General features: G+C 62.0%; 97 protein-coding genes and 3 tRNA genes (1 of these 100 running past the window's edge). 62 read left to right on the forward strand and 38 right to left on the reverse strand.

What is annotated here, in order from left to right:
* Together CQ015_RS13310 and betC are read right to left on the reverse strand one after the other, a co-directional pair.
* On the reverse strand, positions 1-323 hold a 323-nt coding region (locus tag CQ015_RS13310; RefSeq protein WP_146114060.1), incomplete at its 3' end, for an aldehyde dehydrogenase family protein.
* A 62-nt stretch (positions 324-385) separates the two neighbouring features.
* Positions 386-1,921, reverse strand: a complete 1,536-nt coding sequence (gene betC / locus CQ015_RS13315) for a choline-sulfatase (protein WP_105554359.1) — start codon at positions 1,919-1,921, stop codon at positions 386-388.
* 40 nt (positions 1,922-1,961) lie between these two features.
* Between betC and CQ015_RS13320 the strand changes: the two genes are divergently transcribed.
* Complete coding sequence (locus CQ015_RS13320) at positions 1,962-2,876, forward strand: formylglycine-generating enzyme family protein (RefSeq protein ID WP_105554360.1); 915 nt, start codon at positions 1,962-1,964, stop codon at positions 2,874-2,876.
* Between the two features lie 21 nt (positions 2,877-2,897).
* Here the strand turns inward: CQ015_RS13320 and CQ015_RS13325 are convergent, their stop codons facing one another.
* On the reverse strand, positions 2,898-4,874 hold the full coding sequence (locus CQ015_RS13325; RefSeq protein WP_105650328.1) for a BCCT family transporter: 1,977 nt from the start codon (positions 4,872-4,874) through the stop codon (positions 2,898-2,900).
* Positions 4,875-5,453: 579 nt separating this feature from the next.
* On the opposite strand from CQ015_RS13325, the gene CQ015_RS13330 reads away from it, so the two are divergent.
* Both CQ015_RS13330 and CQ015_RS13335 read left to right on the forward strand, forming a co-directional pair.
* Positions 5,454-7,058 carry an HNH endonuclease signature motif containing protein gene (locus CQ015_RS13330; protein WP_105650329.1) on the forward strand — a complete coding sequence of 535 codons (1,605 nt, stop codon included), beginning with the start codon at positions 5,454-5,456 and terminating at the stop codon, positions 7,056-7,058.
* A gap of 149 nt (positions 7,059-7,207) precedes the next feature.
* Positions 7,208-7,789 (forward strand): dihydrofolate reductase family protein, encoded by a 582-nt coding sequence (locus CQ015_RS13335; protein ID WP_105570141.1) that lies wholly within the window; start codon positions 7,208-7,210, stop codon positions 7,787-7,789.
* Positions 7,790-7,885: 96 nt separating this feature from the next.
* On the opposite strand, the gene CQ015_RS13340 is transcribed toward CQ015_RS13335, so the two are convergent.
* From CQ015_RS13340 to CQ015_RS13350, 3 genes are all read right to left on the reverse strand, one after another.
* Entirely contained in the window at positions 7,886-9,394 is a 1,509-nt protein-coding gene (locus tag CQ015_RS13340) for a carboxyl transferase domain-containing protein (protein WP_105650330.1), read from the reverse strand.
* Complete coding sequence (locus CQ015_RS13345) at positions 9,391-10,590, reverse strand: CaiB/BaiF CoA-transferase family protein (protein WP_105650331.1); 1,200 nt, start codon at positions 10,588-10,590, stop codon at positions 9,391-9,393. Before CQ015_RS13345 ends, CQ015_RS13340 begins: the two co-directional genes overlap by 4 nt.
* A 72-nt stretch (positions 10,591-10,662) precedes the next feature.
* The gene (locus tag CQ015_RS13350; protein ID WP_105650332.1) at positions 10,663-12,024 is read right to left on the reverse strand and encodes an SLC13 family permease; all 1,362 of its coding nucleotides are present in this window, start codon (positions 12,022-12,024) and stop codon (positions 10,663-10,665) included.
* 154 nt (positions 12,025-12,178) lie between these two features.
* On the opposite strand from CQ015_RS13350, the gene CQ015_RS13355 reads away from it, so the two are divergent.
* Complete coding sequence (locus CQ015_RS13355; protein ID WP_258138515.1) at positions 12,179-12,889, forward strand: FadR/GntR family transcriptional regulator; 711 nt, start codon at positions 12,179-12,181, stop codon at positions 12,887-12,889.
* Between the two features lie 54 nt (positions 12,890-12,943).
* On the opposite strand, the gene CQ015_RS13360 is transcribed toward CQ015_RS13355, so the two are convergent.
* Positions 12,944-13,840 (reverse strand): LysR family transcriptional regulator, encoded by an 897-nt coding sequence (locus tag CQ015_RS13360; RefSeq protein WP_105650333.1) that lies wholly within the window; start codon positions 13,838-13,840, stop codon positions 12,944-12,946.
* A 127-nt stretch (positions 13,841-13,967) separates the two neighbouring features.
* On the opposite strand from CQ015_RS13360, the gene CQ015_RS13365 reads away from it, so the two are divergent.
* Both CQ015_RS13365 and CQ015_RS13370 read left to right on the forward strand, forming a co-directional pair.
* Entirely contained in the window at positions 13,968-15,383 is a 1,416-nt protein-coding gene (locus tag CQ015_RS13365) for a M20 family metallopeptidase (protein WP_105554368.1), read from the forward strand.
* Positions 15,384-15,391: 8 nt separating this feature from the next.
* Positions 15,392-16,744, forward strand: coding sequence for an MFS transporter (locus CQ015_RS13370; protein ID WP_105650334.1), 1,353 nt, complete (start codon positions 15,392-15,394; stop codon positions 16,742-16,744).
* A 147-nt stretch (positions 16,745-16,891) separates the two neighbouring features.
* Here the strand turns inward: CQ015_RS13370 and hpaD are convergent, their stop codons facing one another.
* The 5 genes from hpaD to ilvD (CQ015_RS13395) all read right to left on the reverse strand — a co-directional run bounded on the left by hpaD (position 16,892) and on the right by ilvD (CQ015_RS13395) (position 24,113).
* Entirely contained in the window at positions 16,892-18,001 is a 1,110-nt protein-coding gene (gene hpaD / locus CQ015_RS13375; protein WP_258134068.1) for a 3,4-dihydroxyphenylacetate 2,3-dioxygenase, read from the reverse strand.
* Positions 18,002-18,036: 35 nt separating this feature from the next.
* Positions 18,037-19,542 carry a 5-carboxymethyl-2-hydroxymuconate semialdehyde dehydrogenase gene (gene hpaE / locus CQ015_RS13380; RefSeq protein ID WP_105554370.1) on the reverse strand — a complete coding sequence of 502 codons (1,506 nt, stop codon included), beginning with the start codon at positions 19,540-19,542 and terminating at the stop codon, positions 18,037-18,039.
* 77 nt (positions 19,543-19,619) lie between these two features.
* Entirely contained in the window at positions 19,620-20,279 is a 660-nt protein-coding gene (locus CQ015_RS13385) for a GntR family transcriptional regulator (RefSeq protein WP_105554371.1), read from the reverse strand.
* The gene (locus CQ015_RS13390; protein WP_105650335.1) at positions 20,279-21,781 is read right to left on the reverse strand and encodes a fumarylacetoacetate hydrolase family protein; all 1,503 of its coding nucleotides are present in this window, start codon (positions 21,779-21,781) and stop codon (positions 20,279-20,281) included. The genes CQ015_RS13385 and CQ015_RS13390 overlap by 1 nt, the downstream gene beginning before the upstream one ends.
* A gap of 421 nt (positions 21,782-22,202) precedes the next feature.
* On the reverse strand, positions 22,203-24,113 hold the full coding sequence (gene ilvD, locus CQ015_RS13395) for a dihydroxy-acid dehydratase (protein WP_105650336.1): 1,911 nt from the start codon (positions 24,111-24,113) through the stop codon (positions 22,203-22,205).
* 84 nt (positions 24,114-24,197) lie between these two features.
* Here ilvD (CQ015_RS13395) and CQ015_RS13400 point away from each other — a divergent pair, with 84 nt between their 5' ends.
* A complete protein-coding gene (locus CQ015_RS13400) occupies positions 24,198-24,977 on the forward strand; it encodes a helix-turn-helix transcriptional regulator (RefSeq protein ID WP_105650337.1) in 780 nt (259 codons plus the stop codon).
* A 256-nt stretch (positions 24,978-25,233) separates the two neighbouring features.
* Here the strand turns inward: CQ015_RS13400 and CQ015_RS13405 are convergent, their stop codons facing one another.
* Complete coding sequence (locus CQ015_RS13405; protein ID WP_181150421.1) at positions 25,234-25,983, reverse strand: alpha/beta fold hydrolase; 750 nt, start codon at positions 25,981-25,983, stop codon at positions 25,234-25,236.
* Positions 25,984-26,101: 118 nt separating this feature from the next.
* Between CQ015_RS13405 and CQ015_RS13410 the strand changes: the two genes are divergently transcribed.
* From CQ015_RS13410 to CQ015_RS13430, 5 genes are read left to right on the forward strand one after another with little or no spacing between them, the layout of a single operon-like run.
* On the forward strand, positions 26,102-26,827 hold the full coding sequence (locus CQ015_RS13410; RefSeq protein WP_105554377.1) for an NUDIX domain-containing protein: 726 nt from the start codon (positions 26,102-26,104) through the stop codon (positions 26,825-26,827).
* 45 nt (positions 26,828-26,872) lie between these two features.
* Positions 26,873-28,156, forward strand: coding sequence for a quinolinate synthase NadA (gene nadA / locus CQ015_RS13415; RefSeq protein WP_105650339.1), 1,284 nt, complete (start codon positions 26,873-26,875; stop codon positions 28,154-28,156).
* Positions 28,153-29,766 carry an L-aspartate oxidase gene (locus CQ015_RS13420; RefSeq protein ID WP_105650340.1) on the forward strand — a complete coding sequence of 538 codons (1,614 nt, stop codon included), beginning with the start codon at positions 28,153-28,155 and terminating at the stop codon, positions 29,764-29,766. Before nadA ends, CQ015_RS13420 begins: the two co-directional genes overlap by 4 nt.
* A complete protein-coding gene (gene nadC, locus CQ015_RS13425) occupies positions 29,763-30,629 on the forward strand; it encodes a carboxylating nicotinate-nucleotide diphosphorylase (protein ID WP_105650341.1) in 867 nt (288 codons plus the stop codon). The genes CQ015_RS13420 and nadC overlap by 4 nt, the downstream gene beginning before the upstream one ends.
* Positions 30,626-31,768 (forward strand): cysteine desulfurase family protein, encoded by a 1,143-nt coding sequence (locus CQ015_RS13430; protein WP_105650342.1) that lies wholly within the window; start codon positions 30,626-30,628, stop codon positions 31,766-31,768. Before nadC ends, CQ015_RS13430 begins: the two co-directional genes overlap by 4 nt.
* A 110-nt stretch (positions 31,769-31,878) precedes the next feature.
* Here CQ015_RS13430 and CQ015_RS13435 read toward each other — a convergent pair whose 3' ends face one another.
* Positions 31,879-32,817 carry an NAD(P)-dependent oxidoreductase gene (locus tag CQ015_RS13435; protein ID WP_105650343.1) on the reverse strand — a complete coding sequence of 313 codons (939 nt, stop codon included), beginning with the start codon at positions 32,815-32,817 and terminating at the stop codon, positions 31,879-31,881.
* 131 nt (positions 32,818-32,948) lie between these two features.
* Here CQ015_RS13435 and CQ015_RS13440 point away from each other — a divergent pair, with 131 nt between their 5' ends.
* From CQ015_RS13440 to CQ015_RS13465, 6 genes are all read left to right on the forward strand, one after another.
* Positions 32,949-34,001: a D-2-hydroxyacid dehydrogenase gene (locus tag CQ015_RS13440; RefSeq protein WP_258138521.1), complete on the forward strand. Its 1,053-nt coding sequence runs from the start codon at positions 32,949-32,951 to the stop codon at positions 33,999-34,001.
* Complete coding sequence (locus CQ015_RS13445; RefSeq protein ID WP_105554383.1) at positions 34,001-34,819, forward strand: IclR family transcriptional regulator; 819 nt, start codon at positions 34,001-34,003, stop codon at positions 34,817-34,819. Before CQ015_RS13440 ends, CQ015_RS13445 begins: the two co-directional genes overlap by 1 nt.
* 200 nt (positions 34,820-35,019) lie before the next feature.
* Positions 35,020-36,498 (forward strand): MFS transporter, encoded by a 1,479-nt coding sequence (locus CQ015_RS13450; RefSeq protein WP_105554384.1) that lies wholly within the window; start codon positions 35,020-35,022, stop codon positions 36,496-36,498.
* Positions 36,495-37,274 carry an SDR family oxidoreductase gene (locus CQ015_RS13455; RefSeq protein ID WP_105650345.1) on the forward strand — a complete coding sequence of 260 codons (780 nt, stop codon included), beginning with the start codon at positions 36,495-36,497 and terminating at the stop codon, positions 37,272-37,274. The genes CQ015_RS13450 and CQ015_RS13455 overlap by 4 nt, the downstream gene beginning before the upstream one ends.
* Complete coding sequence (locus CQ015_RS13460; RefSeq protein WP_105650346.1) at positions 37,267-38,310, forward strand: zinc-binding dehydrogenase; 1,044 nt, start codon at positions 37,267-37,269, stop codon at positions 38,308-38,310. The genes CQ015_RS13455 and CQ015_RS13460 overlap by 8 nt, the downstream gene beginning before the upstream one ends.
* 327 nt (positions 38,311-38,637) lie before the next feature.
* Positions 38,638-39,072, forward strand: coding sequence for a hypothetical protein (locus tag CQ015_RS13465; protein ID WP_219844269.1), 435 nt, complete (start codon positions 38,638-38,640; stop codon positions 39,070-39,072).
* A 42-nt stretch (positions 39,073-39,114) separates the two neighbouring features.
* Here the strand turns inward: CQ015_RS13465 and CQ015_RS13470 are convergent, their stop codons facing one another.
* Complete coding sequence (locus CQ015_RS13470; protein ID WP_105650347.1) at positions 39,115-40,530, reverse strand: D-alanyl-D-alanine carboxypeptidase family protein; 1,416 nt, start codon at positions 40,528-40,530, stop codon at positions 39,115-39,117.
* Between the two features lie 241 nt (positions 40,531-40,771).
* Between CQ015_RS13470 and CQ015_RS13475 the strand changes: the two genes are divergently transcribed.
* Positions 40,772-41,284, forward strand: coding sequence for a GNAT family N-acetyltransferase (locus tag CQ015_RS13475; RefSeq protein WP_105554389.1), 513 nt, complete (start codon positions 40,772-40,774; stop codon positions 41,282-41,284).
* A 1-nt stretch (position 41,285) separates the two neighbouring features.
* Here the strand turns inward: CQ015_RS13475 and CQ015_RS13480 are convergent, their stop codons facing one another.
* A complete protein-coding gene (locus CQ015_RS13480) occupies positions 41,286-41,657 on the reverse strand; it encodes a helix-turn-helix transcriptional regulator (RefSeq protein ID WP_105650348.1) in 372 nt (123 codons plus the stop codon).
* A 163-nt stretch (positions 41,658-41,820) separates the two neighbouring features.
* On the opposite strand from CQ015_RS13480, the gene arsB reads away from it, so the two are divergent.
* Genes arsB through CQ015_RS13500 form a run of 4 tightly spaced genes read left to right on the forward strand, consistent with a single transcriptional unit; the run spans position 41,821 to position 45,291 of the window.
* A complete protein-coding gene (gene arsB / locus CQ015_RS13485; protein WP_181150432.1) occupies positions 41,821-42,873 on the forward strand; it encodes an ACR3 family arsenite efflux transporter in 1,053 nt (350 codons plus the stop codon).
* A 4-nt stretch (positions 42,874-42,877) separates the two neighbouring features.
* Positions 42,878-43,297 carry an arsenate reductase ArsC gene (locus CQ015_RS13490; RefSeq protein ID WP_105650350.1) on the forward strand — a complete coding sequence of 140 codons (420 nt, stop codon included), beginning with the start codon at positions 42,878-42,880 and terminating at the stop codon, positions 43,295-43,297.
* A 21-nt stretch (positions 43,298-43,318) separates the two neighbouring features.
* On the forward strand, positions 43,319-44,770 hold the full coding sequence (locus tag CQ015_RS13495) for an FAD-dependent oxidoreductase (protein WP_105650351.1): 1,452 nt from the start codon (positions 43,319-43,321) through the stop codon (positions 44,768-44,770).
* Between the two features lie 44 nt (positions 44,771-44,814).
* On the forward strand, positions 44,815-45,291 hold the full coding sequence (locus CQ015_RS13500; protein WP_105650352.1) for an SRPBCC domain-containing protein: 477 nt from the start codon (positions 44,815-44,817) through the stop codon (positions 45,289-45,291).
* 6 nt (positions 45,292-45,297) lie between these two features.
* Here CQ015_RS13500 and CQ015_RS13505 read toward each other — a convergent pair whose 3' ends face one another.
* The 3 genes from CQ015_RS13505 to CQ015_RS13515 all read right to left on the reverse strand — a co-directional run bounded on the left by CQ015_RS13505 (position 45,298) and on the right by CQ015_RS13515 (position 47,434).
* Positions 45,298-45,627 carry a YciI family protein gene (locus tag CQ015_RS13505; protein ID WP_105650353.1) on the reverse strand — a complete coding sequence of 110 codons (330 nt, stop codon included), beginning with the start codon at positions 45,625-45,627 and terminating at the stop codon, positions 45,298-45,300.
* Between the two features lie 228 nt (positions 45,628-45,855).
* Positions 45,856-46,314: a MarR family winged helix-turn-helix transcriptional regulator gene (locus tag CQ015_RS13510; RefSeq protein WP_105650354.1), complete on the reverse strand. Its 459-nt coding sequence runs from the start codon at positions 46,312-46,314 to the stop codon at positions 45,856-45,858.
* The gene (locus CQ015_RS13515; protein WP_105554397.1) at positions 46,298-47,434 is read right to left on the reverse strand and encodes an LLM class flavin-dependent oxidoreductase; all 1,137 of its coding nucleotides are present in this window, start codon (positions 47,432-47,434) and stop codon (positions 46,298-46,300) included. The genes CQ015_RS13510 and CQ015_RS13515 overlap by 17 nt, the downstream gene beginning before the upstream one ends.
* Before the next feature lie 436 nt (positions 47,435-47,870).
* Between CQ015_RS13515 and CQ015_RS13520 the strand changes: the two genes are divergently transcribed.
* Together CQ015_RS13520 and CQ015_RS13525 are read left to right on the forward strand one after the other, a co-directional pair.
* The gene (locus tag CQ015_RS13520; RefSeq protein WP_096288557.1) at positions 47,871-48,149 is read left to right on the forward strand and encodes a helix-turn-helix transcriptional regulator; all 279 of its coding nucleotides are present in this window, start codon (positions 47,871-47,873) and stop codon (positions 48,147-48,149) included.
* Positions 48,146-49,546, forward strand: a complete 1,401-nt coding sequence (locus tag CQ015_RS13525; RefSeq protein WP_105650355.1) for a type II toxin-antitoxin system HipA family toxin — start codon at positions 48,146-48,148, stop codon at positions 49,544-49,546. The genes CQ015_RS13520 and CQ015_RS13525 overlap by 4 nt, the downstream gene beginning before the upstream one ends.
* Before the next feature lie 574 nt (positions 49,547-50,120).
* Here CQ015_RS13525 and CQ015_RS13530 read toward each other — a convergent pair.
* Both CQ015_RS13530 and CQ015_RS13535 read right to left on the reverse strand, forming a co-directional pair.
* Complete coding sequence (locus CQ015_RS13530) at positions 50,121-50,789, reverse strand: response regulator transcription factor (protein WP_105650356.1); 669 nt, start codon at positions 50,787-50,789, stop codon at positions 50,121-50,123.
* A gap of 15 nt (positions 50,790-50,804) precedes the next feature.
* Complete coding sequence (locus CQ015_RS13535) at positions 50,805-52,154, reverse strand: sensor histidine kinase (RefSeq protein WP_181150423.1); 1,350 nt, start codon at positions 52,152-52,154, stop codon at positions 50,805-50,807.
* Between the two features lie 140 nt (positions 52,155-52,294).
* Here CQ015_RS13535 and CQ015_RS13540 point away from each other — a divergent pair, with 140 nt between their 5' ends.
* Together CQ015_RS13540 and CQ015_RS13545 are read left to right on the forward strand one after the other, a co-directional pair.
* Positions 52,295-53,221, forward strand: coding sequence for an ATP-binding cassette domain-containing protein (locus CQ015_RS13540; RefSeq protein WP_105650407.1), 927 nt, complete (start codon positions 52,295-52,297; stop codon positions 53,219-53,221).
* Positions 53,218-54,012 (forward strand): ABC transporter, encoded by a 795-nt coding sequence (locus tag CQ015_RS13545; RefSeq protein ID WP_105650358.1) that lies wholly within the window; start codon positions 53,218-53,220, stop codon positions 54,010-54,012. The genes CQ015_RS13540 and CQ015_RS13545 overlap by 4 nt, the downstream gene beginning before the upstream one ends.
* Positions 54,013-54,117: 105 nt before the next feature.
* On the opposite strand, the gene CQ015_RS13550 is transcribed toward CQ015_RS13545, so the two are convergent.
* From CQ015_RS13550 to CQ015_RS13560, 3 genes are read right to left on the reverse strand one after another with little or no spacing between them, the layout of a single operon-like run.
* Positions 54,118-54,555 (reverse strand): hypothetical protein, encoded by a 438-nt coding sequence (locus tag CQ015_RS13550; RefSeq protein ID WP_105650359.1) that lies wholly within the window; start codon positions 54,553-54,555, stop codon positions 54,118-54,120.
* Positions 54,548-54,970 carry an organic hydroperoxide resistance protein gene (locus tag CQ015_RS13555; protein ID WP_105650360.1) on the reverse strand — a complete coding sequence of 141 codons (423 nt, stop codon included), beginning with the start codon at positions 54,968-54,970 and terminating at the stop codon, positions 54,548-54,550. Before CQ015_RS13555 ends, CQ015_RS13550 begins: the two co-directional genes overlap by 8 nt.
* A gap of 47 nt (positions 54,971-55,017) precedes the next feature.
* Positions 55,018-55,458, reverse strand: coding sequence for a MarR family winged helix-turn-helix transcriptional regulator (locus CQ015_RS13560; RefSeq protein WP_176484282.1), 441 nt, complete (start codon positions 55,456-55,458; stop codon positions 55,018-55,020).
* Between the two features lie 219 nt (positions 55,459-55,677).
* Here CQ015_RS13560 and CQ015_RS13565 point away from each other — a divergent pair, with 219 nt between their 5' ends.
* From CQ015_RS13565 to CQ015_RS13575, 3 genes are all read left to right on the forward strand, one after another.
* Positions 55,678-56,115 carry a hypothetical protein gene (locus CQ015_RS13565; protein ID WP_096288579.1) on the forward strand — a complete coding sequence of 146 codons (438 nt, stop codon included), beginning with the start codon at positions 55,678-55,680 and terminating at the stop codon, positions 56,113-56,115.
* Between the two features lie 94 nt (positions 56,116-56,209).
* Complete coding sequence (locus CQ015_RS13570; protein ID WP_105650361.1) at positions 56,210-56,815, forward strand: DUF305 domain-containing protein; 606 nt, start codon at positions 56,210-56,212, stop codon at positions 56,813-56,815.
* Positions 56,816-56,849: 34 nt separating this feature from the next.
* A complete protein-coding gene (locus tag CQ015_RS13575) occupies positions 56,850-57,488 on the forward strand; it encodes a CueP family metal-binding protein (RefSeq protein WP_258138532.1) in 639 nt (212 codons plus the stop codon).
* 86 nt (positions 57,489-57,574) lie between these two features.
* On the opposite strand, the gene CQ015_RS13580 is transcribed toward CQ015_RS13575, so the two are convergent.
* The 3 genes from CQ015_RS13580 to CQ015_RS13590 all read right to left on the reverse strand — a co-directional run bounded on the left by CQ015_RS13580 (position 57,575) and on the right by CQ015_RS13590 (position 62,822).
* Complete coding sequence (locus CQ015_RS13580) at positions 57,575-60,937, reverse strand: efflux RND transporter permease subunit (RefSeq protein ID WP_105650362.1); 3,363 nt, start codon at positions 60,935-60,937, stop codon at positions 57,575-57,577.
* Positions 60,938-61,801: 864 nt separating this feature from the next.
* Positions 61,802-62,038 carry a hypothetical protein gene (locus CQ015_RS13585; RefSeq protein WP_105554407.1) on the reverse strand — a complete coding sequence of 79 codons (237 nt, stop codon included), beginning with the start codon at positions 62,036-62,038 and terminating at the stop codon, positions 61,802-61,804.
* A gap of 196 nt (positions 62,039-62,234) precedes the next feature.
* Positions 62,235-62,822 (reverse strand): helix-turn-helix domain-containing protein, encoded by a 588-nt coding sequence (locus CQ015_RS13590; protein WP_105554408.1) that lies wholly within the window; start codon positions 62,820-62,822, stop codon positions 62,235-62,237.
* 474 nt (positions 62,823-63,296) lie between these two features.
* Here CQ015_RS13590 and CQ015_RS13595 point away from each other — a divergent pair, with 474 nt between their 5' ends.
* Positions 63,297-63,845: an OsmC family protein gene (locus CQ015_RS13595; RefSeq protein ID WP_219844312.1), complete on the forward strand. Its 549-nt coding sequence runs from the start codon at positions 63,297-63,299 to the stop codon at positions 63,843-63,845.
* Positions 63,846-63,911: 66 nt separating this feature from the next.
* Here the strand turns inward: CQ015_RS13595 and CQ015_RS13600 are convergent, their stop codons facing one another.
* The 3 genes from CQ015_RS13600 to CQ015_RS13610 form a co-directional block, all read right to left on the reverse strand.
* The gene (locus CQ015_RS13600; RefSeq protein WP_181150424.1) at positions 63,912-65,402 is read right to left on the reverse strand and encodes a malate:quinone oxidoreductase; all 1,491 of its coding nucleotides are present in this window, start codon (positions 65,400-65,402) and stop codon (positions 63,912-63,914) included.
* A gap of 59 nt (positions 65,403-65,461) precedes the next feature.
* Positions 65,462-67,279 carry an ABC transporter substrate-binding protein gene (locus CQ015_RS13605; protein ID WP_181150425.1) on the reverse strand — a complete coding sequence of 606 codons (1,818 nt, stop codon included), beginning with the start codon at positions 67,277-67,279 and terminating at the stop codon, positions 65,462-65,464.
* 197 nt (positions 67,280-67,476) lie between these two features.
* The gene (locus CQ015_RS13610; RefSeq protein ID WP_105650365.1) at positions 67,477-68,415 is read right to left on the reverse strand and encodes a 2-hydroxyacid dehydrogenase; all 939 of its coding nucleotides are present in this window, start codon (positions 68,413-68,415) and stop codon (positions 67,477-67,479) included.
* Positions 68,416-68,588: 173 nt separating this feature from the next.
* Here CQ015_RS13610 and CQ015_RS13615 point away from each other — a divergent pair.
* The 8 genes from CQ015_RS13615 (at position 68,589) to CQ015_RS13650 (ending at position 73,790) form a co-directional block, all read left to right on the forward strand.
* Positions 68,589-68,661 (forward strand) — tRNA-Lys (locus CQ015_RS13615).
* A 534-nt stretch (positions 68,662-69,195) separates the two neighbouring features.
* Positions 69,196-70,398: an NAD-dependent formate dehydrogenase gene (locus CQ015_RS13620; protein WP_105650366.1), complete on the forward strand. Its 1,203-nt coding sequence runs from the start codon at positions 69,196-69,198 to the stop codon at positions 70,396-70,398.
* A 66-nt stretch (positions 70,399-70,464) separates the two neighbouring features.
* Positions 70,465-71,358: a LysR family transcriptional regulator gene (locus tag CQ015_RS13625; protein WP_105650367.1), complete on the forward strand. Its 894-nt coding sequence runs from the start codon at positions 70,465-70,467 to the stop codon at positions 71,356-71,358.
* A gap of 41 nt (positions 71,359-71,399) precedes the next feature.
* The gene (locus tag CQ015_RS13630) at positions 71,400-71,945 is read left to right on the forward strand and encodes an HPP family protein (RefSeq protein ID WP_105650368.1); all 546 of its coding nucleotides are present in this window, start codon (positions 71,400-71,402) and stop codon (positions 71,943-71,945) included.
* Between the two features lie 283 nt (positions 71,946-72,228).
* A tRNA-Lys gene (locus CQ015_RS13635) sits at positions 72,229-72,301 on the forward strand.
* A gap of 66 nt (positions 72,302-72,367) precedes the next feature.
* Positions 72,368-72,862 carry a thioredoxin-dependent thiol peroxidase gene (gene bcp / locus CQ015_RS13640; protein ID WP_105554415.1) on the forward strand — a complete coding sequence of 165 codons (495 nt, stop codon included), beginning with the start codon at positions 72,368-72,370 and terminating at the stop codon, positions 72,860-72,862.
* Between the two features lie 89 nt (positions 72,863-72,951).
* Positions 72,952-73,036, forward strand: a tRNA-Leu gene (locus CQ015_RS13645).
* Positions 73,037-73,220: 184 nt separating this feature from the next.
* Positions 73,221-73,790 (forward strand): MarR family winged helix-turn-helix transcriptional regulator, encoded by a 570-nt coding sequence (locus CQ015_RS13650; protein WP_105650369.1) that lies wholly within the window; start codon positions 73,221-73,223, stop codon positions 73,788-73,790.
* 4 nt (positions 73,791-73,794) lie between these two features.
* Here CQ015_RS13650 and CQ015_RS13655 read toward each other — a convergent pair whose 3' ends face one another.
* Together CQ015_RS13655 and CQ015_RS13660 are read right to left on the reverse strand one after the other, a co-directional pair.
* Positions 73,795-75,264, reverse strand: coding sequence for an SDR family oxidoreductase (locus CQ015_RS13655; RefSeq protein WP_105570182.1), 1,470 nt, complete (start codon positions 75,262-75,264; stop codon positions 73,795-73,797).
* Positions 75,261-76,079 carry a tryptophan-rich sensory protein gene (locus CQ015_RS13660; RefSeq protein ID WP_258133741.1) on the reverse strand — a complete coding sequence of 273 codons (819 nt, stop codon included), beginning with the start codon at positions 76,077-76,079 and terminating at the stop codon, positions 75,261-75,263. The genes CQ015_RS13655 and CQ015_RS13660 overlap by 4 nt, the downstream gene beginning before the upstream one ends.
* A 118-nt stretch (positions 76,080-76,197) precedes the next feature.
* Between CQ015_RS13660 and CQ015_RS13665 the strand changes: the two genes are divergently transcribed.
* The 9 genes from CQ015_RS13665 to CQ015_RS13705 all read left to right on the forward strand — a co-directional run bounded on the left by CQ015_RS13665 (position 76,198) and on the right by CQ015_RS13705 (position 83,604).
* Positions 76,198-76,665, forward strand: coding sequence for a MarR family winged helix-turn-helix transcriptional regulator (locus tag CQ015_RS13665; RefSeq protein ID WP_105554418.1), 468 nt, complete (start codon positions 76,198-76,200; stop codon positions 76,663-76,665).
* Positions 76,662-77,762: a polyprenyl synthetase family protein gene (locus CQ015_RS13670; RefSeq protein WP_105554419.1), complete on the forward strand. Its 1,101-nt coding sequence runs from the start codon at positions 76,662-76,664 to the stop codon at positions 77,760-77,762. The genes CQ015_RS13665 and CQ015_RS13670 overlap by 4 nt, the downstream gene beginning before the upstream one ends.
* Positions 77,763-77,765: 3 nt before the next feature.
* Entirely contained in the window at positions 77,766-78,644 is an 879-nt protein-coding gene (locus CQ015_RS13675) for a squalene/phytoene synthase family protein (RefSeq protein WP_105650370.1), read from the forward strand.
* Positions 78,641-80,230, forward strand: a complete 1,590-nt coding sequence (gene crtI, locus CQ015_RS13680; RefSeq protein WP_105650371.1) for a phytoene desaturase family protein — start codon at positions 78,641-78,643, stop codon at positions 80,228-80,230. Before CQ015_RS13675 ends, crtI begins: the two co-directional genes overlap by 4 nt.
* On the forward strand, positions 80,227-80,577 hold the full coding sequence (locus CQ015_RS13685) for a lycopene cyclase domain-containing protein (protein ID WP_105650372.1): 351 nt from the start codon (positions 80,227-80,229) through the stop codon (positions 80,575-80,577). Before crtI ends, CQ015_RS13685 begins: the two co-directional genes overlap by 4 nt.
* Complete coding sequence (locus tag CQ015_RS13690) at positions 80,567-80,902, forward strand: lycopene cyclase domain-containing protein (protein WP_105650373.1); 336 nt, start codon at positions 80,567-80,569, stop codon at positions 80,900-80,902. Before CQ015_RS13685 ends, CQ015_RS13690 begins: the two co-directional genes overlap by 11 nt.
* Positions 80,899-81,759: a prenyltransferase gene (locus CQ015_RS13695; RefSeq protein ID WP_105650374.1), complete on the forward strand. Its 861-nt coding sequence runs from the start codon at positions 80,899-80,901 to the stop codon at positions 81,757-81,759. Before CQ015_RS13690 ends, CQ015_RS13695 begins: the two co-directional genes overlap by 4 nt.
* A 32-nt stretch (positions 81,760-81,791) precedes the next feature.
* Complete coding sequence (idi, locus tag CQ015_RS13700; RefSeq protein ID WP_105650375.1) at positions 81,792-82,310, forward strand: isopentenyl-diphosphate Delta-isomerase; 519 nt, start codon at positions 81,792-81,794, stop codon at positions 82,308-82,310.
* Positions 82,311-82,443: 133 nt separating this feature from the next.
* A complete protein-coding gene (locus CQ015_RS13705) occupies positions 82,444-83,604 on the forward strand; it encodes a N(5)-(carboxyethyl)ornithine synthase (RefSeq protein ID WP_105650376.1) in 1,161 nt (386 codons plus the stop codon).
* A 99-nt stretch (positions 83,605-83,703) separates the two neighbouring features.
* On the opposite strand, the gene CQ015_RS13710 is transcribed toward CQ015_RS13705, so the two are convergent.
* Both CQ015_RS13710 and CQ015_RS13715 read right to left on the reverse strand, forming a co-directional pair.
* On the reverse strand, positions 83,704-86,352 hold the full coding sequence (locus CQ015_RS13710) for a LuxR C-terminal-related transcriptional regulator (protein WP_105650377.1): 2,649 nt from the start codon (positions 86,350-86,352) through the stop codon (positions 83,704-83,706).
* Positions 86,353-86,687: 335 nt separating this feature from the next.
* Positions 86,688-88,016 carry a glycosyltransferase family 2 protein gene (locus CQ015_RS13715; protein ID WP_105570192.1) on the reverse strand — a complete coding sequence of 443 codons (1,329 nt, stop codon included), beginning with the start codon at positions 88,014-88,016 and terminating at the stop codon, positions 86,688-86,690.
* Positions 88,017-88,353: 337 nt separating this feature from the next.
* Between CQ015_RS13715 and CQ015_RS13720 the strand changes: the two genes are divergently transcribed.
* The 3 genes from CQ015_RS13720 (at position 88,354) to CQ015_RS13730 (ending at position 92,368) form a co-directional block, all read left to right on the forward strand.
* Positions 88,354-89,715 carry a nucleotide sugar dehydrogenase gene (locus tag CQ015_RS13720; RefSeq protein WP_105554429.1) on the forward strand — a complete coding sequence of 454 codons (1,362 nt, stop codon included), beginning with the start codon at positions 88,354-88,356 and terminating at the stop codon, positions 89,713-89,715.
* Between the two features lie 92 nt (positions 89,716-89,807).
* On the forward strand, positions 89,808-90,827 hold the full coding sequence (locus CQ015_RS13725) for an NAD(P)-dependent oxidoreductase (RefSeq protein WP_105650378.1): 1,020 nt from the start codon (positions 89,808-89,810) through the stop codon (positions 90,825-90,827).
* A gap of 137 nt (positions 90,828-90,964) precedes the next feature.
* Positions 90,965-92,368 carry a polysaccharide deacetylase family protein gene (locus tag CQ015_RS13730; protein ID WP_105650379.1) on the forward strand — a complete coding sequence of 468 codons (1,404 nt, stop codon included), beginning with the start codon at positions 90,965-90,967 and terminating at the stop codon, positions 92,366-92,368.
* 93 nt (positions 92,369-92,461) lie between these two features.
* Here the strand turns inward: CQ015_RS13730 and CQ015_RS13735 are convergent, their stop codons facing one another.
* Positions 92,462-92,923, reverse strand: a complete 462-nt coding sequence (locus CQ015_RS13735) for a hypothetical protein (RefSeq protein ID WP_105554432.1) — start codon at positions 92,921-92,923, stop codon at positions 92,462-92,464.
* A gap of 117 nt (positions 92,924-93,040) precedes the next feature.
* On the opposite strand from CQ015_RS13735, the gene ilvD (CQ015_RS13740) reads away from it, so the two are divergent.
* The 4 genes from ilvD (CQ015_RS13740) to ilvC all read left to right on the forward strand — a co-directional run bounded on the left by ilvD (CQ015_RS13740) (position 93,041) and on the right by ilvC (position 98,542).
* Positions 93,041-94,744: a dihydroxy-acid dehydratase gene (gene ilvD / locus CQ015_RS13740; RefSeq protein ID WP_105650380.1), complete on the forward strand. Its 1,704-nt coding sequence runs from the start codon at positions 93,041-93,043 to the stop codon at positions 94,742-94,744.
* Positions 94,745-95,031: 287 nt separating this feature from the next.
* On the forward strand, positions 95,032-96,915 hold the full coding sequence (locus tag CQ015_RS13745; protein WP_105650381.1) for an acetolactate synthase large subunit: 1,884 nt from the start codon (positions 95,032-95,034) through the stop codon (positions 96,913-96,915).
* Positions 96,916-96,918: 3 nt separating this feature from the next.
* A complete protein-coding gene (gene ilvN, locus CQ015_RS13750; RefSeq protein ID WP_096288635.1) occupies positions 96,919-97,437 on the forward strand; it encodes an acetolactate synthase small subunit in 519 nt (172 codons plus the stop codon).
* A gap of 82 nt (positions 97,438-97,519) precedes the next feature.
* Positions 97,520-98,542: a ketol-acid reductoisomerase gene (ilvC, locus tag CQ015_RS13755; protein WP_096288637.1), complete on the forward strand. Its 1,023-nt coding sequence runs from the start codon at positions 97,520-97,522 to the stop codon at positions 98,540-98,542.
* A 116-nt stretch (positions 98,543-98,658) separates the two neighbouring features.
* Here the strand turns inward: ilvC and CQ015_RS13760 are convergent, their stop codons facing one another.
* Positions 98,659-99,264, reverse strand: a complete 606-nt coding sequence (locus CQ015_RS13760; protein WP_105650382.1) for a hypothetical protein — start codon at positions 99,262-99,264, stop codon at positions 98,659-98,661.
* Positions 99,265-99,721: 457 nt separating this feature from the next.
* Entirely contained in the window at positions 99,722-100,891 is a 1,170-nt protein-coding gene (locus tag CQ015_RS13765) for a polysaccharide pyruvyl transferase family protein (RefSeq protein WP_181150426.1), read from the reverse strand.
* A 328-nt stretch (positions 100,892-101,219) separates the two neighbouring features.
* Between CQ015_RS13765 and CQ015_RS13770 the strand changes: the two genes are divergently transcribed.
* From CQ015_RS13770 to CQ015_RS13800, 7 genes are all read left to right on the forward strand, one after another.
* Entirely contained in the window at positions 101,220-102,668 is a 1,449-nt protein-coding gene (locus CQ015_RS13770) for a Coenzyme F420 hydrogenase/dehydrogenase, beta subunit C-terminal domain (RefSeq protein ID WP_105554438.1), read from the forward strand.
* Between the two features lie 440 nt (positions 102,669-103,108).
* Positions 103,109-105,433, forward strand: a complete 2,325-nt coding sequence (locus CQ015_RS13775; RefSeq protein WP_181150427.1) for a helix-turn-helix transcriptional regulator — start codon at positions 103,109-103,111, stop codon at positions 105,431-105,433.
* Positions 105,430-108,012 (forward strand): LuxR C-terminal-related transcriptional regulator, encoded by a 2,583-nt coding sequence (locus CQ015_RS13780; RefSeq protein WP_105650385.1) that lies wholly within the window; start codon positions 105,430-105,432, stop codon positions 108,010-108,012. Before CQ015_RS13775 ends, CQ015_RS13780 begins: the two co-directional genes overlap by 4 nt.
* A gap of 449 nt (positions 108,013-108,461) precedes the next feature.
* Positions 108,462-109,922, forward strand: a complete 1,461-nt coding sequence (locus CQ015_RS13785) for a sugar transferase (protein WP_258141578.1) — start codon at positions 108,462-108,464, stop codon at positions 109,920-109,922.
* Positions 109,923-110,672: 750 nt separating this feature from the next.
* A complete protein-coding gene (locus CQ015_RS13790; protein WP_105650387.1) occupies positions 110,673-112,130 on the forward strand; it encodes a carbohydrate binding domain-containing protein in 1,458 nt (485 codons plus the stop codon).
* Between the two features lie 27 nt (positions 112,131-112,157).
* Positions 112,158-113,360, forward strand: a complete 1,203-nt coding sequence (locus CQ015_RS13795) for a hypothetical protein (protein ID WP_146114062.1) — start codon at positions 112,158-112,160, stop codon at positions 113,358-113,360.
* 3 nt (positions 113,361-113,363) lie between these two features.
* Positions 113,364-114,257 (forward strand): sulfotransferase, encoded by an 894-nt coding sequence (locus CQ015_RS13800; RefSeq protein WP_105650389.1) that lies wholly within the window; start codon positions 113,364-113,366, stop codon positions 114,255-114,257.
* A gap of 15 nt (positions 114,258-114,272) precedes the next feature.
* Here CQ015_RS13800 and CQ015_RS13805 read toward each other — a convergent pair whose 3' ends face one another.
* Positions 114,273-115,343, reverse strand: partial view of a CDP-glycerol glycerophosphotransferase family protein gene (locus tag CQ015_RS13805; protein WP_105650390.1) — the 3' portion only. 12 nt of this gene lie beyond the right edge of the window; the window shows 1,071 of its 1,083 coding nt (coding positions 13-1,083); its start codon lies beyond the right edge, outside the window; its stop codon occupies positions 114,273-114,275.

A 115,343-nucleotide genomic window follows, 5' to 3' on the forward strand; every position in this document is an offset into this window, starting at 1 on the left:
TCGGCCAGCGCGAATTCGTCCTTGCGTTCGGCCAGCCGATGAGCGACGCGCAGCAGGAAGTCACCGCGTTCCGGGGCCGGGAGCTGGGACCAGGTCCCGGTGTCGAAGGCGCGGCGGGCCGCGGCGATCGCGGCCTCGGCGTCCGCGGGCCCGGCCTCGGAGACGAGGGCTACCGGCTCACCGTTGGCCGGGCAGAAGATCTGCCTGGTCGCGGCCGAGCTGGCCGGGCCAAAGCTGCCGTCGATGAACAGCGTTTCGCCGCCGTGCAAGCGCGGATTCTGGTTGCCTTGAAGGCTCTTGGCTAGTTGAGGTTGCAGGTTCATGTGTTCTCCAGAGAAAGTTTCGAAGGTTATCGGTAGCGGCAGCGCCGGGTGCGGCAGTTGCCCTAGCGCTCGGGGTCAGTGATGGTTCCGTATTTCAGCGCGTTCCAGAAATCGCCGCGCACGTAGCGCTGTTCGGGCTCCGGATTGTAGTCCCAATGGTGCACCTTGCCCTGCTGCAGCGAGTTGGCGACCACCCGGCGGCTTGACTGGCTGTCCAGGATCTTGGACTCCAGCCGGGGCAGGTCGTACCGGAATTCCAACGCGCCGCGCATTGCCGCGACGACCTCGGCATGCTGCGGGTCGGTGGCTGCATTGTGCAGTTCATCGGGGTCGGCCGCCAGATCGAAGAGCTGCTCCGGGTCTCCCGGGCAGAGCACGAACTTGTAGTTCCCGCGGACGATGGTCAGCTGCGGACGCAAGGTCCCTTCGGCCAGGTATTCGATGACCACATCGCGGTCCCCGGCTCCGGCTGCGCCGCGCTGCGCGCGGCGCATCGATTCCGTCAAGGAACTGCCCGGAAGCTGCGCCGCTTCCATGCCGGCCAAGTCCAGGAGCGTCGGCGCGAGATCGAGCAGGGACACCGGCTCGGCGAAGCGGCCGGTGGGCACCAGATGCGCCGGCCCGTGCATGATCAGCGGGACCCGCGAAGACTGCTCATAGGGGGACATCTTGAACCACAGCCCCTTTTCACCCAGCATGTCGCCATGGTCGCTGATCACGATGATCACCGTGTTGTCGTCGAGATCCAGTGCCTGCAGCTGGGCGCGGATTCGCCCGATCTGGTCATCGATGTAGCTCACCGCCGCGTAGTAGGCGCGGCGCGCCCGGCGCACGCCGTCGAGATCCGGATAGCGCTGGTCGAAGCCGCTCATCGCGCGCAGGCGATGGCTATGCGGATCCTGGGCGCGGTCGGGAACCTCGGGGTGCGCCGGGTCGGGAATCTCGCCGTCGGCAAACCGGTCCCAGTGCTCGCGCGGCGGCTCATAGGGGTCGTGCGGGTGGATGAAGGAGGTGACCATCAAAAACGGCAGGTCCTCGCCCGCGGCCTGGTTCGCCCGCACCCGGTCGTTGAGATGGCGCAAGGAACGGAACGTGACCTCGTCGTCGAAGTCCTGCTGCACGCTTGCCTTGGACACCCCGGCCTCGAAGACCGCGGCGGCATCGTGGTACCACTGCAAGCGCTGTTCCAGCGGGCGGGTCCAATCCGGGATCATGTCCAGATCCGCCGGGTAGACATCCGTGGTGAGCCGCTGCTCGAATCCATGCTGCTGGTCCGGGCCGATGAAGTGCATCCGGCCAATGAGGGCCGTGTGGTATCCGGCCCCGCGCAGCCGGTGGGCGAAGGTGGGAATCGAGGCGGCGAAGTCGTCGCCGTTGTCGAAGCAGCCCAGATCCGAAGGCATCTGTCCGGTCATCATCGAGGCGCGTGACGGGGCGCACAGCGGGGTGTTACAGTAGGCGCGGTCGAAAACCGCCCCGGATTCGGCCAATGCGTCGATATGCGGCGTCTTGGCTGCCTGATCTCCGTAGGCGCCAAGCGCTTGGGCGGCCATCTGGTCGGCTTGGATAACAATGATGTTAGGTCGTTTGATTGACATCGTTTTTTCCTTTCGTAGTAACTGAAATTGGAGCTAGTTGATGAGTGCATGCTGTGGAGCCCAGCGATCGGGGAATACCCCTCCTGCGCGGCCGGTGCCGGCTGCGGCCCGGCAGGCAAGCCAGCTGGAGATCCTGGCGGCCCGGGCTCCGGAACAGCTGCGCCTGCTCGGATTGGCCGGCGGCAGCTTCCTGATGGGCAGCGAGGACGAACTGGCCTACCGGGCAGATGGCGAAGGCCCGGTGCGTGAAGTCGCCGTGCCGCCCTTCGCCATCGCCGCCACCGCGGTAACCGTCGCGGAATTCGCCGTTTTCGTCTTGGCCACCGGATACCGCAGCGATGCGGAAGTCCACGGGGATTCCCTGGTCTTCGCCGGGAACTTGTCAAACGAAACACGCAGGCTTGCAACGCCCGACGAGCATGCCCCGTGGTGGTGCACGGTCGCCGGGGCCAACTGGCAGCGACCCGAAGGTCCGGACTCGGATGCCCTGAAGCGGGCAAACCATCCGGTGACCCACGTATCTCTGCGCGATGCCCTAAGCTACGCGCAGTGGGTCGGCGCCCGGCTGCCCAGCGAGGCAGAGTGGGAATTCGCCGCCCGGGGCGGGCTGGAGCAGCAGCCTTATCCCTGGGGCGCCGAATTCGAGCCCGGGGGACAGGCCCGGATGAAGACCTTCGCCGGAGAATTCCCGCATGGCCCCACCAGCCCGGTCGGCACCGTGGAGGTGGCCGCATATCCGCCCAACGGATTCGGCCTCTACAACATGACCGGCAACGTCTGGGAATGGACCTCGGGGATCTTCTCCGCTGAGGATCCGCGTCCCGCCGTGCGCGGTGGTTCGCACATGTGCCACGCCTCGTATTGCCGGCGATACCGGACCTCGGCACGCACCGCCGTCACCGCCGACACCTCGCTGGCCCATACGGGATTTCGCTTGGCCGCAGACGTGAGCTGAGCTGCGCCTCCGGCGACCGGCTCAACGCCGCGGTTCGCCGCCGGGTTTATCCGGGGAGTCCACCACCGGCTGCAGCGAAATCTCCCCGGTTTTCGGATCCCAGCCGTCGGCCCACTCGCCCGTGGCGTAGCTGTACCCCACCGGCTGTCCGTTCTCGTCCGTGCGCTGATACCACTCGGTGTATTCCTCGCTGGTGGAATCCACATCGGCACCGGCTCCTTCGCCGGGCGTCGTGGCGACCACGTGCAGGGCGAAGTCGTCCCCGTAGCGGTCGACACCTTCGAATACCGCGTTGTTGATCGCATTTTCGGCGTAGTGGTGCCGCAGCGCGAACGGATCGGTCCGCAAATCGCGGAACCAGGCGACGATGATCAGCAGCATGATGAAGGCAAATGGGACCGCGCTGACGATGACCAGTTGCTGGAGCCCTGCCAAGGCGGAGGAATCACCGAGCAAGAGCATGACGACGGCGATCCCGGACATCACCAGGCCCCAGAAGACCACGATCCACCGGCTGGGTTCCTGATTGCCCCGGGAGGTCAAGATGCCCATCACCACCGAGGCCGAGTCAGCGGAGGTGATGAAGAAGATCGCCAGCACCACGATGGCCACGTACGGCAGCCACTGCAGGTACGGCAGATTCTCGATCATGGTGAAGAACACCTGCGGGGCGGGCATATCGGCGCTGAACCCCGGCATTCCCTGCTGGTACATCCAGATCGAGGTGCCGCCCATGATGCCGTAGGCGACAAAGAGCAGCGACGAGGGAATCAGGATCGTGCCCAGCAGGAACTGCCGGATGGTCCGCCCCCGCGAGATGCGTGCGATGAACGAGCCGACGAATGGCGACCAGGAGATCCACCAGGCCCAGTAGTACACGGTCCAGACGGACTGGAACTCCTGGGTTTCTGCGCCCCAGGACAGCGAACGCCCCATCAGCTCGAACATCGAACCGAGATATTCCATCAATGACGAGGGCAGCAGATTGAGCAGAAACAGCGTGGGGCCAAGGAACAGCACCAGCCCGACGATGCCCACGGTGAGGATGATGTTGATGCTCGACAGATACCGGATGCCCCGCGAAACCCCGGAAACCGCCGAGATGATGAAGGCAACCGTCAGCAGGAGAATCAGGATGACCAGCATGTTATTGGTCAGTTCACCCGCGCCGGTGACGATGGTGATGCCGGTGCCGATTTGCATCGCCGCAATGCCAAGGGCCGCCGCGGTGCCAAACAGGGTGGCCACGATCGCGAACACATCGATGAGTTTGCCGGCGAAGCCTTCCGAATATCGCTGGCCGAATAAGGTGCGGAAGATGGAGGACATGAGCAGTGCCCGGCCGCGGCGGTACGCCGCGTAGGCGATGGCACCGCCAACCAGCGCGTACATGGCCCAGGCATGGAAGCCCCAGTGGAAGTAGGTCTGCGCCATGGCGCCGTGCATGGCCTCGGTAGTTTCCGCTTGGTGCGTCAACGGCGGAGGGGCAATGAAATGCGTCAGCGGCTCGGACGGGCCGAAAAACAGTACTCCGATGCCGATGCCGGCCGCAAAGAGCATCGCGACCCAGGAGAATGTGCTGAATTCCGGCTTTTCACCGTCCTTGCCGAGGCATATTTTTCCATAGGGAGAGATCGCCAGGCCTATCAGGGAGACCAGGGTGATGATGGCGACGGTATTGAACAGCCAGCCCAGGTTGAGCGTGGACCAGGAGAACGCGGCGGAAGCTATATTGGCAACGCCGGCCGGATCGAGGATTCCCCACACGACGAATCCAATGGTCAGTGCCCCGGTGAGGCAGAGGACAAACTTGCTGACCTGGTAGCGACGACGCTGTTCGTCGATTCCGATACCCGGAACAAGCGCCGGGTGGATATTATGCGGATATCCGGGTCGGCGAAAATCCAGATTGGGCAACCGCCGCCGAGACTTTTTCCGTTTTCGGTCCTGCGCAGTTTCCGCCCCAGGGGTGGGCCGGGTTTCATCGGTTTTGGACATGGAAATTCTACCTTTGGTGATGCAGGGGCACCCCGGCGGCGTGGGAACAGGCATGGCGGATGAGAGAGCGAACGACATGACTGAACGGCCAACGGGGGCGCGGTGCGATTAAGGAGCTGGGATGAGTGAGCCGGCATCGAAGCCATGCTCAAGTGGAACCAAGCCATTGAGGCCTGGTTCAAAAGTGCCTACACGGGTGCCGTGTGGCTACGGCTCGCAGCCCCACCAGCCAATGGCATTGGATTCCCAGGAATCATTCTCGTAGCCTGCGGTTCGCCGAGGAGAGTTTATGCGAAGCTTCTCAGCTGCATTGATGCTGGACAGATTGCGCGCAACAGAGATCGACCAGTCCGTGGACTGTGTGTGGAAATCGACGTGGCGCATGACACAAGACCCTAGACGTGGCGCATCACGGAGTCAAGGAAGCCTGGAAAAATCTTCGTACCAAGAAGCCGCGTCCGGCCCTCGATCGGTTCCTGCGCCAGCGGATGTTCCGGCGCGGTGCCCGATCGGACGCACTTATCCACAGATTTTTCTGGCGCATCCCGGCAGGCCGCGCATCGGGGCACACTGGTCTGCATGGACACCACCGACCTGGATCAGGCCCTCGACGGGTACGGCCAGCTGCTGGAGACGCTGCAGCCGACCGACGCCGAGGCGTGCCGCCGGATCGACGGGGCCGCGCTGCGGGCGGTCATCGAACAAGAGACCCAGGTGCTCATCGGATTGCGGCGGGCATTGCAGGACACCGCAGACCCACGCCTGGCCCTGGAACTTCTGGCCGCCGCGAAGCGGATCCAGGATGAATGCACCCGGATGAGCCTGGTGGCCGCGGATCGGCTGGCCGCCACCAACGCGCACCAGCTGGAAGCCGAAGAGCTCAGCGAACTGCGCGTCCAGCCCGCCGACACCACCCGCGCCGCACGCCGCGCTTCCGGGCGCTCCTGCTTCAAAGACCCTGCAGAGCTGCTGGCCAGCTGGCTGAAGATCAGCTACGCCAGGGCCAGGCGGATGATGCTCGACGCCAGCGACCTGATCGGGCGTCGTGATCCCGCAGGGCAACCGGTGCCGCCGCGCTTCCCGCATCTGGGCCAGCTGCTCGATGATCCGAAGGTCAGCCCCGAGGCGGTCTGCGAGACCAGCAAGAAGATCTCGCGCCGCGAACCGGAAGACACCACCTTTGAAGGCACCCCGACCGAGCCGACGCTGCTGGACAACTCCGGAATCGCGGTTGAAGAACGTGCGGCACAGATCCTGCACGATGAGCTGACCGAGAAGGAAGCCGAGAAGAAGATCGGCAGCCTGATCACGATCGCCAGCTCTCATCCCGAGACCTCCACCGCTGCGGCGCTGTGCCGGGGCATGTATCGGAGGCAAACCAGCAACCCACAGGTCGTTGAATTCGTTTTGCGCGTCGGGTTGCTCGAAGCCGAAATGCTCGACTCGCTGATCGCCCAGGCGAACAACCCGAAAACCCAGGCCGGCCAGCGCGCACGGCAAAACCCGGGTCATTCCGGGACGGCGCAGGGATCGGACTCCCTGCCCGAACAGCCCCAGCTGCCGGACTTCCTGCCTCCCGAGGCGGCCGGTGCCCGGTGGGAACCGGAGGCGCCGCAGATGCGGGTGAGCCCACCGGAACGAGCGTTGAATGCGCTCCTGGAACTGCTGGGCACCTCCGGAGAGGACGCCGGGAGACGCCGCATCGAACCCGAGGTCATCGTCCACATGAAGCTCGATGATCTGCGAAACCTGGCCGGGGCCCACGGGCGAACGGCCCATGGAATGGATCTTCCGCCGGGGGAGCTGAGAAAGCTCCTATGCGATGCGAAGATCATTCCGGCGGTGTTCGGCGGGCGCGGTGAACTTCTGGACTTCGGCCGAGCTAAGCGGCTGGTTCCGCCGAGCCTGCGCAAGGCGGTGCTGGCGCGGGACCGTGGATGCCTGGTGCCTGGCTGCACCACGCCTCCGGAACGGGTGGAAATCCACCACATCAAATCCCACGCCGACGGCGGGGATACGAGCCTGGAAAATTCCGGGCCAGGCTGCGACGCGCACCATACGGCCTATGACCTCGGAATTATCAAGGTCATCTTCCAGGACGGGCTGCCGTGGGTGATCCTGCCCAAGCACATCGACCCGGAGCAAAAGCCGCGGCGCAATACCTACTGGGGCGAGGACGGCTAGCCGGAGTTCCCTTGCGCCGAACCGCGGCCTGGTCAATACGAGACCGAGCCCCACGAGCCGGCCGGCTGAGGCAAGGCAACGTCCGCCCGCTGCACCCTGATCTATGCGGAACTGCTACGATGAGGCACCCCAAAGCAAAGGAGCCTCCCGTGGGCAAGGTGGTCATGTACGGCTCGGTGTCGGTGGACGGTTTTATCGCGGATGCGAACGACCAGCCCGGAGCGCTGTTCGACTGGTTGACCGGCGGCGAAGTCCCGTTGGACGAGAGCGGCGCATTGAAGGTGTCGCAGGCATCCTACGACTACACCCGGCCATACTGGGACCGGATCGGGGTGACGATCGTCGGCCGCCACGTCTTCGACATGACGGATGGCTGGGACGGGAAGCCGCCGAGCGGGGTCGAGCACATGGTCGTCGTGACGCACCGGCCGAAGCCCGAGGGCTGGGATCCCGAGGCGCCTTTTCACTTCGCCGACGGCGTCGCCGCAGCCGTGGCCAAGGCGCAGGAGCTCGCCGGTGAGCGCATCGTCGAGGTCTCCGCTGGCGATGTTGGCGGCCAGGCGCTGGCCGCGGGCCTGGTCGACGAGGTGCGCATGGACGTCGTTCCCGTCGTGTTCGGCTCCGGCAAGCGCTACTTCGGGCCGGCCCACGCCCAGCACCCGCTGGAGGATCCCGACGCGGTGATTCAGGGCGACCGGGTGCTCCACCTGTGCTACCCGGTGCGCCGTTAACCGAGCGTGCTGCAACGACAAAATCCCGGGGCGCTGGCGAATTCAATCGCTAGCGCCCCGGGATTTGCACGGAGTAGCGCAGGCAAGCTGCGCCGGCTAGGTGCCTAAGGTACCCAGGTTCTGGAACTTCTGCTGCCGGCGCCCCAACCTGTATTCGTCGGGAATCACCCGGGCCAAGGAAACCTCGGCGGCGATCGCCGCACAGAGCTTCTGCGCGAATTCACGCGGGTGCCCGGCGGCCTCATCGAGCTCGTCGACCACGTGGTCGACCAGCCCGAAAGCGCACAGCGAGCCGACTCCGATGCGTTGCGCGCGGGCCATCTGCGGGGCCTGCTCGATGCTGCGGTGGATGATGGCGCTCGCGCCTTCCGGCGGCAGCGGCGAGAGCCACGAATTCTGCGCGGCAATGGTCCGGTCGGCCGGGAGCAGCGCCAGCGCGGCCCCGCCGGTGCCTTGGCCAAGCAGCACCGATACCGAGGGGGAGCGAAGCCCGATCAGCTCGCTCAGCGACCGGGCGATCTCGCCGGCCAGCCCGCCTTCTTCGGCCTCGGCCGAAAGCTCGGCCCCGGTGGTGTCGATGATGGTCACCAGGGCCAGGCCGAGCTCCTGGGCCAATTGCATGCCGCGGCGTGCCTCGCGCAAGGACGCTGGGCCCATGCTGGAGGTGCTCAGGTGGCGTGGACGCTGCTGGCCAAGTACCACGCATCGCTGGTCGCCGAAGCGCGCCAGCGAGAGAATCAGGCCGGGGTCCTTTTCGCCCTGCCCGGTCCCGTTCAGCGGCAGTGCGTCATCGGCGGAGGCGAGAACCATGCGGGTATCCGGGCGGCGCGGATTGCGGCTGATCTGCACCGATTCCCACACATCAGGCGTGCTGCCGGGCACCGTCCGGCCCAGCGGCGCGGGCAACGAAGTGCTCACCTCGGTCGGCTGCAGGATCCGCAACGCCCGCAGCACCAGCTCGGGCAGTTCCTGCGGGGCGACGACCGCGTCGATCAATCCCTTGCGGAAGAGGTTCTCGGAGACCTGCACTCCTTCGGGGAACTTTTCCCCAGATAGCGCCTCATAGACGCGGGGTCCCAAGAAGCCGAGCAGCGCTTCGGGTTCGGCCACGGTGATATGTCCCAGCGAACCCCAGGAAGCCATCACCCCGCCGGTGGTCGGATGGCGCAAATACACCAAATAGGCCAGACCGGCTTCCTTATGCCGGCGCACCGCATCGGTGATCGCAACCATGCCGAGGAAGGCCAGGGTGCCTTCCTGCATCCGAGTGCCGCCCGAGGCGGGTCCGGCGAGCAGGGGCAGCCCTTCGCTGGTGGCCCGCGTGATCGCGGCGACGATGCGTTTCACCGCGGCTTGCCCGATGGACCCGGCCAGGAATTTGAACTCCGAGACGATCACCGCCACCGGCCGCCCTTGGATCATTCCCTTGCCGGTGAGCACCGATTCATCGGCACCGCTCTTGAGCCGCGCGGCGTCCAGATCCGCCGCGTAGCTTTCGCTGAGCTCGGGCTGGTGCGGGGTGCTGTCCCAGGATTCAAAGGAGCCTTCGTCCAGCACGATGCCGAGCAGTTCGGCCGCGCCGAGGCGAGCGGTTTTGGTGTTCATGACCGTTCTTCCCTTCCGGCGTCCAGCCATTGTTCGATGTCCGCGGCGTCGGCGTTCAGCAACGGTGGGGCGCTATGCCTGGTTTTGGTGGTTTCCGCGCTGGTGGCGGGGTCGAAGAAACGCAATGGCGGGCCGGGGAGGCTGATCTTGCCCAGCACCTCATGCTCGACCTCGACGATGAGCCCCTGGGATTTGACCTGTTCCCATTCGTAGACTTCCTCGATGCTCCGCACCTTGCCCGAGGGGATGCCCGCCGAGTCGAGCAGGGCCAGAAGTTCGGTTGCCCCGTAGCCGGAGAAGGCTTGCTCGATCAGCGGGTTCAGCTGCGACCGGTGCTCCACGCGGGCGGCATTGCTGGCGAAGCGGGCATCGTCGGGTGCCAGGCCAAAGGTCGCCGCGAACTTATGCCAGAGTTTTTCGCTGCCGACGCTGATCTGCACCTTGCCTCCGTTGCAGGGGTAGAGGCCATAGGGGGCGATGGACGGGTGGTGGTTGCCGATGGCGTGGGGGTTCTGGCCGGCTACGGTGGCCCGGGTTCCTTGGAATGCGTGCACCCCAACGATCGAGGCGAGCAGCGAGGTGCGCACCACCTGTCCGCGCCCGGTCTGCTCGCGTTCCAGCAGTGCCGCCAGGGCGCCAAAGGCGCCGTACATCCCGGAGAGCAGATCTGCGATGGGCACCCCGACCTTCTGCGGATCCTCGGGGCCGGAACCGGTAATCGACATCAGCCCGGCCTCGCCCTGCAGGATCTGGTCGTAGCCGCTGCGGTGGGACTCGGGCCCGTCGTGGCCGAAGCCGGTGATGGACATGATCACCAGCCGCGGATTGAGCTCGTGCAGCACCGCGGTGCTGAATCCGAGCCGCTCCAGCACCCCGGTGCGGAAGTTCTCCATCAGCACGTCGGCGTGCTTGATCAGCTCAACGAGCTTTTCCTTGTCCGCCGCGGCTTTCAGGTTCAGCGACAGCGACTGCTTATTGCGGTTGCAGGAGAGGAAATAGGTGGCTTGCGGGTTGTCCTCCGGTCCGGCAAAGGGCGGACCCCAGCCTCGGGTGTCGTCCCCGGTTTCGACGGATTCCACCTTGATCACCTTGGCGCCAAGGTCGCCCATCATCATTCCCGCATGGGGCCCGGCCAGCGCCCGGGTCAGGTCGAGCACCACGTATCCGTTCAAGGGGCCAGCGGTGGTTGACTGCATTTTCTCGGCAACGGCCGTCGTAGAGCTCAAGGCTCCTCCTAGCAAATCTTGGATTGAATGGGGAGTGCGGGCTTAGAGCCAGCCCGGCAGCACCAGCGTGGCCCAGGCCAGCAGCGGTCCGACGAGGACGACGATGCCGCCGTAGCCGAGGACCTGCTTGTAGAAGCGGTCCTTGTCCGTGCCTTCCGGCGCATTGGCCAGCACCAGCGCGCCGTTGGTGGAGAACGGGGAAACATCCACCACGGTGGAGGCGATGGCCAGCGCGCAGATCAGGCCGATAGCGCTGATGGATCCGGTGTTGAGGAAGGGGATGGCCAGCGGGATCAGCGCCGCGAGGATGGCGGTGGAGGAGGCGAAGGCCGAAACGAGTGCGCCGATGTAGCAGATCAGCAAGCCCGCCAGCAGCGGTGCGCCCAGGGTGGCCACGGCGTTGGAGGCGTATTCGATGGTTCCGGCTTCTTGGAGCACACCGACGAAGGTGAGCATGCCGCAGATGAGCAGCACCGTGGACCAGCTGATCTTGTTGACCGCGCCCTTTTGCCCGGCCGGGTTGACCAGGGCGAGGAAGACCGCGATGGTGATGGATACGAATCCGACATCGACCTTGAAGCCCAGCGCGATCACGGCCAGGGCGATCAGCCCGATGATCGTCATGGTCTGTCCGAAACGCTGGCCCGCCGCCTTGGGCGCTGCGCCGTCTCCGGCCGGGTCGCGCGGTCCGTAGGTGCCCGATCCGCTGCCCTTGAAATCGACGTCGGCCCCGCGGGTGCCCACGGATACGGACAGGCGAGCCTCGGCGACGCGTTCGGCAATGGCGCCGGCGCGCTGTCCGGCGAGCTTCTTGCCGCCGAGCACCAGGAAGAGCACAACCGCGATGACGAGGTTGAATACGAAGCTGGTCAGGAACAATGCGGTGGGGCTGAAGGGGAAGCCGGCTTCTTCGATGAGTCCGTTGACGATGACGCCGTAGACGGCGATCGGGGAGAAGCCGCCGGCCTGCGCGCCGTGCACGATGAGCATGCCCATCATCAGCGGGTTGATCTTGTATTTCTGGGCGAAGGTCAGACCGATCGGTGCGATGATCGCTACCGCCGCCGGGCCCAGGGCGCCGATGGAGGTGATGGCCGCGGTGATGGCGAACATGACCCAGGGGATCAGCGAGATTCGATTGTCGACGAGCTTCACCGCCTTGTCCACCAGGACGTCGATGGTGCCGTTATTCTGCGCGATGGCAAACAGATAGGTGACGCCGACCAGGGTCAGGAACAATCCTCCGGGGAAGTTCGCGAGGATGTCCTTGGCATCCATGCCGAGAAAAACCGTGCCGAGCAGAAATGCTCCGACGAAGGCCAAAGCCCCCATGTTGATCGGGAACATCGTGGCAATTATGAACATCACCGCCAGCACGATGATGGAAACAAGCGCGACAGACATGGGAATTCCTTTTATTGAAGGTTGCGTGGTCGTTGATTTGCCTGTGATGGGCATCACTGGCTCACTGGCCTAGCCTCCTAGACTCTCGGTGTCTTGTCAAGCGAATTTTCGGTGTAGGTTTGAGCTAGAACGCATTCGTGAGGAAGGAATGATGGTGGCTGAAGCCAAGAAGCCCAGGCAGTTCGCAAAGGTGCAACGCCCGCGGCTCTATGAGCAACTGATGCAGCAGATCCTGACTTTTGTGGAAGAAGAGCAGCTCGGTCCCGGCGACCATCTGCCGGCGGAACGCGAATTGGCGGAGCAGCTGGGCGTTTCGCGGGCGACTCTCGCACAAGCGCTGGTGGCTTTGGAAGTTCTCGGAGTCATCGATGTGCAGCATGGCACCGGAGCGGTGCTGATGTACCGGCCCAGCGTCGCCACCGTGCTGCGCGATCTGCGGGCGCACAAAAACCGCTTGCCGGAGATCGTCGAGGCGCGCAGCACCTTGGAGGTCAAGCTGGCCGCGCTGGCCGCCGAGCGCCGCACGGAGGCCGACCTGCAGAAAATTGACCAGGCGCTGGAGGTGATGGCCGCAGAAATCGGCGATGGCGGACGCGGCGCGCGCGGGGATGAGCTGTTCCATGAGGCGATCACGGGAGCGGCGAAGTCATCCGTGCTGCAAAAGCTGATGACATTCATCGCCGAGATGGTCCTTGAAACCCGTCTCGAATCCCTCGGGCAGCCCGGACGTCCGGAGCGTTCGCTGGAGTCCCACCAGAAGATCGCCGACGCTATTCGCCGTGCCGATGCCCAAGGCGCCGCCGACGCCATGGGTGAGCATATTGAGATGGTGTCCGATGTGGCATTGCTGAAGGACGATAACTAGTCGCATCACAGGTGCCTTCGGCCCGTGGGACGGACGTGCCCCGGTGCCTCGGCTCTAGTATTCCTGCATGTGCGCGGCGATCTGCTGAATTAAGGCGCTGACCAGGGCAGGTTGTCGCCGCCTTGGCATCGTGAGGATCTGCGCGGTGCGTTCGGCCAACGCCGGATGGTCGATCGGGATGAATTTCAGGCCGTGGCTCAGGCCGTCGCGGCGGGCGAAATGGCTCAATAGAGTCACCCCGGCTCCGGAGCGCGCAAACTCCATTGCCGGGTTGATGTGATCCGTGGTCAGCGCGATTTTAGGTGTGAGGCCTGCCATGGACGTGGCTATGTCGAAGAGCTCGCGTTGGGTGATGCCTTTCGCGGGCATGGACATCGGATAGTCGCATAGCTCGGCCAGCGACACCTCGGTGCGAACCGCCAGGGGATGCCCGGTGCTGACGACGGCATATGCCGGCGCAGGGCAGGAATGCTCGACGTTGACGCCGCGCTGCGGCCCCAGCGCAAAAATTGTGGCGAGGTCCGCCGTTCCTTCGATGACTTGCCGGGTGGCCTCCGCGGAGGGCAAGACGCTCAGGTGAACCGAAACCTCGGGGTGCTCCTTGCAAAAGGCCGACACCGCCCGCGGTGTCAGCGATGCCGCCAGCCCCTCCGAGCTGACCACCTCGATGATCCGCGATGCCCCGATGGACAGTTCGCTCAGATCATGGGTCAGCTGCTCGCCCTCGGCCAGCATGCGACGGGTATGCGCCAGCAACAGGACTCCCGCATCCGTCAATTCCATTCCACGGGCGTGGCGGCGGAAAACCGCGGACCCGACTTGATGCTCGAGCTGGGTGATCTGGCGGCTAATGGCCGAAGCGGAAACATGCTGGGCTTCGGCCGCTTCGGAGATGGAGCCGGTGCTGGCCACTTCGTGGAAATAGCGCAGCGCGGTCGGCAACGTTTGCATTCCTGGGAACTCCGCTCGACTAGCATTTTGCGTTTAACTCAAACCTCATGCAGGAAACGGCACTGGTGCGCACGTAATTCATCTCCTACTGTGATCTACAGTACCTCACTGGGATAAGGGAGAAACCATGCAGAATAGACGAGATTTACTGGCTACTGCGGATCAATATGTCGATTCGGGCCAGCTGTTCGAGGATCTGTCCGAACTAGTTGCCTGCCCTACCGTCAGCACCGACGCAGCCATGAGAGTTGCAATGAACTCATATCTTGATGAGGTATTGCGCGCCAGGCTGGAGCGCATGGGTTTCACGGTGCAGTTGGATCTCGACTGGCAAGGTTCGGGCAATTCCTTCCTTCGCGCGGTGCGCACCGAACACCATCAGCACCCAACGGTGCTCTGCTATGGGCACGCCGATGTGGTTGATGGCCAAGCCGGCCAGTGGGACGAAGGACGCGAGCCCTTCGTCCTGAGCGCCGAGGGCGACAGATGGTACGGACGCGGAACCGCAGATAACAAGGGCCAGCATTTGGTGAACCTCAAGGCACTGGAGATGGTCCTGGCCCAGCGTGGCGCGCTCGGGTTCAACCTCGTCTTCCTCTTCGAAGCCGGCGAGGAAATCGGTTCGCCGCACCTGCAGGAATACGCCGCCGCCCATCGTGGTCAATTGGCCGCAGACGTGTTCATCGCCTCCGACGGTCCCAGGCTGTCCGCCGAGCGGCCCACGATATTTCTCGGCGCGCGCGGTGGAGCCACCTTCGAACTCAGCGTTCCGCTGCGTCCGGGCGGCTACCATTCGGGCAATTGGGGCGGGCTCTTGCGCAACCCCGCGACCACCCTCGCAGGTGCCATCGGAGTGCTCGTCGATGGCCATGGGCGCATCCAGGTGCCGGAGTTGCTTCCTAGCCAATTGCCTTCCTCGGTGCGCCAGTCGCTCGAAATGGTCAAGGTGGGCGGTGGCGCGCAGGATCCTGAACTGGATCCCCATTGGGGCGACACCAGCCTGAGCCCCGCTGAGCGGCTCTATGGCTGGAATACCTTGGAGGTACTCGCCCTTCGCTCCGCCGATATTTCCCGGCCGGTTAATGCCATTCCCGGCGAAGCGCGCGCGGTATTGCAGCTGCGCTTTGTGGTTGGCACAGATATGCATGAGCTGGAGGGAGCGATTCGCCGGGCGTTGAACGAGGCCGGGTATCCAATGGTGCAGCTGAAAATGGGCCAGTGCTTCGCGGCGAGCCGAATCGACCCCGATAACCCATGGGTGCGCTGGGCCAGCGATTCTGTCCAGCAGACCACGGGCATGCCCACCGTGGTGCTGCCGAATATCGGAGGCTCGCTGCCCAATGAGGTCTTTGAAGCAACTCTGGGCCTGCCGACGTTGTGGATCCCGCACTCCTATCCGGGGTGCCAGCAGCACGGGCCCAATGAGCACGCCCTGGAATCGGTGCTGCGGCAGGGATTGAAAATGATGTGCGGACTCTTCCATGACCTGGGAACTCGCAATGACCTGCCACGCACGGTGGCGTTGACCAATGAGAAGATTTAGGACCCAGCATGGAAAATCACCAGCAATCACCAGTTGAGGAACAAGCCGGCCTGCATCAACGGCCGGAGCGTGCCGCCTCCGGCGCGCCGCAACGCCGCCAGTCAGCAGCCCGCGGGATTGCCGCGGCCACCGTTGGAAATGCGCTGGAATGGTACGACATGTCCATCTACGCGCTGCTGGCCATCTATATCGGCCACAATTTCTTCCCCTCGGATAATCCGGCGGTAGAAGTCATCCAGGCCTTTGCGGTCTTCGGCGTCTCCTATCTGATTCGTCCGCTGGGCGGGCTGGTGCTGGGGTCGTATGCGGACCGCAAGGGGCTGAAAAAGGGGCTGATCCTGACCATCAGGCTCATGGTGCTGGGCACGGCGATCATTGCCCTGATGCCGGGCTATGACACGATCGGGATGCTGGCCCCGCTGGGACTCATCGTGGGCCGGCTCGTTCAGGGATTCTCCGCCGGCGGAGAGTTCGGCGCGGCCACCTCCTACCTGCTGGCGCAGAACAAGGAGCGCAAGGGATTCCTCGGCAGCTTTCAATTCGCCAGCCAGGGGTTGGGTGCCTTGATGGCCGCGATCACGGTGGTCGTCTTGACGAGCATTTTCACCACCGAGCAAATGAACGAGTGGGCCTGGCGCATCCCGTTCTTCATCGGCCTGCTGGTGGGACCAGCCGGCTGGTGGATACGGCGTCACGTCGACGAAGCACCGTTGCCGGAACGCCCTGCCACCGGCCCGCAGGGCGCAGTGCCCGCGGTGCATGCTCCGGTACGCGAGCTCTTTCGCTCCAATAAGGTCTCGGTGCTCATGGCCGGCGGCGGGCTCGCCATTTCCACGGCGCTGAACTTTGTGCTGCAGTACATGCCGACCTTCGGCATCAACCACCTGGGGATGAGCCCTACGATCTCGTTCTCCTCGCTGATTATTTCCGGGGTCATCCTGACCTTCGCCACCCCGGTGGTCGGGCACCTTTCGGATCGCTTCGGCAGGCTGCACATCATGGTTCCGGCGGCGCTGGCGATCATGGTGCTGACTATCCCGTTGTTCCTCTGGCTGATCGCGGGCAAGACCTTCCTGGTGCTCGCGGTCGTCATGACGATCCTGGGGCTGCTGAAGGCGTTGTATTTCGGTGCGCTGCCCTCGGTGATGGCGGACGTCTTCAGCGATTCCACGCGGGCTACGGGACTTTCGTTCAGTTATAACGCGGCGGTGGCGGTCTTCGGCGGATTCACCCCGATGATTTGCGCTTTCCTCATCGAGGCCACCGGGCAGCCGATCGCACCAGGTTATTACCTGGCGGTGCTGTCCATCGTCAGCCTCGTGGCGCTGGGCTCGGCATTCCGTTTCCGGGCGGTGCGGTAGGGCGAGTGGCGCACGAACCCTCCGTGGCGCCCCGGCGGCCTGAAGGGGAATGAGGGCAACGGCAAAACCCCGGGGCGCCAGCGAATCTAATCGCTAGCGCCCCGGGTTTTTCACGTAGTAGCTCAGGGAAGCTAGGTCGGTGGGTGCTTAGACCTGGTTTCCGAGCTTGAAGCCCTTGGATGCCTGGCCGCGGTAGGTGCCGGTCTCGTCCTTCTCGCGGGTGTAGGAGAAGCCGTCGGCGCCGACGGTCACCGCCATTTCCGAGTTATCGGTGCGCTCGATGATTTCCTGCACGTTGCCGTCCAGGTCCAGCACCTTCGAGGCTTCGGTGTACCACGATGGAACTACTGGGTTGCCCCACCAGTCGCGGCGCTGGTTGTCGTGCACATCCCAGGTGATGACCGGGTTGTCCGGGTCGCCGGTGTAGTAGTCCTGGGTGTAGATCTCGATGCGGTGGTCATCTGGATCCAGGATGTAGAGGTAGAACGCGTTGGACACACCGTGGCGGCCCGGGCCGCGCTCGATGCGGTCCGAGATGCGCAGCGCGCCCATCTTGTCGCAGATCTGGATGATGTTGTGCTTCTCGTGGGTGGAGAAGGCCACGTGGTGCAGGCGCGGGCCGTTGCCGCCGGTCAGCGCGGTGTCGTGCACGGTGCCTTTGCGGTGCATCCAGGCGGCGTAGGTGGTGCCTTCTTCGTCCTGGATGTCCTCGGTGACGCGGAAGCCCAGGTCTTCGAGGTACTTGCGGCCGCGCGGCACATCCGGGGTGACCTGGTTGAAGTGGTCCAGGCGGACCAGCTCGCCGGCGGAGTACAGGTCATAGCGCATGTGCAGGCGCTCGACGTGCTCGGTCTCGAAGAAGAACTCGTACGGGAAGCCCAGCGGATCCTCCACGCGAACCGCATCGCCGATGCCGCGCACGAAGCCTTCGCTGCGGCGCTCGGTGCGGCAGCCCAATTCCTTGTAGTACGCCTCGGCGGCGTCGACCTCGGCGGTGGAGCGCACACGGAAGGCCATGGCCTTCAGCGCGGCTACCGGGCCGAGGGTCAGCACCAGGTTGTGGTGGATGAACTCCTCGAAGGAACGCAGGTAGATCTGCGTGTCGTCCTCGTAGGACACGTGCAGGCCGAGCACGTCGACGTAGAACTTGCGCGAGGCGGCCAGGTCGGTGACGACCAGTTCGGCGTAGGCGCAGCGCAGGATGTCCGGCGCTGGAACCGAGGGGGTGGCGATGGGGTTGGAAATCTCTTTGCTCATTGTGTTGCTCCTTTGCGAATGGGCAGGGTAAGTAATTAGGCGCCGAACTTCGGGGTGTGCACATCTCCCAGGGTGATGTGCACGGCCTGCTGGTCGGTGTAGAAGTCGATCGAGCGGTAGCCGCCCTCGTGGCCCAGGCCCGAGGCCTTCACTCCGCCGAAAGGCGAACGCAGGTCGCGCACGTTGTGCGAGTTCAGCCACACCATGCCGGCCTCGATGTCCTGCGCGAAGTTGTGGGCACGCTTCAGGTCGTTGGTCCACAGGTAGGCGGCCAGGCCGTACTTGGTGTTGTTCGCCAGCTCCAGGGCTTCTTCCTCGGTGTCGAATGGGGTGATTCCCACGACCGGGCCGAAGATCTCTTCCTGGAAGATGCGTGCATCCGGTGCGACATCGGCGAAGACGGTCGGGGCGACGTAGGAGCCGTTTTCCTGGCCTTCGGGCAGGTTCTCCGGGCGGCCGCCGCCGGCGACCAGGCGGCCTTCGGACTTGCCGATTTCCACGTAGCTCATGACCTTGTTGTAGTGCTCCGGGTGGACCAGCGCGCCAACCTGGGTGGTTGGATCGTGCGGATCGCCGACCTTGATGTTCTTCGCCCGGGCCGCGTAGGCCTCGACGAACTTCTCGTAGATGCCGCGCTGGACCAGGATGCGCGAACCGGCGGTGCAGCGCTCGCCGTTCAGCGAGAACACGCCGAACAGGGTGGAGTCGATGGCCGCGTCGAAGTCTGCATCGTCGAACACGATGGCCGGGGACTTGCCGCCCAGCTCCATGGACATGCCCTTGAGGTTCTCCGCGCAGTTGCGGAAGATCAGCTGGCCGGTGGAGGATTCGCCGGTGAAGGAGATCAGCGGGACCTTCGGGTGCTTGACCAGTGCGTCGCCGGCTTCCTCGCCGATGCCGTTGACCAGGTTGAAGACACCGGCGGGCAGGCCGGCCTCTTCGAAGATGGTGGCCCACAGCGAAGCGGAGAGCGGGGTGAACTCCGCCGGCTTGAGCACCACGGTGCAGCCGGAGGCGATCGACGGGGCGAGCTTCCAGGATTCGAGCATGAACGGGGTGTTCCAGGGGGTGATCAGCCCGGCGACGCCGATGGGCTTGCGGTTCACGTAGTTCAGCTGCGAGCCCGGGACCTTGAGCGCATTGTCGTGCTGGGCGACGATCAGGTCGGCGAAGAAGCGGAAGTTCTCCGCGGCGCGCTGGGCCTGGCCCTTGGCCTGGGTGATCGGCAGGCCGGTGTCGAAGGTTTCCATCTCGGCCAGGCGGTCCTGCTGGGCAACGACCGCGTCGGCGATCTTGTACAGCACGTTGGCGCGTTCGCGTGGCTTCATCTTCGGCCATGGGCCGTTGTTGAAGGCCTCGGTGGCGGCGGCGACCGCGGCGTCGATGTCGGCCTGCTGGCCGGCGGCGGCGGTGGCGTAGTCCTGGTTGGTGACCGGGTCCAGGACGCCGAAGGTTTCCCCGCCGATGGAATCGACGAACTTGCCGCCGATGTAGTGCTGCAGGTGGGTCGGCAGGTTTTCCGGAACGAAGTGCTTGCTCATGGATGTTTTCCTTTCGCGTGGCTTTCAACTGTGAAAGTCATGAAATTGTGAAATCTTTTTCGGTGGCTGGGCGGAAGCTAGATGACCGAGGGGGCCATTCCGGCCTGGTCCAGATAGGCGTTGAGCGTATTGGTGCGGTGGGTGCGGGCGGCCTCTTCGATTTCCCGGGGGGAGGCGTGGGCGCGGATGAGTTCCAGCAGGTGCTGGTGCTCTTCCACCGAGGCTCTGGCGCGGTGCGGGATGTGGGTGAAGGAGCTGGCGCGCATGGCCGCGAGCCGGCGCCAGCCGCGCTGCACCAGGTCCAGGATGTGCGGGTTCGGGCACTGGCTGTAGAGCTGCTGGTGGAACTCGTTGTTCAATGCGGTGAAGGCCACCGGGTTGAAGTCCTCCAGACACTGGCGCATCGCGTCGTTCAGCTCCTGCGCCCGCTTCAGCCATGCCTCGTCCATTGCCGCCGCCGCAAGTGCGGTGGCGGCCGGTTCGATGACCGCGAGGGTCTGCATGGTGTGCAGGTACAGGGTGGAGTCGACCTGGGCGACGGTGGCGCCCACATTGCGGGTGAAGTGCACCAGACCTTCGGCTTCCAAGCGTCGGATGGCCTCGCGCACCGGGACCACCGAGCAGCCCAGCTCTTCGGCGATGGTTCCCAGAACGAGTCGGTAGCCCGGGGAGTAGGCCCCGTTGACGATCCGTTCGGAGACCAGCGCGTAGGCGACCTCTGACTTGGAATTGCTCATTACAGTTCCCAGCTGGCCAGATCCGGGGATCCGGCGTCCTTCCAGGCGTTGTACTTGGTCTTCCACTCGGCGTTCATCGGGAACAGGCCCTCGATGCCGTGGCCGCGCTGGACCATGGCGAAGATGAACTCGTCGTTGGATTCGGTGATCATCGCTTCCGCGGCGACCTCTTCGACCAGTGCCGGCGGGATCACCACGATGCCATCGGAATCGGCTACGATCACATCGCCTGGCTGGACTGAAACGCCGCCGCAGGCCACGGTCAGGTCCTTGTCCCAGGCCACGTGCTTGCGGCCGAGGACCGCGGGGTGCGCTCCGTTGTAGAAGACCGGGATCTCCAGGTTGCTCACCGCGTCAAGGTCGCGCACGCCGCCATCGGAGATGATCGCCGCGGCTCCCAGCTGCTGGCTGCGCAGGGCGAGGATGTCGCCCAGGGTGGCCGAGCCGGTTTCCCCGCGGGCCTCCATGACCAGGATTTCGCCGTCGCCGAGGGAGTCGATGGACTGCTTCTGCATGTTGTAGCCGGCGCCGTGGGCCTTGAACAGGTCCTCGCGGTTAGGGATGTAGCGCAGGGTGCGGGCGGTGCCGATCACGCGCTTCATGCCCTTGGTGGCGCCGGGGACTTCGATGTTCACGTTGTTCAGCCCGCGCTTGCGCAGGGTGGCGGACAGGGTGGCGGTGGCCACCGCGGCGAGCTGCTCGCGGACCTTGTCGGTGAGTACCGACTTGCCGGTGACAAGCGTTGGCATGCCGGCGGTTTCGCGGTCGCCGTAGGCGTCTTCCTTGTCCTTGTCGGTGACCTTTGGCTGGTTGCCGAAGGCCGCGAAGGTCTGGGTGCCCTCGACCGCGGTGGTCTTCAGCCGGCCGGTGGTGGCGCCGGAGAGCAGGTCGGTGACCTCAACCTCGACGACGTCGCCCGGGAAGAAGACGGTGGAGCCGGCCGGGGTGCCGGTGAGGATGACGTCCCCTGGCTGCAGGGTCATCTGCTGGGAAAGATCCGCGACGATCTGCGCGAAGGAGAAGAGCAATTCCGAGGTGTCGGCATCCTGGGCGATCTGGCCGTTGACCCAGGTCTGCACGCGCAGCTTGGCTGGATCCAGCTCGGCTGCCGCGAGGGCGGTGGGGCCCATCGGGGTGTATCCGTCGCCTGACTTCGAGCGGATGTTCGAGCCCTTGTCCGCGTACTTGATGTCGTGGACGCCGAGGTCGTTCGAGGCGGTAACCGAGCCGACGTAGCTCCAGGCTTCCTCAACCGAGACGCGGCGGGCGGCCTTGCCGATGATCAAGGCGATTTCGCCTTCGAAGGCGAGTAGTTCGGTGCCGGCCGGGCGTTCAACGGTGGAACCGGTGGTCGCCAGCGAGCTGGTGGCCTTCATGAAGTAGCTCGGGAACTTCGGGGTGCGGCCGCGCTGGGCTGCCCGCGAGGAGTAGCTCAGGTGCACCGCAAGAACCTTGCCAGCTTGGGCGAAAGTTTCTTCGCTCACCGGGATCGGATTACTCATCTTTGATCTTCCCACTTTCGTCGTACATCAAATCGTATACGATCAGTGTGCGCTGAATCTCAGGCACTGTCAAGTCACTGCGCGCGATTGCTTCGCCACTGGTTGCCTGAAGTTCCTGATTGGGTGGAATTTTCCCGTGATTCCGCGGAAGTTAACTCCGATTCTTCACCTGGGCGGTCGGTTAATCAACCACTTTTCTGGGTACGAACCGGTGGCAGAAATAGGCGCAAGTCAGCGCGATGGAGCCAGAGATCGTAGATATGATCCACTGAGACTCCCGATTCGAGGCGAGGCCGAGATTTGTTTCCTGGAGCCAGATAATAACGTGGTCGGATGACGTGTTCTGAACGAAAAAAGGGCCACCGCATCCTGATCTAAATCAGGATGCGGTGGCCGTGGTGGTGCATATGGGGCGGCGGCGCTAGACCTTTGCGCTTGCCGCAGCGCGCTCGTCGGCTTCGCGCAGGGCACGCTCCACACGGTCTACGTCGCGTACGGCGCCCTTGTCCGCGGACAGCGCCATCGCGGCGTAGGCGCGCAGGGCAGGGGAGACCACGCGCTCGCGGTTGGCCGGGCGGTAGCCGGTGGTGGCCAGCAGGCGCTCGCGGCGTTCGGCCAGCACGTTATCGGGCACGTTCAGCGTTAGGTCGCGGGTCGGGATGTCGATGGAGATCGAATCGCCGTCCTCAACCAGGGCGATGATGCCTCCGGACGCTGCCTCGGGGGAGACATGCCCGATGGATAGTCCGGAGGTGCCGCCGGAGAAGCGGCCATCGGTGATCAGCGCGCAGGACTTGCCCAGGCCGCGTCCCTTGAGGAATGAGGTCGGGTAGAGCATTTCCTGCATGCCCGGGCCACCCTTGGGGCCCTCGTAGCGGATGACCACTACATCGCCGGCCTTCACCTGCTTGTTCAGGATCTTCTCTACCGCTTCGTCCTGGGACTCGCAGACTACCGCCGGACCGGTGAAGCTCCAGATGGATGGGTCCACGCCAGCGGTCTTGACCACGGCACCATCCACGGCAATGTTGCCGCGCAGCACAGCCAATCCGCCGTCCTGGGAGTAAGCGTGCTCTACCGAGTGGATGCAGCCTTCGGCGGCGTCGGTATCCAGTTCTTCCCAGCGCGCGGACTGCGAACCAGCGGTGGAGGAACGTACCCCGCCAGGAGCGGCGTGCCACAATTCGAGGGCCACGTCGGTGGCTTTGCCGCCGCGGATATCCCAGTCGTCCAGTACCTCGCCCATGGTGGCGGCGTGCACGGTGTTCACCGTGTCATCGAGCAGTCCTCCGCGGCGCAGTTCGCCGAGGATGGCCGGGATGCCACCGGCACGGTGGACATCTTCCATGTAGTAGATCTTCCCTGCGCCGGCGGAGTTCGGGGCGACCTTGGCAAGGCAGGGTACCCGGCCGGAAATTTCATTGATTTCTTCCAAGCCGAACTCGACGCCAGCCTCGTGGGCGGCGGCCAGCAGGTGAAGAATCGTGTTGGTGGAACCGCCCATGGCAATATCCAGGGTCATCGCGTTGCCGAAGGCCTCGATGGTGGCGATATTGCGTGGCAGTACCGTCTCGTCGCTGTCCGCGTAGAAGCGGTTGGCGATATCCACGATGGTCTTGCCGGCGTTTTGATACAGTGCGGTGCGTGCAGTGTGAGTAGCCAAAGTAGAACCGTTGCCCGGCAGGGCCAAGCCCATGGCTTCGGTGAGGCAGTTCATCGAGTTTGCGGTGAACATGCCCGAGCAGGAGCCGCAGGTGGGGCAGGCCGATTCTTCGATGCGCAGCAGATCCGCGTCGGAGACGTTTTCGTTCACTGCCTCGGAGATGGCATCCACCAGGTCCAAGGTGCGCACGGTGCCGTCGACCAGGGTGGCGCGTCCTGATTCCATCGGGCCGCCGGAGACGAAGACGGTAGGAACATTCAAGCGCAGGGCTGCCATGAGCATGCCTGGGGTGATCTTGTCGCAGTTGGAGATGCAGATCAGCGCGTCGGCGCAGTGTGCGTTGACCATGTATTCGACCGAGTCGGCAATCAGATCGCGCGAAGGTAGCGAGTAGAGCATGCCGCCGTGACCCATGGCGATGCCGTCGTCCACGGCAATGGTGTTGAATTCGCGGGGGATTCCTCCGGCCTCGATGATGGCATCGGAGACGATGCGTCCCACCGGCTGCAGGTGGGTGTGGCCGGGAACGAATTCGGTGAAGCTGTTGGCCACGGCGATGATCGGCTTGCGGCCGAGATCAGCGCCGTTGACGCCGGCTGCGCGCAGCAGTGCGCGGGCGCCTGCCATGTTGCGGCCGTGGGTAATGGTGTGCGAGCGATAAGTGGTCATCCTCAAATCCCATCATAGATTTGTTCGCTAACCCAGACGGCCTTGATACTAGTAGTACTACTACCACCTTGAGGAGAAGTGCCCATGGATGCCGAGCAGAGACGCCGCGATGAGCTGGCGGCCTTCCTCAAGGATCGCCGGGCGCGCGCAGACCGCGACGCGCATGGGCTACCGGCGGTGGGGCGCAGCCGGCTGCGCGGCCTGCGCCGCGAGGAAGTCGCGACCCTGGCCGGCGTTTCGGTGACCTGGTATACGTGGCTGGAGCAGGCGCGGGATATCAACCCCTCACGCCAGGTGCTGGTCTCACTGGCCCGGCTGTTTCGGCTGACGCCGGTGGAGAGCACCTACCTGTTGTCCCTGGGTGGGCATCGGGAGATTGTCCGGGAGGCCTCGGGCGGGATGACGCCGGCGCTGCAGCGCTTGCTCGATGCAATGGGTTTCCCGGCGTTCCTGCTCGGCTCCGACTGGTCCATTATTGGATGGAACGAAGCCTATGCGCAGCTGTATCCGCGGATCGTTTCGTTGGATGAGGGGGACCGGAACCTGCTCTGGCTGGTGTTCACCGACGCCGCGTTGCGCGAAATGCTGCCGGATTGGGAAGAGCAAAGCCGCAGCTTTGTCGGAAGCTTCCGCGCGGAAACCCGAGGGTGGCTGAACCCGGCGGGGGACAGCGGCATCGTTGCCCGGGTATCGGCGGCCTCGCCGGAATTCGCGGCGATTTGGAAGCAACGCGACGTGGCGGGATTCCGCACTGGAGAACGGCTATTCCGGCACCCGGCAAAGGGTGTGACCCGCTACGAACAGCACAATCTGGTCCCCGCGGAGGCCTCGGATCTCACCTTGCTCTGCTATACGCCGGTCTAGCGCTGCACGCTGCCTCTCCTGTGCCGCCCGCTAAAATGACTAGGCACGAAATCATGCATTCATGGAGCTCGCCAGGCAAAGCTGGATTTTGCAGGACCGGCGCGTCAGAAATCACAACTGAAGCAGCTGGACGGAAATCCTCACAAGATTCTGCTGGCTATCGCAGTGTTGGCGGGATTGCACCGCACCGGATGGAAACGGAGGATCCTTCGGCATGTCCGATCCTGTTCGCACCTTATCTTTCAGCGAACAACATTCAGCCCTTCAGGAACTCCAGCGCCTTCTCCTTGTACTCGTGGCTGGTCACCGCGTTTGAGTGGTTGCGTCCGGCGAGCCACAGCACCTCATTGGTGGTACCCGCATCCTTCAGCAGTCGGCGCAGATGCGGCATGGTCGTGGCCAGCTCATCTCGATCCCCGGCGACGAGCAACGTCGGAACCGTGGGCACCTTGGCGGCTGGCTCGTACGGCTCGGATTTGATCGCTTCGATCAGCTCGAATAGCGCGGTGAGATCGTTGCTGGGCTCGGCCGCGGCGATCTTCATGATGGTCGCGGTGTAATCATCGTTGATTTCCTCGCCGGTAGCCTGATTGGCGCGAGCCTGATCCAGGGCGAACGCGGCCAGCGGATCACCGGCGCCGGGGCCTCCGATCACCAAATGCTCCACCAGATCCGGATTGTAGGCGGCGAATTCCCAAGCCAGGCGTGAGCCCAGGGAATAGCCGATCACGTCGACCGGACCCTCATCGCGATCCATGACGATCGCTGCCAACGCCTGGCGAATCTGGCTCGGTGCCCAGCTGCCGCTATTGCGGCGGGGGTCCTCGCCGTGGCCCGGCAGGTCGATGAGCAGTACGTTACGTCCGGCATCGGTGAAATATTTCAGCCAGCGAGAACGCGCCCAATTCAATTCGCCGGATGAGGCGAAACCGTGGATGAACAGCACAGATGGGCCGTTCACCTCAGTCTTTGCGGGAATCACTCGAAGATTAAGATCCAGGGTCATGCCTTCGATCATAGGCCATTTTGATCCGCGACTGTGATCTGGAACTAGCGCGGCAATGCTGTTAATGTCAGAATGACTCTAACCAATTCTGCAGCACTGGAAATGAGGCAAGGCATAGATGTCATCGGCACCCGGATGGGCCAACGTCGACGAGCGGCGCAATCTCCCGCCTGCCCTCGCCGTCTCCACCGTGATCCTCGGGATCCGGGAGGGCCAGGATGGCGGACCGGACAAGCTCTGCCTGCCGCTGGTGCGCCGGATCCGCCAGCCGCACGCCGGAAGGTGGGCGTTGCCCGGCGGTCCGGTGGAACCCCGCGAATCCCTGGGCCAAGCCGCCGGACGGAGCCTGGCCGACACCACCGGACTGCGGCCCAGCTACCTCGAGCAGCTCTACACCTTCGGGGATATCGACCGCTCGCCCACCGGGCGGCTGGTGACCATCGCGTACTTCGCGCTGCTCAACGCCGACCAGGTGGGGGCCACGGTGCGCGACGAGAACGTGGCCTGGTTCGATATCGATGACCCGCAGATCGCCCAGCTGGCCTTCGACCACCGCAAGATCGTGGACTATGCGCTGTGGCGGCTGCGGAACAAGACCGAGTACGGGCAGATCGCCCACCGGCTGCTCGGCGAGCGGTTCACCCTGGCGGCCCTGCGCGGAGTGTACGAAGCGATTCTGGGACGGCGCCTGGACCCGGCGAACTTCCGGCGCACGCTGAAGAGCACCGCGACCATCGAGGCCACCGACGAATACCTCGCCGGCGGGCAGCACCGCCCGCCGCGGCTCTACCGCTATGTGGGCCACGGGCCGGATCCGCTGGAAGTCGACCCGCAGCAAAGCTAAGCCCCCCGACTCACCGATTTTTTGGCAAGGAATGGACGACACACCATGAGCACGCAACTCACCGAAAACAACTCCGGATCCGTGGCGCAGAACATCACCCGGCTGACCCTGCTGGCCCCGGGCTCCACCTGCTCCACCGAACTGGCCTCCAATCCCTGGGATACCCCGGCCGGATACGGTCCGGGCGCCTCGCAGGAGGACCAGATCCCGTCCGGCTACCCGGTGCAGGGCAGCCTGCCGGAGGAATACCTCAAGGCCAGTGATGCCGAACTCGATACCCGCATCCGCGCCGCCAAGGAAACCCTGGGGGAGCGTGCGGTGGTCCTCGGGCACTTCTACCAGCGCGACGAAGTGGTGCAGTACGCGGACTTCGTGGGCGACTCCTTCCAGCTGGCCAATGCGGCGCTGACCCGGGACAAGGCCGAGGCGATCGTCTTCTGCGGCGTGCATTTCATGGCCGAGACCGCCGACATTCTCTCGCGCCCCGAGCAGGCGGTGATCCTGCCGAACCTGGCCGCGGGCTGCTCCATGGCCGATATGGCCGATGGCCCCAGCGTCCAGCAGTGCTGGGATGAGCTCACCGAGCTGTACCAGGACGAAGAAGATGACGGCCGGATGCCGGTGATTCCGGTGACCTACATGAACTGCTCGGCCGAGCTGAAGGCCTTTGTGGGACGCAACGGCGGGCTGGTGTGCACCAGCTCCAACGCGGCGACGGTGCTGGAATGGGCCTTCGAGCGCGGGCGCCGGGTGCTGTTCTTCCCGGACCAGCACCTGGGCCGCAATACCGCCAAGGCCATGGGGGTTCCGCTGGAAAACATGCCGATGTGGACCCCGCGCAAGGCGCTGGGCGGAAACAGCGAGGAAATCATGCGCGAGGCGCAGGTGATCCTCTGGCACGGGTTCTGCTCGGTGCACAAGCGCTTCAACACCAACCAGATCGCCAAGGCCCGCGAGGACTACCCGGGTGTGCGCGTGATCGTGCACCCCGAATGCCCGATGGAGGTGGTGGATGCCGCCGATGAGGCAGGGTCCACCGATTACATCCGCCGGGCTATCGCCGAGGCCACCGAGCCGACGGTGTTCGCCATCGGCACCGAGATCAACATGGTCAACCGGCTGGCGGCCGAATACCCGCAGCACACCATCTTCTGCCTGGACCCGGTGATCTGCCCCTGCTCCACGATGTACCGCATCCACCCGGGCTATCTGGCTTGGGTGCTGGAGGAACTCGTGGAAGGACGCGTGGTCAATCAGATCCGCGTGCCTCAAAACCAGCAGGCAGACGCCAGGATCGCCCTGGACCGCATGCTCGCGGCCAAGCCATGAATGAAAGCACCGGGAAGCGGATCGTCATTATCGGTTCCGGGGTCGCCGGGCTGAGCGCCGCACTGGAAGCCGTGCGCCTCGGCTTGACGGTGACGGTGCTGACCAAGGACGCGCTCGGGGACGGGAACAGCAAGCTCGCCCAGGGCGGGCTCTCGGCGGTGACGGCACAAGGTCTGGCCGCCGGAGACAGCGTGCAGACCCACGTGGCGGACACCTTGAAGGCCGGGGCCGGGCACTGCGGGCACCATGCCGTGCAGGAAATGTGCGGCGCGGCCGGGAGCCTGGTCGCCAGCCTGGAAGAGCACGCGGTGGCCTTCGACAAGAACACGGATGGAAGCTACCAGCTGGGGCTGGAGGCGGCGCACAGTGCGCACCGGATTCTGCACGTGGATGGGGACGCCACCGGTGCGGGGTTGATCCAGGCGCTGCGACGGGCCGTGCGCTCCGCCCAGGCGGCCGGGCAACTGGAGATCATCGAGCATGCGCTGGCCGCCGAGCTCGAATTTTGTGCCCAGCGGCTAAGCGCGGTCCGCTACCTGCACGGCGAAGAAGAGCTAATGCTGGAAGCCGACGCGGTGCTGCTGGCCACCGGGGGATTGGGCACGCTCTACCAGGCGAGCACCAACCCGAAGGGCGCCACCGCGGACGGGATCGCTCTGGCCGCCCAGGCCGGCGCGGTGATTAGCGATGCCGAATTCATCCAATTCCACCCGACCCTGGTGGACCCCGAAGCCTACCCGGGAGCCGGAATGATCAGCGAGGCGGTGCGCGGCGAAGGCGCAATCCTGGTCACCGAAACCGGTGACCGCTTCATGCCGGGGATGCACCAGCGGGCCGAGCTCGCCCCGCGCGATGTGGTCGCCCGGGCGATCCACGCGCAAAACCTCGCCGGGCACCGGGTATTTCTCGACGCGCGGGGCGTGGAAGCAGAGCGCGGAGCCGGGTTCCTGGCGCGGCGTTTCCCCTCGATCTCCGCGCGGCTGAAGGCCGCCGGGCTGGATTTGGCCGCAGAGCCGATTCCCGTGGTGGCCGCCCAGCACTATGCCATGGGCGGGATCCACACCGATACCCACGGACGCAGCAGCGTGCCCGGGATCTATGCGGCCGGGGAATGCGCGAACACCACGGTGCACGGGGCGAACCGGCTGGCGAGCAACTCGCTGCTCGAAGCAATGGTCTTCGCCCGCAAGGCGGTGGCGGCCATGGCCCAGGACGAGCCCGGAAGCGCCTGCGAGCTGGATAACGTGGAGCTCGGCGCATTGCCGCCGGTGCGCACCGACGCGCCCCTGGAACTGCCGCAGCTGCAGGCGCTGGCCAGCGAGCACCTCGGCGTCCACCGCACCGTGCAGGGTCTGCAAGCCTTGCTCCGGGTGCTGGGCTCCAGCGCCCCGGTGGCCCAGGGGCGGCGCGAACTGATCGAACTGGGCAACCTCTGGATCACCGCGCGGATAGTCGCCCAGGCGGCCGCCGCGCGCGGCACCAGCCTCGGCGCGCACCATCGGCTCGACGACGCGAGCCCGGGCGAGCACACCACCACACGATACGGCTGGGTTCTGGATGCTGCGCAGCACACCGGCAGCCGGCCACAAAGCAAGGAAGTCAACGCGTGAACCAGCCAATCCACCCGGTGCCCACCGCGGCCATCGACCGCATCCTCGAATTCGCCTTTGCCGAGGACAATCCGCGCGGGGATCTGACCGCGGATACCATCGTGCCCGCCGGGGCCAAGGCCACCGCCGCGGTGCGGGCCCGCGAGGCCGGGGTCATGGCCGGCGGCGCCGTTTTCGCCCGGGCGATGAAAATGGTCAACCCGGAGATCCACGTGGTCCAACTGGTCAAGGAAGGGCACGTGTTCGAGGCCGGGGATAGGCTGCTGACGGTGGCCGGTCCGGCCGCCTCGGTATTGACCGCCGAACGGGTGGCGCTGAACCTGCTGCAGCGGATGAGCGCGATCGCCACCGCCACGCGTCAGCTGGTGGACCTGGTGGCGCACACCAACGCAAGGATCGCCGATACCCGAAAAACCACCCCGGGGCTGCGCGTGCTCGAACGCTATGCGGTGCGCTGCGGCGGCGGAGTGAACCACCGCGACAACCTCTCCGAGGCGTTCATGGCCAAGGACAACCACCTGGCCTTGCTGGATGACGGCGAGGAACTGACCACGGCGTTGAAATCGGTGCGCGCCCGGCTGGGGCACACCACCGCCATGGAGGTGGAGGTGGACTCCATCGACCAGCTTCCGGCGGTGCTGGCGGCGAAGGTGGATGTGATCATGCTGGATAACTTTGCGCTGGCGGATCTGCCGGCGGCCATCAAGCTGATCGACGGGCAGGCGATCATCGAGGCCAGCGGCAATGTGCGCGCCGAGACGGTGGCGGGCATCGCCGAGACCGGGGTGGATATCATCTCCTCCGGGGCGATCACCCACTCGGTGCAGGCCATCGACCTGGGGCTGGATATGGTGGTTGCATGATCTACATGGATGCCGCCTCCACCGCCCCTCCGCGCCAGGAGGTGCTGGACCTGGTCACCCCGCTGCTGACCAGCAACTTCGGCAATCCCGCCTCGCTGCACGAGCTGGGGCACCAGGCCAAGCGCGCCAACGACTGGGCTCGCACGCAGGTCGCGGCCGCATTGGGCGTCACCGAGCCGGAAATCTACTTCACCTCCGGAGGCACCGAGGCGGATAACACCGCGATCATCGGCGCCGCGCTCGCTGCGGCGCGCGGCAAGGTCGTGGTGACCAGCTCCATCGAGCACCCCGCGGTGCTCGAGGCCTGCGCCTATCTGGTGACCTTCCACGGATTTGAGCACCGGATGATTCCGGTGGATGCGTATGGAATGGTGCGCCTCGATGAGGCGGCCGCGCTGATCGACGAGCAGGTTGCAGTGGTCTCGGTGATGGCGGTGAACAACGAGGTGGGCACGATCCAGCCGATCGCCGAAATCGCCCAGCTGGCGCGGGCGGCCGGGGCGCTCATGCACACCGACGCGGTGCAGGCCGCCGGCTGGCTGGATTTGGCGCAGCTGGCCGCGCAGGTGGATGCCTTGAGCCTGTCCGGGCATAAGATCGGAGCGCTCAAGGGCAGCGGAGTGCTGTACTTCTCCAAAGATCACGCGCTGGTGCCGCTGCTGCACGGCGGCGGGCAGCAGGGCGGGGTGCGTTCGGGCACCGAAAATCCGGCCGCCGCGGTGGGCCTCGCCCGCGCCCTGTCGCTCTGCGCCGAACAGCGCCTGGCCGGAGTGGGGGATAGCTACGGCGACTATTTGATCGAACGCATCAGCAAGGGCCTCAACTCCGAAGAAGAAGGCCTGGTCCAGCTGACCGGGCATCGAGCGCAGCGTGTGGGCGGGATCGTCTCCTTCGTCTTCCCGCGCACCGCGGGGGAGACCGTGCTGATCGAATTGGAACGCCGCGGGGTGCTCTGCTCCTCGGGTTCGGCCTGCTCGGCCGGAAGCACCGACCCCTCGGCGGTATTAACCGCGATGGGCTACGAAGCGGAACTGGCGCACACCGCCGTCCGGCTGTCCTTCAGCCGGGGGATCAAGGAAAACGAAATCAGCCAGGTAGCCAGCGCCGTGGTGGCCACGGTCAAGGCGCTGGTTGGCTAAGTCCCCGAAGCAGGACCGGGACGATATAACAGTTCGCTTGTTGACCGCGAACGCAGGGCAACGGTAGCGGATGCACGGTGCCCGAACTGTGCGGGATTCGTTGGGCGCGACTAGCGCTCGGCGATGAAGCGCTTGGTCACCGCCAGATCCCTATCACCCAGCCCGGCGTCGATGATCTCGTCCACCGCCTGCCGCAGGGCAGGCAGCAACACTGCGTGCGTACTGGTAGCCTCGGCGAGCTCCCGCGCGCAGTCGAGGTCCTTGCGCAGATACTTGATGACCCCGGATGGCGAATCATCCCCGCTTACCAAGCGATCCCTGCGGCTGTCCAGCAACCGCGAAGAAGCGTAGCCGCCACCTAGCAATTCCCACATGGCCGCGAGATCCAGTCCCGAGCGTTCAGCCAAGACGGAGGCCTCTCCCAAAGCGAAGATCGTGGCGCTCACCACCAGCTGATTGCATGCCTTGGCCACCTGGCCCGCACCGAGCTCACCCAGCCGTACGGCAGTGCCGCAAGGTGCCAGCATTTGGGCGGCCCGGTGGCAGTGCTCCTCGACGCCGCCGAGCATGATCGACAACGTCCCCGCCTTCGCCCCGTCCTCTCCACCCGAGACCGGCGCGTCAACCAGGACAATGCGCTCGCCGTGCGTTCGGTGCAGTCGTCCGGCCAAGTTGCGCACTCCCGGAGCCGAGCAGGTGGAGCCAATGGCCAGCAACAAGGCCGGCGCCGCAGCGGTACGGCGCTCCAGGCCCGCCAACAGTCCGTCAACCGCGTCCAGGCATTCGATGATCTGTGGCAGATCGGGGAGCATCAGCAGGATTTCATCGCAGGAAGCTGCCAGATCCGCAGGGGTTTCGCACCAATGGATACTCCCCGAAACCTGGGAACCTTCCGAATCGAGGTCGGATAGAACTTGCCTCGCCGGACGGCTTGAGGTGACATATGCGTCCCCATGCCCGGCCGCAAGCAGGCGGGCCATGGGCCAGCCCATGGCCCCCAGCCCGATAACTCCCACGCGGTTTGGCCGTTCTTCGGTCACAGCATTCATGGGCTAATCCTCTGTCTTTGGGCGCCGCAGCTAACTCTCGACACGTGGTCAATATGTAGAACTCTGTTCAATATACTGTCTAAGCGGTTATGCTGTCATCTAAACGGAAGGATGAAGGAACCATGAATCCAATGAAACAGAAGCTGCGGGTGGGCATCGCCATAGATTTGCCGGACGCAGACCTCGAATTGATCAGCGAATTTGAGCCCCGGCTCGACCTGGTCCACGAACCTGGGCTCTATCGTCCGCATCGCTGGAACGGCGACTGGGAAGGCGACCCGGATTTCACCCGGACACCAGCGCAGAACGAGCGCTACACCCGCATGCTGAACTCGGTGGACGCGCTGTTCGGAATCCCCGATGTCAACCCGGCCCTGCTGGGCGAGACGGTGCGCGCCAATGGGGATCTGCGCTGGGTGCACACCACGGCCGCCGGGGGAGGCGCGCAGGTCAAGGCCGCCGGGCTGACTGCCGCGGAGCTGGAGCGCGTAGCCTTCACCACGAGCGCCGGGGTGCATGGTTCCACTTTGGCCGAGTTCGCGCTCTTCGGGGTGCTGGCCGGGGCCAAGAACCTGCGCAAGCTTCAGGCAGACCAGGCGCAAAAGCTGTGGCCGGCCGAACGCTGGCGCATGCGCCACCTGGACGAGATGACTGTTCTAGTGGTGGGCCTCGGCGGCATCGGTGCCACGGTGGCCGAGCGCTTCAAGGCCTGCGGCTCCACCGTCTGGGGAACCTCGCGCAGCGGGAAGGCGGTGCCCGGGGTGGACCGGCTGATCGACCCGTCCCAGCTGGCGCAGGCCGCGGGCAAGGTGGATGCCATTGTGGCCACCCTGCCGGGGACCGCAAGCACCGAGGGACTACTTGGCTCCGAGGTCTTTGCCGCGGTGCGGCAGGGAACAATTCTGGTGAACGTGGGACGGGGCACCGTGGTGGACGAAGCGGCCCTGATCCCCGCTTTGAACGACGGGCGGATCGGCTTCGCCGCGTTGGACGTGGTGGCCCACGAACCGCTGGTGGCCACCAGCGCACTCTGGGATCATCCCAGCGTGCTCATTAGCCCGCATACGGCTGCGCTCAGCGATCAGGAGACTAGTCGGATCGCCCGCCTGTTCGCACAAAACGCGACGTGCCTGCTGGACGGAAAGCTGTTGCGCAACCGGGTGGATACCGTAGAGTTCTACTGATGACAAGCGTAAATGAGGCGGAAAGCGAAGCAGCTGAACGTGCCACGCGTGACCCCGCGCCCGCGGTCAGCCGTGCACTGGGCATTCTGGGACTTCTGGCCGAGTCTGATGGGCGGGCGTTGTCGCTGAGCGAATTGGCCCGCACTCTGGGCATCGCCAAATCGTCCTGCGCCAATCTCTGCCAGGCCCTGGAAGATGGCGATATGATCCGGCGCACCAGCGAAGGATTCGGGCTGGGCCGCCGCACCGCCGAACTCGGCGGCGCCTATTCGCTGCAATTCAACCAGGTGCGTGAATTCTTCGGCCTGATCTCCTCCTCGCCAACCTTGCGCGGCGAGGTAGTGCAGATCGCCATGCTGGACGGCGCCGATGCGCTGTACCTCGCCCGCCATGAGGGTCGCGCCCCCTACCGGTTCGGCACGCCGCTCGGATCGCGCCTTCCCGCCGTATTCAGCGCCGCCGGCAACGCCCTGCTGCTTTCGCTAGATGCCCTGGAGCTGGAGCAGCTGCTCGCACCGGTACTGCCGCTGCGCAGCGGGGTAGACGGATTGGAATTGAACCTCGACGAGCTGCAGGGTCGACTGGAGGTGGCTCGCCAGCGCGGCTACGCCGTGGACGAGGGGCATTCCACCGTTGGCGTGCTCGGAGTTGCCGTGCCGCTGCCGGCTTGGTCGCCCGGAGATCCGCCGCTGGCCCTAGGGGCTGCGATACCATCCGACCAAGCTGATCAGGTGCGCATCGCCGCCATTGGAACCGCGCTTCGCGAGGTCGCCGCGCGGCTGGAGAACCCTTGGCGAGCACGCACCGCACGCGACTGAGCAACTACGCGGGAATGTCCGCATTGCCGTCAAAGAGCAACCTCGTTGCCCCTTTTAGGGGCGGCGGGGTTGCTCTTTTTTGACCGTTCGGGGGTTCGGATCGCAAAAACGTCGTTCAGTGGGTTGTACGACGTTCGCTATGCTGATATCTTCGATGCACAGGAAGAAGTGATGCGACTCACTCGTCGAAGGAGACCTCCATGAACACCACACCAGCCACACCCACCGGGTCGGACGGACCCGCCGCGGATCCGAACTACGCCAAGAACCTGCAGCGGGCCACGCTCGCAGCCAGCATCGGCAGCGCCCTGGAGTATTTCGACTTCGCGCTCTACGGACTGGCCACCGCACTGATCTTCAACGTGCTGTTCTTCCCGCAGGCAGATCCCGCCATGGCCACGGTGGCGGCCTTCGCGACCTTCGGCGTCGGATTTGTCGCCCGCCCCTTCGGCGGCCTGTTCTTCGGAATGCTCGGCGATCGTCTGGGGCGCAAGCTCGTGCTGATCATTACGATCATGCTCATGGGCGGGGCCTCCACGCTGATCGGCGTGCTGCCCACCTACGAAACCGCCGGGATGTGGGCGCCGGCCCTGCTGGTGCTGCTGCGCCTGCTCCAGGGCTTCGGAGCTGGCGCCGAACAGGCCGGAGCTACCGTATTGATGGCCGAATATGCTCCGCCGGCGCGCCGAGGTTTCTTCTCCGCGCTGCCATTCATCGGAATCCAGGCCGGTACCCTGCTGGCCGCGGTGGTCTTCTCGCTGCTGACCATGCTGCCCGAGGAAGCCCTGATGACTTGGGGTTGGCGTGTGCCTTTCCTCGCGTCCTTTGCCTTGATCATCCTGGCGGTACTCATCCGCGCCAAGCTCGAGGAGACGCCGACCTTCGTGGAGATGGAGAAGCGGGACCAGGTTTCCGAGCACCCGCTGCGGGAACTATTCCGCAACGGGCTGCCCGGCGTGCTGGTGGGCATCGGCCTGCGCATGGGGGAGAACGGCGGATCCTACATGTTCCAGGGGCTAGCGCTGAGCTTCTTCGTCACCGTTGTCGGACCGGAAGCCGACAAGGGCTTGCTGACCTGGGGCGTGACCATCGGTTCGCTAATCGGAGTGTTCACCGTTCCCTTCGCCGGGGCCCTTTCGGACCGCTATGGGCGGCGGATCATCTACCGTTTCGGTGCCGTCTTCATGCTGGCCTATTCCATCCCGGCCTGGTGGGCCCTGACGCTGGGCAACCATGCACTGGCCATCGCCGTGATCGCAGTGGGTATCGGGGTGGCCGTGTGCACCATGCTCGGCCCGCAGTGCGCCATGCTGCCCGAACTCTTCGGCAGCCGCCACCGCTACCTGGGTGTGGCTATGGCCCGCGAGCTTTCCGCGGTGCTGGCCGGCGGCCTGGCCGGTGTGCTCGGCGCGTACCTGATCGCCATCACCGACGCGAACTGGCTGGTGCTTGGCCTCTACATGGCTGCACTGGCCGCAATCACCGTTGCCTCCACCTTCCTGGTACCCGAAACCCTGCGCCGGGACCTGACCCGCACCGATGACGCGGTCAAGATTTCCTCGGTGGAAGCCGGAGACGACGTCTGGCTGGCCGGGAGCCAAGGTGCGGGAGCCTCTGTGGTCACCGCGCACACCTCCTTCACCGCAGAACGCACGGTCTCCGCCGGAGAGAAGCATTGAGCCCGGCGGCGGAGCACGGCTTCGACCTGGGCGGAAAGCTCGCCCTGGTGACCGGAAGCTCGCGCGGCATAGGCCGTGCGCTGGCCGCGGGGCTTTCCGCGGCCGGAGCCACCGTGATCGTGCACGGGCGGAACGAGGGTGCGGTACGGGCCACCGCCACGCAGATCGCCGCCGGAACCGGGCGGCCGGTGCACACCACGGTCTTCGACGTCACCGACGAGGCTGCGGTGGAAACCGCGCTGGCTGCGCTGGCGGCCGAGCATGGAGTGCTGGACATCCTGGTCAACAACGTCGGCATGCAGCTGCGCGCACCAATCACCGAATTCTCGCTCAAGGATTGGCACACCCTGATCGAGACGAACCTGACCAGTGCCTTCCTCATGTCCCGCGCGGTGGCATCCTCGATGGCCAAGCGCGGGAGCGGACGCATCATCAACATCGGTTCGGTCCAATCCCAGCTGGCCCGTCCCGGAATCACGCCCTATGCGGCAACTAAGGGCGGGATTGTGATGCTCACCCGCGGGTTGTGCGCCGAACTGGCCCCGCACGGCATCACCGCCAACGCCCTGGCTCCGGGCTATTTCAGCACCGAGCTGACCGCCGGCCTGGTGGCGGACGCGGAATTCTCCGCCTGGGTGGCCCAGCGCACCCCGGCCGGACGCTGGGGGCAGGTCCAGGAGCTGGTCGGGCCGCTGGTCTTCCTGGCTTCGGACGCGGCCACCTTTGTCAACGGCCAGGTGCTCTACGTCGACGGCGGGATGACTTCCGTTGTCTAGTCCCGAAAACCTGGCGGTGGTAGCGCACGCTGCAGATGATGTGCGCCTGGAAATCCTTCCAGAGCCGGTTCCGGCAGCAGATGAAGCGGTAGTGGAGATCGCCTACGGCGGGATCTGCGGCTCGGATCTGCATTACTGGAAGCACGGTGCGGCAGGCGCCTCGATCCTGCGCGAGCCGATGGTGCTGGGCCACGAGGTGGTGGGTACGGTGCATGCCGCCGCTGCCGATGGCTCCTCGCCTCCGGCAGGCACGAACGTGGCAGTGCACCCGGGCAGCACCCATGCCGACGGAGAGACCCGCTGGCCACAGGACAAGCCGCATCTGGCACCCGGTGCCACCTACCTGGGCTCGGCGGCCCGCCTGCCGCATACCCAGGGTGCCTTCGCCCGGCGGGTGGCTCTGCCCTCGCGGATGCTGCGGGTACTGCCAGCAGGTCTGGAACTGCGCACTGCGGCTCTGGCCGAGCCTGCCTCGGTGGCCTGGCATGCGGTGCAGCGCGCGGGCTCGGTGAATGGCCGGAGCATAGCGGTCATTGGCGGCGGGCCAATCGGCCTGCTCTGCGTCGCCGCGGCCAAGGCCCTGGGCGCGTCGCGGATTGTGCTCAGCGATTTGGCGCAGGCCCCGCGGGATCGCGCGGAGCAGCTTGGCGCCGACGAAACCATTGACGCGACGGACGCGCAGCAGATCGCGGCGCTTGGCGCCGACGTGGTCATCGAGGCCTCCGGTTCGGTGCCTGGGTTGGCCTCGGCCATCAGCGCGGCACTGCGCGGCGGCACGGTCATCATGGTGGGCCTGCAACGCCAGGGCGAGGTCGCGGTGCCCATGGCGCATGCCATCGCACGCGAGCTGGATCTGCGCGGAGCCTTCCGCTTCAATGACGAGATGGACCGAGTGCTGGCGGCGCTGGCAGATGGCTCGCTAGACGTGGATGGGATCGTGACTCACACCTTCGCGGCCCGGGACCTCCATGGTGCGCTGAAGACGGCGCTGAACAGTGAGGAATCGGGAAAGGTGCTGCTGGACTTCCGCGGCTGAACGGCGAATGTTGCTGGCTCCCAAGTGGTGGTGTCCCCACGGCAAACGCCGCGGGGACACCACCACTTTTGTTTACTGCCGCCGGTGGGCCCGGGTCCCAGAGGAACAAACGGAGTTGGCCGAAAATCTCATGGTGACGATGCACTGCCTGCACTGGGCTTTCGTGACCCGCTGAATGGCCCCCCTGATGCTTGCCTTCGTACCGAAATGCGGGGCATGGGACTGGAAGCGGAAGCTCCGCTATGATTCCATGACTTCATGAGGATCGTGCTGGTCGAAGGGGAAAGCGACGCGGTGGCGGTGCGGACGCTGGCTGCAAGGCTGCAGATGCCCGTCCCGCGGGTGCTGCCGGTGGGCGGATCCAAGGGCGCCCGCCGTGCCGCCCAGCAACTGGCAGGCGCGCAGTTGTTCGGCTTGGTGGACGCCGCCGAGCGGCGCGACTTCGAACGCGTACTGGCAACGGTGTTCGTCTGCGACCCCGATCTGGAAGACGAATTCATCCGGGCGCTCGGACCGCTGGGCGTCGAATCGGTGATCGCCGGGCAGGGAGAGCTGGGGTCCTTCCGCCGCTTGCAGGCCCAGCCCTACCAGCGGAACCAGCCCGTGGAACGGCAGCTGGCCAGATTCTTCGGCGGGCGCAGCGGCAACAAGGTGCGCTACGCGCGGCTGCTGGCGCAGGCGGTGCCGCTGGAGGACATCCCGGCTGCGCTCGCGGCCTTGCTTGAGTGTCTTGGCTGCTCGCATGCTCCGGAGGAAGCCTGAGCACTCGAGTACGCCACAGATCCACCTTGGAGACTGTGGATACTACCTGAGGTAAGTTCCCGAGACCCAGCCCGTCTTCGACTTGTACTTCACCGGGTACCAGCCGGACTTCTTCGACCCGGTGACTTCGACCTTTTTGCCCTTCGGGATGGTCAGGATGATCTTTTTCTTGGTGCTGTTGCCGGTACGCATATTCAAGTTCGCCGTCGTCTGCTTGGTGCTGGCCTTCTTCTTTGGCGTGCTTTCGCTCTTCGGCTTGGACTTCTTCGGCGCGGAGGTATTGGCCAAGTACGTCCCGGAGACCCAGCCGGTCTTCGACTTGTAGGTCACCTGCAGCCAGCCGGATTTGCTCTTGCCCGTGGCCTTGACGCGCTTGCCCTTCGGGATCGTGAGGATGACGCGGTTGCCCGTGCCGGCCCCGGTGCGCATGTTCAGGTTTGCGGTGGTCTTCTTCGTCGAACCGGTATTCTTCTTCGGCGCCGGATTCTTCTTGGTTTCGGTCTTGGGCTTCGAGGTCTGCGGCATCGACACGTTGCTCAGGTAGGTCCCGGAGACCCAGCCGCTCTTGGACTTGTAGCTGACCTGGTACCAGCCGGATTTCTTGGAGCCGGTGAGCTTGATGGTCTTGCCTCGCGGGATCGTGAGGACAACTCGATTGCCGGTCCCCACTCCGGTGCGCATATTCAGGTTCGCGGTAGTTCGCGCGGTGCCCTTGCCGGACTTGGGAGGGCTCTTCTTCGTGGCGGCCACACCGTGGAAGTGCTCGAAGGTTTTGGCGCCCGAATTTGTGTAGGACTTGGCCAGCGAGGTGCCGACATAGCGGAAGTGCCACGGCTCGTACGCGTATCCGGTGACCGACTCCTGGCCTTTAGGGTAGCGCAGGATGAAGCCAAACTTGTGGGCGTTCTTCTTCGTCCATTTGCCGACGGGAGTGTTTTCGAAGCAGGACTGCAAGGCGCAGGCGCCATTGCTGTTTCCTACGTCTGCGGCTAGTCCGGTCTGGTGCTCGCTGGTGCCGGGCCTAGCGGAGATGCGTTCGGCATACTTCTTGCCATACATCCTGGTGTATTGATTGAACAGCTGCGCCTGGCGGTCATAGGAGCGGTAGCCGCTGATCAGCTGGATGCGGACCCCGGACTTCTTGGCGTCCTTGACCATCTTGTTGTAGGCCTTGACTGCCTCCGGGTGCAGTCGGATGCCGGTGCCCTGCACCTTGCTGGTCTTCGGTACGTACTTCGCTGGCTTCAGCGGGTAGCTCTTATTGACGAAGACATCGAGGTGGCTTGGATTCCGGTCCAGCTTCCTGGCTGCGGCCACGGGCAACGAGGCGGGGTTCACCGCGGACTGTACCGCGCTTGGTTGGCCGGCGGCCATGACCGGTCCGGGCAGTACTCCGAGCGCGAGGATCGTGCTGACGGAAAGAGCCATTAAAAGCTTGGTGCGAGAATATTTGGGCATCTCGTGTCGCTCCGTTGTCCGAGTGATAATGATTCATTCGACCATCCTTGACCATGTGTGGGCAAGGGTTCAAACGACTTATTGCGCAAAGTTCGTCTGCCGATTGTTGTTTATTTCGGCGGGTGAAGATTGGGAATTCACCTATAGGGCATGGATTTAATCGGTGTGATGCCACGTGAGCGTGAGATCCTGCGAACTATCGAGTCTTCATCGGACCCACAATTTTGGTAAGTTATCCATCATGCAGATCAGGCAAGAAGTCTTCGATGACAGGGCGGGAATCTACGCTGTGACGCATGCGGCCTTCAGCAAGGACGACCATCTGGTCGAGCCGATCGAGGTCGGATTAGTGCAACGGCTTTTTGATTGCAACGCCTATTCGCCGACCTTTTCGCTGGTGGCGACGAACGACAAAACGGTGATAGCGCATGTGATTGCCACCTGGGGTACGGTCGATGGGAAACACAGCCTGCTGGGCCTTGGGCCCCTTGCGGTAGCCCCCGAATACCAGAATATGGGCGCCGGGACCGCGCTGATGCAGGCCATCTCGGACCGCGCGGAAAATGAACGCATTTCCGGGATCGTGTTGCTGGGCGCGACGAAGTACTACCAGCGCTTCGGCTACGAGCCGGCCATCGCCCGCGGCATTATTCCCACGCAGCGTTCGTGGGGAGATAACTTCATGGTTCGCGTTTTTGACGAGCGAAGCCTGCCCGCCGGACAGTATCGGTACGCCTCCCCGTTTGGGTGTTGAGCTAACTCTTGAGTTCCAGGGTTTGGGCTAGTTCGCCCAGGGCTCCGGGCACCACGGAGTAGTAGGCCCAGACTCCGCGTTTCTCACGGTGCAAGAGGCCCGCGTCCACCAGGATCTTCAGATGGTGGGAGATCGTGGGCTGCTTGAGTCCCAGCGGTTCGGAGAAGTCGCAGACACAGGTTTCGGCCTCGGCGCTGGATGAAATGATGGACAGGATGCGCAGCCGGTTTGGATCGGCCAGCGCCTTGAAGCGCGCGGCCAAGAGCTCGGCATCGGAAGCGTTCAGCGACGGTTGGCCACTCTCGGGCACGCAGCATCCGTGGCCCTGCGCAAGGTCGGTGCGGTTGGTTTCGAGTACGACGTTTTGTGGCATCCTTGTGTTTCTTCCTGAACGGCTACGGGCAGATCGATCATATTGACAACCTTCGATGCATCTCATCATACTAGGTATATCGATATTCTTCGATGTCTATGATTTGGATGTACTCGTGAGTCAATCTGCAGCGCCCGTTGACACCGCCAAGGTGGCAGCAAAAATGTCGACCCTTGATCGCTATCTAGCCGTCTGGATCCTCGCCGCAATGGTCCTTGGCCTTGCCTTGGGGCGCATGATTCCCGGGCTGGGCGAGGCGTTGGACTCCCTGCAAGTTGCCGGGGTTTCACTGCCTATCGCCATCGGTTTGCTGGTGATGATGTATCCGGTGTTGGCCAAGGTGCGCTATGACCAGACGCATCGGGTGATCGGCGACAAGAAGCTGATGATTACCTCGCTGCTGATCAACTGGATCCTTGCCCCGGCATTCATGTTCGTACTGGCCTGGGTATTCCTGCCCGATTTGCCCGAATACCGCACCGGCCTGATTATCGTCGGTCTGGCCCGCTGCATTGCGATGGTGCTGATCTGGAACGATCTGGCCTGCGGCGACAGCGAAGCGGCCGCGGTGCTGGTGGCGATCAACTCGGTATTCCAGGTATTCGCCTTCGGCGTGCTCGGCTGGTTCTACCTGCAGGTGCTGCCGGGCTGGCTGGGACTGGAAACCACGAGCGCGCAATTCTCCGTCTGGGCCATTACGCTCTCGGTGCTGGTCTTCCTCGGCATCCCGCTGCTCGCCGGATTCCTCACCCGCACGCTGGGCGAAAGGGCCAAGGGGCGCGAATGGTACGAGTCGCGCTTCCTGCCGAAGATCGGCCCGTTGGCGCTCTATGGCTTGCTGTTCACCATTGTGCTGCTCTTCGCGCTGCAGGGGGACACCATCATTTCCCGTCCGTGGGATGTGGCCCGCATGGCCGTGCCGCTGCTGACCTACTTCGTGGTGGTCTTCGGGGCCAGCATGCTGATCGGTTGGGCGCTGAAGCTCGGATACGCGCGCACCACCACCTTGTCCTTCACCGCGGCCGGCAACAACTTCGAACTGGCCATCGCGGTGGCCATCGCCACCTTCGGCGTCACCAGCGGCCAGGCGCTTGCCGGCGTCGTCGGACCGCTGATCGAGGTGCCAATCCTGGTCGCCCTGGTCTACGTGGCGCTTTGGTCGCGCAAATTCTTCCCCACCCAAGTCCTCGCCAACTCGGCACCAAGCAAAGGCTAAGATCTTGTCTACTTCTCTAAAGAAGCCATCGGTCCTGTTCGTCTGCGTGCACAACGCCGGCCGCTCGCAGATGGCGGCAGCATTCTTGTCCAACCTCTCGGATGGTCGCATCGAGGTCCGCTCGGCCGGCTCGGCTCCGGCCGCGGAAATCAACCCGTCCGCCGTGGCCGCGATGACCGAGGTGGGCATCGACATGTCCGCCGAGGTGCCGAAGGTGCTGACCGCCGAAGCGGTCAAGGAATCCGACGTGGTCATCACCATGGGCTGCGGAGACACCTGCCCGGTCTTCCCGGGCAAGCGCTACGAAGACTGGGTGCTTGAGGACCCGGCCGGGCAAGGCATCGATGGGGTGCGCCCGATCCGCGACGAGATTCGCGCGCGCGTCGAAAACCTCATCACCGAATTGCTCGAAAACAAAGCCTAGAGTTTGTAGCGAAGGAGCATCATGGAATCCCAGTTCCCCGTCGTCGTCATCGGCGCCGGCCCCATCGGCTTGGCGGCCGCAGCGCACCTGCTCGAACGCGGACAGGCGGTTCGCGTCCTGGAAGCCGGAGATTGCGCCGGAGCCGCGATCAAGCAGTGGGGGCATATCAAGCTGTTCTCCACCTGGCGCTACAACATCGACGAGGCCAGCCGCCGGCTGCTCGAAACCCCGACCGAGCACTACGCTGGCGACTGGCAGGCACCGAATCCCAAGCGCCTGCCCACCGGTGCCGAGCTGGTCTCCGAATACCTTGAGCCATTGGCCGCCCACCCGCAGCTGCGCGAAGCCATCGGCTACGGGCAGCGCGTCAGCTCGGTCAGCCGGGTGAGTGCCGAGGGCGGCGGGCTGGACAAGGGACGTTCGGCCGCGCGCGACGAATCGTTGTTCCTGGTCCGGGTCGAAACCGCGGAAGGCACAACCGAGCTGATGGCGCGTGCGGTTATCGATGCCTCAGGAACCTGGGAAACTCCCAACCCGATTGGCCGCTCCGGGCTCAGCGCGCTCGGTGAAGAAACGGCGAGAAGCGAAGGTCTCATCACCTCGCCCTTGCCGGATCCCTTGGGCGCCGATGCGCAGCGTTTTGCAGGCAAAAGGGTGCTTGTGCTCGGGGCCGGGCACTCGGCCGCCAACACCTTGATCCTCTTGGGACGGTTGAAGCAGCAGAATCCGGAAACCCAACTTCTCTGGGGACTGCGTGGGCAGGCTAACCCGGTTCGCCTCTACGGCGGCGGATCCGCCGATGAACTGCCGGCTCGTGGCCAGCTGGGCACAAGCCTGCGACGCCAGGTGGAGACTGGACAGGTGACCTTGCTCGAACACGTCTCGGTGCGCGAGCTGCACTCGGCAGAAAGCTTGCAGGTGTCGCTCGCCGATGGGCGCGAGCTCGAGGTTGACTTCGTGGTGCCTGCCACCGGCTTCCGCCCCGACCTGAGCATGCTTTCCGAGCTGCGCCTGGATCTGGACCTCGCGGTGGAAGCACCGCGTGAACTGGGCCCGCTGATCGATCCCGAGTTCCATAGCTGCGGCACCGTCTCGGCCCACGGCGAACGAGTACTGGGGCACCCGGAGAAGAACTTCTACATTGCCGGCATGAAGAGCTACGGCCGCGCCCCGACGTTCCTGTTGGCTACCGGATACGAGCAGGTTCGCTCGCTGGCCGCCGCCCTGTCCGGAGACCGCACCGCGGCGGATCAGGTGGAACTGGATTTGCCGGAAACCGGAGTGTGCTCCACCGACACCGGCAACTCCTGCGAGGTGCCGGCAGCCTCCGCCGCCGGAGCGAGCAGCTGTTCCGCAGAATCGGCCCAAGCGCCTGCGCAGGAGGACTCCTGCTGCTCGGCTCCTGTGCCGGTGAGCTTCGGGATAGCCACCGGAACCCAGCACGGATTCGCCGAACTGGTTGAGCGGACTTAGCCGCAACCGTTGACGTGCGGAGGGCTGCCGGGTAAGGATGCAGTATGGAAACTAATCTGCCGTCCGAACCGCTGTCCTTCGACGTCACCGGCCGCATCTCCACCTCGTGCCACGAGGTCTACGAAGCCGTGGCGGATCCGGAAATACTATCCGCCTACTTCACTACCGGGGGAGCGCAGGGACGCTTGGAAACCGGCGCCGAAGTCAGCTGGGATTTCCACGATTTCCCGGGCCGCTTCCCGGTGCAGGTGCTCGAAGCCATTCCGGACGAGCTCATCGTGTTGAAATGGGCGGGCGAGGGTGTCGCCGCGGACGACGGAATGAACACCGTCACCTTCGAATTCGAAGCGATCGACGATGCTGCGCGAACCAAGGTGAAGATCACCGAGTCGGGATGGCTCTCCTCGCCTCAGGGGCTCACCGGGGCCTTCGGCAATTGCGAGGGCTGGACCGGGATGCTCTGCGCGATGAAGATCTGGCTTGAGCATGGAATTAATCTGCGCGAAGGTTTCTACAAGTAATTATGGCTACTCCATCAGGGGCCGGATCTCCACGCTCCCGTAGGGCAGATGCGGCATGCGCCGGGCAATTTCCTGGGCCTGCGCTTCATCGGAGACCTTGATCGCGTGCACCGCGAAGACGATCTCCGCTTCAGTGTCCAACTCGGAGTTGGTTTCCTGCGAGCACACCGAGCCGCGGTCCTGGAGGGCATAGGCCGAGATCAGGATGTCTTCGGAGCGCAATTGGGCATCCAGCGATTCCCACTGGAGCATTTCCGCATCGAACTCTTCGCTCGGCGGTTGCGGGCCGCTGCCCGGAAGATAGCGGTGGATCAGAAGGTGCGTTGCGATGTTCACGAGAACTCCTGCACGTCGGTTGGTTGCTGCCACAGACGATACCGGATCAGGCCTGCATGTACAGGGGAAGCTGTTCCGATTGGGCAAATCGTCGCCGGGAATTCATTTCTCGATGAATACCGGGATAATTCTCAGCACGTCATTAGCGCTGGGGACCTAAGCTGAGTGGATACGCCAAAGGGCTACCAGTACTTAACTGGTAGCCCTTTTGACATGAACTTGTAGTCCCTACTCCACCGCGTTGCGCAGCTTGGTGCTCAACCGCTGGAGCTCGATGAATTCTTCTTCGCTCAATGCCTCGCCCATCAGCTTGTGCAGCTGCTTGACGTGAGCCCGGCCGATATCCCGCTGCGTGGCCAGGCCCGCTTCGGTGAGCCTGATCCGGCTCGCCCGCTGATCGGTGGGATCGGTGCACCGGGAAACCAGCCCGCGCTCTTCGAGGCGAGTGATCATCCGGCTCAGGCTGGGCTGGGAGATCAGCAGGTGCTTATTCAAATCCACCAACCGAGTCTCGTTCTCCGGTGCGTGGCGCAGGTTGAACAACACGTCGTACTCCCGGATGGAGAGCTTGGCGAATTCGGGCATCGCGGTGATCTGGCGCATCACCGCGACCTGCGCCCGGAACAGCGCCTCCCACGCGTCGGTGGTGACCTTCAACGAGGCCTGGGTGCTACTGGTCCCGGTCACTGACTTCTGGCTCCTTCGGGGCGTTGGCTTGCTCGGCTTCCAGTTTAGCCTTGCGGGCAGCCACGCGACCCACGTGGGTTGGGGCATCGGCGATATCCGGGGCCGCCCGCGATGCCATTTCCTTTTTCAGCTCCGGCAGCACGTACTCGCCGAACATATCCAGCTGGTTCAGCACGGTCTTCAGCGGCAACCCGGCATGGTCGATGAGGAACAGCTGGCGCTGGTAGTCGCCGAAGTACTCCTGGAAGCTCAGGGTCTTCTCCAATACCTGCTGCGGGGAGCCGACGGTGAGCGGGGTCTGCGCGGTGAAGTCCTCCATGGATGGGCCGTGTCCGTAGACCGGGGCGTTGTCGAAGTACGGACGGAATTCCTTGACCGCCTGCTGGGAATCCTTGGCCATGTAGAACTGGCCGCCCAAGCCCACGACCGCCTGGTGCGCCTTGCCGTGGCCGTAGTGCTCGTAGCGCTCACGGTAGAGGTCGATCAGTTGCTTGTAGTGCTCCTTGGGCCAGAAGATGTTGTTGGCGAAGAAGCCGTCCCCGTAGTAGGCGGCGATCTCTGCCACCTGCGGGGTGCGGATCGAGCCGTGCCAGACGAATGGCGCCACGTCGTCCAGCGGGCGCGGGGTGGAGGTGAAATTCTGCAGCGGGGTGCGGAACTTGCCTTCCCAGTTCACCACGTCTTCATCCCAGAGTCGGCGCAGCAGGTTGTAGTTCTCCACGGTGAGGTTCACCGAGTCCTGCATGTTCTTGCCGAACCATGGGTAGACCGGACCGGTGTTGCCGCGTCCCAGCACCAGGTCCACGCGTCCGTTGGACAGGTTCTGCAGCATCGCGAAGTCCTCGGCGATCTTCACCGGGTCGTTCGTGGTGATCAGCGTGGTCGCCGTGGAGAGGATGATGCGTTCGGTCTGCGCGGCGATGTAGGCCAGCGTGGTGGTGGGCGAGGAGGAGAAGAATGGGCGGTTGTGGTGCTCGCCGATGGCGAAGACATCCATGCCGATCTCTTCGACCTTCTTGGCGATGGCTACCGAAGCGTCGATGCGCTCTTTTTCGGTTGGCATCTTGCCGGTGGTCGGGTCGCGGGTGATGTCGCTGACTGAAAAGACTCCGAATTGCATGTCCGCTCCTAAGCTGTCGAGATACGCTGTGTGCTTACCTCTAATTTATATGCGTATGCATGTAATAACAAGTTGATGCGTCAAATATTCCCTGAGGTGGAGTATGGCGTCGGACACGCGCCTGTGCGAGAGTTCGGAAAATTGCGCATTCGAAGCAGTGCCACCCTATGCGGATTGAATGCTTGGTAGTTGCCGGCGAGTGCGGGTTGCGGTGGTGGGTGGCGTGTTGACCCGAGGATCTGCAGTCCGCATTATTGGACCGCAGTAGTGGCCAACTTGCCCATTGCATCGTTGCGTGCCATCGGGGCCGTCGGCTGAAGCTTGGGCTGACCCTCATCCGTTAGTTGGTTATGAGGTGAATTCTAGGCATCGCAATGTAGCTATTTGCACTCACTGTATGCGATAATGTTTATAAGTAGCTACATTAGGAGCTTAAATGCTTGAGGCTCAAAAGCTCGGTGCAAGCCTGCAGGAATGGCGCATTATTCTTGGGTTGACTCAAGAACTGGTTGCCGAGCGGGCCGGCATCTCCAGGAGCACGCTGATCAAACTAGAACAAGGCGCAGGAGCAAAACTCGAAACCTTCCTTGTAGTCGCCAAGGTTCTCGGCATTGTCGACCGTATAAATGATGCTGTCGAGCCACTCAACACCGACTTGGGTCGTGCCAGATCACGACTGCTTAGTCGCCAGCGTGCACCAAGGGGGAGTTCATGAGCCGGCGGAACCGCATAAAAATCAGGCGTGTCGAGGTACTGACTGGCGAGACTGCAACGGGCACTTTGACGATCGAGTCCGATGCCCTCTCACCACTGGAGCATATAGCCTTCACGTACTCCGACTCCTGGCTTGCCTCTGACTGCTCCTTCGCTATCTCGCCCGAACTTCCGTTGATAAAGGGGCCGCAGCGCCCCACCTTGGGACGGGAGATGTTCGGCTCGTTCATGGATGCTGCACCGGATGCATGGGGTCAGCGACTCCTCCATGAGGAGGCACGGCTGCATTCCAAGGCAACTGGCGTACCAGCACCGAGGAATACGCAGATATCCCGGCTCTTCATGGTCAACGACCAGACGAGGCAAGGCGCACTGCGGTTCCGGGAAAACGGAAAATTCCTCTCCAGCTGGGGACAATGGGCGGGTGTTCTCGACCTGCCAGTGCTTGCCGAACAGTCACGCGCTTACGAGGAGACCGGGTACATAGACGAGCAAAACAGCTTGCTCATCGGGGCTGGATCATCTCCTGGAGGTGCTCAGCCAAAAGCTTGGGTTCGCGACGCGGATGGGTCGATGTTGCTCGCCAAATTCCCAAAGACCTCGGACCTGGGCAATGTCCAGCTCTGGGAAATGGTAGCGATACGCCTGCAGCAGCGAGCTGGAATCGAAGTCCAACCTTCCCGGCTGATGAGGCTGGATGAATACCACCAGATCTTCCTCACCAAGCGTTTCGACAGGTCGGGCGATGAGCGCATACCATACATGAGTGCACGCACGGCCCTCCAGCTAAACGACGGCGAGCACCCAAGCTATGTCAAGCTTGCCCGTGAAATTTCGATGGTCTCATCCAATCCCGTGGCAGATTCCAAGGAGATGTTCAGCCGAGCAGCGTTCGGCGCTATGGTCAACAATATCGATGACCACATGCGAAATCACGGCCTGCTCAAGATTGGCAGGGGCTGGAGGTTATCGCCGTCGTTCGACGTGAATCCCATGCGGACAGGCACCTCCGACACTCCTCTCGTGCCGGGTGGGTATACCTTCGACCGGAACGTACTCGAACTGCTGGACCACCTTGACTCGTTCCGGCTCACCCGTACCGAGGCCGTCACGCGTCTGCGCCGGATCAATGAAGCTGTCTCCCATTGGGCCGAGGAGGCGATCAGGCTCGGTGCCGAGGCCGACGCGGCCGAATCAATGCACCGCGCCTTCGAGGGCTCGAACCGCAACCGAGTCGCGGGCCTCAAAGACATTTCGCCACCCACTGCCATCAGCCTCGGGGAAGCGGCTGGAGAACCCGGAGATTCCGGCCAGCCGAAAACCGGACAGGTGTGGATCAAAGCCCACCACCGCGCAGGCAGGTACGTCCCAGGACACTACAGGTCCCGCCCTAAGTAGCAGCAGCACTGGATGGACGGGCAGCTTCCACCGGTCGCCGCTCGGCGCGCTGGGTTGCAGGAATGATCTATCCATGACGTCCTACGAGTTTTCTCCGGCCGAACTTCCGCCGATGTCAGCTAGGGATCCTCGGACCAGCTGAAAGTGCCAACAGCGAAGGCGTTTCGCGGGGTGGTTCAGCCTCGCTGGGAATCCACTTGGTTTGTCAAGGGAATCCCGATAATGCGGACGGACGGTATAGGGATAACTGGCACGAAACCCGAGCAGTTCTGGGAAAGCCGGCGGGCCTTCATCCCTGGTCTTCCAGAACGGATGAACGACCAATGGCCTGAATCCGAATAGCTCCTCTTCGGCATGCTTGAATATAGGTCGACCATTGTTGCCATATCATCTGATGGCGTTTAAATCCCTGCCGCAACCTCGACGAACTCAGTTTCGATGAACGTGTCGAGAAGGCCGCATGCTGCGATGAGATCAACGGGCTGCTGCGTCGTGAAAAGCCACCTTTTGGGATGAGCGGTGCGTTCAACATTCTCCGCCCCTGCCGGCAGCCTGCGAAACATGTCGTGAGCCGCTACTGGTGGACAACACCCGCGCGATAGGCAATCAGCGCGGCATCCACGCGGTTGCGCGCGCCGAGCTTAAGCAGGATCGCGGTCATATGCCCCTTGACCGTCGCCTCGGTGAGCACCAGCCGGGCGGCGATCTCCGCGTTGGTCAGGCTCGATCCCACCAGCGCCAGCACCTCGCGTTCGCGCACGGTCAGCCCTTGGACCAAAGTGCGGGCGCGGGCCAGCGAGGCGGTATCGATGCCGCGCACCTTGTCGATCACCCGACGGGCAATGCGCGGGGACAGCGCCGCGGCGCCCTCGGCCACCGCATGGATGGCTCCGAGCAGTTCCTCGGGCCCCGAGCTTTTGAGCATGAATCCGCAGGCTCCGCCGGACATGGCCCGGTCGATGTAGTCTTCCTCGCCGAAGGTGGTCAGGATCAGCACCTTGGCCTCCGGGGCCTGGGCCAGGATCGCTTCCAGGGCGCCCAGCCCATCGAGCTGCGGCATGCGGATATCCATGAGGATTACCGACGGCGCCAGGCGTTCGGCCAGTTCGATGGCGCGCGCCCCGTTCTCCGCTTCGCCGATAATCGAGATGCCCGGGTCGCTGGCGAGGATCGCGCGCAGCCCGGCGCGGATCAGGGCGTCGTCATCCACCAGCAGGACGCTGACTGGGGTATCCATGCTCATCTGCAGCTCCTTTGGCTAGCCGGCGGGGTAGAGGTGGTCGGTGGAGACCAGCACGTCATCGGTGAAGCACAGGCGGAACATCTCGCTGCCCAGATCCAGCAGGCCGGTCCGCGCCGCATAGTAGCGGCACTGCGCATTCTCCGGCGGCGCCGGCTCGTCGATCACCGGAAGCGGTTCATCCAGGCCCGGGGCGCGGACCAGCGAAGCAACCTCGCCCGAGTCCATGCCCACTTTGAGCTTCTGGTACTCCGACGGGTGCAGGGCCGTGGCTTGGTAGGTGGCATGCTGCAACAGCAGCAGGGCCGCGGCAATCACCGTGACGGCGAGGACCGGCAGCAGCACCAGCATCGAGGTGCTGGCGCGCTTCACCGGAGAGTGCACCCCGGCAGGCGCCGGGGGCGAGGATGACTGGGCAATGCAGGCGCGCAGTTCGAAGCGCTCCCTGGTGCGGTGCACCGCCAGCGAACCGCCGGCGGCTTCGAGGGCGCCGCGCAGCGAAGCGATCCCGGTGGCCCCGGGCCGGACCGGCGGGACGGGGCCATGCAGGGGATTGGAAATCCTCAGCGCCGCCTGCTCCGAGCGCGTATCGAGTTCCAGATCCACCTCGGCGTGCGGCGCGTACTTCGCCGCATTGGTCAACGCCTCCTGAGCCACTTGGCGCAGCACGGCGGCCCACCGGATGGATCCGGGGGCCTGCGGCGAGGGGCCCTGCCGGGTGAAATTGATCTTCATGCCCTTGGCCCGGGCTTGCTCGACCAGCTGCTCCAGCGATGACCCTGCCGGACCCAGCGGCGCTTGCTCGCCGTCCTCGTGCAGCACCCCGATGATCTGGTGCAGATGCTCGATGGACTCATCGGCCTGCTCGCGGATCCGCGCCGCCTGCGCATAGGCTTCCGTGCCCTTTTCCAGGGATACCTGCAGCCCGCCGGTGGACAGTGCCAGCAGCGCCAGATCGTGGCCCAGCTGATCATGCATGGCTTCGGCGATGCGCGCCCGTTCGCGCAGCTCGGCTTGCACCACGACATGCCGGCGCTCCTGGCTGCGGAACAGCACCGCATTGCGCCGCGCCCGGCCGGCCCACCAGGGCAGCAGCGCAAAGAGCACCAGGCCGGTGAGGATATTCAGTGCAAAGGTCAACAGGCTCAGGTGCGAGGACAGTGCCAGCGTCACCCCGGCGGCCAGCGTCCCCGCCCCAAGGGCCAGCAATCCATGGGCCAGAGAGGAAACATGCCGTCCGGCCAGGTAGCTGCAGACCGCGGCCAGGGGAGCGAGCACAACCCAGGCCCCGTTCGTGGAGATGGGGACCAAATAGGCGCAGAGAGCCAGCAGCAGCAGGAGAACCAGCTGCTTCCACGAGGTAGTCATGAACAACATGCTACTCAGCGAAGGCGCAGCCGAACACCGACCAAGGTAGGGGTTCGGTGCCAATGGAATGCAGACCTCCAGCCGGTGCGCGGCGGCAGCGGCGAATCCTAAGGTGGAGAGCAGAACCCAAGGAGCACACCATGATCGCATTCGAAGCGCTGAGCAAGGACTTCGGCGCCACCCGCGCAGTCAATGCGCTGACCGCAACCATAGAACCCGGGCAAGTGACCGGATTCCTCGGCCCCAACGGGGCCGGCAAATCGACCACCATGCGCATGATCCTCGGACTGGACGCACCAAGCAGCGGGCAGGCGCTGGTCAATTCCGTTCCCTACGCACAGCTGCGCTACCCGCTGCATACGGTAGGTGCGCACATTTCCGGCACGGCGGGGCACCCGGGGCATAGCCCGCGCACCTTCCTCAAGGCCCTGGCGCAAAGCAATCGGATCCCGGTAGACCGCGTGGACGCGGTGCTGACCGAAGTCGGCTTGCAGCCGGTGGCCGGCAAACGGATCGGCGGGTTCTCCCTCGGCATGCGCCAGCGGCTGGGAATCGCCGCCGCCCTGCTGGGCGACCCGCAAATCCTGATCCTGGACGAGCCAATGAACGGACTGGATGCCGAAGGCATCTCCTGGATCCGGCAGCTGATGCGCACCCGGGCCGAGCGCGGCGGAACCATCTTCGTCTCCAGCCACCTGATGAGCGAGGTGCAGCAGGTCGCGGACCAGCTGATCCTGATCGGACGCGGGGCGCTGATCACCCAAGCACCTACCCAGGAGCTGATCAAGCAATTCACCGAACCGGTCATCACGGTGCGCTCGCCGCAGGCCGCCGCGCTCGCCGGGTTGCTGCTGCAACCCGGTGTCGAGGTGAATGCCACCGCCGGAGACCGTCTGGAAGTGATTGGATTGCCGCTGGAAGCTATCGGCGCCTCGGCCTTTGCCGGTGGCATCGAACTGCATGAACTCAGCGTTGCCCACGGGTCGCTGGAAAACGCCTACAACCAACTGACTCACGACACGGTGGAATACTCCACCGAACTAGCAGGGAGAGTGGAAAGCAAATGAGCACGCTGCAGATCGGTGAATCCAGGACCGGTGACTTTGCCGGACCGCTGTTGCGGGCAACCGGCGCCGAGGCCACCAAATTCTTCGGGCTGCGTGCCCTGGTCGGGCTCTATGCCTCGGGAATACTGGCGACCATCGCATTGGGCTGGCTGCTAGGAGCCAGCGCGAAAGCCAGCGGGGACAATGGCTTCGACACTGCGATGCCGGCGCCGCTGCTGGTGTTTGCGACCCTGCAATTCAGCCAGCTGTTCTTTGCCGCGGTGGCCGCCTTGCACATCACCAACGAGTACTCCAGCGGGAGCATCTACACCACCTTGCAGTCGGTGCCGCGCCGCTCGGTCATGCTCGGCGCCAAGGCGCTGCTGCTGGCCGGGCTCGGCTTCCTTGCCGGGGTGGCCATGATCGGCTTGGGAACCATTCCGGCAGCGCTGAGTGCAGGGCAGTACGGCGCCTTCACCTTCTCCGATCTGGTCTCGGCCTGCCTCGGCGCCGGTGCTTATCTGGCGCTGCTGAGCTTGATGGTGCTCGGCCTCGGGCTGCTCTGCCGGAACTCGGCGGGAGCGATTGTCTCGGCGATCATGCTGGTGATCGGGCTCCCGCAGATCCTGCAACTGATTCCGTTCGAGTGGGTGCAGACGCTGGCCCAATACCTGCCGACAAACGCCGCGACGTTCATGGCCACCGGTGCCACCGAGCCCTATGGGCCGCCGGCGGCGCTGCTGGTGCTGATCGGCTGGACCGTGGTCCTGCTCGGAGCCGGATATATTGCGCTGAAACGGCGTGACGCCTAGCCGCGGTCGGCACTTGGGAACCTGCCAACGCAGCTGCGCAGGCAGCGCAAAGCGAGGTATCCGGCCTTTAGCCGGATACCTCGCTTTGCGTCATGGCAGCTGTAGCTATGCCTTGGACCGGAGCCGCGCCCGGTCGCGCCATGCGGCGGTGCTCCACAGCGCAAGCGCTATCAGCACCGGTTGGAAGAACAGCCGGGTGAGCCGTTTCCCGTCGGTATCCAGTCCGAACGCGTCGCGTCCCTCCTGCCATTGGGCGAAATTGCCGGGGAACACCGCGACGAAGAAGAGCGCGGCAATCCAGCCGACGGCCACCCGCTTCCTGACCAGCGCCAGCAAGGATAGCCCCAGCCCGATTTCGGCCACGCCGGAGAGGATCACCGTCAGGTCCGGATCCAAGGGGACAAAGTCCGGGACCTGGGAGCGGAATTCCTCGCGGGCAAAGGTCAGGTGGCTCACCCCGGCGAAGCCAAGGAATGCTCCGAGCCCAATGCGTGCGCCGTGCCGGGCGAACCCCAGCGGCTTCGCCGCCGGCGACTTAGTCATCGCTGACGGTCACCGTTACGTCGATGTTGCCGCGGGTGGCGTTGGAGTAGGGGCAGACCTGGTGGGCCGCGTCGGCCAGTTCCTGGGCCTGGGCATGCTCCATATCGGGAATGACCACTTCCAATTCGACCGAAAGCTTAAATCCGCTCTCTCCATCGCGGTGCAGGTGGACTCGCCCGCCGACGCTGGAGTTCTCGATCTTGACCTTGCGGCCGCGTGCCACCACGTTCAACGCCGAGTGGAAGCATGCGGCATATCCCGCGGCGAACAGCTGTTCCGGGTTAGTTCCGGTGCCGGAGCCGCCCAGCGCTACTGGGGGAGTGAGGTTCAGGTCGAGAGTGCCGTCGTGGGTCTGCACTCGGCCCTCGCGTCCTTGGCCGGTGGACAGCGATTCTGCGGTGTATAGGGTTTCCATGGAACTGCCTTTCGGAGGTGGTGAAAGTTTGTAACGTGTTTCCCGGACTAGTTGTCCGGTGAGGTTATTTCCTGCATGGACGCGGTGATGCGGTGCAGGGCTGCCAGCAGTGCCTGCGCGCTCTGGAGATCCGGGAGTCCGGTGCCGCAGGCAATCTGCGCCGGAATATGTGCCAGTTCTTTGCGCAGGGATGTTCCGGTGGGGGTCAGGCTGACGTTGACGACGCGGCTATCTTCCTCGTCGCGCCGGCGTTTGATGAATTCCTTCTGTTCCAGCCGGCGCAACAGCGGGGACAGCGTCCCGGAGTCCAGCTGGAGCATCTCTCCGATTTCCCGCACCGGCTTATCGCCTTCGGACCACAGCGCAACGAGCACCAGGTACTGGGTGTAGGTCAGCTGCCATGGGGCGAGCAGTTCGGTGTACGCCCGGGTGGTTGCCCGGCTCGCCGAGTAGAGGGAGAAGCAAACCATTTCGTCAACTATTGCCATGAAATAAGGATTGCACGCAATTCAATTGCGCGCAACTTAAATTCTTGATCCCTAGGGATTGATGCCGCGCGGGCTACCGATCGGGCTCTTGGCGATGGCGCCGAATTGGTTATGGATTCGGGGTGCTTAGCTAGCTGGAAGCATCGGGAGAGCTCCAGCCCTGTAGCTTGATCCGGTCACGTTTCGCGCGGTTCGGCTGGCATCGCTAAGCTGGGATTCATGAGCATCGGCAATCACCTGGCGAATGCCGGCGGGCGCAGCTACCCCCGTCTGGCAATAGTTCGCTCGCTGCTGCTGATTAGCGCGGTGGTTTTCGGTTTGTTCTCGATGCACGTAATGAATCATGTACTCCCGGTTGAATCCTCGGCCCCGCTGGCGCAGCCGCATGCGGCAGAAGCCATGCCCCTGCATCATGCTCCGCTGGCGGACCCGGGCCATCCCTCCGAGCAGGGCTGCGCCGACTGTCCGATGGGCCATGAGATGGCCGCCGCAGGTTGTGTTTTGGCGCTGCTGATCATGCTGTTGTTCCTGCGGCCACCGCATACCGTAGCCGTGGCCCGGACGGTGTTCCTGCGGACCTTGCGCGCAGCTTCGAAGCTTCGTGGGGTTGCCCCGAACAAACCTGACCTGACTGCCTTGGGGATCTGCAGAACGTGAGCACTTGGCGGGTCCATTGACCTGCCGCCAACTAGTACCGGCGCCGCCACAGGCAGGCGCCGCTCACGTTCCAAACCCATCAGGAGAACCACCTATGAACAAGCAGACCCTCTTTTCCAGCGCCCTCGCACTGGGCGCGATGCTCGCCCTCGCCGGTTGCGCAGGGGAACCATCAAGCACGCCGGCGCCGAGCGCCTCGGCTTCCGAATCGCATTCCGGGCATTCCATGGAGCAGTCCCCATCGGCCAACGACGCCGATATGGCGTTCGCCTCGGGCATGAAGATGCACCACGAACAGGCGATCGACATGTCCGACATTTTGCTGGGCAAGTCCGGGGTTCCCGCCGAGGTGGTGGCCCTGGCCGAACGGATCAAGGCGGCGCAAGACCCGGAGATCGAACGCATGGACCGCTGGCTTTCCGAATGGAACATGCCCGAGGGGATGGACCACGGGGGAATGGACCACGGCGACGGAATGGTTCCGGAGGATGAGATCAAGGCCTTAGAGGACGCGACGGGGTCCGAAGCTGCCCGGCTCTTCCTTGAGCAGATGATCATGCATCACGAAGGTGCCGTGGTGATGTCCGAGACCGAGATCAAAGAAGGAAGCTACCCAGCGGCCATCGACCTGTCCAAGCAGATCGTTGATTCCCAAACCGAGGAAATCAACGAGATGAAGCAGCTGCTTGAAACGCTGTAGCCAGGAAGTGAAGACAGAAAGGTTGGGATTGACCGTGCCCAAAAAATTTGAAGGCAGCAAAGGTGCGCGCGCCGGGATTGTGGCCGCGGCGGCCGGCTCGGTGCTTGCGCTGGCCGCGTTGACCGGGTGCAGCACTGCACCGGCGCCCGTCGCGCAGCCCGAGCCTACGGTGGTTGCGGCCGAGCACACCGGGGAGTTCCTCGCGGAGCTTGGCCTGGCCGGGCTGGATGCCAGGGCGGCGATCGATCGGCTCGACCGGATGCCGGTGGCGCAGCGGCCGGGCGACTTCACCGCCTCGGTGCAGCCGGCCCAGCTGGTACTCACCGATGCGTCGGGACGCACCGCGGGTCTGCCGATGCCGGAAGATGAGTACTACCTTTCGGCGGCACCCTATGTGAGCCAGACCCACAGCTGCCATTTCCATAGCCTGACCACCTGTCTGGGGGAGCTGGCGGGAAAGGAAGTCCAGGTGAAGGCAACTGACGCCGACACCGGCGAGGTGCTGGTGGAGAAGAGCGCAAAAACCTTCGACAATGGATTCCTTGGACTCTGGGTTCCGCGTGGAATTAATCTGGATCTGGAATTCAGCTACGAAGGCAAAACCGCGAAGACCACCGTGTCCACCGCTGGCAGCACAAACGCCACCTGCCTGACCGAGCTGCCGCTGGTCTAAGACAGCGCGTCTGCACAACCAAAAAAGCATTCGGGCCTGCAACCACTAGATGTGGTTGCAGGCCCGAATGCTTGGCGCCGGAGAACTTAGTCCTTGGGCTCTTGGGCCGCCTTGTTCATCAATTCCTCGAATGCCCGGCGCTCCTTGCGGGAGACGGGGATCTGGCCGGTCAGCGGGTTGACCACCTGGCCCGGAATCGCCTTGGGATTAACCGGATCCGCAGGCTTGGCGTCCGCCACCTTCGGCTCGGGCTTGGCCTGCTTGTTGTCCTTGGCCTGCACCGGCACCTGCTTGGCCCCCGGGGTGATCTTCGCGGTGGCCCCGTTCATGGCCAGCGCAAGATCCTGAGCCCCCGTGTGCTGCTCCGTGGAGTGCTTGCGTCCCGCACGGCGCAGCTCGCGCTTCTCCTTGCGCGACTCCACCAGGCGGTAGAGCACCGGTACCAGGATCAGGGTCAGCAAGGTGGAGGAGACCAGGCCGCCGATGACCACCACGGCCAGCGGCTGCGAGATGAACCCGGACTGGCCGGTGAGTCCCAGACCCATCGGGATCAGCGCGAAGATGGTGGCCAGCGCGGTCATCAGAATCGGGCGCAGACGCTGGCGGGCACCTTGCATGATGGCCTCATCCAGCGCCATCGCCGGCCGCTCGGGGGTATCGGCCCGATACTGGTTGATCAGGTCGATCAGCACGATCGCGTTGGTGACTACGATGCCCACCAGCATCAGCATGCCGATCAAGGACGGCAGCCCCAGCGGGATGCCGGAGATCAGCAGCAGGCCGATGGCCCCGGTGGCGGCGAACGGAATGGAGACCAGCAGGATCAGCGGCTGGATCAGCGACTTGAAGGTAGCCACCATGATCACGTAGACGATCGCGATGGCCGCCAGCAAGGCGAGGTAGAGCTGGTTGAAGGATTCGGCCTGCTCGGTGGCCGCGCCGCCGATTTCGGCACTGGCGCCCTCGGGCAAATCCACCGAGTCGAGGCGCTCGGTGACGTCCGTGGAGACCTTGCCAAGCATGTTCTCCGCCGGGGTCAGCGTGAGGGTGGAGATGCGCTCGCCATTGGAGGTGGTGACCTGCTGGACGACCTTGGTGCGTTCCACCGTCGCCAGGTCCTGCAGCTGCACCAGGCCGGCGGCGGTGGGGATCTGCAGTTCGCGCAGCTTGTTCAGCCCGTTCAGATCCATGGGCTCGCCGATCTGCACGGTCATGTCCGTGTAGTCCAGGCGCAGGGTCCCCGCCGGGACGGCGGAGACCTGGGAGGCGACCAGGCCGGAAAGCTGCGCCTCGGTCAGCCCCGCCTCGGCTGCCTTGTCCGCGTCGATATCGATGGAGACCTGCTCGCGTTCCGCGGAGAGGTTGTCCGCGATGCCGGTGACATGCTCGGTGCCGGCCAGCGCTTCGCGCAGCTTCTCGGTGGCCTCGCGCAGAATATCCTCATTCGGGGCCTTGACCTCCACGGTGACATCGCTGGACATCATCGCCGAGGAATTGGAGCCGAAGCTCAGGATGACATCCTCGGACAACTCCAGGCCCTGGATCTGTTCGCGGACCATATTGCTCAGCGCCTCCTGGTCGCGATCGGGGTCGGTGATCGCGGTGAAGCTTGCGGTGTCCGCGCCGGAGGCGAACATCGCCGCCATGCCGCTGGCGGTGCCCACGGTCATCTGCACATCTTCCAGGCCCTCGATGCCTTGCAGTTTCGTTTCCACCTTCTCGGCTTCGGCCAAGGTGGTCTCCAGCGCGGTGCCCGAAGGCATCTTCGCGGTGATGGAGATCGAGTTCTCCCCGGTGGAGCCGAGCAGGTTGGTGTTCAGCAGCGGAGTCATCATCACGGTGCCGGCCAGGATCAGCACGGAGGCCAGCAGCGTGATGACCGGGTGCTTCTGCGTGCCGTTGAGCACCGGCACGTAGGCGCGCTGCAGCCAGGACTTGTCCTCGGCCACGTGGACGGTGCGGGTTGCCCCGGTCCCCGGGCGGTGCGGCAGGAACCAGTAGGCGAGCACCGGAACGATGGTCAGCGAGACCAGCAGCGAGGCGAGCAGGGCGATGGTCATGGTCATCGCGAAGGGGCTGAACAGCTCCCCGGCCATGCCGCCGACCATGGCGATCGGCAGGAACACCGCCACGGTGGTCAGCGTCGCGGCGGTAATCGCCCCGGCCACCTCCCTGACCGCCAGCAGGATGGACTGGGCCTTGGACTCGCCGTGGGCCAGGTGGCGCTTGATGTTCTCGATCACCACGATCGAGTCATCCACCACGCGGCCAATGGAGATGGTCAGCGCGCCCAGGGTGAGCATATTCAGCGTGTACCCGAACACGTTCATGCCGATGAAGGTGGCCATCAAGGACAGCGGGATGGAGATCGCGGTGACCAGCGTGGAGCGCACGGAGAACAGGAAGATCAGGATGATGATCACGGCGAAGCCCAGGCCCAGGGCGCCTTCCAGCGCCAGGTGGCTGATGGAGTCCTCGATGAAGGGCGCCTGGTCGAAGATGGTGGTCATCGTCGCCTTGTGGCCGAGCTCGGCCTCCAGATCCGCGATCATCGCGGTGACCGCGTGGGAGATCGCGACGGTATCCCCGTCCGGGGTCTTGGTGACCTGGATGGACAGGGTCTCATCCCCGTTGGTGCGCGTGACGCTGGTGGCCTCGTCGGCCTGCACGGAGACCTCGGCGAGATCCTTGAGCAGCACCGGGCCGTTGTCGGTCACCAGCGGAATCTCTTCGATCGCAGCCAGGGTATCTGGGGAGGATCCGGCGATGACCGGAAGCTGCAGCCCGTCGACGTCCATATTGCCCACCGGCATGGGGGAGCCGGCGTTCTCGATGCCGTCCTTCAGGTCGGCAACGCTCAGCCCGGCGGCGCTGAGCTTGTCGTCGTCCGGGATCACCGCGATGTGCTGGGAAGCGCCGCCGGAGACTGCGGCTTCACGCACCCCGTCGATCTTCTGCAGTTTAGGCAGCGCGATGCGTTCCACATCATCGTTCAGCGCTTCCAGGGACTCGTTCGAGGAGACCGCGAGCATCAGCACCGGAAGGTCGGCAATGGAGCCGGCCAGCGCCGTGGGTTCCACGTCTTCGGGCAGCTGGGTCTTCACGTTGGAGATCGCGCGTTCCACCTGCGCGCGGGCACGGTCCATATCGGTGCCGTACTCGAAGGTCAGCGCGATGCGGGTGAATCCGGTCTGCGAGGTGGCGGTGGAGGATTCCAGGCCCTCGACCGCCTGCAGCGCGGTTTCCAACGGGGCGGCGACCTGTTCGTCGACCACCTCGGGGCTGGCGCCCATCTGGGTGGCCATCACGGAGATCTGCGGGAACTCCAGTGCGGGGATCAGTTCCTGCTTCAGCGATCCCATGGAGATCACGCCGAAAACGGCGGCGAAGATCGTGATGAGCGCGATGAGCGCCCGGTTCTTCAAAGACAAGATGGCCAAGCGCTGCATGCGTGTGTGGTCCTAGCTGTGTCGCAGTGGGAGGGGCTGAGCACAACTTTAGTTGGTTGTCATTGCTCAACAGTCACCGAGAGATGTTAAGCACGCAAAAATCATCCGAATGGATTACCCCGGAGTTGCCTGCAGCAGCGGCGCCGGATGCGGCAGCTAGTTTTTGGGGCGTCTACTGTTCTCCGCGCCATGCCTTGAGGAACCATGTGCCAGCGTCGTATGGAAGGAAAATGCGCTTGTAGAACTCTGGCTCTGCTTGGCGCGTTGTCCACGTTGTCCCGCCGCAGGACAAGGCCTGCAGCATGTGTTGCATCTTGCACTGCTTCCGCAGGGTCTCGCTGACGTGCGACGAGCGTGTGATGTTGTCTTCGGACTGAGAACTTTGGCTGCGGCGCCCACCACTCTTAGACGGACGTGAGTAGGGGAGAACCGGGAAATTGAGATTGAGGCTCTACGTAGATCATTGGCCATCGAGAACGGCTTTTTACTCAGGGGGCCGCATCATTACCGCGAGCGCCACCGATGGCTGTGGCATGGGGTAGCCGAAGTTCACCACGGAACTCCGTTTCGGCTGGGATCGCACCAAGCGCCCTTGGATGGTCAGCCCGACTTGGAGGAGCTTCGTTGGAGCCGTTTCCTTGGGGCATGAGGTAGGCCAGAACGTCGCGAATATGAATCCTCGTTGGAGGGGTCCTCAAAGTTTCGCAACCTTCGTAGATCCACGAAGGTCGCCGCCGCGGAGGGCCAACGCCTAGTTAGGTTCGTTTTTTCGCTTCTGGTTTATGGCTTCTTCGGCAACGATAGGAGCATCTTCGCGGCTCGTCCTAGAATATGCGACGTCATCGTCTCCATAGAGCTCTGCGGCTATTCCGTGGCCGCATCTACGTTTTGAATACCCAGCTTTTCCAGCAAGAAGCTGATGTCGAGCATATCCCGATCTCGTGCTGAACTCAGCTTCATGGCAAGCAGCGTATCAGGCGAAGCGATATATGCCTTGAGCCCGTCGCCAAGGTTGATACTGATCCATTTTGCTCCTGCGGGGATGAAAGCGGTCGCGCTGGAGTTCAGCCACCCGGATGGAAGATTGCGTTCCTGGGCCATTGCTTCAATGACGCGTTCAACGTCGGCTTGGGTGTATATGAGGCATCAATGTCTTGGGTCACCCGACGGTCGTTTCCCATGAATGCGACGGCTGCCCCGCCGACCAGTCGGATCGTCGGGGTAATTCCTTTGGCACACAGCCTTGCCCCAAGCTCGCCAAGAAGTTCGCGAATCTCATCGACCGTGAAGTCTTTACTCACGCCATCTCCAGCGAATTATCTTTGAGGAAAATATTAAAATCTGCCATTGTCTTCGGGGTGCGCTTTATTGTCAGTTCCCTGAATGCGTCGCTCATACTCCGCGTGTCATCACCTGGAAACCAAGGATCCTGTAGTTTTTTACCCCACCGAGGTTTTTGTGCAGAAACTCCTTCAAGTGCAATTCGCGCGCCTGCTGCAAGCAAAGCATCAAACCGTTCGCTTCCGGTGGGGCGGGGCTTCTTGAGGCGCTCCGGCTTCAACTTTTTCAATTGTTTTAATGAATCCATTGCAATTCGTAGAGCGAATTCACCGTCACCAGAGGACAACTCGCGGGCAATATCGCGGGCCGCCTCCTCGAGGATCGTCTGAGGCGTCAGAGGAGGGGCAGCCCAGCGGATGTTCAAGGCATCGGCAACTCTAAGCGAAGCGCCCAGTTCAGCCGTCTCTTTGCCGGATTCAAGATCAAAAATGAACTTTCGGGAAAGCCCTGTTTTGTTTGCAAGCCCCTGCTGGCTCAACCCGCTTTGGATTCGGGCGCCACGGATTGCTCGCCCCAGATCTCGCGCAGTACTAATCGTTGCCATGTCTACATTATGACACCGTTCGCTAACTAAATGTAAATATGCGAGTAGATAGATTGGAAGGGGGCGTAGGTTGTGATGAGAATTTTATGGAATTTCGCACTCACTCGTTTTTAAGCGTCGTTGCGTTGTGGTTTGGTGATTGTTCCCGCGCTCCCAGAACCGTCCATACGGCAGTGAATAAATCTTCAATGGCGCTCAGCCTTTGCCTCGGGGGTGCCAGATCATCGGCCCTGCGGAACTGGACTTTGTAATTCGCCCTGGCAACAATGTCGGGATAGGACTTTCGCCCTAATGATTTGTGGACGAACGCTAGTAGGAGATCATTACAAGGTGGGAAGTTCCTCCAAGGTCCATCAAGATTCGAAGGACACGGAACGGCGATCCTGACGTAACGAATAACGGTTGCCAACCAGCAGGTGCTGAATCTCCCAAACGTTCGGGTCCCACGGTGGGATTCGAGCGCATACTCGGTGTATGGGAAAGTCCCACGGAACTTCGCAGACGGGTAAGAAGACCATGGATCGGGACACTTTACGCAGCGTGCAGCGGCCGTTGAAGCAGCTGTACCGCGAGCAGCCTCAAGCCGGAAGCATCGTATTGGAAGCCACCGGAACACTCGGAGAAGAGGGGCTTTCCTGCTCGGTGCAAACCGGCCAGGCGCTGGTGAGCGCTGGTCTGCACCCGTCCACCGGCGGGGACGGGACGCTGGCCTGTTCGGGGGATCTGCTCTTGCAGGCGCTGGTGGCCTGCGCCGGGGTCACCCTGGCGGCGGTCGCGATCAACCGCTCGCTGAGCGTTACCGGCAGCGTCCACGCCAGCGGTGTGCTGGATGTGCGCGGCACCTTGGGGCTGGACCCCGAAGCCGCAGTGGGATTCAGCTCGATCAAGTTGTCCTTCGAGCTGCAAACCGAGGCCAGCGAGCAAGAAGTAGCGCAGCTGATCGAGGCGACGGAAAAATACTGCGTGGTGTTGCAGACCTTGCGATCCCCGCTGGCCATCGAGGTCACCGCGTTAGCAAAATGACAAAGGCCCGGCTTGCTTCCCCGGCCGCCAAGCGGCAGGAAACAAACCGGACCGTGCCGCAGCTGGCTAGATCAGTTCCAGGCTCTTATCGGTAGCCGCCTTGACCTCGGCGTAGAGCGCCGGGTTCTCGTTCAGCTTGGTGCCGTAGGAAGGGATCATTTCCTTCAGCTTCGCTTCCCAGCCGGCGAACTGCTTCGGGAAGCAGCGCGAAAGCAGGCCAACCATGATCGGCGTCGCGGTCGAGGCGCCAGGGGAGGCGCCGAGCAGACCGGAGATCGAACCGTCCGAGGAGGTGATGACCTCGGTGCCGAACTGCAGGACACCGCCCTTCTTGGCGTCCTTCTTGATGACCTGGACGCGCTGACCGGCGGTGATCAGCTCCCACTGGGAGCCGTCTGCCGCGGGGAAGTACTCGGCCAGGGCCTCGTCCTTCTTGGCGCGCGACTTGAGCACCTCCTTGATCAGGTAGGTGGTCAGCGACATGTTGTCCTTGCCCACGGCAAGCATCGGGATGATGTTGTGCGGGCGCAGCGACAGCGGCAGATCCATTTGCCCGGTGGACTTCAGGAAGTTCATCGAGAATCCGGCGTACGGGCCGAACATCAGCGAACGCTTGCCATCAACGAAGCGGGTGTCCAGGTGCGGCACGGACATTGGTGGGGCGCCGACCGAAGCCTGGCCATAGACCTTTGCATGGTGCTGGTTGATGACCGTTTCATCGGTGCAGCGCAGGAACTGGCCGGAGACCGGGAAGCCGCCGAAGCCCTTGATCTCATCGATGCCTGACTTCTGAAGCAGCGACAGGGCACCGCCGCCTGCGCCGACGAAGACGAACTTGGCCTTCACGGTCTTCACTGCGCCGCTGGCCTTGTCCTTGACGGTGATTTCCCAGCCGGCGCCATCGCGCTTGAGGGTTTTGACCTTGTGGCCGTAGTTCACCGAGGCGCCCGCGGCGCTCAGCGAGTTGGTCAGGTCCTTGGTCAGGCGGCCGAAATCAACGTCGGTGCCCGAGGCCACGCGAGAGGCGGCAACCTTCTGCGCGGCGTCACGTCCCTTGGCGACCAGCGGAGTCCACTCGTTGATGGTGTCTAGATCTGTGGTGTGCTCCATTTCGCCGAACAGCGCGTTCGGCTTCAGGGCGTCATAGCGTGCCTTGAGGTACTTGGAGTGGTCCTCGCCAATGACGAAGGACATGTGCGGCAGCGCGTTGATGAAATCCGCGTCTGCAACGCGCTTGTTCTCAACTGCCCACGAGTAGAACTGGCGGGACACCTGGAACTGCTCGTTGATGCCGATTGCCTTGGCTGGGTCAACGGTTCCGTCGGCCTTGGCCGGGGCGTAGTTCAGTTCGCACAGTGCCGAGTGACCGGTACCTGCGTTGTTCCATGGTGAGGATGATTCCTCTCCGGCCTTGTCGAGGTTTTCGAAAAGACCAATAGACCAGGTTGGTTCCAGCTGGTTGATCATGGTGCCAAGGGTGGCACTCATGATGCCGGCACCGATTAGTACTACGTCAAAAGATTCGGTTGACGTTTCAGAAGGCACGAGGATCTCCATCGACAGTGATACTTTGCTCTACTACAGACTAGACCTACTAGACCACCGGTTAAAAATCCTTAACTGGAAAGTGCGGGTGAGTTAGTCATCTGCACGTCCAGATAGCTCTCATTGAGCATGGGCGAAGAAGGATAGTAAGTGACATTCGGGTTGAAGGCCAACGCCGAAATCGGAAATACCAGTGGAACCAGCGGTAGATCGGTGTTCAGCGTGGCCAAAATGGCGGTCATGGCCGCGGTGCGTTCCTCTCCCGGGGGCAAGGAACGAGCTACCAGCACCTGTGAGTCAAGTAACTTGGAGGTGTATCCGAACTCATGCTCCTTGGCGTCGAGAATTCCGGAGATAAAGTCATCCTCCAGACGGTATCCACCGGAGAAGCCCAAGAGATGCATCCCGTTGAATTCCGTCGAACGCACCGTATCCACATATCCGTCGGTCCACGCAATGGGGCGTGGCTTGATCCGAATGCCTACCGCCGCTAGATCTTCGGCCAGTTGGGCGAAGGTGCGCTCGGGCAGCGGAAGGTAGTTTCGCGAGACCCGCAGCGGGTAGGCGAACTCAATGATTTCGCCCTTATAGCCGATGTCCGCCAGCAGCTGCTTGGCCTTATCGGAACTGTGGTTCAGCGTGCCCTCCGGATCCGGGACACCGAAGGCCGGCGGCAGGATGCTCTGCGCGGACTTGGATCCCTGGAGGAAGAGATTGTCGGCTAGTCGCCCACGATTGACCGCGTGGGTGATGGCCATGCGGAATTCGGGCTTGGCCAGCCATTCGTTACGGTGGTCCAATCCGAGATACAACACCGAGAACGGGTCGCGCTGCACGACGACTTTCGCATTGCGAACCAAGGTGCGCATGATGTCGACCGAAACCATGTCGAAACCGTCGATTTCCTCGGCCATCAGCGCGCTTTCGCGGTTGTAGGGGGAGGGGATCGGGGAAACCACCACGGCTTCAGGATGGTTCGGGTTGTTGCTGAGCTTCGTTTTGTCCCAATAGTCGGCGAAGAGCTCCAGATTCACGGTGCCCTGGTCGTTGGACACGAACTTGTAGGGGCCGGTGCCGGAAGGCGCGGTGAGCAGCGCCTCGCTCGGGTTGCTTTTCGGACCTCCGGTAAGCGTATCCGGTGCGGCGATCGCCATCCCCGGCAGGGTGAGCGCTTCGATGAGCCCGGCACGGGGTCGGCGCAGCTTCAAGGTGAGAACGTATGGCTCGGTGGCCTCGACTCCGGCAAAATAGCTTGCGCTGCCGCCGAGGGATTTCCCGGTGAAAAGGTCCTGAGCGTAAATGGCCTTGAGTTTCTCCAGCTCGGCCAGGCGCTGGGTTTCGGCCGCCTGCTGCTCCTCGGTGGCCGTGGTGTCCTTGTCCAGCTTGAGCTTCAGCTCCGCTTCGGTAGGCAGCTTGGGAATGTCTTTTTCGTGGTGGAAGACGTGTATGAAGCCTTGGCTGGAGCGCAGCTGCAGGTCCTTGGGCAGCTTGACCCAGCGGTTGAAGTTCGCCACGACGGCTGCGGCATTGAATTCGCTGCCGTCGTGGAAGCGCACCCCGCGCCGCAGGGTGAAGGTATAGCGCAGGCCGTCTTCGCTCTGGGTCCAGGCTTCGGCGAGACCGGCAATTGGGCTGCCGGTATTCGCGTCGATGGAGATCAGCGTCTCGTAGACCTGGCGGGTGATGCGGAAGGATTCGTTGTCATTGGCCAATGCGGGATCCAGCGACACCGGGGGAGCGGAAGCTGCCAGGCGCAGGGTACGCGGGATGGAAGGTTCACTTGCCGACGCACTGGCGGAGGCTACGCCTTCACCGGTCTTCGAAGTGCAGGAAGCCAGCGCCAGTGTTGTCGCAGCGAGCGATCCGGTGAGCAGCAAGCGTCGCGTCACGAGATGTTGTTGCTTCGAAGGCACAGTGGTGGCTCGACTTCCTCTTGATTGCTCTCGGTTCCCAGCCGCGGTGGACCGGAAGCTTTCGCGGCGGTAAACGGTCTGGGTATTTATCAAAGATAGCGCACGCCACTAGCGGCACCCCCAGTAATTCTCGGGGTGCCGCAAAGTGGGATCAAATTGTTAGCTAAAAAGCATTAACTAGTGATCTGGTGCACAGCGTTCTCGCCAAGTTCGCCTTTTGACCATGCCGGGAGCTGCTTTTTGAGCAGGCGCACCATCCGCGGGAAGAAGGCGGCGGTATTTCCGCCGTTATGCGGCAGGATCAACGCGTTCGGGCATTGCCACAGCGGGTGGTCCGCCGGCAGTGGTTCTGGTTCGAAAACATCCGAGGCGACCGACAGTCGCCCGGAGGCAACCTCGGCGACCAGCGCGTCGGTGTCAACCACCGGACCGCGGGCCACGTTGACTATCAATGCACCATCGGGAAGCTTGGAGAGCAACTCGGCGTCCACCAGATGGTGGGTGGAGTCGTTGAGCGGAACAATCAGAATCAGCACCTCGATTTCACCGGCATGTGCGGATAGCTGGTCAATGGAGAGCACCTGGCCATGCTCGTCGGTGCGGGCGCGGGAACCGAAGCGCAACAGGTTCACCTCGAAGGGCTCCAAGCGTCTGCGGATTTCCTCGCCGATGCCGCCGACTCCGACAAGGCCCACCGTGCGGTCGGCCAAGCCGGGCCACTGCATAGGGTTCCATGCCCCTTCGCTCTGGTCGCGTACCGCCTGCGGGAAACCGCGCAGCGAAGCGATGGCTAGCCCCAGTGCCATCTCTGCGGTGGCTGCGGCGTGCACGCCGGCGGCCGTCGTGATATTTGCTCGGTCGCCAACGAGGTCAATCAGTCCGTCGTAGCCGGTGGTCTGCGTTTGTACGTGGCTGACGTTTGTTGCCCGATCGATGTTTCGCAGGCTGTGCGGTGAGGCCATATAAGGGAAGATCGTTATGTCGATCTCCTCCAGGTTCGTGGATGGCTCGTTGACCAAGTCCCAAATAACCGGCTTGAGGTTGCTTGGCAACTCGCCGACAGCGTCGAGAAGTTCTTGGGTGGGAAAGGAAACCGTGCGTTGGGTGATCATGGGATCACTGTATAAAGCAGGTGATGCCCATGGAAATAACCCCAAGTCATCTGCTGTAACGAACGTCACCGGCCGAAGGGTCCCTCTCGTTTTGCACTCTCGCCGAAAGCTGGTAAAGTTTTATCTCGTTGCGAAAGCGCGAAGCACAAAAAGCTTCTAGAACATCGCAGCGGGCGCCTCTAGCTCAATTGGCAGAGCAACTGACTCTTAATCAGTAGGTTTCGGGTTCAAGTCCCGAGGGGCGCACGGTGAAAAAGGTCGGACTTCGGTCCGGCCTTTTTGCGTACCCGGGATAAATTTTGCTCGTCGCCAAATTAGTCGCCTGACCGATGCACTGCACCGGATTCCCCTAACCACCGAAAGCTTCCGTGCGTTGAACCTCGTGAGCAACGAACAGTTGGGCGTGCCCTTTGCGCAGGAAAGCTTGATGCGGGCTGGTGCGGCCAGGAGAAATTAAAGGTCATTGCTCAATTGAAATGGGTTGAACGCGTCCGCTGAGAGGCTGCCTGGACCCCGATTGCAGAATATCGGTGCGGACCTTGGATCTTCAGCCGTCTAGCCATCTACCACGGAGGCTTGGAACCTCCAAGGCCGCTGGTGGTGTCTGTCCTCAGGTTGCCCTTCGCCCGGCGAGCCGGATCTGCAGCTGCTCGGCCGGAACATTGTTCGGCCGTGCCGAATGGCCATGCGGAGCCGTGCCATTTACGTTGCCAATTTGCTGAAATAACCTGAAATAGAAGCGAAAACATCGCTTCACAGGCAAAAACAGAAAGCAGCGTCATGGCCAAGGTCGTACTCGTTCTCTATCCCGATCCCGTGAAAGGTTTCCCAAACTTCCCTGACGACTATGCTCGCGATTCCCTTCCTGCGGTGCCGGACTATCCCAATGGGCAGACCCTGCCAAATCCAAAGGGCATCGACTTCACTCCCGGCGCCCTGTTGGGTTCGGTCACCGGCGAACTGGGACTGCGCAAGTATCTGGAAGACAACGGGCACGAACTCGTAGTGACCAGCGACAAGGACGGAGAAGATTCGGTCTTCGAACGCGAGCTGGTCGATGCCGACATCATCATTTCGCAGCCATTCTGGCCGGCCTACCTCACCGCAGAGCGTCTGGCCAAGGCCAAGAACCTGAAGATCGCCGTGACCGCAGGCATCGGCAGCGACTATGTCGACCTGACCACGGCCAACGATCTGGGTATCACGGTTGCCGAGGTCACCTACAGCAACTCGCATTCGGTGGCCGAGCACACGGTCATGCAGGTTCTGGTGCTCGTGCGGGATTTCGTTCTCCAGCACAAGATTTCCGCGGACGGCGGATGGAATATCGCCGACGCGGTGGAGCGCTCCTATGATCTGGAGGGCATGGACGTAGGCATCTTCGCGGCCGGCCGCATCGGCCGCGCGGTGATCGAGCGGCTGGCCCCCTTTGGCGTGAAGCTGCACTACAACGACCGGTTCCGCCTTCCGGCCGAGTATGAGCAAAAATACCACCTGCAGTTCCACGAGAGCATTAACGAGCTGGTCAAGCACGTTGACGTGCTCACCGTCCACGCCCCGCTGACCGATGAAACCACCGGTTTGCTCAACGACGATCTCTTGGGCACCATGCGGCGCGGTTCCTACATCGTCAATCCGGCGCGTGGGGCCATCGCCGAGGCCGATGCCATCGTTCGGGCCCTGGAGTCCGGCCGGCTCGCCGGATATGCAGGTGACGTGTGGGCCCCGCAGTCGGCTCCCGCGGATCATCCCTGGCGCACCATGGCGCATAACGCGATGACCACCCACACCTCGGGCACCTCGCTCTCCGCCCAGGCCAAATACGCCGCAGGGACCCGGGAAATCCTGGAATGCTTCTTCGAGGGCCGCGAGATCCGCCCCGAATACCTGATCGTCCAGGGCGGGGACTACGCCGGGACCGGCGCGCATTCCTACGCCGAGCCAGAAGTAGCTTCGGTTAGTGTATTCGGGCAAGGGCTTTGATACTTTGCGGGAGATTCGCTCAGGCCCGAATGCCTGCGCAGGCCGATGATGTGAAAGTAGGAGTCCATGCTTCTGACCCAGTTGGAGTACTTTGTCGCGCTGGCCCGGGAAAAGCATTTTGGACATGCTGCGGCGGCCTGCTTCGTCTCCCCGTCGGCGCTGTCCGAAGCGATCCGGAAATTGGAAACCGAGCTGGGCGTTCCGCTCGTGACGCGCGGAAGGAACTTCGAGGGACTCACCACCGAAGGCCAGCAGGCGCTGATCTGGGCGCAGAAGATGGTGGCGAACCAGCATTCGATGCTGACCGAGCTCTCCGCGGCCCGCGGAAACCTCACCGCCCGCATTCGGGTTGGAGCTATCCCTGCTGGCGGTGCGCTGGCAGCTTCGGTTTTGTCCCAGCTGGGGCGGCAGCAGCATTCGGTCACGGCCACGCTTTCCACCGGATTGAGCAGTGAGCAGATCATGGCAAAATTGCGCCGCTTTGAACTCGAAGCCGGGGTGATTCTGCCCTCCGCTGCCGATGGGCCGGATATCTTGGCCGTGGCCATCAGCGAAATTTCCCATGTGGTGGTGGCGCCCCACGGAGTTTTTCCGGCCGAAACCAAGTACGTGACCGGCTCCATGCTCCGCGATGTCCCGTTGGCCTTGCTGTCTCCGGCGATGCGTGCCCGGCAGCAGCTGGATCTGCGATTTGCGGAGCATGGAATTGAACTGCGCCCGCGCTTTGACGTCGATTCCGTTGAGGCCCTGCTCAACCTTGTCGCCCAGGGTCCGTGGGTCACCGTGATTCCCGAATCTGCCATCACCAAGCATCCGCCGCAGGCAAATATTCGAGTCCTGCCGCTCACCGAGCCGCATGTCGCAATTTCCTTGGCCGTAGTGCGACTGGCTCAAAAACCCGTTTCCGCAATTTCGCGAGCCCTCGACTCGGCGATTGGATCAGTGTTGCCCGCGACCTGACCCACTCGCTGCACAGGGCCCTCACCTTGAAAGGCCCGCTTATGAGGCACTCGATTCACCCGTTACTCCGCCACCTGCAACCTGCGATGGCCTGGAGGCATGTCCTGTGGGCCTCGCTGGGTAGCTTTCTGGCCATCGCCGCCTTGTCCTGGGTGGGCAATAGCGTTGGATCACCGATTCTGATCGCAGCCTTCGGCTCTTCCTGCGTCCTGGTCTTTCTGCTGCCTTCCTCGCCCATGGCGCAACCGGTCAGCTTGGTCGGTGGCCACCTGGTCTCCGCATGCTGCGGATTGCTGGTCCGAACCTACTTGCCCTCCGCGTGGTGGAGCATCGCTTTGGCGGTGGGCTTGTCCATCGCAGCCATGGCGTTGCTGCGCGTGACCCATCCGCCGGCAGGGGGAAACCCCATTGGGATACTGCTCGCGAACGAAGGCTGGAGCTACCTGGTGGTTACGGTGCTGCTCGGCTCCTTGATCGTCGCGGTATGCGGCATGGTGTTCCGCGTGTTCCCGCTGGCGAAGAGTGAGTCCCGTGCGGAACCCGAGCAGCAAATCACCGAAGAAGACCTGGATCAACTCACGCGGTGAGCCATCGAGGGTGCCGTCAATGCCCCGTGACGGCAACCCTTGGCGCCGCCGAAAAGCCGCAACTGCATGGCAGGACGCCCCCTGTTGTGATCCATTGCACGGGCGAACTTTTAGTTAATTTTTGGAAATCCCGCTCGCCAGAATTCGAAAAAGCGCCACTGACTAGGCGTTATTATTGTTCAGGGGGTGCGGTTGGCCGATTTTCCTTTTTGGGTGCCTTCTGTCTATGATTATCTACGTCGCAACGACATGAACCGGAAACGGACTAGTCAGAGCGAAGTAAGCGCCTCTAGCTCAATTGGCAGAGCAACTGACTCTTAATCAGTAGGTTTCGGGTTCAAGTCCCGAGGGGCGCACAATGAGATCCGACCTGAACTATCAGGTCGGATTTTTTGTATATCCACGGAAAAGGGGTTCTACGAATGAGCAATGAAGCCACTACGCCAACTCGCTTGGCTGCGGGGGATCAGGCGCCAGACTTCACATTGCGCGATGCCGAGGGCAATGAAGTGACCTTGTCCAGCTTCCGCGGCAAGAAAGCGATCGTGTACTTCTACCCGGCGGCGTCCACTCCTGGCTGCACGAAGCAGGCCTGCGATTTCCGCGACTCGATCCAGTCCCTGAAGGGCCTGGGCTACGAGGTTCTCGGAATCTCCCCGGACGGTGTTACCAAGCTGGCGAAGTTCGCCGCCAAGGAAGAGCTCAACTTCCCGCTGCTGGCCGACGAGGACCATGCGGTTGCCGAAGCCTATGGCGCCTGGGGCGAAAAGAAGAATTATGGCCGCACCTACGAGGGGCTGATTCGCTCGACCATTGTGGTCGACGAGCAGGGTCTGGTTTCCCTGGCGCAGTACAACGTTCGTGCCACCGGTCACGTTGCAAAGCTGCGTCGTGACTTGGGGATTGATCCAAAGTAGAAGCACGGTTCGCCGATTTTATATCTGCGAATTATTCCGCTAGACTGGTTGAGGTCGAGTTGCCGGACTTCAAGTCAGGTGTAGCGCGAGCGAGTATGGCGGAATTGGTAGACGCGCTGGATTTAGGTTCCAGTGTCTTCGGACGTGAGAGTTCAAGTCTCTCTACTCGCACCAACCACACAAAACCTCCCGAACTAGCAAAGTTCGGGAGGTTTTGTGCATCCTGCAAGGTGGCCGCTGGCGTGCGGGGCGGTGCAATAGCCAGGATCCTGCTTATTGCCGCAGGCCGGGGGAGTAGGCTTTGGAAGAGCAATCCCGCGATCGGGATGGCTGAAGGTGATTATTCAAGGGGTGGAATGTGGAGCGCGAAAAGCTGCCCACGATGTATAGCTTGGCGCAATCGGACCCGGAGCAGGCGCTCATACCCCGCGCTGGCATCCCGGCACAGGACCTCGCCCAGATCGAGCGCATCATGGCCGAACTGGGGCGGATGCGTGCGGTGGAGCGGCGCATCATGCACAGCGCGCAGAGCTTCATGAAGCTCAACGAAACGGATATGCGCGCCATTCGCCAGCTCATTTCCGCAAAGCATGCCGGGCAAGCGGTGACCCCTGGATTGCTCGCCCGCCATTTGGGGGTCACCACCGCCTCGGTGACCAAGATGATCGACCGGCTCGTGGCCGGCGGGCATGTGGTGCGCAAGGCGCACCCCACCGATCGGCGCTCCTGGCAGGTGGAAGTCAGCGAAGAAACGCATCTGGCCGCCCGCGAGCAGCTGGGGCGCCACCACGCCAAGCGATTCGACGTGGCCCTGGGGTTGAGCGCCGAAGAACGCGATGTGGTGATCCGCTTCCTCGCCGGCACCTCCGATGCCCTGCAGGACAGCCTCTACGGGGTCGAGCCCGAAGCCTCCGAGTCCGGCGAATAACTCCCTAGGCCGGGGTGCTCTCGTTTTCGGCCTGCGTTATGATGCTGCGCAGCATCGAGGAGAAGATCAGGCCGTGGAACGGGTACACGGACCACCAGTAGAGCCGTCCGGCGAGCCCGCGCGGGAAGAAGATGGCCCGTTGGGTCAGCCGCACCTTTCCGGCCTCCTGGTCGCTGAGCCGGAATTCCAGCCAGGCCCGTCCGGGCACGCGCATTTCGGCGCGCAGGCGCAGCAGCTGGCCCGGTTCCAGGGCTTCGACCCGCCACCAGTCCACCACATCTCCCAGCGCCAGCTTTTCGCGTTGCCGCCGTCCGCGGCGCAGGCCTACCCCTCCGGCTAGCTTGTCCAGCAGCCCGCGGGCCTTCCAGAGCAGCGGGAAGGAGAAGTAGCCGGACTCTCCGCCGATGCGGCCAAGCACCGTGAACAGCCCGGCGGCGCTTGCCGCGCTGTCCTGGGTTCGCTCATCGACGTAGACCCGGTGCCCGGCCCACTCGGGGTCCGAAGGCAGCGGATCCGCGGGGGCCGAAACGGGGTGCGCCGTAGCCCAATTGGTGTCCACCGAGTCGGTGCGGATCTTCTCCAAGGCCAGCGCGACCGCGCGTGGATAGTCCGTCAGCCCGCCTTCGGGGCGGTCGATCAGCTCATCGATGGCCCGGTTGCGCACCAGGCAATCGTGCTGCAGCGAATCAACCAGCGCGCCGGCGAGGGTATGCGGCAACGGAGTGACCAGGTTAACCCAATGCGAGGCCAGCCGCGGCGTCAGCAGCGGAAGCGGTATCACCCACGGCTTGCGCAGTTCCGCCTGGACGGCGTAGCTGCGCATCAGCTCGGCGTAGCTGTAGGCAAGCGGGCCGCCAATGTCATAGGTCCCCCAGCTGCCGGCCGGCAGTTCCGCGCAGCGCGCCAGATAATGCAGGGCGTCGCGCACCGCGATGGGCTGGACCTTGTTCAGCACCCAGCGCGGCGCGGGCATCACCGGCAGCACGTCGCTCAAATGCCGGATCATTTCGAAGCTGGCGGAGCCCGAACCGATCACCAGGCCCGCCTGCAAGGTGAGCAAGGGGACCGGGCCGGATCCGAGGATCCGGCCCACCTTGGCCCGGGAGGCCAGATGGTCGCTGAGTTCGCCCTCGGGATGCAGCCCGGAGAGGTAGACCAGCTGTCCCACCGAAGCCTCGGTGGCCGCTTTCAGCATGCTGTGCGCGCACCGTTCCTCGGCGGCCATGAAATTCTTGGTGCTGGACATCGAATGCACCAGGTAATAGACCACGTCCGCTCCGGCGCAGAGCCGTGCGACCGCCGAGCCGTCCTCCAGGGTTCCGGAGACAACCTCTACCTGCTCGCGCCAGGGGACGTCGCGCAGCCGGTCGGCGCTGCGCGTGAGCACGCGCACCCGGTGCCCGCGTTCGAGCAGCAAGGGGACTAGCCGCCCGCCGATGTATCCGGTCGCGCCGGTGACCGCAATGGTGCTCATGGCTGGCTCAATTCTTCTCGGCCGCGCAAGCGCAGGGCGACTCCGGCCGCGCAGAGCAGCAGCAAGGCCGCGGCCGCCAGCGCCGAGTAGCCGACCAGTTCGGACTCATTGGACCCGGTGAGCCGGCTATGCCCAATCCAGGCAATGCCCCAAGCCATGGCCAGCGCCGTGTAGAGCTTTCCCCTGCAGTACCAGCAGACCGCCACCGCGATAATCACGGCAAGCGCCAGCATAACCAGTGCCGCAACCGGAGCCCATGCGGCGTTTTCTCCCACGCCCCAGGAGGAGAGCAGCGCCGAGACATTGGCAATGCTTGCCACGTTCACCCAGCCCAGATAGACGCCGAAGGTCAGCCACATGATCCAATGCTCGGCCCGCGAGCTGCTGGAGAAGCGCACCAGCCGGACCAGGATCCAGATCAGTACCAGCAGCAGCGCAAAAATCACCACGACGCTCAACGCCAGCAGGTCGAATTGCACCACCGCGATCCAGGCCGCGTTCAGCAGCGCGGAGGCCGCCACCGGCAGGCGCAGTGCCCTCAGGGTTTCCGAGCGCCGCCCCGCGGGCAAGGCCTGGTAGACGGCGAACACCGCAAGCCCCAGATAGATGAAGCTCCAGATGGAGAATGCCGGACCGGAAGGGGCTAGCAAGGTTGAATCGGCACCGAGGTAGCCGCCGGCAGCATCTTGGATGGAGGTGCCGCCCAGGGCGCCGCTGCCGATGAACGCCGCCGTGATCGCCGCGCCCAGAGCCGCGATTTCCAGAATCACCGTAGGCCAAGGGGCCATCGATGCGCTGTGTTGTGGTTCTTTCATGATCCGCTCCTCGCGGTTGGTGGGCCAAAGATCTTGAAACTGGAGTCGACAAATGAAGATACTTAAACCATGATGTATCTAGCGAAGCTAATAATCAACCTAGCGAGAGAAGTTCTTCATGGCTACCACCGCGGACCCCAGGTCCTCTAGCGTGCTGCGACTCATGCGCCAATTCCAGCATGCCTACGCGGCGGCCGAGGACGAATACCGCAGGGAACTGGGCCTGAACGACACGGATCTGCGGGCGTTGAACGCGCTGGGAGTCGATAAGCAACTCGGTCCCGGACAGCTTGGTGCCAAGCTTTCGGTCTCCACGGCGGGAATCACCTCCGTGCTGGACCGGCTCGAGGCCCATGGCTACATTCGCCGCCAGGACCATCCCCAGGACCGGCGCAAGAAGCTGATCTTGCAGGGAGCGAACTTTCCCGGCCTCCCGGAGCAAGCCGCGGGAAGCCTGCGCGGAATCTACCGGGCCTTCCGGGAACTGGACGAGCAGCAACAGCACACGGTGCTTGGCTTCCTGCATGAGGCCTGCCAAGCGTTGGAATCCGACACCGAAACCCACCTATGGAGCAAAGGGCCATGACCATCCACGCCACCTCACACACGGCACCTTCGAGCAAGGACCCCGGATTGCCCGGCTTTGCCGACACCCGGACACTGGCCGAAATCCGCCGGCATCTGGAAACCATCCTGGACCAGGCCAAGGCACGGGCCGGCGCCTATTCCCCGCACACCGCGCAGCTCTGGGAGGCGATCGCGCGCAGCGTGGAACACGGAAAACTCACCCGCCCGGCCCTGGTGTTCCTCGGATACCAGGCGTTCGCCGGGGCGGACCCGGGCCGCGCGAAGGATCTGGCCTGCGCCTTCGAGCTGCTGCATACCGCCCTGCTGATGCATGACGACGTGATCGACCGCGACTACATGCGCCGCGGCCGGCCGACCCTGTCGGCGCACTACCGCGACCAGGCGCTGGCCGCCGGACGGTGCGCGGCCGATGCCGAGCACCTCGGCAACAGCGCCGCGGTGATCGCCGGGGACCTGCTGCTGGCGGAGGCGATCAAGCTGGCCGCCCGCGCCGGGCACGGCCTGGACTGCGAGGCAGCCGTGGAGGAGGCCTTCCACCAGGCCATCGCGCAGGCCGGGGCCGGTGAGCTCGAAGACCTGCTCTACTCGCTGCTAGAAGAGCCGGCCACCACCGGGGAGGTCTTGCGCATGGAAGAGCTCAAAACCGCCGCCTATTCCTTCCAGCTTCCGCTGCAGGCCGGAGCCCTGCTCGCCGGAGCCAGCGCGCAGCAAGCCGCGCGGCTCGGCGCGGTGGGCTGCCAGCTGGGCATCGCCTACCAGGTGATCGACGACGTGCTGGGGACCTTCGGGGAGCCGGAGGCCACCGGAAAGCCCAACGACTCGGATCTGCGCGAAGCCAAGAGCACCATTCTGATCTCGCTGGCCAGCGAACAGGAGGGCTTCAGCTCGCTGCTGGCCTCCTACCGGACCGGGCACAGCGATATGGCCACCCTGCGCCACGCCCTGGAAGAATCCGGAGCCGAGCAGTTCGCCCGCAAACTCGCCAACGAGCTCTGCGCCTCCGCCACCCGTTCGGCCACCTTCCTGCGCCTGCCTGCCGCCGCGCAACGCATGCTGCACGAATGCACCGCCCTGATCCTCTCCCGGAGCAACTGAGCCATGGAACCTACAGATCTGGAGCGCTACGCGGACACCGCCCAGCGCAGCGCCCGCGTGGTGATCGGCTCCTACTCGACCTCCTTCTCGCTGGCCTGCAAAATGCTGGACCGGGACACGGCCAGGCATATCGCCAACATCTACGCCCTGGTCCGGCTGGCCGACGAGGTGGTCGACGGGGTAGCCCGCGAAGCCGGGCTGGATGCCCGGCAGGTCGCCGCCGCCCTGGAGGCGCTCGAAGCGGAAACCGAGCAGGGCCTGGACAGCGGGTACAGCACCAACCTGCTGGTGCACGCATTCTCCGCCACCGCCCGGGCCACCGGCATCGGCACCGAGCTGACCCGCCCGTTCTTCGCCTCCATGCGCGCGGATTTGCTGCGCAGCGCGCACGACGCCGAATCCCTGGAGCAGTACATCTACGGATCGGCCGAGGTGGTGGGGCTGATGTGCCTGCAGGTGTTCCGTGCCATGCCCGGAAGCCAGCGAAGCCACACCCCGGAGGCCACCGCCGCCGCCCGGAGCCTGGGCGCGGCCTTCCAGAAGGTGAATTTCCTGCGCGATCTGGCCGCAGACAGCCAGCAGCTGGGACGCAGCTATTTCCCGGGCGACCCGGCGCAGGGTTTCTCCGAAGCGCAGAAATCCGCGCTGGTGGCCGAGATCTACGCCGACCTTGCCGTCGCCGAGCGCGGCATCGCGCTGCTTCCGCCCGGCGCGGCACGCGCGGTGCGCATGGCCCACGATCTGTTTGCCGAACTGAACCGGCAGCTCGAACGTACCGCGGCCAGCGAGCTGCTCACCCGGCGGATCTCCGTCTCGACCCCGCGCAAGGCCCTGATCGCGGCCAGGACCATGCTCGGCACTATTTCTAGGAGCAGCAAATGAGCACTTCTTCCTCCCGCGTCGTGGTGATCGGCGCCGGGTTCTCCGGGCTGGCCAGCGCCGGGCTGCTGGCCGCCAGCGGGCACCAGGTGACCGTGCTCGAGCAGCACCCCACCCTCGGCGGGCGTTCCGGACGCCTGCAGCGCGCTGGCTTCCGCTTCGACACCGGTCCCTCGTGGTACCTGATGCCCGAGATCTTCGAGCACTGGTTCAATTTGATGGGCTCGCGCGTGGAAGAGCACCTGGAGCTGCGCGAGCTGCCGGTGGGCTACCGGACCTTCTTCGAAGACGGCGCCGCGCCGGTGGACGTGGGCACCGGCGACGCGGTCCGGGAACTCTTCGAGGAGCTGGAGCCCGGATCCGGCGCGGCGCTGGATGAATACCTGGCCCAGGCCGGCACCAGCTACGCGCTGGCACTGAAGCATTTCCTCTATGACGACTTCCGCTCCTTGAAGGGACTGCTCAACCCTGGACTCGCGCGCCATGCGCGGAGCCTCGCGCCGCTGCTGGCCAGCAACCTGCAAAGCTACATTGCCAAGCGGTTCGGCAACCGGCAGCTGCGCCAGATCCTCGGCTACCCGGCCGTTTTCCTCGGCTCCAGCCCGCGGCGCACCCCGGCCCTGTACCAATTGATGAGCCACCTGGATCTGGTGGACGGAGTGAAATACCCGATGGGCGGATTCGCAGGCCTCGCGGACGCCATGGGCCAGCTGTCCATCTCCCGGGGCGCCACCGTGCACCTGGGCGCCACGGCGACGAAGATCGAAACCGGGAAACGCCCCGGACCCGCGGTGGAAGCGGTGCGCTGGGTCGATGCCAATGGCAGTCTGCAGCGCACCGAAGCGGACGTCGTCATCGGCGCCGCGGATCTGCACCACCTGGAGGGCGAGCTGCTGGACCCTCAATTGCACAGCCACCCGGCGAAAAGCTGGAAGTCCAAGGACCCCGGCCCCAGCGCGGTGCTGCTCTGCCTGGGCATCTCCGGCCGGCTCCCGCAGCTGGAGCACCACAACCTGCTGTTCACCCGCGACTGGGATGATAATTTTGCCCGGATCCACGAAGGCCGCGAACTGGGCGAGCAGACGAGCATCTACGTCTGCAAGCCCAGCGCCACGGACCCTGGCGTTGCCCCGGACGGCCATGAGAATCTATTCATCCTCGTTCCCGCGCCGGCGCTGCCCGAATGGGGCAGCGGGGGAGCCGATGGGCAAGGGGATCTCAGGGTGGAGCAGGTCGCGGACGCGGCCATCGACCAGCTGGCCGCCTGGGCAAGGATCCCGGACCTGCGCGAGCGCGTGGTGGTGCGCCAGAGCATCGGACCGGCGGACTTCCTCACGCAATACGGCGCCTTCCGCGGTTCCGCCCTCGGCCTGGCCCACACCTTGGGGCAAAGCGCGATGCTGCGCCCGGGCAACCAGAGCAGCAAGGTGGCCGGGCTCTACTTCGCCGGCAGTTCGGTGCGCCCGGGGATCGGGGTGCCGATGTGCCTGATTAGCGGGGAGCTGGCCGCCAAGGCGGTGAACGGCATCGGCACGCCCGGCGCCATCGAGCAGGCGCAGTGGGCGCGATTGTGCGGAGCGGGCCGATGACCTATCTGCTGATCTTGCTGGGGCTCATCGTTTGCATGGGGCTGCTCGATGCGCGCTTCAGGCTCTTTGTCTTCGCCAAGCCCTGGGCCGCGCTGGCTAGCCTGGTGCTGGGAACTGCCTTCTTCCTGCTCTGGGACGTGATCGCCATCGCCCAAGGCATCTTCCTGCACCTGGACTCGGCGCTGATGACCGGGATCATGGTGGCCGAGCAGCTGCCGCTCGAAGAGGTGTTCTTCCTGTTCTTCCTGTGCTATTCGACAATGATCGTGGTCAACGGGGTTGCGCTGCTGCGCCGGCCGCAAGCCGCTGCGCGGCCACGCCGGGAAGGAAAAGGAAATGTTTCTTGAATTGGGTTTCTGGTTTACGGCCCTCGCCGCCCTCGCCCTGCTCGGTGCCCTGCTGCGCCGGCGGATCAGGCCGGCCGCCGTGCTTCCGGTCTTGGGGCTGGGACTGCTGATCATGGCGCTGCTCACCGCGATCTTCGACAATGTGATGATCGCGGCGGGACTGTTCGACTATGGCGAGCAGACCTTGCTGGGAGTGCGCATCGGACGCGCCCCGATTGAAGACTTCCTCTACCCGTTGTGCGCGGTACTGCTGATGCCCGCCCTGTGGTGGCTGCTCGGCGGGAAGCCCACGGCAGAGCATAAAAACCAGGGGAGCGGTAAATGATCCGCGCAATCCTCGCCACCTCCCGACCCATCTCCTGGGTGAATACCGCCTACCCCTTTGCGGCCGCCTACCTGATCGCCGGGCAGCGCCTCGACTGGCTGCTGGTGGTGGGGACGGTCTTCTTCCTGTTCCCGTACAACCTGCTGATGTACGGGGTCAACGACGTCTTCGACTACGAATCGGACCTGCGCAATCCGCGCAAGGGCGGCGTGGAGGGCGCGGTGCTGTCCAGGGATGCGCACCGCACGATCCTCTCCGCCTGCCTGGTCATTTCGCTTCCGTTCATCGCGCTGTTGGCCCTGGGCGGGACCGCGCTGTCCAACGCGGTGCTGGCGGGCAGCGTGGCCGCGGTGCTGGCCTACAGCGCACCGCGGCTGCGCTTCAAGGAACGCCCGGGGCTGGACTCGCTGACCAGCGCGGTGCACTTCGTGTCCCCGGCGGTCTACGGCTGGGTGCTGGCCGGCAGCGGCTTGACCCTCACCCAGTGGTGCGTCTTCGGCGCGTTTTTGCTTTGGGGGATGGCAAGCCATGCGCTGGGGGCCATCCAGGACATCATCCCGGACCGGGCCGGGGCGCTGGGCTCGATTGCCACGGTGCTCGGCGCGCGGCTCACGCTGCACCTGGTGCTGCTCGCCTATCTGCTGGCCGGGGCGGTGCTGCTGCTGGGGCTGTCCTGGCCTGCGGCCGGCGCGGGCCTGCTGGCAGTTCCCTACGTGCTCAACGCGCTGCCGCATCTGGCGGTGAGCGATGCAAGTTCCGCGGCGGTGAATGCCGCATGGAAGAGATTTCTCTGGATCAATTACCTCTGCGGCTTCCTGCTCACTATGCTGATTATTTACACCACCATGTTCGCGTAGCCCAAGAGGCAGAGAAGGAAGTGCAGCATTCTATGGACGTCATCTTGCTTTCCGAGGATGGCGAACCGATCGGTTCGTGCCCGAAGGAACTAGTGCACACGGAAAACACCCCGCTGCACCAGGCCTTTTCCTGCTATCTGTTCAACGCGCAAGGACAGCTGCTGGTCACCCGCCGCGCCCTGTCGAAGCTGACCTGGCCCGGGGTTTGGACCAACTCCTTCTGCGGCCACCCGGTGCCGGGCGAAGCCCTGGCGGATGCGGTGCGCCGGCACGCGGCCCATGAGCTCGGTGCGCGCATCGCCGACCCCCAAGTGGTGCTCGCGGAGTTCGCCTACCGCGCCGTGGACGCCAGCGGCATCGTGGAGAATGAACGCTGCCCGGTCTTCATCGCCACCCTGGACAATGAGCTGGCGCCCAACCCGGAGGAGGTCATGGACTACCAGTGGGTCGAGCCGGACAAGCTGGAAGCCGCCGTGCAAGGCACCCCGTGGGCCTTCAGCCCGTGGATGGGCTGGCAGCTGGCCGAATTCTCGCCGCGCCCCAATCCCTGAGTCCTCGCGTTTTCCCGCGTCCCGAGCGGCCCGTTGGCACCCAGCCAAGCCAGGGGTTTGGTAGGGCACTGTACCGTGGGTTGTATGGGGCGGTCCGTTGTGGCCTGTCCCACATAGAAAGAGAAAACCACGCATGGATTCGACTAATGGCCTTTCACTAGGTGTCATCGCAACTTCGCAGAAGACGGACGAACGGCGCCTGCCGATCCACCCGCTGCACTTTGAACGGATCGATGAGAACTTCCGAAAGCGGATGATGGTCGAGACCGGCTACGGCCTGCCCTGCGGCATCGACGACGAACAACTCGCCCCGCTGGTGGGCACCATCGCCACGCGCAGCGAAATCATGCAAACCGCGGACATCCTGCTCTTGCCCAAGCCGCAGCACGCGGATCTCGAAGAAATGCGGGTGGGGCAAACGCTGTGGGGCTGGCCGCACTGCGTCCAGGACCAAAAGCTCACGCAGCTGGCGGTGGACAAGAAACTGACGCTCATCGCCTTCGAAGCGATGAACCACTGGGGCAGCGACGGAAGCTTCGGGCTGCACGTCTTCCACAAGAACAACGAGATCGCCGGCTACGCCTCGGTGCTGCACGCCATGCAGCTGTGCGGGGTCACCGGCGACTACGGGCGCCGGCTCTCGGCGGTGGTCATCGGCTTCGGCGCTACCGCTCGCGGGGCGGTCACCGCACTGCGCGCCCATGGCATCAACGAGATCCAGGTGCTCACCTCCCGCGCCGTGGCGGCGGTAGCCTCGCCGATCCACGCGGTGACGATGGTGCAGTTCGAGCACGAAAGCGGGCCGCATCTGAGCGAAGTGATCACCGACGAAGGCAAGGTCCCCTTGGCTCCGTTCCTCGCCGAGAGCGACATCGTGGTCAATTGCACCCTGCAGGATCCCAATGCCCCGCTGATGTACCTGAGCACCGAGCAGCTGGAGGCCTTTTATCCCGGAAGCATCATCGTCGATGTGTCCTGCGACGAAGGCATGGGCTTCGAATGGGCCAGGCCGACGTCCTTCGCCGAGCCGATGTTCAAGGTGGGGCCGAATATCAATTACTACGCGGTGGATCATTCGCCGTCGTATCTGTGGAACTCGGCCAGCTGGGAAATCAGCCTGGGGCTGCTTCCGTTCCTCGAAGAGGTCATGGGCGGTCCTCAACTGTGGAAAGAGAACAAGACGCTCGCGCACGCCATCGAGATCCAGGACGGTGTGGTCAAGAACCCGGCCATCCTGGAGTTCCAGAAGCGCCACGCGCAGTATCCGCACGAGCTGGCGCGAAGCCAAGCATAGGCTTGGGGGATCGCTAGCCACTAACGGTAGCTAGCCATCGAATGTGCAATGCCCCTGCGCCAGCCGGATTCATCCGGCGCAGGGGCAAAACACATGCTCCTAGGCGATGCGCAGCGCGAAATGCGCAGAGAGTTGTTGCCGATTGCGCGTCCCGGTCTTTCGAAATAGCCGCGTAAGCCTCGCTTCGACCGCGCTGACTGATATGAACAACTCATCAGCGATGCCCTTGTTTGTTAGGCCTTGGCGAACCATCGAGACCAACTGGTTTTCTTCATGAGTCAGCAACTCCAGCTCGGGTTCGGACGTCGGTGCGTCGTCTACCTTTGACAGTAGTTTTACAACGCTATCGGCCCAACCTAGGGCACCAATATTGCGGTAAATTGTCTTGGCCGCGATGAACTGCTTCACCGCTTGGCTTTGGCGGCCCATGAAGTCCAAGCGCACACCATAGCAGTGGTGGATTCTTGCAAGTTCCAACAAACTGTCGCCAGGCTGCCAGGTTTCCAGCAACGATTGAAAGCGTGAGAGGGCCACTTCGCCGGGCAAGGCAATGGCTTGGGCACGACGCAGGAGCAACTTCGCCTGGCGGCTCTTCACCGACGCCATCAGAGATTGCGTTGCACGAAATTCATTGGCGGCCTGTTCGGGATGATTGGCCGAGGCTAGGGCCTCGATCAGGTTCACGCAGGTTTCCACATACTGGGTATTAACTATCTTCCGGTACGTGAGTTGCGTGTGCTGGAAATGCGTAGCGGCTTCGTCGAATCTGCCGCTCATCAGTGCATGGAGACCCGCCAATTCGGTGACTCTGCTGGCGTAAATCGAGGGGATCTCGTCATGGGCGTAAGGACGAAGCGAATCAAGGATAGGCATCGCCTTGTCCGCGCGGTTCTTCATGAGCCAGTACCAAGCATTAATAATTCGAGGCAACGGACGCATCAACCCTGCGTTAGCCGAAGAATTCCACCGTTCAACGGCTTTCAAACCACGGGGAACATCGTGGGCCTTGATTGCCAATTGTGCGTCGTAGAGCAAGCCCAGAGATTTATATAAAGGTACGCCATGCGCACCACTTAATAGTCGTGCCAAGGTGGCTCGCGCTTGCTCGTGCTGACCGAGCTCCGAGAGCGCCGATGCGACAGTCAAGTAGGTGATTTCATGCACTTCGCCTGGCTTCGCGCGGCTGATCACTTGCGATTCCGACAGGATTGGATCAAAGTTTTGGGTGTATGAGTCGTGCACCATCCGCGCCTGCAAAAATCGTGGTGTCCCGTCTGAATCCGCTTTGGTGAATAGCTCTTTGGCGCGGCGCAGATCCGCACCGGCATCTTCCAATTGGCCGTTCAAACAAAGCGCGAGAGCACTCATGCTCAGCAAGTTTCCGCACAATGCGTGATGTTCGCATTGATGTTCATCAACTGCGCTATAAATCCTTGATGTCGGAATGAAGGTTCCTTTAAGAGCCATCAGTTCCAACTCCAGGGTCATTAGTTTGAGCTTTTCACTGGAAGTCATTTCCAGCGTCAAGGTGTATTGGGTGTAGCGCTGTGCAATTCCAAGTTGACCGCTGCGCAGCAGCTGCAAGATGTAGGCGAGTAGTTCGGGAACAGGGTTCTCTTCCTCGAGCCGGACTAGCGCCCATTCAACGAATTCGATGGCAGCGTGGATTCTGCCTCGTTTGAGTAGCTCAATGGCGGCGATGATGAGTTCTCCGGACGGGGCCATCGAATCGTCAAGGTGGCTTTCGTGAAAGAGCTTCAGTGCCGGCGTCTCAGATATCTCGGCGACATGCTTATGCAGTTGGATCCGGTTCGGACAATCGGCGCTCCAGAACAAACGGCTGCGCATCAAAAGATCCGGAAGGCTTAGCATATCCTCGTGCAGTGAGACGATCCCGGCAGTGACTAGTTCGCGGAGGTCGAAGCTGGTTACCTCCGGCAGCTTCAAGGCGCTGGCATATGAGATCAGAGGACCAATAGCAATATAACGCAACGCGTTGATCTGCGCAGGAGTAAACTGCGCATGCAAGTCACTCATAGTCGCGCTGGATTCTTGCCTTGGACGATAGGGAATCGCCAGTGGCCAGTGGTTCTCCAATTGCGCATCTGTTAGCGACTTGACATGTTCGACAATGGTTCCAGGATTACCGTGAGCGAATTGTGCTAGCACTTCGGCCACGGAATCCTGAAGGTCGACGATGCAGTGGTCTTTGGCGACCTGCTTCAGGGTTGTAGGATCCATTCTGTCCAAGCTGTACCTCCGAAAGGCTTCGAAGGGCTCGGGAACGCGATCCGTGCTGATTGTCGTAATAAAGCTGACGCGATTTCCCTGCATGCGACTGGCGAGAAAACCGATAATTCGCTGACTGGCAGCATCCATTAAGTCTAAATCGTCAATGAGAAAAACCATTTCGGGTTCTACCTTCTCAACGAGCTCTTGGTGCAGGGCCATAGCAATTTGGTAGCAGTCCACCTGGGCATCTACTGCGTTGGGAAATAGCTCGGTGACTTTTGGCGATAGTTTGAGCGGGACGGCGCAAAGAAACGACAAAAGTCCAGACAACGGCCATGAGGTTTCATGCTTACTCGATCGAATTAACCGGTGCGGTTGACCGTTGAGTTGTTGCCCAATCTGCTCTAAAGTCCAGGACTTTCCCAATCCCGGCCCTCCGGAAATGATCGCCGCACGATCGCGATATCCGTGAGTAAACTTTCGAAGCTTGGCCAGAAGCTGTTGGCGATTACGCATGGCAACCCCTCGCAGATTGAGAAGTTGTCGAAAAAATGGTGCTCAGAGGCAGAAATAGCATGGATAGTACTCCCCAAAGTACAGTTGTTGCGCCATCAACTTTGCGAGTTGTAGCGGTAGTGAATGCACTACTCCCCAGTAGGCAATTCACAAACGACTTGATTTTATAGCTATTTCAAGAATATGACCTAAAAACAATTTGCGCAAAAACTATAGCTCACTTGTCCGTAATATTTTCCTTCCTTCTCGCTTTAATTTATTAGAAATTATCCTCGGGTTTGCATGCACATGGTTGAAACGTTAAGTCGATCCGATTGCTGCGAGCAGGCCCCGGGCTAGCGGGCATCATCATAAAATGTTTCCCCCTGATCGGATATGGCAGGGGGCAAGAAACGCCGGGTCGGGCTGTTCCAGATGCCAGTGGATCCCGAACGCAAGGATCGAATCAAGGTAGCAATGCACAGGTATGAATCCACCACGCGCAGAAACGGGAAGAGCGGCGCCATCCAAAGGTAAGACATGCGACGGGTCATTACCACAGCAAAGAGCGTCAGCAATAATTCAGGAATGAGAAGCCCCAGAAGGAGTGCATAAGGGGGCAATACTCCAGATAGCGTGGTGATCACACCGTTCGGGTCTGCCCAGAAGTTCAAAGCTACTTCAGCAGCGGCGCTGACCAGCAAAGCGGGAAGTAGTAGCAAGAAGAACAGCGAGCAGCTCACCAACTCAACAATGTACAGCGCCTGAACTGCCCAGAATTTGCCGATGTGTAGCCCATGGCGTCGAACAGTCTGCCAATAGCCCAGCGTCCAGCGTCGCACCTGATTGATGTAATCGCCGAGATTATCTGGATCTTGGGTGTAAGCCACGGCGGCACCAGGATGGAAAGCCACGCGTCCCAACTTCTTGGCGTGGACTTCGAAGGTCATGTTGAAATCTTCAATGGTTAGCCCTTCTGCCGCAATATCGATTTCAGGGAGTATTCGAGCCCGATACATGCTCGCAAATCCAGGAACAATGTTGACCACGTTGGCTTTCTTAGCCGCCTGGCCATACTTCACGAGCACCTGCACGAATTGGTAGAGACGTTCACGGTAAGCCACCAGCACCTTGCCCATGAGGGTTGCCGGTGCCGGGTCAAAGATCGTTCGGGCCCGCCCTGCGACTGCCACGACCTGCGGGTCTGCGAATTGCGGAAGACCGGTTGAAAAGTAATCGGGGGAAAGCTGGGTATCTGCGTCCAGCAGCATCACAACTTCGAATCCGGAGTCCAGCTGGAAATGCTCTACCGCAGCTGCCAACGCGCCAGCCTTGCCACGGTTTGGATTCAGGCTGATTACTTGTGCTCCAAAGGACCGGACTATGCCGGCGGTCTTATCCGTTGAGCCATCAGAAGCGACGAAGATTTGGGTGGCCGGCAGCAGGGCGAGTACCGATTGCAGAGTTTTGGCGATGACCAGTTCCTCATTGTGTGCGGCAATGAGCACCGCTACCTGTGAATAGTCAGGATAATCCCGCCCCGCTATCAGATTTTTACGTCCTCTGGCAGGTTCTTTCGGATACGGCGATACCTCGGTCACTAGACGAAGCAATCCGGCTGTTGACCACAATATGGTGGTCAGCCCCACGACCGTGACTGCCAAGGCGATGATGATTATTAACATGTTTCCCCCAAGGAACAAATGAACTTTCCATCACTCGACGCTAACCACTTACTTCTCGGTCAGCCAATGATTCTCAGTGGGGTTAACCCCACAGTTAAACAACCCCATGGGGTTAACCCCAAGTGTTCGCGCAGGACGTAGCCAGCAGCCTGGACCGTGGCCCAGTGTTGTTTTGGGCGGACCAGCGGTCACTGGGTCTTGGCTGCACAAGAACCTGTTCGTAAAGCTTTTTGGGGGCGAACAGACAGTCTTGCAACCCATGGAAATGGTCCGTCCAATCACAAAAGGCAAGCAATTCTTGCCTTGGGGCAATCGAAGAACTTCTTGGGGGAAGCATATGACCACACAATTGATTACCGACGGTCTTCAGGCTCAAAAACAACTCGACAGCGGCGAGCCGTGGGCAGTAAAAGTGAGAAACCGTCCACAGCCGGGCCGGGACTTCGACTATGACGTCGCGATCGTGGGAATGGGCTACGTTGGCTTGCCGACAGCCTTGGCGCACCATGTTTCGGGTGCCAAGGTACTAGGCTTCGACATCAGCGGTAAGCGTATTGGAGACATCAAGGCGCGCGAAGTTGATCTTCTGCCAACGGATCACCAGCGTTTGGCCAGTGCGTTGGCCTCAGATTCGTGGACGCTGAGCCAAGAATCGACGGATCTGTCTCGGGCGGCGGCGGTCATTGTCTGCGTGCCAACTCCTGTCGATGGGCATCATGTACCGGACCTTTCGATTTTGGCCAGTGCGAGCCGCATGGTCGTGCAACAAGCAGTCGCCGGACAATTGATCCTCATGACGTCGACGACTTATGCCGGGTGCACCCGCGAAATGATCGTTGAACCGCTGCGTAAGCGTTCTCTGGTACCAGGTGCCGATATCAGCGTGGCTTTTAGCCCTGAACGCATCAATCCGGGCGTTTCCGATTTCAGCATTGAAGATGTGCCTCGTGTCGTTGGCGGATACACCTCTAGGTGCCGTGAAGCGGCAGTGAAACTACTCGCTAGCTACACCGGTACCGTGCACCGCACCAGCGGAATGGAAGTCGCCGAGATGACCAAACTGCTGGAAAACACTTTCCGCGCAGTAAATATTGCCATGGCCAACGAATTTGCCCAGGCGTGCCAGGTGCTTGACTTGCCAGTTCAGGAAGTTATTGATTCGGCCGCCACCAAGCCATTTGGATTTATGCCGTTTACTCCGGGCCCCGGTGTGGGCGGGCATTGCATTCCCTGCGATCCGCACTATCTGTTGTGGCAGCTTCGGGCCCACAACATGAGCCTGCCGGTGATTGCCGCGGCCATGGAAGGAATTGAACAACGCCCGGCGCAGACCGTAGCTCGTTGCGCCCAGGTTCTGTCGAATACCGGAAAGGGGCTCTTGGGGTCTCGTGTACTCGTAGTCGGACTTGCCTACAAGCCTGATGTGGCAGATTTGCGCGAATCGCCGGCGCTGCAGATCATCGACAAGCTGATCGCAGCCGGAGCCGACGTGGCCTTCTATGACCACCATTTTCCAGAGTCGGTCACTGTGAACGGCAAACAGATTATCGGCTGCGCGAAGCCTGCCGAATTCAACGCAGACTTGGTCCTGCTCCACACTCGTCACGCCGCGGCGGACCTGTCCTGGATCAACAAGGAAACCACTGTCCTCGACGCCACCTATCGCGCCGAGGAACTTACCCATCGGGTCCTGCTCTAGGCACAGCAACACACCTTTTCATTTCCACGTATCGCATCCATGAGGCGGAACGGGTACGAGGGATCCATTGCCATGATTATCAGGAGAAAAACATGCGCACAGTCATTACCGGCGGAGCCGGATTCATTGGAAGCCACTTGGCAGACTACCTGCTGGCCGCAGGTGACGAAGTAACAGTTTTTGACGATCTGTCCACGGGCACAGTGGATAACCTCACAGAGGCTTTCAAAAGCCCGAAGTTCAACTTTATCGAGGGGACAGTTCTAGACAAAGAAGCTGTAAGCAGCACAATCGCAGGGGCTGACAGGGTCTTCCATCTGGCTGCTGCAGTAGGTGTGCAACTCATTGTTGAGCAACCATTGGTGAGCCTGCGCACAAATATCCATGGAACCGAGAACGTGCTGGACGCTGTCAAAGCCGCCGGCGCGAAGCTGCTGCTAGCTTCCACCTCGGAGGTCTACGGCAAGAACTCAACCGATGCGCTCAGCGAGGATTCCGACAGAATTCTCGGCGACGCGTTGAAATCACGGTGGACCTACGCGGCCGCCAAGGGCATTGATGAGGCCTTCGCCCATGGTTACTGGAACGAATACGGAGTTCCAGTTTCAATTGTGCGCCTATTCAACACCGTTGGTCCACGCCAGACCGGTCGCTACGGCATGGTGGTGCCAAACCTTATTGGCCAGGCGCTGACCGGACAGCCGCTCAGCGTGTTCGGAGACGGCAAGCAGACCCGGTGCTTCTCTTATGTCGGCGATGTGGTGCCAGCGCTGGTTGCCCTGATTGAAAACGAGCGCAGTTACGGCCAGGCTTACAACCTCGGCGGTTCCCAAGAAATTTCCATCGGCGCGTTGGCAGAACAGATTCTGCAGCGCGTAGGTGGCCAAAGCACAATTGAACTAATTCCTTACGACCAGGCATATGCCCCAGGGTACGAAGACATGCGCCGCCGCGTGCCAGATAATACCAAGGCAAATCGGCTCATCGGGTTCGTTCCGCACACCAACGTCGAGCAGATTATCGACCACGTCGCGAAGGACTTGGAATCCCGTGGTGCACTCAACGAGCGGCTCATGGGACGGCCCGGCGCAATGCTGAAAATCGCCGTCTAGATCATCTGAAAGCAATTGCCGAGGGTCCGTCCTGCCCTACGCGGACGGACCCTCGGCAATTCCGAACTCAGTTTGCAACTACACCAAGACTTAATTGAAATGAGTGGGAGTACGTGAAATCTGCGTCAAAGCGTGGGATGAAGATGTTGGTGGCATTTCTTAGTGCGGGGGCTTTGCTCACAGGATGCGTTTCGGCCGACGTGCTGTTTAGCTCACCAACCATGAAAGCCAAAGGTCCAGCACCGGCTCCTCCGGAGCCCCGGTTAGATACGGTGCATCAATCGCCACCAAAGCTTGAACGACGTGACTATGACCGCGACAAAACGGTTGTGTCACTGACTTTTGATGATGGGAATGCGAGCCAGCATGAAGCCGTAAAAATACTCGACGAGATTGAGCTTGAAGGTACCTTTTACGTGAATTCCTCGGTTCTCGACAGTCCGGGATACTTTTCGCGAGCGCAACTTGATGCCATGGCGAACACCGGTCATGAGATCGCTGGACACGGTGTGCAGCACCGCAACTTGAGCGACTTGGAACCGGTGGAAACCGTTCGCCAAATATGTATGGATCGTAAAAACCTCAGCAATTGGGGATACCAGGTAACTAGCTTTGCGTTCCCCGAGGCCGGGTCCAACCCGGCCATCGAACAGGCCGTAGCGGACTGCGGGTACAACAGCGCACGGGGATTAGGCGGGATAGAGTCCGTGACCGGTTGCGAAGGCTGCGGATACGCCGAGTCCTTTGATCCGAAGAACATCTGGCATACCTTGGCTCCGGCCATGGTGGATGCTGACTGGACCGTTGAGGACATGCAGAATCTGGTGCTGAACGCGGAAGAAAACGGGGGCGGGTGGATCCAGATTACCTTCCATCATTTGTGCCCATCGAGCTGCAATGAAATTTCTGTGCAGACCGAAGACTTTGCGCAATTCGTTTCTTGGCTCAAGGACCGAGAGCAAAAAACCGGGACCGTCGTTCGGACGGTGGATGAGGTGGTTGGCGGTCCGATCCGTCCGATCGTAGATGAACCAGAACTACCTGCTAACACCGAGGGCAACTTGGTGGTCAACTCAGGCTTTAGCGAGCAGCCTAGGGGTGATGATTTCTCTCGATGCTGGCAAGCGGCCGGGTATGGGAAAAATAATGGCCATGCTCGAGTAGAGCCGAAGGCAACCAACGATTCAGACGGTGTGAGGCTAGAAATCACCAACTATCGGGACGGCGATTTCAAATTTCTGCAGCGTCTGGATCTGGGCGAATGCGCTACCCAAATCATCCCGGGGGAGCGCTACGAAATGAAGGCGACCTATTCCGCGACGACGACAGCCCAATTTGTGTTGTACCTCCGCGATCCGCAGGGGGACTGGCTATATTGGACTGCTTCAGACTGGTTGGCACCGACCGATGCGGCCAAGGAAGCGGTATGGGTTGCTCCTGCGATACCGGAAGGGTTCACCGGTCTGTCATTTGGACTGTCTTTATTTAGCGAGGGTATCTTGCACGCCGATGACGTGGAAATGTCGGTGTACTCGGACTAAGCGTGCGGGATGAAGCATAAGGCGGATACGACGAAGCGCAGCGGCCGGAGGGCCGCTGCGCTTCGCTGTGAACTGTCGTGAAAATGCCGGTGGCTAGACGAAGCTTTCGGTTCCCTCGATGGTGTTCATGAAGTGGTCCATGAAGTCCGCGAAGTCGCGCGCATCGACTTCCTGGTCGATCAGCGCACCGAGCGTCACCGCGTCATCGATATGGATGTCGATGCTGGGGCGGCTGGGGATGCTGAAGCGGAACACGCGTCCGGTGGAGGTGGCCACCTCATAGCCGCCGTCGCTGAGCAGGGCCAGCTGGTTCACGTTGGTGTTGTTGATCGTGATTGCCGCTTCGGAAGCGCGCAGGTCCGCCGAGGAGACCGGGGCGAGGACCAGTTCGGCTGGCTGACGTCGATATCCAATGACCTTGAGCCCACCAGAGCCAGCAATGCCGGTCCCTGCTACCAGGTTGTAGCTGGCGAAGTTAGGGATCTGCGTATCAAAGGCCTCGTGCAGGAGGCGCTTGACGTGGTCGGTAGGATTTTCGTCTGGGCGTGGGTCCATAACTCACACTCTACCGATAATGCTGGACAATTTGATCAGTCTCCTCGTTTAGCGAAATATGTCATTGTCGCGTCATGGGTTGCCCAATTGGTCATATTGACTTCTAGAATTTGATTTATGAGCCAGGAGACTACCCCAGACATCAAACCACGTTCCCGTGTGGTCACCGATGGTATCCATGCGGCCCCCGCACGCGGCATGCTGCGTGCGGTCGGCATGGGAGACGACGACTTCATCAAACCGCAAATCGGCATCGCAAGCTCGTGGAATGAAATCACCCCGTGCAACCTCTCGCTGAACCGCCTGGCGCAAGGCGCCAAGGAAGGCGTGCACTCCGGTGGCGGCTTCCCGATGCAGTTCGGCACCATCTCCGTTTCGGACGGCATTTCCATGGGCCACGAGGGCATGCACTTCTCGCTGGTCTCCCGTGAAGTCATCGCCGACTCGGTCGAGACCGTCATGATGGCCGAGCGCCTGGACGGTTCGGTGCTCCTTGCCGGCTGCGACAAGTCGCTGCCCGGCATGCTGATGGCCGCCGCCCGGCTGAACCTCTCCTCGGTGTTCCTCTACGCCGGCTCGATCATGCCCGGCTGGGTCAAGCTGGAGGACGGCACCGAAAAAGACGTCACCCTCATCGACGCCTTCGAAGCCGTGGGCGCCTGCGCCGCCGGCAAAATGAGCGAAGAAGACCTGGGCCGCATCGAACGGGCCATCTGCCCGGGCGAAGGCGCCTGCGGCGGCATGTACACCGCGAACACCATGGCCTCCATCGGCGAGGCGCTGGGCATGTCCCTGCCTGGCTCGGCGGCCCCGCCCTCGGCCGACCGCCGCCGCGACATGTTCGCGCACAAATCCGGCGAGGCGGTGGTGGAACTGCTGCGCAAGGGCATCCGCGCCCGCGACATCATGACCAAGAAGGCCTTCGAGAACGCCATCGCCGTCACCATGGCCTTCGGCGGCTCCACCAACGCGGTGCTCCACCTGCTGGCCATTGCCCGCGAAGCCGAGGTTGAACTGAGCCTGAGCGACTTCAACCGCATCGGCGACAAGGTGCCGCACCTGGCGGACCTGAAGCCTTTCGGCCGCTACGTGATGAACGACCTGGACCGCATCGGCGGGGTGCCGGTGGTCATGAAGGCGCTGCTGGATGCCGGCTTGCTGCACGGTGACTGCCTGACCGTCACCGGCAAGACGATGGCGGAGAACCTCGAGCACATTGCCCCACCGGATCCAGATGGCAAGATCCTGCGGGCCATGGACAACCCGATCCACAAGACCGGCGGGGTGACCGTGCTGCACGGCTCGCTGGCCCCGGAAGGCGCGGTCGTGAAGTCCGCCGGCTTCGACGCGGACGTCTTCGAGGGCACCGCGCGCGTCTTCGAACGCGAGCAGAGCGCCATCGAGGCGCTCGATGCGGGCAAGATCCAGGCCGGCGACGTAGTGGTCATCCGCTACGAAGGCCCCAAGGGCGGACCGGGAATGCGCGAGATGCTCGCCATCACCGGCGCCATCAAGGGTGCAGGCCTGGGCAAGGACGTATTGCTGCTCACCGATGGCCGCTTCTCCGGGGGCACCACCGGGCTGTGCATCGGGCACGTGGCCCCCGAAGCCGTGGACGGCGGGCCCATCGCCTTCGTCCAGGACGGCGACAAGATCCGCGTGGACATCGAGGCGCGCAGCTTCGACCTGCTGGTTGACCCTGCCGAGCTGGAAGCCCGCAAGGTCGGCTGGGAGCCGCTGCCTGCCAAGTTCACCACCGGTGTGCTGGCCAAGTACGCGAAGCTGGTCAACTCGGCGTCAACCGGCGCCTACTGTGGCTAGCCAAAAGCCACTATGATCCATTGGTTGGACGCCAAAGCGTCCAACCAATGGACATCCATCTCGTATAATGAGATACAAGGGGTTTCTAGTTGCTCTTTACCTCCCGGTGGAGAAAACTAGAGATATGCAAACAACCTCCGAGGTTCTACTAGTTATCAGGCGCGAAGCCTGAAACGTTGTCCGCCAGGACAGAACGTCGGTAACGCGCCAGCCCCCTTTCGTCAATAGTGACGGCCGCGGGGCGTTTTTTATGCGCAAACGAAGAGATAGATCAGGAAAGGATCCCGATGAGCAACGTAACACCAGCCAATCCGGCCTCGGTTGCGAAATCAATTAATCGATCAAAGGATGCCGCCACCGCTGTCTCTTCCGTCGTGGAAGCTTCGAACCCGGTACAGGGTCCGAATACTATCGTCGCTGCCACAAAGATGACGGGGTCACAAGCCATCGTCCGCTCACTGGAAGAACTGGGCGTCAAGGACGTCTTCGGATTACCAGGCGGGGCCATCCTTCCCACCTATGATCCACTGATGGATTCGACCAAGCTTAATCACATCTTGGTCCGCCACGAACAGGGTGCAGGCCATGCCGCACAGGGCTACGCCATGGTTTCCGGAGAAGTCGGCGTGTGCATCGCCACTTCCGGTCCGGGCGCAACCAACCTCGTCACCGCGCTAGCCGATGCCAATATGGACTCGGTGCCGATGGTGGCAATCACCGGCCAGGTGCACAGCGCCTTCATCGGCTCGGACGCATTCCAGGAAGCCGACATTGTCGGCATCACCATGCCGATTACCAAGCATGCGTTCCTGGTGACCGACCCGGAAGAAATCCCACGGGTTATGGCAAGCGCCTTCTACCTCGCGCAGACCGGCCGCCCCGGTCCGGTGCTGGTGGATATCACCAAGGATGCCCAGCAGGGAGACATGACGTTCTCCTGGCCGCCGAAGGTGGACCTGCCCGGCTACCGCGTGGTCACCAAGGGGCACAATAAGCAGCTGCGCGAAGCGGCGAAACTGATCGCCGGCGCCAGCCGCCCGGTGCTCTATGTCGGCGGCGGCGTGATCAAGGCCAACGCGCATGAGGAACTGAAGGCCTTCGCCGAGTTCGTCAACGCCCCGGTGGTCACCACGCTCACCGCGCGCGGCGCCTTCCCGGATTCGCATGCCCAGCACGTGGGCATGCCGGGCATGCACGGTGCGGTCTCCGCCGTCACCGCGCTGCAGCAGGCCGATCTGCTGATCACCTTGGGCGCACGCTTCGATGACCGCGTCACCGGCGTGCTCTCCTCCTTCGCGCCCAACGCGAAGGTGATCCACGCGGATATCGACCCGGCCGAAATCTCGAAGAACCGCACCGCGGACGTGCCGATCGTCGGCTCGCTGGATGAAATCATCCCGCAGCTGCAGGAGGCGTGCACCACGCGCTTCGAAGCGGACCCGCCGCAGGATCTGACCAGCTGGTGGGGCCTGCTCAACCGGCTGCGCGAAACCTACCCGATTGGCTACACCGAAACCCATGACGGGCTTTCCGCGCCGCAGAACGTGATCGAGCGCATCGGCGCCCTGACCGGCCCCGAGGGCGTCTACGTGGCCGGCGTCGGCCAGCACCAGATGTGGGCGGCGCAGTTCGTGAAGTACGAGCGCCCGCGCTCGTGGCTGAACTCCGCCGGCTTGGGCACCATGGGCTATTCGGTCCCCGCGGCAATGGGTGCTAAGGTCGCCCAGCCGGACCGTGTGGTGTGGGCCATCGACGGAGACGGCTGCTTCCAGATGACCAACCAGGAGTTGGCCACCTGCGTAATCAACCAGATCCCCATCAAGGTCGCCATCATCAACAACTCCTCGCTGGGCATGGTCCGCCAGTGGCAGACGCTGTTCTACGAATCGCGCTACTCCAACACCGATTTGAACACCGGCCACGGCACCGCGCGGGTCCCGGACTTCGTGAAGCTTGCCGATGCCTATGGCTGCGTGGGCCTGCGTTGCGAACGCGACGAGGACATCGATGCCACGATCCAGCAGGCACTTGCAATTAATGACCGACCAGTGGTGATCGACTTCGTGGTCTCCGCGGACTCCATGGTGTGGCCAATGGTGCCTTCCGGAGTGAGCAATGACCAGATCCAGTTTGCCAAGGGCATGACCCCAGAGTGGGAAGAGGAGGACTAGAACATGGCAAAGCATACGTTGTCGGTACTCGTCGAAGACGTTCCCGGCGTACTCACCCGAGTAGCCAGCCTTTTCGCCCGCCGTGCGTTCAACATTCACTCGCTTGCGGTGGGTCCCACCGAAATCGAGGGAATCAGCCGCATGACCGTGGTGGTCGACGCCGAAGGGGACTCCCTGGAGCAGGTCACCAAACAGCTGAACAAGCTGATAAACGTCATCAAGATCGTCGAGCTGCTGCCGGAAACCTCGGTGCAGCGCGACCACATCATGGTCAAGGTACGCGCAGATGCGGCAACCCGCCTGCAGGTTACCCAGGCCGCCGAGCTCTTCCGCGCCTCCGTCATCGACGTGGCTCAGGACTCGCTGGTCATCGAGGCCACCGGCAATGCCGGCAAGATCGATGCGCTGCTGGCGGTGCTCGAACCCTTCGGCATCCGCGAGATCGTCCAGGCCGGTACCCTAGCGGTAGGACGCGGCGCCAAGTCGATGTCGGACAGGGCACTGAAAACCCTCTCCGCCTAAACGGCACCACGCAAAATTACAGAACTTTCAATAACAAACTTCTTATTCGAAGAAAACCTAAGGAGCAATCACAGTGGCTGATATGTACTACGAAGACGACGCCGACCTCTCAATCATCCAGGGTCGCAAGGTAGCCGTCATTGGCTACGGCTCCCAGGGCCACGCACACGCACTGAGCCTGCGCGACTCCGGCGTGGACGTCACCGTCGGCCTGGCCGAGGGCTCCAAGTCCCGCGCCAAGGTCGAGGCCGAAGGCCTGAAGGTCGCCACCGTGGCCGAGGCCGCCAAGTGGGCAGACGTCATCATGATCCTGACCCCGGACCAGGTCCAGGCCCAGGTCTACGCAGAGTCGATCGCCGAGCACCTCGAAGAGGGCAACGCCTTGTTCTTCGGCCACGGCTTCAACATCCGCTTCGGCTTCATCCAGCCACCAGCCAACGTTGACGTTGCGCTGGTAGCTCCGAAGGCACCGGGCCACACCGTACGCCGCGAATTCGAAGCAGGCCGCGGCATTCCCGACCTGATCGCAGTGGAGCAGAACTTCACCGGCGGCGCCAAGGAACTGGCACTGTCCTACGCAGCGGGCATCGGCGGCACCCGTGCCGGCGTCATCGAGACCACCTTCACCGAAGAGACCGAAACCGACCTGTTCGGCGAGCAGGCCGTGCTTTGCGGTGGCACCTCGCAGCTGGTTCAGTACGGCTTTGAAGTTCTCACCGAAGCTGGCTACAAGCCGGAAATCGCCTACTTCGAGGTATTGCACGAGCTGAAGCTGATCGTCGACCTGATGTGGGAAGGCGGCATCGCCAAGCAGCGCTGGTCGATCTCCGACACCGCCGAGTACGGCGACTACGTCTCCGGCCCACGCGTGATCACCCCAGAGGTGAAGGAAAACATGAAGGCTGTGCTGGCCGATATCCAGTCCGGCGCCTTCGCCACCCGCTTCATGGAAGACCAGAAGGCCGGTGCCCCGGAATTCAAGGCACTGCGCAAGAAGGGCGAAGAGCACCCAATCGAGACCACCGGCCGCGAACTGCGCTCGCTGTTCTCCTGGATCTCCGATTCCTCTTCGGATGACTACGTGGATGGTTCCGTAGCCCGCTAAGCTTGCGGTTACTCACGTAATCACCACTGAACAACAACGAACCGGGCTGCTTCCGCAAGGAAGGAGCCCGGTTCGTTGTTGTCATATATGCGATTACGTCGCGATGGACCGTGCTGCTAGATCTTCGAGGCCCGGTAGCCGGCCTTCCGAGCATCGGCTGCGGTCTTGAAGCACTCTTCTGGCTTCGTGATGTTGTAGAAGCGCTGGCCCTTGAGGTGGTACTTCCACTCTTTGTTGCTGCCGGTGCGGTTACCCTTCACCGGGTAGCCAGCGGGGCAATTCTTGGTTTTCCCGTTCATCCTCACCGACTTCTTGGTGGAGGCCTTTTTGACCAGCAAGGTCTGAGTTTTCTTGACGGTCGAAGTCTTGCCCTTGAGCTGGTACTTCACCGAGGTGGTGACCTTGTAAGTGCCGGCAGCGAGCTTGACCGACTTCTTGTTCTTGGCCGCCAGCTTCTTGCCTTTGCTCACGTTTACGAGGGCGGACTTGATCTTGACGTTCTTGGCTTTGGAATAGCTGGGCTTGATCGTTGCCTTTGCCGAGCCCTTGACGGTCTTCGTCCCGATTTTCTCGATCGTAACGGCGGGTGCCTTCTTGGCAGCGGTGATGCTGATGCTCGAGGCCGCGGCCGGCTGCGGAGCGGCAATAGCCGCCGTGGCACCTGAGAATGCTAGCGAGCTTGCCGCGATGACCGCAAGCGTGCGCTGAACGAGTTTATTCAATTTTTCCCCATGAAAAGTCGGACCGAGTTCGGGACTCCTCGGTCCCGAGACTTGATTCTAGTATGGGAAAGCGCCGGAAACTACGAAGCCCTTATTTATTCATGGTCATTTCTGATCTTTGATTGGGAAGGCTGGCACCCAGGCTAAACTGCTGACCGCAGCCCTGGGCGCAAGCGGCTTCCTCCGGGATTCCGTCCGTCAAGCCCTTGAGCCTAAGGGCACTTCGCCAAGACGGCGCACGGTAGCGATTTGAGACTGCCGGCCACTAATTGCGCTCGCTGTTCTCCTGGATCTCTGATTCCTCTTCAGATGACTACGTGGATGGCTCCGTAGCTCGCTCAGAGCTACTGCGCTATGCACGACGTCATGATGCTCGTGGATCCCGTTGGCTGCTTGCCAACCCGATCCACGAGCGTTTTGCATTTCCTGTCCAGCGAGGCTGGGCGGAGCTATCGGCCTATTGCGGTCGTCGAATAGGTTTCGTTTCTTGTAGCGGAGCTACGGCGTCGGCGAGGTATTCGCGCGCCTTCTGGCGTTCGGCCTTGATGACGCGCTGAACGCTTGAGTAGTCGATGCTCTGCGCCAGGACGGATTCAAGCTGTTGGATCTGCGCCAATTCGCGTTCTCGCAGACCCAGCGCGTCCAGAAGGTAGCCAATCTTTTCCATATTTCCATATCCATGACGCTGATTGGCCCGAGTGATCGTCGCGAATGGACGCTCGGTGAGCACTGAGAAAATGGTGCCGTGGAAGGTGTCAGTGACCACCGCTGATGCCTGGCTGAAGTAGCCAAGCAATTCGAATGGGCTGCAGTCAACGAAGGTGTCGCCACACGGTTGGGCTCCGCCAAAGCACATGACTTTGAGGCCCTTCCTCTTCGCGTAGGCCCTAATGCGTGCGTTCTCGATATCATCGAGTCGGCCAGGGTAGGCGTAGACCAGGAGGTATGGTTCAGCAACTCGCTTGCCGCTCGGGCTCATGGACATTGGCAAGAGATTGAAGACGAGAGTCGGGTCAAGGTGGATCGGTGGCCTTTCACCGGTCAGACTTTCAACGATATGGGCCGAATTTTCATCTCGTACGGAAATGCGGTCAAATCGGGTGAAAGCAGCGGCAAGTTCTTCATCCACATGGTGCATGCGGATTTTCTCCAAGGTCGTATTGCCGAAGGAAGCAGCGAAGGAAATGAGACTTCGGCCTGCAGAATCGATACCGAATAAGTCTCTGGAGAACCCAACATTGGCGTTTGACTGCACGCAGTTGAATACTTCATCACTGCCGATGACTTGCAAATCCACATCCGTGGTGTAATTGCGGGAACCAGGCAAGTCAATCAGCGGAAAGTACTTTTTTGCGTACGTTCTCTTGTGTTCGAAGAAGCGCAGTTTGTCCGGCCACGACGCGTCATCAGAACCGTATTCCTGGACCTTGCGAAAGATTCGGCCCAAATGTGAAGGTCTTCCGTTGGACTGTGATTCGTTGACTAACGGCGTCCCTGGCCGGTAGTCGAGAAAAGTGAGATCAGCTGTCGGTACGAGCTCGGCCAAGAGCCTGCGAAGCGAATATGCCTGTAATGAAGAACCATAATTCAGAATTCTATGCATCGACATAATCCCAATGGTTGCCATTTCGCGCCCCCTGCGAATATTGACGTGGCTAGCCAAAGATCGGTTGGTGGCTATCCCGGTTGTGCACCAGATCATATCAGCCGCATTCACTGCTCACCGCTATGCTGGGCAGATCTTGGAAAGCCACGGGTCCTGTACACCTCGCCGCGGAGAACCGCAATGGGATTCGTAGCGCAGCTCGGTTCGATGCAACAGCTTTTGATGGGTTTCGGTTGAACTGGGCGGTACCGGCGCTCGTCTGGATTTCATTCTTGCCGTTTGCTGGTGAAGACGCTCCGGCTCCTCTAGACTGACAAGCAATTCTATATGCTCAGCGGCTGGGGGAGCCATGGCTAAAGATCTCGCTACTGTTGTGTCTACCGGTTTATGCGTGGGGTGCGGTGCTTGTGCCGTTGCAGAGCCGGGGGCGCTTGCGATGCGAAAAACCGAGTTGGGTACTTATCTGCCTGTGGCCCGCAACGGTGTTCCTCTGTCGGAACTGGGAGATCAAGTCCTGACGAACGCCAGTGCAGTCTGTCCTTTTTCAGCGGACGCCCGAAACGAAGATTCCATCGGTGAAGAACAGTTTGGCGGCGCTGATGCATCACACCATGCCGTGACTGGCTACCACCGGAAAATTGTAGCCGGTCACGTAGCCGATGATGATTTCCGAAGCCTCGGAACATCAGGTGGCATGACATCTTGGGTGTTGAGCAGATTACTGTTGCGAGGCGACGTTGACGCGGTCATTCATGTGGCCTCCACATTCGAGGGGCTGCCCAATCCGCTGTCCCGTTATACGATCTCACGGACTGTTGTGGACCTCCTTGGCGGACGAAAGTCCCGGTATCATGTGCAGACCCTCGCGGAGGTGCTCGCGGAGGTCAGGGAAGTCCCCGGAAGGTATGCCCTTGTCGGTGTTCCATGCTTCATCAAGAGTGTGCGTTTGCTGGCGGACCGAGATGAGCTCATTCGACAACGAGTTGTATTTGCCGCTTCCTTATTCTGCGGGCATCTGAAGTCAAGCCTGTACTCGGACTACCTGGCCCGCTCGGTCAACATGGACCCTCTGGAAGTAAACGACATCGACTATCGCCACAAAGAGCCTGGTCGTCCTCCGAACCGATACAGCGCCAAGGTCTCACGCGTTGACGGGGCGGAAGTGATTCGTGGCGCTGAGCAAATACCCATGGCTAATTGGGGAATCGGCATTTTCAAGTTGGGAGCTTGCGACTATTGCGACGACATCACCGGGGAGACAGCCGATATTAGTCTCGGTGATGCTTGGCTGCCTCCATTTATGTCGGATTGGCGGGGAGCGAATGTAGCCGTCGCGAGGTCGAATCTTGCGGCCGAGATTCTCTCCGAGGGTGAAGTAAATGGTTCATTAGATGTCATTGAATGGGACGCTGAGACTGTGGCAGCGTCACAGGCTGGAGCGGTACGACATAGGCGACCTGGGCTAGCGGTGCGGCTCGCCAATCGTATTCGAAACGGGCAATGGGTTCCCTTCAAACGGGTAGCGCCAGCTAGTGACGTCGAAATGGAAACAGTCTTCGCCCAGCGCATGCTTAATCGGGAAAAGATTGCCCTGGCTTCGGGGCCGGCCTACGTCCGCGCGTTGCAGGAAGGCGGAGTGCCCCAATTCATCGAGGAGATGAAACCGTACATCCGCCAATATGACGGCACGACCGGTTCAACGATGATCCGCAGAGCAGCGACCTGGATTTTATTGCGGCTTCCAACTGCGTTGGAAACCGCACTACGCCGTATCGCTCGTGTCCTGAAACTGACTTGAGCACGCACCCCGGGTGACCGGCCTCGTGGCGAAGGCATGACTTGGGCGCATGCTGAATCCCGTTCCGCGTAGGAACGCGGGCTACTCGCGTCAACCAAGTTCTTTTCTCGTGGTCGAGTTGCGAAGTTGTTTCGAACAGCGGGTTTCTTTTGGCATTCACGGTTGCTCGATGCGCGTACACCAGGTGTCGCTAACCCCCGCGACAGCGCACTCCTCTCGTTTAAATGCTCGTAGACGGGTAGCATGACTTCCATAATCTATATGGTCTCTTTGGGGGAGACCTGATGTTTATCCAGATCTTTGGGGGGATAGGGTAAATGGGTGGATTTGTTGTATCCACTATGTGGCTTGATCATTGGGATGGCTTGCGGCAGGATTGCTGGCGGTCAGAATCCCAAATACATCTTTTTCGCGCTGACGTGCAGGATCGTCTTCGGGGAATGGTGCAGGAGCGAATGCCGGGCGGTTTCGTCCTGCGCGGCGCGCAGGGCACCGGAAAACGTGAATTGGTCCGCGCGGCATTCGAACATGCCGACTCCGGGATCGCGCCAGTCTGGGTTTCGGGCAGTCGTTACGGAAGCGAAAAATCCTACGGCGCGATTCAATTCCTGTTAACAGGATTGCCCGATGCGCAACTGAACTCCCCGTTGGCTGTATTCGGGCATTTGAAGAGTCACTTTGAACTCTGTGCGCCCAAAGCTGTGGTGATCGTCGAACATCTTGGACTGATTGATCCTTTGACCACCGCGGTCTTGTCCCAGCTCGTGAGCAACGGCCTCGTTAGATTGATTCTCCTGGAAGAAGTAATCGATGAGATGCCTCAGGACCTTGCGGTTCTAGTGCGCATGGGAACCATCGAGATGATTCACCTCGACAGCTTGACCTTAAAGGAAGCCCGAACCGAAATATCGCTGATGCTGGGTCTGGGCGTCTCCTACCTAACTTCGTTCCATTTATGGCGCTACTGTGCGGGTAGCTCCGAGGTCCTCCGCGCTGTGGTCAGTGATTGCCAGAATGCTCAAGCCTTCGAATCGACCGACAGGTTCGCAGCCTTAAAGCAGCGTGCCTTACCAATCGGGCTGCACACCGAGCATTACGTGCAGTCGAGAATTCAACAATTGTCCTCGGACCAGCGAGCGATTCTGGATTCCGTTGCCATCCGTGGGGAACTTGCCGAATCGACGGGTACTTCGAGCCAAGCGGTGGACTTCCTCGTTTCTCGCGAGCTGCTGGATCGGCAGGGGAAAAAATGGTCGATTCCAAATCCAGCTATTGCGCACACGATAGCTAGCTGGCAGGGACTACCAGCTTTTAATGCGACGGAGCTGCCAGAGGACGGTCCTTGCCAGCAGGCAGTGGCTCAGCGAGAGCGATTGCTTCCGGAGCATGCAATCAAGTTCCAGAACGGACAGGATTCGCAGAACGCAGCGCCTAGTTGCACGGGTCAAACGACCGAGGCGTTCGAAGTATTCTCGGTACGTCCAGAACTGGAGCCGGCAACCGAGCACAAGGCGGAGCAAGGGAACGAGCATCTAATCATGCTGGAGCTCCTGCTCGAAGAGAGCCGAATGCATGAAGCCGAAAAGGTAATTATCGAGCTGCGACCCAATGGCCGGAAGCGCCTGTGGGAAGACCTCGATCACTGTCAGCAGCATCTAGCCTTGGCGCTCATTGCACTGTACTCGGTTCGAGTCAATGACCAAGACACTGCCAGAGCATTGGTCGGTGCGATTTTGGCTGATGTCGTTCACGAGGCTCAAAGCCATCAAGCCGTGCGTTACACGATCCGTTGGTGCATGGGACGGACAGTGCGGGCATTAATTTCTGCCTGCCTGGCGCTGAGGGATTGGGGGCAGTGCCGAAATCTTATCCAGATGGTGTTGGACGGTGCCGTTGATGATCACCGTCTGCTGACCTTCGCCGAGACGGCCCATGCCTTGCTGCTGGCCATTGCCGGCAATGAGGCAAAAGCACGAGACATTGGGCAACCGCTCAGGCTCCAGCTGGCGCAAACTGGAACCATTGCCGACCTGCGTCTCGTTGATGCAATGATCAACGGCGTCGCGCTGGCGGATAACGAAAGCGCAGATGCTCCAAACCCGGCGATGGATACGTCAACAAATAGCTGCGGTCGAATCGGCATTGACATGTGCGTTGGACAGTTGCTTTCGAACCGCGTCCATTCGCGGATGGTCAGTGAACTGTCCCAGTGGGCGGAAACGCGGGGGGAAAAGTTGCTGGCCTCGCTGTTGCTGGCTCAGCAGATCTGCCAGGGTGACTTCCATCTGACATCCCGTCTTGTGGCCTTGCAACACGGATTTGAACACCCAATGGCGAATAGCCTGCGCATGTTGGCATTAGGCGTTGACAACGCAGACACCACGGCCATCACAGCACAACTCGGGCGGCTTATTGAACTCGGTTTTGTTTCCCTGGCCCTCGGCGCCGAGGCCGGTGTTTATGGGATGTTGAATGCTGGACAAATGCGTCAGCTCGCTCGCAGCGCGGGCAGCTTCCTGGCCAAGATCCAGCCCAGCTCTGCGGGTTCTGACACCTTCGCAAGCCTTGCCTCGCTCACCGTCCTAACCGAGCGAGAGAAAGTTGTCGCGTCGGCGGCGGCCATGGGATTATCCAACCAGGAAATCGCCAAACAGGCTAGCGTTTCTGTCCGAACCGTCGAGGGGCACCTCTACCAGGTGTATTCGAAGCTTGGAATCAGCAAACGTGCCGACCTCAAGCTGCATGCTGGGGTCGGTGGGAAATGAAAAAATACTCTGACTTTGCACAGGCTTCTGGCTATTGGCAACCCAAGGAATACGAACAGCTGGTTCAGGCCCTGTCAGACGAGGGTTGCACCGGAGTTTTGCTGGTGGGCGAAACCGGCAGCGGAAAATCGACATTGGTTCGAACCCTGCTCGATCTCGCGGAGTTTCCATTCCATACCATTCGCCTGATTTGCAGCGCCGCTTTGCTGGGTACCGCATACGGCGCCTTAGCGCCATTGCTCCCCGGAATTACGGAGGAAATAAACGACGTTGGGGCCATCCGCGAGTCCTTAAACGCGGTCCAAGGCATGCTCGACTCCGACGATTCCGCAACCCGGGTGCTGATCATTGTTGAAGAAGGACAATATATCGACTCGGCCAGCGCCTTCGTCCTATCCCAACTAGTCCGGTCTGGACTGGTCAAGCTATTAGTCCTGAGCAACGAGGTGCAACAGGGCACAGTCGCCTCTGAGGTGCTGATCTCCGTGGCCCAGCTGCATCGAATCATGCTGGAGCCAATGACCGTGCAGGAAATTGAACGCATTGGTGTCGATATTCTTGGGACTTCGTTGGGTCATGGATCGGCGCAAATGATTCATTTCGAAACCGCTGGCCTGCATGCGTTAGTTGAGGAATACGTCCTCATGGCCAAGAGACAAGGGGCCTTGTTAAACGATGGCCGAGTAGTTGTGCTCACACGCCCCTTGCTGAACTGCGACGCACGCGCGGCCGAAGAAGTCCGGCTGATGGCCCAGCGGTTTGATGCAGAGCTTCGCGAAGTGCTGGAACTGCTGACAATGGCCGGAACAGTTCCACTAACCGCATTACGCCATCTGGGTCTACACCAAGTGACTCAGCAGCATCACTTAACCCTCATCGAAACGCACAACGGCAAAGTTAGCCTACGAAGCAGGTTCTACGCCGAGGCGATACGCAGTAGCTTCCCTCCGGGTAAGAACAGAGAACTATTCGAACGCTATCGTGAGCTGCTCGAATCCGGCGGGACTACGGATCCACGCTACACACTGTGGGCTATTGCTCAGGGCGAAAGCGTAGATCCATCCCGTCTGCAAGAGGCCATACGCCATTCGCTTGAGGACAATGCCTTTGAAGAAGCTGAATACCTGTTGGAGCAGGCCAACGGATTGCCGTCGCGCATAAGCCAACAAGCGAAGATTCAATTGCTGTTTGGCCAGCGGCGATTTCATGCCGCCGAAGTCACCGCGCAGGCCTCCGCACGAGGGGCGGGCGACGATGCTACCCAGCTCGCGGAAATCGCACAAGCGGTGCTGTGCTGGATTCGTGGCGAAGGGGTCCCATGCGAAGGCGAGCCACCGGCGAATTCGGATTCCGGGACTCGAAGCGTTCCGGGCGGTCCGCATGAGATAGCCCCACTGCCTCTGGACCGGGAAGTGCCTCTGGACCGGGAAGCCATTTTTCAAATTCAGGAAGCCACGGAAAACTACTCGATCGGGGACTTTGAGCGACTGATGGATCTTGAATCAATCGCGACCAATACGGAAGTCCAGCTACTTCTGCCAAGGATCAACTATCGATTGACGATTTTGGTCGTCAAGATCAGAGCGCTGATTGAGCGTGCCGAATTCGGTCGTGCACGAAAGCAACTCGACGACTTCGAACTGGCAAATTCCTTCGAAGTATCCTTCGCGAACGGAACCCTGGAGCTGCTGCGTTCGTTGCTTGAATCGAGAATAGGCAACGTCGCTCAGTCTCGCGTCCACCTGCGCCACGCACAGGTCGAACTGCGGCTCATCGATCCGCAATCGATGTTTCCAATGAGCGCAATCCTGCAGCAAATACTGTCCGATGGGGAAGCGACCTCGGAGGACAATGCGCAGGGCCATGGTTCCGCCGGGCAGGAATTTCTCGATCGCCCGGGAGCCCAGCGAGCCGATACGAACGGTGCCGGAGACAGGTTCGGTGATGACCTGCTTCGTCCCTTGATGGAAGCCTTGCGCACAGGAAGTCATGCCGATGGGCACATTACGCAACTGCTGGAGAGGATTCCGAAAACTCACGTAATCCCGCGCGTCAATGGACTCTACTATGTCGCGCTGCGCAGCGCGGACAACGAACTCCGGCAGTTCTGCGCTGACGCGGTCAGCGAGGTCCAAGTCCCGTCCGCGTATCTAACCGCGCAACGAATGGTACATATCGTGCAACTTTGCGGGGAAGCGGATCCCGAAGCCATGCTGGATTTTGGCGAAGAATTACATGCGGCGGGCGACCAAGTACTCGCCTTGGAAATATTGTCGCAAGTAGTGCAGTACTGGTCATCGCGGCAAGATTCTCGTCGGCGAGGAATGGCGATCCGGAAAATACAGTCATGGCTTGGCGAAATAGAGCAAGAACCATGGGGAGTCATTTCTGCGGCGCTGAAAGTCACGGGTTTGACCACACGCGAAAATGAGATCGTGGAACTGGTCCGTCGTGGGTTGACCAACCGTGAGATCGCCCGTGTACTTACCGTGTCGCAACGCACCGTAGAGGGACACCTTTACCGGATATTTGCCAAGCTGGGAGTTTACGAGCGTTCTGAACTTTTCGTCGGTGACTAGTGATCAGGTGTTGTTGCTCAACGCCGGATTTGAAAGGCACAACGACCACAGGGAGAGTCGAGTACGTTCCAATCCAATCAGGGAATACGGCCATGCCGACTGCACCATGCGTCCCTTGTGGGTATCCACTACCTAGTTCGATCTGGCATTTAGAGTACATGCGCGTGTTTTCGCGGCCAGTTCTGGGCAACTAGGGTGCCCAATTACCCGTGAGGGAACAAAGTCCCGCTCCATAGAATTAGCGATCATGAGGCTTGTCCGTGAACACGGATAAAAGCTCATGTAAACAATGGGGATTTAAGGCAATGGGGAGCCAACGATACTCGTGAATTGGGATTAGCAGGATCATTATTTGTCATGTCCTGTGTCACGATATCGGCACCGCCTACTAGGGGGACGGCGTGTCGCAAGCATATGGGTCACTGGGTAGTCGAGAGATTATCCGCAACTTGAGGAATAAGTCTGCGACGGCGCAGGCGTGGGGTGGTTCACGAACTGGGATAGAAGTACCCATCAGATTTTCCGCCGCCAAATGGCGGCAGGGCTACATTCGGAAATTAGCAGTTTCGGATTTCCTGATTCTGCTTTCTATCGGGGCACTGGGAATGGCCAGCGTGCCCTTCCAATTAACGGCGGCGCAGTTTTTCATAGTGGCCGCGATGCTCATCTGGGCTCTGTTTCTCATTCTCGGCAGAACACGTGCCACTCAGCAAATTGGCGTGGGGGCGAGCGAGTACAAACGGGTCGTAGACTCCACGGCACTAGTCGCAGGCTTGATGGCGTTCGTCGCGGTGCTTTTCGACATAGACGGCGTCAGGGAATTGATTCTGATTGGCTTCCCGGTGGGAATGGGATTGCTTGTGCTGGAGCGATGGGTCTGGCGGCGATGGTTGTGGAAGCAAGCCGCATTCGGATATGCCCTCTCGCAGGTAGTAGTTGTCGGTCAGGAGCACGATATCGAGTACGTGGTGCGTCAGCTACGCAGAAAGGCCGGGCCGGCCTACAAGATTGCTGGCCTGTTGATTGACGGACCGCAAGATAATGTACTAGGCATTGATGTCGTACCAACATTTTCGGGTCTGGAAAACCTGGAGGCAGCAGTTCGCAATGTTGAGGCAGACTCCGTCATCGTCGCCGGGCCCCTGCGCGGTGGTGGCAACGCGCTCAAGGACTTGAGCTGGCGGCTGGAAGAAACGAAGACCAATGTGATCGTGGTGTCCTCGCTCACCAATGTGGCAGGTCCACGCATCAGCATGCGGCCTGTTGAAGGCCTGCCATTGATGCATGTTGAAATGCCGAGCTTCACCGGTGGCCACCATGTAATCAAACGGATTTTGGATGTTGTCCTTTCGGGAATCGCACTACTCGGATTGGCGCCTGTATTCCTTTCCATTGCCCTCGCTATAAAGTTTTCAAGCGAAGGGCCGGTTCTCTTCAGCCAGCAACGGGTGGGGCGGCGTGGCAAGTCTTTCCGAATTTACAAGTTCCGCTCAATGGTCGTCGATGCCGAGGAACAACTCGGCAAATTGCGGGAACAAAATGAGGGAAGTGGCCCGCTATTCAAGCTCAAGGCGGATCCGCGGGTGACGAAGGTTGGTGCCTGGTTACGCAAGTACTCGCTAGACGAACTTCCGCAAATCTACAATGTCCTGCGTGGCGATATGTCGCTAGTAGGCCCTCGGCCTCCGTTGCCCTGCGAGGTTGAATGCTACGAGGGATACACCGAACGCCGCCTATTCATCAACCCTGGGCTGACCGGACTGTGGCAGATCAATGGGAGGTCAGATTTGGATTGGGAAGAAAGCGTACGTCTGGATCTCTACTATGTGGAGAACTGGTCGCTCACCGGGGACCTGATGATCATGTGGCGCACGCTCAAAGTGATGCTGCGTCCAGCGGGCGCCTACTGAGTCACAAGGGGCGGATTAGGCCTGGCGATCCGCCTAAGAGTGGTTCGGCAGGCGCCACCTTGGTCAGTGAGCAAGGTGCCGTTGCTTCCGCGGTGGGGTCGATTCGGGAATTTGCGGCTACCGGGCCACCTGAGAATCACCTAGCTAGTGGACAAATTTCGGGTATGGACTACGCGTGCAAGTCAATTGCGGGGTTCGTATCTTGGAGCTAGGTAGGAGAGTAGAGCCTCGAGATTCGTGCCGAGGACTTGTTGGCAAGTCTTTGAGATACGGCAAGAAGATTGGGGTTGGAAAAATCGGTCCCCGGCCGTTCAACCACCTCCTGCCCGTTTAGACGGAGCCAGTGACGTAGAGCTGCCACAATGTGGTATGCGCCCCCAGCCGTCGCTGGCTCCTCCTTTGTACGCGCCCGAGAAGGAACCGGGAAGGCTGGAAGCCGCGGTATTGAATTCTTGGTACGGAGGGTGACGAGAGTCTCACTGAGTGGGTACGGGGAATCATTTTCTGCATCGCGCCCGGGTGGTGAGCAAAAGATTTAGACTGACTTAAGGCGTTGTGCGAATCTTGAGTATAAGAAAAATGGCAAAGAATATACGGCGTTTTTAGATAATCGCGATGCATACAATAATCGTTATCTAAACGTTGTAATCGAATTTTTACATGGGTAAAGTCAACAACCATGTTCGCTTGAACCGCTCACTACTGCGGGCCCAATTGTATTCGGAGTAATTTTTGTCATCCTTGAATTCCATGATTCTTCCCCTTTCGCGTAGCCGCCGCTCGGCAGCCCGAGTTCTTACCGGTACTTTGGCGGCCGGCCTCGTATTCACCGGCCTTTACCCATGGGTCGAGGTGCCCAAGGCCTCCGCGGACACACAGTACGTGGTCAATGGGACCTTCACCTCTGGGGTGTCCGGGTGGAAGACAAACTCAAAGCAGCAGAGCATTAGCCACGTTGCGAATGGCCGAAACGGAGGCGCGGCACGGCTGTCGGCGACCACCGGCCCTGCCGGTTCGGTATTGAACGATCAGAAGTCCACCTTGACCAACGTTGCCGCAGGACAGACCTTCACCGCATCGGCCTGGGTCAAAGCGGAAGAACCGGGTATGGGTGGGCACTTGCGCGTCCGCGCCGTCGACAACGATGGAGTCGATACGCACCGCGAATACTTCCACCTGAATGACACGAACTGGACTAAGGTCAACTTCACGTTCACCAACACCAGAGCCGGTGCAGATTTCGACTTGAACGTCGTAGCCTATGACCTGGCTGTTGGCACCGGGCTGCTCATCGACGATGTGAACCTGACGCCGGGCACGGAAGCGGTCGAGGCGGACCCAAATGATGAAATCGGCGGCTATCTCACCGAGGGGGGCACCTACAGCAAGATCGGCATCCCTTCCGACGGGGCCTACTTCGGAGCCACCGTGGGAAGCAATGGTGATCCATCGTCCTTTGAGCAAGAAGTCGGTGGAAACCTGGGCATCCGCCGTACCTTCTACGGCCCTACCCAGGTGGACAGCGCCGTGAACATCGCAAAGACCGACATCGCGAGCAAGCGTATTCCTTGGATCAGTTTCAAGCTGCCTCATTCGTGGAATGACATGGCTGCAGGCAAGGGAGATGCCTGGGCCGAGGACCTGGTGACCAAGCTCGATGCCTTGCAGGGACCGGTGTGGTTGACCTTCCATCACGAACCAGAGGGGGACGGTCCAATCAAGGACTGGGTCGCCATGCAGAAGCACCTTTCACCGATCGTGAAGAGCTCTGACAACATCGCGTTTGCCACCATCCTGACCGGTTGGCACCAGGTCTTTGGCGAGGAGCAGTACTCCCTGGAAAATACGTGGCCTGGAGATGGTCTCGTCGACATCGTTGGATACGACGTGTACAACTACGACGAGACGGTCAAGGACGGCAAAGTTCGCGGCACGAGCCCGATGGACACCTATTTCCAGGAATTCGAGGCATTTTCTGCAAAGCACGATGTTGAATGGGGAATCGGCGAGACCGGAATCAACAACGAAGCAGCCGCTTCGGATCCGGAATGGATGCAACGCACCTATGACCAGATCGTCAACCGTGGAGGCATCGCGATGAGCTACTTTAATACCCACCTGAATTCGAGCACAACCTGGGAAATTACCGATAGTCTTAAGACTAAGCAATTTGGTGAAGTCCTGAAGGACTCGACCAAGATTAAATAGTCCGAGCGCTATGGGGGGGGCAGCTCCGTGCCTAGCTTGCAGGTGAACAGTCATGTTCCGATGGAAGGCGGGCCGGTAGCTGCCCTTTGCCATGCCCTCGGCGAATTGGGATTGGCCGGGAGAATTACGCTGGAGCCGGTTGGGGTGGGCTCAGCCATGGACAGCCTGGTCATTGTCCCGAACCTCGAGAACCCGCGCATCCTGGTTCCGGCCGGGCAACGAAAGGCCGCAAGCGCTTCCCTGCAGCGCTACAGCGCGGATCTGGGGATCGCCACGCGGCTGCAACGGCTGCTCGCGGCCCAGGCCATGCGGCTTTGGGGGCCGCGGACCCCGATCGCCCGCCATCAGCTGCGTCTCGCGCGGGGGATTAACCAGGGGCTCGTCGCCTACCTGTCCGAAAGTCTCGGTCAACCGGTGACGTTCAGCATGACCATCGGGAAGGTCCGCGCCAACCGGAAACCGATTCTGCAGCTGTTCTCGACTTCCGGCGAAAGCCTTGGATTCGCAAAGGTCGGCAGCAATGAATTCACCGCACGGCTCGTGCGCCAAGAGGCGCAGACCCTGCGGGAGTTGGGCGAGCAGCGCCTGGACCACCTGGAGCTTCCCAGCGTTTTGCATTCCGGTTCTTGGGAAGGCCTTGAATTGTTGGTCATGGCAACCATGCCAACCACCGCACTGGCGCCTCCGAGACGCCTAGCTCACCTCAGGGCACGGGCGGAGGGGGAACTGCACCGGGTATTTTTCGCCGGCCGCAAGCCGCTGGGCAGTAGCCTGTGGCTCGCGAGCTGGCTATCGGCTGCCAGGCAGCACGAATCCCCGTCGCCGTTGTGGCAGCGATGGCGCACTGCCCTGGAGCAGCTGGAAGGTCGATACGGGTCGGAGCAACTGGAGTTCAGCGCCACCCACGGGGATTGGACCGCCTGGAATATGGCCGACTACCGCGGCCGATTGCAGGTGTGGGACTGGGAAAGGTTCGCTGCGAATGTACCGGCAGGCCTTGACCGCCTGCATTTCGCGGTGCATGAGGCATTCGGACGTTCAGGAGTCAGCGAACGAACTCTGCGGGCTGTGCTGGGGGAAGCAAAACGAGGGGAACAGTTGCTCGCCGCCTGCTATCTCGCGGATCTGGCTGGCAGATACCTGCTCGGGGAGCGGGAGCAACAAGTGCAAGCCGTACAGCAGAAAACCGCAGTATTGGTAGCTGTGCTGGAAACAACTTTGGGGGATTAGCAAATGATTGGCAACGAAATACGCGCGCTGACCAAGCAGGCCAAAAAGGTGCTTCCGGCACCGGTGATCGGTGCCCTGCGTGCCGGGATGCAGGGCATGGGGATGCTGAGCGCTCCGGCGCGGACCTTGCCTGATTTCATCATCATCGGCGCGCAGCGCAGCGGCACCACCTCACTGTATCGATTGCTCTCGGCGCACCCAGCGGTCGCTCGTCCCACCGCCTCCAAAGGGATCGGATATTTCGACGTGAACTATGCCCGGGGCATGCGCTGGTACCGGGGACACTTTCCGCTGCGTTTGACCACCGGCATCCTGCCAGGTTCCTCCGTCCGCCAAGTCTTTGAGAGCAGCGGCTACTACTGCTTCCACCCGCTAGCCGCGGAGCGGATTTCCAAGGACCTGCCCGACGTCAAACTCGTGATAATGCTGCGCGACCCGGTGGAGCGCGCCTATTCGGCCCACCGCCACGAACTGGTCCGCGGATTCGAGACGGAGGATTTCGAAACGGCCCTTGAACTGGAGGACCGCCGGCTGGCGGGAGAAAATCAGCGGCTCATCGACGATCCGCAATACCAGAGCCACAGTCATCGGCATCACGCCTATCTGCGCCGCGGGCTGTACGCCCAGCAAATTCGTCGGATCCACGAAGCCGTTGGCAGCGACCGGCTATACCTGATGGATGCCGATGATTTCTTCCGGCACCCCATCGAGGAGTTCAGAGCATTGCTCAAGTGGCTGGGGCTGCCAGATTTCATTCCAGACAGTGTCCCGGCGGAAAACGCGCAACCTCGTGCCGCAATGGATGAACAGCTTCGTGCTCGACTGCGTGACTATTTTGCCGCGCCGGACCGCGAGCTCGCGGAGCTGATGGGCAAGACCCCCTCCTGGCGGCGCTAGCGAAGGACAGGAAAATCACTGGAGGACAGCGGCGAGCAAACGGCTGGTGGCCCCTCCGTCTTCCAAGGGACAGAATCGTTGCCTGAACAACTCGTAGCGTAGGGCAAAGCGATTTACGTAGTCATCCAGTCGCAGAAGCTCAGCGATGAGTTCTTCCAGGGTTTGCGTGATGGGTCCGGGTGCCCACTGGTGATAGTCGAAATACAGCCCGCGAGTTTGTTCGCTGTACTTCACCAGGTCATAGGCGTAGAGAATGATGGGTTTGCCGGTGACGGCGAAATCATAGATCGCCGAAGAATAATCCGATACCAAGACATCTGCCGCAAGGTAAAGATCGGCAACCTCGGAGTACCTGCTGACGTCAACGACGCTGAGCCGTTCATCCTGCCATGTGCTGGCCTTGCTTTGCACCACCGTGTGCAGCCGATTGAGCACCACGGTTCCGGCTGGCAGCAGTCGGGACATCAGTTCGTAATCCATGGCGCTCGGGTCCCGGAAGCGACCGTGCTCGTCCTTGCTGTCATCTCGCCACGTCGGTGCGTAAAGCACCACGAGCTGATCCGGGGAAACCCCCAAACGGGCCCGCACGCGCTGACGAATCCGCGGAGCCTGCGGCGAATTGAGGATGTCATTTCGTGGATACCCGGTCTCCAGGATATGGCCGTCATAGCGGAACGCGGATCTGAGTAGTTCGGTGCACGCGGGGCTGGGGGACACCAGGTAGTCCCATTTGCGCACGTCGCGAACGACCCGTCTCATGTGGGCCGAGAACCTTTTGGAGCTCGGATGCGATTCATCGAATCCGACCTTCTTCAGCGGTGTGCCATGCCAGCATTGAACATAGGTTACCTTTGGTCCCTTGACCAAGTGTTTGGAGACGATGTCGTTGGCGACAAGGAAATCGGTGGTCAGCAGCTTGCGGAAATAGTCCGGGGAGTGCCGTTTTACCGGCGTGCAATGCTTCGGCAGGCGGGCTTCGTCCGTTGCCACCCAGTCCAGTCTGATCTCCGGGTGCAGCTTGCTCACGCCTTCGGAAATGGCTCTAGGGCTGTCGGCATACCGACCACGCCAACTTTCAAACATCAT

Origin of the sequence: Arthrobacter sp. MYb221 (assembly GCF_002979835.1) — a bacterium.
Lineage (GTDB): Bacteria > Actinomycetota > Actinomycetes > Actinomycetales > Micrococcaceae > Glutamicibacter.

Coding starts and splice junctions, on each gene's coding strand:
- betC (WP_105554359.1), bottom strand. CDS start 1,921: ATGTCAATCAAACGACCTAACATCATTGTTATCCAAGCCGACCAGATG.
- CQ015_RS13320 (WP_105554360.1), top strand. CDS start 1,962: ATGAGTGCATGCTGTGGAGCCCAGCGATCGGGGAATACCCCTCCTGCG.
- CQ015_RS13325 (WP_105650328.1), bottom strand. CDS start 4,874: ATGTCCAAAACCGATGAAACCCGGCCCACCCCTGGGGCGGAAACTGCG.
- CQ015_RS13330 (WP_105650329.1), top strand. CDS start 5,454: ATGGACACCACCGACCTGGATCAGGCCCTCGACGGGTACGGCCAGCTG.
- CQ015_RS13340 (WP_105650330.1), bottom strand. CDS start 9,394: ATGAACACCAAAACCGCTCGCCTCGGCGCGGCCGAACTGCTCGGCATC.
- CQ015_RS13345 (WP_105650331.1), bottom strand. CDS start 10,590: ATGCAGTCAACCACCGCTGGCCCCTTGAACGGATACGTGGTGCTCGAC.
- CQ015_RS13350 (WP_105650332.1), bottom strand. CDS start 12,024: ATGTCTGTCGCGCTTGTTTCCATCATCGTGCTGGCGGTGATGTTCATA.
- CQ015_RS13360 (WP_105650333.1), bottom strand. CDS start 13,840: ATGCAAACGTTGCCGACCGCGCTGCGCTATTTCCACGAAGTGGCCAGC.
- CQ015_RS13365 (WP_105554368.1), top strand. CDS start 13,968: ATGCAGAATAGACGAGATTTACTGGCTACTGCGGATCAATATGTCGAT.
- CQ015_RS13370 (WP_105650334.1), top strand. CDS start 15,392: ATGGAAAATCACCAGCAATCACCAGTTGAGGAACAAGCCGGCCTGCAT.
- hpaD (WP_258134068.1), bottom strand. CDS start 18,001: ATGAGCAAAGAGATTTCCAACCCCATCGCCACCCCCTCGGTTCCAGCG.
- hpaE (WP_105554370.1), bottom strand. CDS start 19,542: ATGAGCAAGCACTTCGTTCCGGAAAACCTGCCGACCCACCTGCAGCAC.
- CQ015_RS13385 (WP_105554371.1), bottom strand. CDS start 20,279: ATGAGCAATTCCAAGTCAGAGGTCGCCTACGCGCTGGTCTCCGAACGG.
- CQ015_RS13390 (WP_105650335.1), bottom strand. CDS start 21,781: ATGAGTAATCCGATCCCGGTGAGCGAAGAAACTTTCGCCCAAGCTGGC.
- ilvD (WP_105650336.1), bottom strand. CDS start 24,113: ATGACCACTTATCGCTCGCACACCATTACCCACGGCCGCAACATGGCA.
- CQ015_RS13400 (WP_105650337.1), top strand. CDS start 24,198: ATGGATGCCGAGCAGAGACGCCGCGATGAGCTGGCGGCCTTCCTCAAG.
- CQ015_RS13405 (WP_181150421.1), bottom strand. CDS start 25,983: ATGACCCTGGATCTTAATCTTCGAGTGATTCCCGCAAAGACTGAGGTG.
- CQ015_RS13410 (WP_105554377.1), top strand. CDS start 26,102: ATGTCATCGGCACCCGGATGGGCCAACGTCGACGAGCGGCGCAATCTC.
- nadA (WP_105650339.1), top strand. CDS start 26,873: ATGAGCACGCAACTCACCGAAAACAACTCCGGATCCGTGGCGCAGAAC.
- CQ015_RS13420 (WP_105650340.1), top strand. CDS start 28,153: ATGAATGAAAGCACCGGGAAGCGGATCGTCATTATCGGTTCCGGGGTC.
- CQ015_RS13430 (WP_105650342.1), top strand. CDS start 30,626: ATGATCTACATGGATGCCGCCTCCACCGCCCCTCCGCGCCAGGAGGTG.
- CQ015_RS13435 (WP_105650343.1), bottom strand. CDS start 32,817: ATGAATGCTGTGACCGAAGAACGGCCAAACCGCGTGGGAGTTATCGGG.
- CQ015_RS13440 (WP_258138521.1), top strand. CDS start 32,949: ATGAAACAGAAGCTGCGGGTGGGCATCGCCATAGATTTGCCGGACGCA.
- CQ015_RS13445 (WP_105554383.1), top strand. CDS start 34,001: ATGACAAGCGTAAATGAGGCGGAAAGCGAAGCAGCTGAACGTGCCACG.
- CQ015_RS13450 (WP_105554384.1), top strand. CDS start 35,020: ATGAACACCACACCAGCCACACCCACCGGGTCGGACGGACCCGCCGCG.
- CQ015_RS13465 (WP_219844269.1), top strand. CDS start 38,638: ATGCCCGTCCCGCGGGTGCTGCCGGTGGGCGGATCCAAGGGCGCCCGC.
- CQ015_RS13470 (WP_105650347.1), bottom strand. CDS start 40,530: ATGCCCAAATATTCTCGCACCAAGCTTTTAATGGCTCTTTCCGTCAGC.
- CQ015_RS13475 (WP_105554389.1), top strand. CDS start 40,772: ATGCAGATCAGGCAAGAAGTCTTCGATGACAGGGCGGGAATCTACGCT.
- CQ015_RS13480 (WP_105650348.1), bottom strand. CDS start 41,657: ATGCCACAAAACGTCGTACTCGAAACCAACCGCACCGACCTTGCGCAG.
- arsB (WP_181150432.1), top strand. CDS start 41,821: ATGTCGACCCTTGATCGCTATCTAGCCGTCTGGATCCTCGCCGCAATG.
- CQ015_RS13495 (WP_105650351.1), top strand. CDS start 43,319: ATGGAATCCCAGTTCCCCGTCGTCGTCATCGGCGCCGGCCCCATCGGC.
- CQ015_RS13500 (WP_105650352.1), top strand. CDS start 44,815: ATGGAAACTAATCTGCCGTCCGAACCGCTGTCCTTCGACGTCACCGGC.
- CQ015_RS13515 (WP_105554397.1), bottom strand. CDS start 47,434: ATGCAATTCGGAGTCTTTTCAGTCAGCGACATCACCCGCGACCCGACC.
- CQ015_RS13520 (WP_096288557.1), top strand. CDS start 47,871: ATGCTTGAGGCTCAAAAGCTCGGTGCAAGCCTGCAGGAATGGCGCATT.
- CQ015_RS13525 (WP_105650355.1), top strand. CDS start 48,146: ATGAGCCGGCGGAACCGCATAAAAATCAGGCGTGTCGAGGTACTGACT.
- CQ015_RS13530 (WP_105650356.1), bottom strand. CDS start 50,789: ATGAGCATGGATACCCCAGTCAGCGTCCTGCTGGTGGATGACGACGCC.
- CQ015_RS13535 (WP_181150423.1), bottom strand. CDS start 52,154: ATGACTACCTCGTGGAAGCAGCTGGTTCTCCTGCTGCTGCTGGCTCTC.
- CQ015_RS13540 (WP_105650407.1), top strand. CDS start 52,295: ATGATCGCATTCGAAGCGCTGAGCAAGGACTTCGGCGCCACCCGCGCA.
- CQ015_RS13545 (WP_105650358.1), top strand. CDS start 53,218: ATGAGCACGCTGCAGATCGGTGAATCCAGGACCGGTGACTTTGCCGGA.
- CQ015_RS13550 (WP_105650359.1), bottom strand. CDS start 54,555: ATGACTAAGTCGCCGGCGGCGAAGCCGCTGGGGTTCGCCCGGCACGGC.
- CQ015_RS13555 (WP_105650360.1), bottom strand. CDS start 54,970: ATGGAAACCCTATACACCGCAGAATCGCTGTCCACCGGCCAAGGACGC.
- CQ015_RS13560 (WP_176484282.1), bottom strand. CDS start 55,458: ATGGCAATAGTTGACGAAATGGTTTGCTTCTCCCTCTACTCGGCGAGC.
- CQ015_RS13565 (WP_096288579.1), top strand. CDS start 55,678: ATGAGCATCGGCAATCACCTGGCGAATGCCGGCGGGCGCAGCTACCCC.
- CQ015_RS13570 (WP_105650361.1), top strand. CDS start 56,210: ATGAACAAGCAGACCCTCTTTTCCAGCGCCCTCGCACTGGGCGCGATG.
- CQ015_RS13580 (WP_105650362.1), bottom strand. CDS start 60,937: ATGCAGCGCTTGGCCATCTTGTCTTTGAAGAACCGGGCGCTCATCGCG.
- CQ015_RS13585 (WP_105554407.1), bottom strand. CDS start 62,038: ATGGCCCAGGAACGCAATCTTCCATCCGGGTGGCTGAACTCCAGCGCG.
- CQ015_RS13590 (WP_105554408.1), bottom strand. CDS start 62,822: ATGGCAACGATTAGTACTGCGCGAGATCTGGGGCGAGCAATCCGTGGC.
- CQ015_RS13595 (WP_219844312.1), top strand. CDS start 63,297: ATGGGAAAGTCCCACGGAACTTCGCAGACGGGTAAGAAGACCATGGAT.
- CQ015_RS13600 (WP_181150424.1), bottom strand. CDS start 65,402: ATGGAGATCCTCGTGCCTTCTGAAACGTCAACCGAATCTTTTGACGTA.
- CQ015_RS13610 (WP_105650365.1), bottom strand. CDS start 68,415: ATGATCACCCAACGCACGGTTTCCTTTCCCACCCAAGAACTTCTCGAC.
- CQ015_RS13620 (WP_105650366.1), top strand. CDS start 69,196: ATGGCCAAGGTCGTACTCGTTCTCTATCCCGATCCCGTGAAAGGTTTC.
- CQ015_RS13625 (WP_105650367.1), top strand. CDS start 70,465: ATGCTTCTGACCCAGTTGGAGTACTTTGTCGCGCTGGCCCGGGAAAAG.
- CQ015_RS13630 (WP_105650368.1), top strand. CDS start 71,400: ATGAGGCACTCGATTCACCCGTTACTCCGCCACCTGCAACCTGCGATG.
- bcp (WP_105554415.1), top strand. CDS start 72,368: ATGAGCAATGAAGCCACTACGCCAACTCGCTTGGCTGCGGGGGATCAG.
- CQ015_RS13655 (WP_105570182.1), bottom strand. CDS start 75,264: ATGAGCACCATTGCGGTCACCGGCGCGACCGGATACATCGGCGGGCGG.
- CQ015_RS13660 (WP_258133741.1), bottom strand. CDS start 76,079: ATGAAAGAACCACAACACAGCGCATCGATGGCCCCTTGGCCTACGGTG.
- CQ015_RS13665 (WP_105554418.1), top strand. CDS start 76,198: ATGGCTACCACCGCGGACCCCAGGTCCTCTAGCGTGCTGCGACTCATG.
- CQ015_RS13670 (WP_105554419.1), top strand. CDS start 76,662: ATGACCATCCACGCCACCTCACACACGGCACCTTCGAGCAAGGACCCC.
- CQ015_RS13675 (WP_105650370.1), top strand. CDS start 77,766: ATGGAACCTACAGATCTGGAGCGCTACGCGGACACCGCCCAGCGCAGC.
- crtI (WP_105650371.1), top strand. CDS start 78,641: ATGAGCACTTCTTCCTCCCGCGTCGTGGTGATCGGCGCCGGGTTCTCC.
- CQ015_RS13685 (WP_105650372.1), top strand. CDS start 80,227: ATGACCTATCTGCTGATCTTGCTGGGGCTCATCGTTTGCATGGGGCTG.
- CQ015_RS13690 (WP_105650373.1), top strand. CDS start 80,567: ATGTTTCTTGAATTGGGTTTCTGGTTTACGGCCCTCGCCGCCCTCGCC.
- CQ015_RS13695 (WP_105650374.1), top strand. CDS start 80,899: ATGATCCGCGCAATCCTCGCCACCTCCCGACCCATCTCCTGGGTGAAT.
- idi (WP_105650375.1), top strand. CDS start 81,792: ATGGACGTCATCTTGCTTTCCGAGGATGGCGAACCGATCGGTTCGTGC.
- CQ015_RS13705 (WP_105650376.1), top strand. CDS start 82,444: ATGGATTCGACTAATGGCCTTTCACTAGGTGTCATCGCAACTTCGCAG.
- CQ015_RS13710 (WP_105650377.1), bottom strand. CDS start 86,352: ATGCGTAATCGCCAACAGCTTCTGGCCAAGCTTCGAAAGTTTACTCAC.
- CQ015_RS13715 (WP_105570192.1), bottom strand. CDS start 88,016: ATGTTAATAATCATCATCGCCTTGGCAGTCACGGTCGTGGGGCTGACC.
- CQ015_RS13720 (WP_105554429.1), top strand. CDS start 88,354: ATGACCACACAATTGATTACCGACGGTCTTCAGGCTCAAAAACAACTC.
- CQ015_RS13725 (WP_105650378.1), top strand. CDS start 89,808: ATGCGCACAGTCATTACCGGCGGAGCCGGATTCATTGGAAGCCACTTG.
- CQ015_RS13730 (WP_105650379.1), top strand. CDS start 90,965: ATGAAGATGTTGGTGGCATTTCTTAGTGCGGGGGCTTTGCTCACAGGA.
- CQ015_RS13735 (WP_105554432.1), bottom strand. CDS start 92,923: ATGGACCCACGCCCAGACGAAAATCCTACCGACCACGTCAAGCGCCTC.
- ilvD (WP_105650380.1), top strand. CDS start 93,041: ATGAGCCAGGAGACTACCCCAGACATCAAACCACGTTCCCGTGTGGTC.
- CQ015_RS13745 (WP_105650381.1), top strand. CDS start 95,032: ATGAGCAACGTAACACCAGCCAATCCGGCCTCGGTTGCGAAATCAATT.
- ilvN (WP_096288635.1), top strand. CDS start 96,919: ATGGCAAAGCATACGTTGTCGGTACTCGTCGAAGACGTTCCCGGCGTA.
- ilvC (WP_096288637.1), top strand. CDS start 97,520: ATGTACTACGAAGACGACGCCGACCTCTCAATCATCCAGGGTCGCAAG.
- CQ015_RS13765 (WP_181150426.1), bottom strand. CDS start 100,891: ATGGCAACCATTGGGATTATGTCGATGCATAGAATTCTGAATTATGGT.
- CQ015_RS13770 (WP_105554438.1), top strand. CDS start 101,220: ATGGCTAAAGATCTCGCTACTGTTGTGTCTACCGGTTTATGCGTGGGG.
- CQ015_RS13775 (WP_181150427.1), top strand. CDS start 103,109: ATGGTGCAGGAGCGAATGCCGGGCGGTTTCGTCCTGCGCGGCGCGCAG.
- CQ015_RS13780 (WP_105650385.1), top strand. CDS start 105,430: ATGAAAAAATACTCTGACTTTGCACAGGCTTCTGGCTATTGGCAACCC.
- CQ015_RS13790 (WP_105650387.1), top strand. CDS start 110,673: ATGATTCTTCCCCTTTCGCGTAGCCGCCGCTCGGCAGCCCGAGTTCTT.
- CQ015_RS13800 (WP_105650389.1), top strand. CDS start 113,364: ATGATTGGCAACGAAATACGCGCGCTGACCAAGCAGGCCAAAAAGGTG.